The following is a 115,343-nucleotide window of genomic DNA, read 5'->3' as shown; positions in this document are numbered from 1 at the left end:
AAGCGTCACGCGGATTTAAGGCCGACCTGTATATGCAATTCGGGTTAACCCAAACGAACGAGAAACTGAAGGAGGCCTACCGTAGCCCTCTGGATCAGCAATTAGTCAGTATCGGCATCCGCATCCCTATCCTTGACTGGGGAGTCGGAAAAGGGCAAGTCAAAGTGGCTCTCAGCAACCGCGACAAAGTATATACCGACGTGGAACAGGCACGCAACGACTTCGAGTTAAATGTGATCAAGATGGTTAAACAGTTCAACCTGCAAGCCGATAAGGTTGCCATTGCACAAAAGACCGACCAGACAGCCCAGCGCAGGAACGATGTTGCACAGAAGCTATACCTCCTGGGTAAGTCCACCATCCTCGACCTCAATGCCTCCATCACCGAGAAAGACCGGGCACGCAGGGATTATATCAATGCCTTATATAATTACTGGAACCTGTATTACGGACTCCGCAGCATGACCGGTTACGATTTCGAGCAAGGCCGTGAACTGACATTCAATTACGAACAATTAATGAAATAAGATAATGGATAAACCTATTGAAAAGAAACCCGTATATTACCGTTACCGCTGGCACATCGCCGGAGGGGTAGCCTTTATCATCCTTTTAGTCTACGTCTCGATCGTTGCTTCCGGCGGCCGAAAATTACGCACCGAAGCCGAAAACCTGATCATCGGCGAAGCGACAGCCGATAAGTTTCTGGAATACGTAGATGTGGAAGGTGTAGTTCAACCGATCCTGACCATCAAGATCAATACCCGTGAAGCAGGTAGCGTCGACCGTATCGTAGCCGAAGAAGGCACTATGATGCAAAAAGGCGATACGATCCTGACCCTGTCGAACCCGGATCTGATACGTACCATCGACGACCAGCGCGACGAATGGGAGAAGCAACTGATCTCTTATCAGGAAAAAGAGATTGAGATGGAACAGAAGAGCCTTGACCTTCAGAAACAGACGTTACAGACGACATATGAACTGAACCGCCTGAAAAAGAGCTTTGCCCTCGACGAAGAAGAATTCCGTATGGGCGTGAAAAGCAAAGCCCAACTGGAAGTGCAGCGCGACGAGTTTGTCTATAAAACCCAGAGCACGGCCCTGCAACTGGAAGGCTTGCGCCACGACAGTGCCGCTACGATCCTCCGCAGCGAACTGATGAAGAACGACTTGGAACGCGAACGGAAAAAGTATGCCCGTGCACAGGAGCGTATGGATAACCTGATCGTACGCGCCCCACTGGCCGGCCAGCTCAGTTTTGTGAAGGTTACCCCCGGGCAGCAGGTACAGAGCACCGAAGCGATCGCCGAGATCAAAGTGCTGGATCAATTCAAAATACATACCTCGCTAAGCGAATATTATATCGACCGGATCACCACAGGGCTTCCCGCCACCATCAGCTGGCAGGGAAAGAAATATCCCCTGCGGATCACCAAAGTCGTTCCGGAAGTAAAAGACCGCAACTTCGATGTCGACCTCGTTTTCACCGACGAGTCTCCCGAGAATGTACGTATCGGAAAGAGTTTCCGCGTGCAGGTCGAACTCGGACAGCCAGAAGAAGCCCTGGTCATCCCACGCGGCGATTTCTTCCAGACTACCGGAGGACAATGGATATATAAACTGAACGAAGCCGGAACGAAAGCCTGGAAAGTAAACATCAGCATCGGCCGCCAGAATCCGCAGCAATATGAAATTACAGGCGGTTTACAGCCGGGCGATAAGGTTATTGTCACCGGATATAGTACTTTTGGAGATGCGGAAGAGCTGATACTTAAATAAGGAATAAGAAAACAGATACCATGAAAATATTATTACTTGCTATCCGGTCGTTATCACGTTTCCGACTGTACACCGCTATCAATATAATAGGCCTGGCCATGAGCCTGGCCTGCGTGATAATCCTGTGCAGATATATACACCGGGAAATAACGACAGATCATTTTATCAAAGACCTGGACAGGGTTTATTACACTGTACTGGATCGCAACAACGACAGACAACCCTTTATTGCCAGCCGGACAGACGAATCTTTACCCGACTTACAAACTGATGCTGCAGTAGAAATAAGCACAACTTATATCGGCATAGATCAGGATCAGATCAATTATGACAATCAGAAATTCAATACCAGACTATTAGCTGTCGACAGTAACTATCTAAAGATTATCACCTATCCCATTCTAAGAGCCAATCATATCCCTTTATTGACTCAACCGAACGAAGCGGTATTAACCCGGGAGTTTGCTCAGAAAGTATTCGGCAATACAGACCCAATAGGTCAAACACTCGTCCATTCGTCCGGAAGCATCGCGATCGTCACCGGCATTCTCGCCCCCCCCGAAACACAGGTGTCCTATCCCTTCGACCTGCTGGTGTCTAAAGGACTGCAAGAAAACTGGATGAAAGTAAGTACTCAACTGGTACGTCTGAAACCGAATACGGATCCCGATGCCATCAACAAACGACTCGATCGATATACGGAAGCGCATTCGTGGGGTACTCTGATCCGTATGCAGCTCTTCCCTATTAAGAAATTCTATTTTGACAAACAGGTAAGATGTTATTACGAAGCTTGCCTGAAAGGGGATTACACGCATGTCATTATCCTTTCGGTCGTTGCCGCTTTATTGCTTATCGTCGGTATCTTCAACTTTGTGAATATCTATACGGTATTAATGTTAAAACGAGCCCGCGAGTTCGGCATGAAAAAAGTATTCGGTGCCAACAGTCATCAGGTGGCCATACAACTCTATCTGGAGAATCTGTTCATGACAGGTATCGCCCTCTTTATTGCCTGGATATTCATAGAACTCAGTATTGATACCGTCAATGGGATATTATCTATTCCTATTATATCAAACACAAAGTTTAGTCTGCTATTATCGCTGTCGATACTTTTCCTGTTACCACTGATCACATCGGTCTATCCATTTATACGGTATAATTACTCTGCCCCGATCACCTCGCTTCGCTCAGTCAATCAGAGTGGAAGTTCCACCGTATCACGCTCCCTGTTTCTCGGTTTACAATATTCAATTACGATTATCCTGATAGTTGTTTCTATCTTCTTTATCAAGCAACTAGACTATATGGTAAATGCCGACCCCGGATACCGTACGCAAAATATCATAAAGACACAACTGCTACACGACGGGATATCCACAAAAGAACGGGAAGAGACGTATAGAAAAGCAGATATCTTTGAACACCAACTAAGCACTTCCCCCCTGTTCGAGACCTATATATTCGGCGAGCCCCCTTGCAGTAAGATCCATTATACCAGTCCGATCAGAGTTCCGGGTGAAGAATATAAAGATGTTGTTTGCGAAAGTAATTCGGAGAAGTATTTCGAACTTTTCAATATCCGTTTAAAAGAAGGGCGATTGTGGGACGATGCATCCGACTCGTATAAGGATAATAATATCATAATCAACGAAACAGCTCAGAAGCTCTTCAATATCAAGAACCTGGATAATGCCGAGCTGGAAGCTGAACGCGCTTTTGTCATCTTCGACATAGACGATTTCACGAAACCGAGGAAATACAATGTAATAGGAATCGTTAAAGATTTCAATACCGGTCATTTATCCAAAGCGACAGTGCCAATGGTTTACTACTATTACAAAAATGATCCGCGTGAACCTTTAATGGCTTACATTTCCGAAGGGAAAGAACAGGAAGCGATCGCATTCCTCAAAAAGTTGCATGAAGAAGTGGAAGGTGATGAATTCAATTACACGTTTATTTCGGATGAGATACGCAGTCTGTACAATAAAGACAAACAAATCACCAGTATCTATACAGTCTTCGCCCTTATTGCTATTCTAATCTCTTCGATGGGATTATTCGGACTTTCCTTGTTTGATGTACAGCAGCGTTACCATGAAATTGCGATCCGTAAAGTAAACGGGGCGACCACTGTCACAGTCATGCAAATGCTCCTCCGTAAATACTACAAATTATTAGGTATAGCCTTTTTAGTAGCTATGCCTCTCTCCTGGATTGCCATCAACAAATACCTGGAAGACTTTGCCAACAAAGCCCCTGTCTCCTGGTGGATCTTCGCCCTCGCCCTGACCGTTACGGCCGGAATATCCCTGGCTACACTGATCTGGCAGATACATAAAGCGGCACAGACAAATCCGGCGGAAGCCATGAATGCGGAATAAACAAATACAACATATCCATGAAGATCATCCTGCTTGCCATACGTTCACTGGTACGTTTCCGGTTATACACGATTATTAATATTCTCGGTCTGGCCTTGAGCCTGGCCTGTGTCATCATCATCAGCCGATATGTGTACAGTGAGGCAACGACTGATCATTTCAAAAAAAAGCATGAGCAGCTGTACCTGAGTCTACGCCATCGGGGAAACAGCGAACTGCCACCTGTCCTGTGTACTACGGATAATGTACTCCTGAAGAAGAATTATATCAATCCGCTGGATATTCCGGAAATAGAGAAAAGGACTTCGTTTGTCTCCCTCAACAATGTAGAGATCAATGCAGACGAAAAGAAATTCAATGCACACGTATTAGCCACAGATACTCTTTTCCTGCAACTGCTAGACTATCCGGTATTGGAAGGAGATCGTGCCCGGCTGCTGGCCGACCCTAAAGACGCGGTTATCACCAGCGGGTTCGCACAGAAGCTGTTCGGCAAAGAGAACCCAGTCGGTAAGAATATTGAGTATAACGGAAATATCCTGACGATCAAAGGGATCACGGGAAAGACGGAAACGCAAAGTTCTCTCAACTTCGACCTGCTGATATCAAAAGAGTTGCAATGGCGGTGGCCTCCCGTAAACTACTACACGATCGCTCAGGCTTTTCCCGGTATCAGTGCCACCCGGATCAATGACAGACTTAAAGCCAACCATAACGCGGACGATACCGATAATTTTCTTTTCCAGGTTATCCCGTTGGATAAGCTTTATATGGACAAGGCTGTTGACAAAGGGCAAAATACGTTCCGTCAAGGCAATGCAGACAGTCTGAAGATCCTGTCGTTCGTTGCCATCTTACTGTTGTTGATCGGGGTATTTAACTTTATCCATATCAGTTCGGTCGTTATCATCAAACGCAGCCGGGAACTAGGGATGAAGAAAGTATTCGGAGCCAGACCTGTACAACTGTTCATCCAGTTGTATGCCGAGAATCTGGTATTAACGGCAGCTTCACTCTTTCTCAGCTGGATGATTATCGAGATCACCAACCCGATGCAGCTAAACCTGCTCGGTATTTCGACGGTTGTCGGATCGTCTTTTAATACGATATTATCACTGGGGCTCCTGATTGGATTACCATTGGTCATTACTATATATCCTTTTTTCAATTATAGCTTCCGGCAGACAATCCGTTCTCTGCAAGGCGCTGTTCCAGAGAAGAACAAGGTGGGAACCCGCTCCGTCTTTTTAATCATCCAGTATGGTATTACCTGCTGCCTGATCATTTCTTCCCTGTTTTTTATGAAGCAGCTTCACTTCATGCTGAACGCCGATCTGGGATACCGGACAAAGGATATTATAAAAGTATGGTTCATACGCCCTTCCTCTCAAATGAGTTATGGAGAGGAAGACCGGAAGCGGTCTGATGAGATTTCGTTCAAGGTGCAGAATGCCATCAAAGCGTCTCCTTTATTTCAGTCGTTTACCTATGGGCTGAGTCCATACGAAATACCGAACGACCAATTCAATAAACAAAACATGCGCATTCCCGGAGGAGAATGGCAGGAAGTATTTCATGTAAAGGTTTACAACAGTTTCTTCGATGTATATGAGATAGCTGTATCAAAAGACAAACTCCCGGAGAGCGAACACGAGATACTGATGAACGAAACAGCTAGAAAGCTCTTCAGTAAAGGAGGTCAGTCCCCTACGGAACTGGAAATGGAATCATATAATGGAATCAACTCATATCTGGTAAAGGGTTTCACGCCTGAATTCCAGGTCGTGCATCTCTCACAACGCAACCAACCGGTCATCATCACTTCCAAAGATGTAAAAGATGAAATGTTCTGGCCCGGAAAGTTAATGGCTTCTATTGTTCCCGGGCATCGGCAGGAGGCTATCCAATTTCTGAAAGAGCTTCATGCCGGTACTGTCGGAGGAGAATTTGAATACACTTTTGTGGAAGATGAGATCAGTGCCATGTATGAGAAAGATCGGCTGGTCGCACGGATCTATTCCGTCTTTGCCCTGATCGCGATCCTGATCTCTTCGATGGGGCTCTTCAGCCTGTCGCTATTCGATATCCAGCAACGGTATAAAGAGATAGCGATCCGTAAGATAAACGGGGCGAGCACCTCCACGATCACCAGGCTGTTGCTATGTAAGTATTGCCTGTTGTTGCTAGTCTCTTTTGTGATAGCCACTCCGTTATCCTGGCTCGCTATCCGGCATTACCTGAAAGATTTCTCTCATCAGACAGCTATATCCTGGTGGCTATTCGCCATTGCAGCCATCCTGACTGGGGGGATTGCGCTTAGCACGGTTATCTGGCAAATACGCAAAGCAGCCGGAACAAATCCAGCAGAAGCTATCAAATCAGAATAAACAAATACAACAAACTAATTTACAATGGAATATGATCATTATTTAATTTGTCCGTCAATAACGGACGAACTAAAAAGAATATTCCATTTACCAAGATTATTTGAAAATTAGTTTATGATGGATAACAGTGCGATAATGAACATATTTCGTGCGAATGCACACAATAAAGCATTCCCTGGAAATATATAACAACAACTATATCAACAATTTACCCATTTGGCATGCATTTTGCTTTTTATTTAGTAAACTTGTAACAAATATCTGTATAAGAATGAGTATGCTACGACACTATTTCAAATTAGCTATCCGCAACCTGTTAAAATATAAATCGCAATCTGTTATCAGCATTGTCGGACTGACGGTGGGTTTTACCTGTTTTGCATTAGCTACTTTGTGGATACGGTATGAACAGACTTACGACACGTTTCATGACGGAGCCGACCGCATTTATGTGGTTCGGATAGCATCGGAAATGTATAACGACGGCATATCACAGATCACTCCCTATCCGCTGGCGGCTTTTATGAAAGAGACATTTCCGGAGATAGAGACAGCCTGCAATATGCAGGCCTGGAATTGCCAGTTCAAATACAAGGAAGTAGAATATAGTTCATTTGAAATAGGGGTCGACTCGGCTACAATGGAAATGTTCCGGTTCGATGTAATAAGCGGTAACCATAACTTCATGCTTCCTGACAATGAAGAAATAGCCATTACCGACCAGCTGGCTGCACAATTGTTCGGGAAGGAAGATCCGATCGGCAAGGAGATCGATATTTACGGAAAAAGAAAAATATGTGCCATCGTAAAACCCTGGGATATACACAGCAATATGCCTTTTGAAATCCTCGCGTCGAACAGGTACGAAAAAGAATGGAATATGTCCTCCTGGCAAACATTCATCAAAATAAGAAAAGGTGTCGATATAGAGACCTTCCGGAAGAAGCTGAAAGAGTTTAAGGCGGATAAGGATCCCTCTTTCGTAATCAGTAAAACGGAACTGACCCCGATCACAGCCATGCGCTACGACCGTCCTAGCCGGGAAGTAACAGTGAAATACGAACATATTCTACTGTTTGCCTCAGCCGGAGGACTGGTTATCCTTTGCGCTTTATTCAATTATCTGACCCTGTTTATCACCCGGATACGAATGCGTAACCGGGAAATAGCACTTCGCAAAGTATGCGGTTCATCCGACAGTAACCAACTGGTTCTGTTTGCCGTCGAGTATATGCTGACGCTGGTTCTGGCCTTATTCACCGGCCTGATCCTGATAGAGCTTGCCTTGCCTACGTTTAAAGAGTTATCCGATATCAAACTGGACAATACCGCTATCTATCTGGAGGCAGTTAAATACTCGGGAATCATCGTCATCCTTTCGTTCCTGTTGTCTTTATATCCGATCTACTATTTCAGACGCCAGACTTTAAATGCCATGCTGAAAGGCTCTGCGGAAAACAGGAATAAAAACACATTCCAGAAAATAAGTATGGCTGCACAATTCATCATCAGTATCTGTTTTATCTTTTGTGCTGTCATACTGATGAAGCAAATACATTTCCTGAACCGGGCTGATTATGGGTTGGAACGAACCTACCGGGCGAATGTCAATGTCTATCCGAATATCGATGGACTAAAAGAGGAGATCAGTAAGATCCCGTTCGTCACGGAAATATTTCCGGAGAAACTCCCTCCCCTTTTCCCCCGCTATGCACGCTCTTTCCGAAGCCTGAACGAATGGGAAGGACGTCAGGACTCTACCGCATCCGTACAATTTGAGACGATAGACTGTAATGAAGAATATTTAAAGTTTTACGGGCTACAGCTTGTTGAAGGGAGATTCCCAGCTAACAGTTCCGGCAAGCAGGTATTGATAAACCAGGCCGGGGTAAAAGCCATGAAGATGGATCATCCCATTGGAAAAACAATGCTGAAAGGAGAAAGTCAGCTGGTCATTGCAGGTGTGGTTAAAGACTTCTATATCGCTCCGCCTACCATACCCGCCAAACCGGTTATGCTGGAAACGAACAAAGAGTTCAATTCCAATTATGATGAAGGTATCCTCTTCAAATATCAGGAAGGAAGCTGGCCCGAATGCAAGCAACGGATAGAGCAACTGGTGAAAAAAATGAACCCGGATATCCGAAATTGCTCTATCGTAAATATGGAAGAGGAGTACGCCAAGTTCCTGAAATCAGAGAATGCCTTGTTGCTGATGCTGGATTTTGTTACGCTGGTCTGCGTACTGATCTCTTTGTTCGGTGTCTTCTCGCTTGTCACGCTCGATTGCGAACAACGCCGGAAAGAGATTGCTATCCGGAAGGTAAACGGAGCTACGACACGCCATATCATGTACAAATTCTTTATGAAATATATGTTGTTGCTGCTCACCGCTACTGCCGTCGCATTCCCGGTCGGTTATCTGATAATGAAACCCTGGGTAGAGAACTATGTGCTTCAGACAAGTTTCGACTGGTGGATATATCCGGCTATATTGCTTTCACTGGCAACCCTTATCTCTTTGTGTACAAGCTGGCGTATATGGAAGGCTTCCAACCAGAATCCGGCAGAAACAATTAAATCAGAATAAACGATTGAGTATGTTAAAGCACTATTTGAAAATAGCGATACGCAACCTGTTGAAGTATAAGCAACAGTCACTTATCAGCATTATCGGGCTGGCGGTGGGAGTTACCTGTTTTGCCTTCTGTTCTTACACCCTACGGACAAGCATGGCCTGGGAAAGAAGCATCACGGATATCGACCGGATCTGCATCCTCTACTCTGAAACGGAACAGGGATCAGAAATCTGTTACGAACATTACGCACCCTACGCCTTAGCCAAAGCTTTTCCCGAAATAGAATCGGCCATAGCTTACAGCAATATAGGGCCTTACACAGATAAACTCTGTGAAATAACGGCTGCTGACGGAACGGTCAGTTACTTTAATGAAGTATTCCTGTTCTCAGAACCCGGATTCCTCGATTTTTTCGATATACGGCTTATCAATGGAAATGAGAAGAACATTCAACAGATACCGAACGCTATTCTGGTCACAGAGAAAACGGCTTACAAACTATTCGGCACCTTGGATATCGTTGGCAAGACCTTTACGAACATCGATGACTTCAACGACCAAAAGGAAGTTTTCACCATTCAGGGAGTCATCGAAGACTTTCCCGTACAAAGTTCTCTGGAGAGATACAGCGGTATCGAACTGAATACCACGAACCCGGCAATTGCCGATCCGGAAAGTTCGATGCACTACAACGGGTATTCTTCTTATGTAAAGATTAAACCGGGTATAAATCTGTTTCAATTAAATAAGAAACTAGCGAATTATAGCCTGGAATATCTCAGAGGGAAAGATGCCATTGCCGAATTAAAAGTGCAGCTCAAGCCGCTGACACTGCGAAGGGAGCTGTTCCTGAAAGGGAAATTCGACAGTGCGGAATTAATCTTCTTCGCTATCGGTGCGTTAGTCCTACTGACGGCCTTGTTCAATTATGTTATCTTTATAATCGGACGGATGATGAACCGGATCCGCGAATGTGGTATCCGTCAGGTGAACGGGGCGGAAAAATGGTCGTTGTTCACGCTTCTTTTCACAGAGGCGGCCATCGCTTTTATTGTAGCTTGTTTTCTGAGTTTTATCATCACCGAACTGATTACTCCTTATATAAGCAACATACAGTTATACTACACATTAAACCGTTCTTTCATATTTAAACTGTTGATACAGTATAGCTTCGTCGGATTGATTCTGATTGCACTACTTTGCCTGGGAGTGATCGGTAAAATTGGAAAGTTCTCTATCATAGAGAGCCTGTTCAACGACAAAACGATCCGGCGCCACAGTATTCTGCGTCATTTATTTATTTCTATCCAACTGGTTATTTGTTTCCTTTTCCTGGGAATGACCTGGTTTGTCCTGCAACAAAGCAAACTTCTGGAATCCCGGCTGACCGCAGGATTAAGTGAGGCAGACAAAACCACATTGTTTGAAGTATCTCTCAATGGAGATAAATTTGTCCCCATCCGACAGGATATGCTTCGTAAGTTCGAACAAAACCCGAAGATAAAAACGGTCTGCCGGAATGCGATGGGATTATCCGGAGCGTGGCAATTGGGTGAAGGCCGCTTTTCGTGGGACGGGATCACGGAACAGGAAGCAAAAACAACACTTAGCCATGTTTATACCGACCCTTCCTATTTCGATCTGATCAACCAAAAACCGGTAAAAGGAAGATTATACAAACCGGAAGAAACGGATAAGGCAATTATCAACGAGTCATTAGCCCGATTGTTAAACCGGGATCCGATCGGCATGCAGATCAGTGTCAGGTATTGGGGAAAAGAAATGACGAGTTATCAGATTGTCGGTATCTTACCGGATGCCATCAGCAACCTGAATGACTGGAATTCAAGCCAGTCCGTATTACCTTGCATCTACATGCCTTTCCCGGAAAATAGCGTCAATATGAGCTGCCTTGTAAAGGTAAGTCCGGAATACAGGAAGGACTTCCCGGCCGAAGTAAAAGCGGAGTTATACAAATTCGTCAATCAGGCGACTCCGATCTATATCAACAGTATGAAGGAACAGGCCGGGTTTTATCTCAATTACGAACAGAACCTGTTCCGCCTGATATCTATTCTTTCCATTGTCTGTATCCTTATCAGTTTACTGGGGATATACGCTTCCGTTACATTATCTACGGAAAGACGGAAAAAAGAAGTCGCTATCAGGAAGATCAACGGGGCTACCCCGCAAACGATCCTGTTCATGTTTTGTAAGAGCAGTATTTTACAGTTATTTATTTCTGCTGCTATTGCTTTCCCTTTACTGATAATGATATTGACATCATGGTTACAGCATTATACCGTACGGATCCCGATCGGAGTAATCCCGTTCATTATCCTGTTCATCCTGATGGTTATCGTCGTTGCTGCTACTATTATATGGCAAATAAAGAGGATTGCGAACCTCAACCCGGCAGAAATTATTAAAACCGAATAAACAAAAATCATATGAATATGAAACAGTCTCTATTCTTACTCAGCATCCTTTTTTTAGTCGTTTCCTGTTCCGGAGACCGGAGTAAAGGTTCTGTAAAAAATCATCAGATAAAAACGACTATCACAGGAGAGTTATCCGGAGAAATAGTTTTTCAGGGTAACAATCGGCATAATTATTACGACATAGCTATTACAGACGATTATTATGCGTTTATGGATTATTATAGCGATACGCTCCTGCAAGTCCGGAATAAAGAAGATTTCTCATTGCATCAGATCGAGTTAAGAGAGAAAGATACCTTCGTTATCTCTTCCCCTCACTTTACAAAATATGACTTCACCTGCAACAAGATGAAGAATGGTATATCTGTCTGGGATAACGACTCACACAGTTTGAAACGAATCAACCTAGATGCCACGCAGGCTGCACCGCTAGTCACCGTTAACTCTACTTCTTCTTTCGAATTTACACCGGGTGACGGCTGTACCAACTGCTGCATTACCCCTGATAAAACGTATGCAGTCATGTTCAATCCCGACAGATCCCAGGTATTTTATTCTGCGGACAAAACAGGCGGACTTTACAAAGTACCCCCTTACCCCGTAATCAAAGTGCCGATGATCGATGATGTTCGAAGAAGAGCATTCGCATCCGATCTCGTAGTCAATGAAGAAAAAGGAGTGATCGTTGCCGCCCTCCGTTTCATCGACAGTGTCAACTTCTACGACCTCAACGGCAATATGACCGATGCCATTTCCTTTGCCGACTATTATTCTATCCCTGTCGCGGATATCACGAATAAATATATGGATGCCGAGCATAGTAAGAAATGTTTTATCGATATCTGCTGTTCAGACCAGTATGTATTTTGCCTGTTCGACGGCTCGACAGACTTCACCGGCAATTCAGTGATTTATGTATTCGATTGGGACGGAAAACATAAGGCAACTTTACAAGCCGACCATAACTTACGTAAAATCGCCACAGAGAAATCAGGTAAATACTTATTAGCTTTGTCCCCCAACGAACAAGGTGGACGGGATGTGGTAAGATACAACCTGAAAAATAAAATCTGATAAACAAATAGTATCCATGTTACAACACTATTTTAAAGTAACCTTCCGGGAACAACTTAAATATAAAACACAAGCGATTGTCAGCATTATCGGTCTGGCAATCGGTTTTACGGCCTTTATCCTGGGGGGCTACTGGTTGTGGTGGGAAACGCACTTCGATAACTTCCATCCCCAGGGTGACCGGCTGTATTGCCTGACTACCTCCGGGATAGCTAGAAAAGCTACCGGGGCAGAAGCCGACCTCGACCAGCTTCATATCAACGACCGCGCCGAACTGAAGAAATTACTGCCTGAAATTCAGGAAATATGCATCTTTGCCAACGCTACCTATACGATCAAAGAAAACAATACCAGCAAGTATATCTACGGACTGACTTGTGACCATTCCTTTTTCAAGATGTTCAGGACGGATTTCATCACCGGGACAAACAAAGGGGCCGTGCTGGACGGTTTATCTGTTGTCCTCACCCAAAGTACAGCTATGAAATTCTTCGGTACGACCAACTGTATCGGGAGAGTGTTCGAACTGACCGGACATTACCGCCCCGTCGTCGTAGGGGTCATCAAGGATTATCCCGATAATTCGGATCTCATCTTTCAGTTTCTGATCATCAACAAAGTAAAACCCATACCGCATGTGAACCGGAATATAACCTATGTGCGCTTATATCCGGGAAGCAACGTCCGAAAAGTCAAAGAAAAGCTGGCCTTATACAAAAGCCATGCCGACGATCCGCATGGTGCAAATCATGTAGATAAATGGAAAATAAACCTGCGTACTCCGGCGGAAGTACACCTCTACTGCCATCCCGAACTGGAAAGCCGGATACGTAATATCCATATCCTGGCTTTCGCCGGGCTGATGGCTTTCCTCAGCGCTTTGATGAATCTTTTGGTACTATTTATCGGTCAGCAACAGCGTAAGAAACAGAAAAACAGAACCTATCTTTGTATCGGAGCCTCCCCCAGGCAGATGCTGCTGAAAGGATGGATCGAGCTTTTCTTCCCTATGTTCTTTGCCTATCTGCTGGCATTCTGCCTAATGGAAGTCATTTTCCCTTATTACGAGAGTTATACCACCTGGAATCATTACGGCATTTACGAAGGGGTTTCACGGCATATCGATCAGTCTGCTTTGGTTCTGACCGGACTGGCTGCGATACTGGTCAGCACGGTGTTGTTCGGGTTATTCAGCTTTATTCCTATCCGGCAGGTATTGTGTAATCCACAAAATCAGTCGGTATTTTTCAAGAGAGGACTGATAGCCGGGCAGATATTTATTGGTTCCCTGTTCTTTTTCACTTCACTGGTTCTCTTCCAGCAACTTCATTTTATCCTTACCAAAGATAAAGGCATACGGTATGAAAACGTGTTGCAGGTAGATATGGGCTTTGAAAATGCATATGAATACGACCTGAGAACACTGGCTCCGGAACTGCGCAATCACCCGTCTGTGGATGCCATCTGTTATACCGCGGTCAACTCGCCAGTCTTTACTGAACAGGGGGATTATTATGGAACCTTTATCTCCCATTTATCTTTCGACCCAGCAGAAACAGACCCAACCCGGGAAGATTATATTATGTTGGTCAGTAAAGAGTTCTTTTCCCTGTTCGGCCTCACGCTGGAAGCCGGGGAATGGCTCGACGATAGTAATACAGACAATTTCCTGGTCAACAGAACCGGCTTCCGGAAACTGGGTTACAAAGATTTACTGGAACGAAATATCTATAAATACGACGGGAAAAGCCACATGGCTTCCAACCGGAAAGTAGCAGGCATATTGAATGATTACCTGTATGCCCCGATGCAATATCCGGTTCTGCCGATCTTTTTCCGCTTATATACCGATCAGGATATGAAAGAATATTCTCCGGTTCAATATTTCTATGTCCGCCATCTGCCGGGGCACCAAAAAGAAGTGACCGAATATATCAGGCAGGTCGTACAAAAGTTTAACCACAGCGGGATCCCCAACAGCAATTTATGTATCCGGTTAAGCGATCTGGTCGACAAATTCAATCGCCCGGAGAAGGTCATATTCAGTGTATTCAGTATCATTGCTGTCCTTTGTATCCTGATCTCCACATTCGGTATTTATTCGTTGGTCAGCCTTTCTGCCCAGCAACGGAAAAAAGAGATCGCCATCCGCAAAGTGAATGGTGCTACTTTCCTGCATATCCTGCAATTATTCTTCCGGGAATATCTGATATTGGTCATTATCAGCAACCTGTTTGCCCTACCGTTGGGATATATCCTGATGCAGCAATGGCTGGAAACCTATGCCAATCATATCAACCTGACGGCATGGCCTTTTATAGCCGTATTCTTTATCACCTGCGGAATCGTCCTTCTTTCTATCTTCCGTCAAGTCAGACAGGCAGCACAGGCAAACCCGGCAGAGTCGATAAAAGCGGAATAACAAATATCGGCACTACCCAAAAAGAATTAATAATTCGATTCCATTGGAGATAATATACCCATATATATAAGAATCTTTCATACTTTCGTATATTCATTTAACCTAAGTATGTACATACTATAATATCAACTATATGAAAACAAACTTTTTATTTACATTGTTAACCGGATTAATGCTGCTCAGCGGCTGTTCGGAAAAACCGGTTACGACTTATACCATAAACGGTACGATTCCTGATAATTCACTGGACGGTGAAACGATTTATATTGTTAACCGCGACAACAACAATAGTAAGATAGACAGCACTGCTATCACGGGAAGCACCTTCACTTTCACCGGAAAGATGGACACCCCTGCTTTTTGTCAGATCACAGCCAGCCGGGAATATCATGTCTCTTTCATTCTTGAAAACGGAACAATCAATCTGTATTTGGACAAGTCAGAACTCCCGTCGGGAACACTGTTGAATAAAGAGTTAGCTAATTTCCGTACTGCCCAGGATAAAATGTCTGATATGATCGACTCCAAACAACGCGAGTTAATGGAACAAATAGAGGATAAAAACGAGCGTATGCAGCAACAAAGCGATTATTTCAAAAATGAATGGAAACCAACTTTTATCGCTATGCTCGACAGTTTCCTCAACAAGAACTCAAATAATCCGATCGGAGCAATCGCTTTGAATTATCTGAATATCTATCTTACTCCTGAACAGGTAAAGCCTAGAATAGCATTGCTTGGCGAAACCGTTCGCAATACTCCGAATATGCAGGAAACGATACAACAGATTGAAGCACTGGAACAAACGGCCGAAGGAAAACCTTTTGTCGATTTCACAATCGAAGCAGAAGATGGAAGCAAAGCCTCTTTATCCGATTATGTCGGAAAAGGGAAATATGCGCTGGTCGACTTCTGGGCTAGTTGGTGTGGCCCTTGCCGTGAAGAAACTCCGGTATTGGCAGAAGTGTATAAACAATATAAAGATAAAGGTCTGGAGATAGTTGGTGTTGCTGTATGGGATCGCACTATCGACACGCAAAAAGCTATAACTGATTTGAAAATAACATGGCCTCAGATCTTAAATGCAGGAGAGACTCCCGGTAAGTTATACGGTATCAACGGCATTCCCCATATTATCCTGTTTGCTCCCGACGGCACGATCATAGCTCGCGACCTGCGTGGTGACAATTTAAAGGCAAAGGTAAAAGAAGTAATCGAAACTAAATAAACACAAATTCCATGCAGTATTTCAGCTTCCCGCGCGTTTATTAAAAACAAATGCGGGAAGCTGAACGATTTTAGATGAGTAGAAGAATAATTATATGGATGTTGATATGCCTGAACGGTACGGAATACGTATACGGACAATGGACAGAGAAGGATTCGGTATGGCTTCAGAATATCATTTCAGGCAAGGAAAAGATAGAACTGAACCCGGAAGCGCTGAAAGCAATAGAATCCGGCACACTCATCAACACGGACAAACCGGCGTCGAATATGATCATGGCACCGTCTGCCTCCCCTGCCTCTTCTATTCTAAAAGACTTCTCTGAATATGTTCGTCCCGAAGATGTAGAAGAGAAAAATCCTAACCGGAAAGTTGCCTTGAAAGATCTGCCACCGGCCGTCTTTATGCGGTACGGACTGGATAAGCCATTACCTCGTTTTAAAATGTTCGGTTCTTTCTATGTCTCCCCCGATATCCGGGCAAATGCCGTGAAGCCGTCGGGTATCTCATTCGACGATCTGCTCCAACAGGTCTTTATGCCCAGTGCGCGTTCCAAAAGAAGAAACGCCCAACGCTGGCAGACACAGAAATATTACAACAATTATCCGTAATTTTTTCATACATTTGTCAGCTCATTTGCACGGCAACTTGTCGTTTTATGTTTAACACACTTGAATGATAAAATGGAAAAAATTATTTCGTACCTGCTTTCGGCCATCTATTATGTGTTATTTGGTTTTACATTGGCTTTCTTTCATGTAGTACAATGGATATGCTTCAACCTGTTTGGTTACAAAGCACACAAAAAAAGCGTGGATGTTTTAAGTTTTTTCCTAGTTGTCAACACCTACGTACTGGGAACAAGATACAAAGTGACCGGACTGGAAAAACTTCCGGCTAACCAGCCCCTGATCATTGCTTCAAATCATCAAAGCTTGTATGATATTACCTCCATCTGCTGGTTCATGCGCAAGGTACACCCTAAGTTTATCAGTAAAATCGAACTGGGGAAAGGCATCCCCAGCATCTCATACAACCTCAATCATGGCGGTTCCGTGCTTATCGACCGGAAAGACCCGAAACAGGCATTGTCAGCCATCCGTATAATGGCTGAATATATCGAAAAAAATAAACGTTCGGCAGTGATTTTCCCGGAAGGGACACGAAGTAAAACGGGTAAACCCCGTCCTTTTGCTGAAAACGGACTGAAAATCCTCTGTAAATATGCACCGTCGGCTTACATGGTGCCGATCACCATCAACAACTCATGGAAAATGACCAAATGGGGGTCCTTCCCTCTGGGACTCGGCAACCACATCGAACTCATCATCCACGACCCTATTCCTGTGAAGTCAAAACCTTTCGCCGAACTATTTGCCGAAACAGAACAGACTGTTACCGATAGTATTACAATATAAATACGATCAAAAAAATAGCCCCCCGAAAGTCTGACTTCCGGGGGGCACATCATTTCTTCCAGAGGTATTTTACCTGATGGAAACTTCGCTATTACTTCACAATCACTTTAGTGCGAATCACATTCGAACCATCTTCCAGTATCACACCATACACACCACCTGCCAACTGAATACGGCCATCACCACTGACCTGTTGACGCTGCATACGACCATCCATGCTGACAATGGTTACTTTACCTTGTGTAACACCTTCGATCACGAGGTAACCTTGAGTACCATATATCCTTGCAGTTACAACAGACTCAATACCTGTCGGTATGCCGCTAAAGAGAGGCTTAATAGTTACATCCTGTGTAAGTGTCAGCGTACGCAACTGGCTCTTCACTTCTTTATCATCCGACCACCCGTTGAACATCACACCACTTTCCGGATATGCGACCAATGTAATCACATCATTATAATAGCATACACCGTCTGCCGGGCCATCCACCTGTACTTTACCCATCACATATCCATTGTCATTCTTCGTAACCGTTTCCACTGAAACTTTCAACGGAGTAGGGTTAGCCAACGAGATCTGAACGGTAGTATTCTCACTTACTTTTGCGATGGTATAGGTTCCGTCTGTCGATTTCAGCTCTGTTCCGTTTACCTTTACAACGATATTACCAAGATCCGCAGCTAACGCTCCAAGTGTAAAACTAAAAGATTTATCCTTCAAAACAGCATTTACTCCCGGTTTGCTGATTACAACGCCACGCACTTCTCCTGCTTTCGGCAAAGTTACTGCGTATTGGCTGTTCGGGTCGATCACCGGATCACTTGGTTCTGGATCTACCACCTTAGGCTGGAAAGTCGCTTCAATAGCGACAGAGGAAGTCCCCACTGTATAAACTCCTGTATTATTCGAGCCGTTTACTGTCAGCGATTTCAGTTCCAGACCTTCACGAGGTTCAACCTTTATAGTCAGCACATCTCCTTTTGTTACAGCACTACCGGTAGGTAATGTTTGTCCCAACTGGTTAGTTACGGTTATTGTTCCTTCCGTCTGTACAAAAGTTACTATTTGCAGATCGGAAACACTAACGGAGACATAATCGACTTGCGCAGTGGTTCCTTCCCCCCCGGTTTCCACAGACAGATAATTCTTATCATATCCAGCTTCCGGTGTAAATACTACCGGCTGTTTATAAGATCCGGCAACAGAGAAAGATTTCGTACCATCTTTCCAGGTAAATTTACCAGGAATATTGACTGCCCCCCCTGTCAGGTCAGACAAAGAAAGAGTCTGTCCTTTGGCAATCACGGAAGCCTTTGGCATTGTATAAATAACCGGTTTAATCTTGTTGACAATAAAAGCGGCACTTTCAGCAGTAGTCTCCACGTACCCTGTTGCTTTATCTGCTGCAATCGACACACAAACAGTATATGTACCAGCATCGACAGGCAAAGCAACTACTTTACCGGAAGCATCTTTATAAGTTACCGATACAGAAGAACTAATAGTAGCCCAAGAAACAGGCTGATCATTCTTATCTGAGATCGTCAATCCCGTTTCAGGGTTATATGCTAGCGGTTCGCCCGTGAAATCGGTTTTCTGACTTCCTATTTCAATATTATAGGTATCACCGGAGCCCTTGACAACACTAAAGTTTGTATTTTCTTTTATTGTAACAGTATAAACCAACATTCCATCTTCTGTAGTGGTAGAAGTAACCAGAGTTGGACTAATATCAGACGTTTTCTTCAACTCAACACCTTTTGTTCCTTTTGGATAAGTTACAATAGCTGTCAATTCTGTATCACCAGCAAAAGTATCTGTCGAAATATCCACCGGTTTATTGCCATTCAGCCATTGAATACTGTACGAGGTTGGCAACTCATTCATTGTAATCTTATACAGATCAAGGGAACTTCCCGGAACCATCACATTTACGGTTGCTTCTGCATCTTCAAAGTTTGCTTTATCAGCAGGCAAGGTCGGAGCGAAAGTTACTTTTACGGGATGAGATTTACCCGGAGTTGAAGCCGAAGGAGATGATGTTTCAAATGTACCCTTTATCTCAGCATTATTGAATATTACTTTACCACCGGTTATTTTGTACGTCTTGTCCTTTTCAACTGTTACAATCGGTAATGTCTCGATAGTCAATGAAGCTTTCGTTATTTCCAATTCGAAATCCTCAACACCTGCCACTACTTTTGGTATATAAGAGTCATTCTCTTCAAATACCAAAGTTGCTTTATATTTACCGGCATTGATAGGAGTATCAACTGGAGTAGAATTTGCATCATTCGTTTTATAGGTAATCTTCACATGTTCATTCAAATTAGCCGGAACGGTACTGAATAATACAGGTTTCATTTTACCATCATAAGTCTGTAACTGACCACTAACACCAGCATTAATCACAGGTTTAATATCCACTTCCTGCATGGTCTTTGTTGTAATAGAAATAGTCACATCTGAGGTTTTTACAGTAAATGCAACTGTATATTTCATATCCTGACCAGACTTATCTTTCTCTACGGTTTTCAATTCACCTCCGTTGATAGTTATATCTTTTAAGCGATAAACTCCATCAGGGGCAGTTCCACCGGATAATTTTTTAGTTGTAAAAATAGCCTGATACGTTGTATTCGGTTGTAAATCAACAGCAGTTCCATCAGTAACATCTTCTGTAGAACCATCCGGCTTTTGAATAATCACTTTCTGATCTGCAATATAATCGATTGAAGAAGCCAATGCCGCTCCATTCACTTTAACAAAAGCATCTATTGAAGGATTTATAAAAGTAACAGAAACCGTAATAGATGTATTATCTGCATAATTAGCATTAGTAATATCCTCGCTATATGTATAATTTACAACATCGGCTGGATCTGTCTTAACTTCAGATGTTTTATCAGTTCCATTTACCGTCAGCTTAAAATCATATCCTGTATTCGGTTTGATTTTAACCAGCAGCTTTTCGCCGGTTGCAATCGTTTTACCTGAAGCCAGATCGGATGCTGTTGTACCGGAGACTTTCTGAACTGTAAAACTTCCACCTTCCTGCGTTTTGTTTTCGTAAGAAACAGGATGCTCCTTACCTAAAACAACTGCTGTAATCTGAGGAGCAACAGTTATTGTCTTTGCATCATAAAGCCCCTTAACTATAAATTCAATCGATTTACCTTTATATGGTTCCTGTTGGCCGGAGATAGCAGGAACCATGCCTTTTACCGTATAAACAGCCGTTTCGTAACCATCTGCAGGGTCTAATGTAAAAAGGAGCTTATCCCCTTGCTTTACAGTTTGAGAACTAGCTACAAAATCAGCCGCATTAGCACCGTTTACCGAGACTTTAAACGAATTTGCATTTACAGGTAACACACCTCCCAAGCTAAACTCAGCAGGATTCACTGTCAGATCAGTAAGTTTATACTGACGGCCGCCCGTTGTCAATGAACATTGGTAAGTACCTTGAACAAACTCTTTCGTTGTTGCATCGTAGAAACGGTATTCACCATCCCAGGCATCCGGTTGATGAACGGTTTTACTATTATCTTCTTCGTAAACATTATTCTTCTTTACTTGCCAGGTAACATTTGAATATTCAGGTTTACCGCCTACAGGAATATTAGCCTCAGTAATTAAGTTAGAGATACGGACTCCAGAATGAGCTTTACAGTCACTTATCGAGGAGACTGATAATGTTTGTACTCCCCAGGTAATTACACAAGCCGGATTACCCGGATTAGCGGATAATTTCAAAATATTATTGTCTGAAATATCCAATTTTGCTAAAGAAATCAAAGCATTAAGACTTGTCAAACCTGTTAATTTGTTCTTAGAGACATTTAACTCGGTTAATGCATTATAGCTAGAAACATCCAGAGCTGCATTTAATGCATTTCCGGATAAATTAAGGCTTATCAACTTTGTTGTAACAGAAGGCAAAGAGACCTCACTAAACACCAACTTATTATCAGAAGCATCCAGCGTCTTCAACGCAGAAGCACCGGTTAAAGTCAACGTTTCCATTCCCAAGCCGGAACAAGTAAGAGATTCTAATGCAGAACCGGAAACGATCAGTTCCTTTACATAATTATCCTTACTCAAATTGAGAGTTTTCAGTTTACTGTCGCCGGCTATTTCCAGCTTGTCCATCCGACCGGTCACAGTAGCAGTTGTAGCAGAAGTTGAAATAATTTCAACTTCTGCTGTATACCCTTGCGCAAGGGTCACTTTTTTCCCATCGGTACTGAGCGTGACTTTTCCACTATGCGTTGTTGTTAAATCAGTCACCGTAGCTGCCTGATCCAATGTAACCGTTACCGGCATACCACCGGTGGAAGTCACTTTTATATTTACATCCGCTGCTCTCGCCATCCCCAATACCGCAAATAGCATCAGGAACGCATAAAGTAATCGTTGTTTCATAATCATGATATTTTTAGTTTATAATCTATTTTATGAAAGAAATTTGTGATTTTGTAATAAGGATTTTACCCTGTCAGTTGTAAAAAAGCCCCTGCCGGTCAACGACCTGCCGGGGCTTTGTCTTGTATCTAGTTTCGCTCTTCGCAGAGATACTATCAGATGAACTTTATTTTATTACTTTAGTATTAATACTGCCACTTGTTCGCCCTCACGGGATACTTGGTGTTTACACCACATGGCACTTTTAGAATTATTTGATTATAAAAAATCCTTTATTATTTAACCACTGCCTTTACAGCTGCTTCGCCCTCAACAGCTACAACTACGATACCGGCTGGTACTGCGATTGTTGCGTCGTCGGAAGAAAGAACTGTAGAAGCAAGAGTCTGGCCAAGTACGTTGCATACTGTCACTTTCTTAGCAGCAGCACCCTTGATTGTTACGATACCGTTACCACCTACAACTGTTACGCTGCTTGCAGTAATTTCTTCGTTAGCAGTCGGAGCACCTTCAGACTTCTTAGCCTGGAATACTTCAGCTTCCTGAATTTCCGGAGTTACAACCAATACGTGGTTAATAGTCTTCAACCAACCGCGAGTGTCCTTATCATACATTGTTTCGATATAGAAGTTTTCACGTTCAGCATCGCAATAACGGAAAGCGAATGTTGCATAGTTCAGACCGTTTTCGCCAAGAGCAGCATCGCTCAAGTCGTATTCAGCGCCACTCTTATCGAATGTCAGTTTAGAACCTTCATGTTTAGCATTTACAAAGCCCAGACGATAGTACTTAGTTGAGTTCTGATCGATGTTCTTATACATGTAAACAGGATTTGCACTCACTGAGTCGATCATGTTAACCAGGTAAGCAGCTTCTGTGAAGAGATGACGATTATGTTCAGGAATACTTGAATTCTGTTCATAAGTATCTACATTACGCAGACCCAGTAAGAAGCGAGGACATTCCGGACGAGATACGTTAGCTGTATCCAGGAAGATAGCATTGTTCTTACCCAGGTTTTTATCCAAACTTTCCAATAAACCTACGTTAGCACCTTTAACAGTGTTTTCGCTCAACAGATAGTTGCCTGCTGCATCGTCAGCCTTGAAGAATTCCAAAGTATCACGGCTGAATTCGCCACGAAGATCTTTGTAGTTGAATGCCTGTTGTTTTTCAACACTGAAGATACTTGAAGCATAGCTATTAGCATATCCGTCAGAGATCAGGCTGCTCGGCTGTACTTCAGCAGTCATCTGGTTAACGAACAAACGAGCACCATAAGCAGTCTTTGTAGAAGTACCGTTACCTGTCTGAGTTACAACCAGCGGATCAACCAATACGAACTGAGTAGGATCTTCAGTAGAGATCTGTTTTACATAGAATGCGCGACGGTTCTTCACATTTTCTGTTCCTGACATTTCATCAGCATCCAGATTGGTAGAGAACAGGTTATCATCAAACTTAACCTGGATTGAAGTCAAACGATATTTACCGCTTTCCAGTGTGATATATTGACGAGTCTTAATACTTGAAGGTTCGATACCTGAGTTAGCATTTACTTCATCTTTATAGATATAGTATTTAGCACGAACCAACATTTTAGCAGTATCCACAGCATTGCCCTTTGCAGGAACATAACCATAGATCAACTCATCTGTACCCATTGTTTTCTGAGAATAGATATCTTTATCTTTCACCAGAACTCTTTCCATTTTGTATTCACCCTTAGCATCCTGAACCAGTTTCAATACACCGTCTACACTTGTCAGAGAGAAGTGAGTATCACCCAGGTTCTTCATACCGATAGCATATACACTCGTATCAGCAATAGCTTCAGCCTGTGTCATATCCAGATAACCCATAGTACGGTTAGTCAGTTCTGCCTGCGGGATCATTTCGATACGGATAGTATCACGGTATGTCTGCATCAAACCGGCTGCATCGTAATAAGTAGCCATGTTTGCATAAGTATTCGGTTCAGAAGTCTTCCACCAGTAGCTAGTACCCCAAGTACGTCCTGACTCACGGTTGATGATTGTGTAGTAACCACCGTTACCCTTAACATACCACTGAGCAGAAGGAATAACTTTCTTATCTTCAGAGTAAACCAGGTTACCGATATTGCTCAGATCGTTTTTGTGCATATCAGCATTGATACCAGTATTGTTCGGATTATTACCGTTTTGAACATCACCTCTATCCCATTTCTGAGTCATTGCATTCCAATAAGTAAATGTAGCATTGGTTGCAGCCAAATCTTCATAACGATAGTCACCTTCTTTTGTCAGATCAGAAGAAAGTTTCTTCGCATTCCGGATATAATAGAAACCTTCTGCGATATCAGCAACTTCATTCAAATCCGATTCAGTCTTAGTTGTCTTCAATGTGATGTAAGTCAACAGACCGTTGTATTTAGCATCGTTTACATCATGAGGACCAGCTGTCAATACAACATGAGTCGGAGTCAAAGTAACCAGACGAGTCAAGTTGCTATGAGCAGTTGCATACTGAGGTGCATAGATCATCAGACCAGTATAAGTTGCAGAATTTATCGTATTAGCATTAGTTTTATCAAGCACTGCCATATCACCTGTAAGTGTGGCTGCAGCAGCAGGATCTGCGACCCATACATTCAGATCGATTCCGGTAGCAGTAAATGCAGTTCCCAATGCAAGAGCAGCTGCTTTATTCATCTGCAATACATTACCTACAGCATTCCATAATAAGAAATTATCTGTATTGACATCTGTCAAACCATGTGGTGCATAACCATTACGTTTTTTAGCATCGGTAAGATCTGTTACACTCCACTGAGAAGCATAATGCAACAAACGAGCACCCTGTTTAAATCCGGCTAATTCCTGAGCATAAGAAGGATAATAACCTCTGGCGGCGCCACGTGAAAGAGTCGGGTCAATCGTTGGATTAGCAGCACATTGAGCAATACGCATAACGTTATCAGTACCTACTGTTGCAGGAGTACCATTCCAAGGTGTCACGTCTGAATCAGAAGTACCAGCAGCATCAATAGCCATCTGTGCCCACCAAGAAGCTGCATCATTCTTATCTGCCTTATACAACATTTCAGCCTGCAAGCGTAAGCTTTGAGTAGACGGATAGAAGATAGGACGGAAGTTTGACTGACGTTTCAACTGCGTATAAGTAGTCATTGTATAAGGAGCAATGCTATTTGAAGAAGCAGACAAATCACCATACATTTCAGCTTCTGCCAACTTAGCACCACTCGTTTTGATCAATTCGCCATTTCCATCAACGTTCAGCCCATCGGTAGCAACAGCATATCTCGGATACAAGATCTGTCCTATTGTCAACTTCAAATCGTAACGACCATTAGGGTTCGGATCGTAATAAGCAGTATCCACACGCAGATATTCTTTCTTGAATTCTGATGTTTCATCCTTTGTTGCATTAGTTACGAAACGTACGAAACCATCAGGAGCATCACCCGGAACACGGTTGACACCATCCTTAGCAGCTTCTGCTTTGAAAGAGCCTGACAACATAATGTTTGTATCGCCCTGAACGTCCGGATCAAATACAAAATTGAACTGATTCGGAGTTTTCTTATCCTCAGTTAAGAGTGCTTCATTTCCTAATTCTGCATTAATCTGTTCGGCAGTCAGGATGATAGGGTTAGCTTCCCAACCTTCGAAAGTAATAGGCGTAAAAGTAGCGCCATTTACAGTTTTAGTAGTAAACACCTCATTACTATTCAGCAAGATACCAGCCAAAGTAGTTTTACCACCTACAACTTTCTTAGCCAAATACAAAGTCTTACCATTGCTATACTGAGCACGCAACTGATTCTGCAAAACATTACCAGCAGCAGCTTCTACGATAGAAGCTTGTGCGGCAAACTGTCCATCAGCCCAACGCCAAGTAGTCTGACCGTCTACAACAGTCAAAGCAACTTCTGCAGCATCGGCAGTAGGAGTGCCTACTATGTTTTCCGGAGAGAATTGCAGAATAGCTTCAGTTGCCTTGTTCTGCAATTGATAATACAATACAGTACCGGCAACATCTTTCTGAGCTGTAACTTTCCATAAAGTACGATCCAATGTGATACGGTTAGTAGGAATGTTAGCGTTCTGTACGTTCTCAACCTGAACCATATACTTTCCGTTAATATTGGCTTCACCAGTAATCGCTTCGCCATTACCCATCACACCTTCTTTATTCACCCAAACCATTGTCAGTACTTCTGTACCTTCTGTATCAGCACCTCCGACAACAAATTGGAAATAACGTCCATCAGCAGTACCGTTAACTTTTGCCAAACTAGAGATAGGCTTTGCACCATATACCGTAGATAATTTGAAAGGAGATACGGCAGGGAATCGGCTATCTCCGCGGCTTGAAGCATTATCCTGAATAAAACGACTAAACTGTCCACCTGCTGCTGCAGCTTGAACCTTGTAAGCGTTATTTCCAGGAAGCGTGACATCCTTGTCAATTGTTACCTGTGCCCATCCGTTTGCTCCCGTGGCCAACATCGCGATGGCCATCAAAGTAGAAAACTTTCTGTTCATAAATCTAAATTTTAATATTAATAATAGTGTTAATGAAATTAGTTCTTATAAACTCTTTATATATCCTAGTCAAGTATGGATGACTAGCCAAAACGATCGTTTATTCTAGTCACCATTTTTTGTCATAAGGCAATTGGTAATGAAAAGGCACAATTTTGTACAGACTTTGTTATTATCTTGATAAGAAAGAAGATAACTGAGAAAAAATTATTTAGAAAAGAATTGCAGTTTCAAAAGTTATAATTAATTTTGTTGGCGAGAATAAACGATCGTTTTAGTTAGTCACTCATTTTTCTATATCACTCTTTATTTTCATAGGATTAACTTACATTCATCATTCATAGTAATTATCTTTGTATTATAATAATGTACGTGCGTACATTAAAATATTACAGTAATATAGTTCAAATCATCACACAGCCCCAACTGAGATATAGCACCTTATATATCAATGCATTATAGACAGCACAACCAACTTAAAGCGGTATTATTCTGCTGTTAACAACTCCATCAGCACAGGAATAGCAGAACTAAGACTTTTCATCAGGAATCCTAAGAAAAGAAGACAGGACAAATTATGGCAATTCTCCAATATTTTATAAAAGTAACGCTAGCCTTACATATTTGCAAGGCATATATTACTATTTTGTAAAGCAAGCCTTTCTTTTTTGTAAACTAATCTTTACAATAAAAAAATAATAGAGGAAATTGCTTAGATATGCAGACCTTTAAACTTAATATTCCCGATGAAAATCCTAAAACTTTCACTCATTCCAGATAGGGGCTCCACATATACGAAATCGACAAATGAATATTTTTTTTCAACCTTTATGCAGTATTTTCATTTTTTATCCGTTTTATTAGTAATAATTGTTATAAAGAAAACGTCTTAGATGCAGCATTCCTTTGAATTATTGCGTCTTACGATTAAGAAATAATACAAAAAAGTACAGACATTTATGACTAAATTACAGATATTGGCACTTTTGCTAGCCTCAATCGCTCTGATATTCTTTACCTCCTGCGATAGTGAAAACTTCCAGGAGCCGGATGTATATAAGGTGACTCCCGATCTGCGTGCAAGGATCAATACCGGATTAAGATTAACAACCAAGTCCGATAGAAAAATATTTAATGAGAAATTCGACCTGTTTCTGGAAAAGTGCGATGAAATGACAGTGGCCGGTAACCCGCATATGTATATGGAAACGGAAGAATATAAGGATTTCAAAAGTTTCGTTTTATCCACTTCCCCTAATGTTTATTATTTGGTGATGGATAAATTCCTGAAAGGTAAACCGGACTTTTTCTCCTATATCGCCTATGACCTGCTTGTCAGCTCCAAACCGGCTCTTGCTGACGAGATCTCTGAAAAGATGAAAGCCGTAGGAACACTGGAAGAAAGTTTCTACTTATATCCTCAGCTATGTCTCGATATATGGGTTAACGCATTGGAAAATCAATAATAAACGGCACAATATGAATACGATTAACACTCGGTATTCATATTGTGCCATTATTTGTTTTATTCCCATTCGGGAGGTTCCTGGTTCAATAAATTCTTTACAAAGAAATCGTGGATGCGATGCATTTCATATGCCCCGCCTAAAGCATGTCCTTTGCCCGGCAAATAGAGTTGCTCGAACTTCTTGTTCGCTTTCATCAGGGCATTGACAACCTGCAAAGTAGAAGCGGGATCGACATTATCGTCCAGTTCACCGTTAACCAGCAGCAACTTACCTTTCAAGCGATACGCATTATCCACATTTGAAGAAGCACTGTAAGACTCGTCGATAGGATACCCCATCCATTGTTCGTTCCACCAGATCTTATCCATCCGGTTATCATGGCAACCGCATAAAGCGACCGCCGCTTTATAGAAGTCGTTATGAAACAGCAAAGCAGCCATTGCATTCTGTCCGCCTGCCGACCAGCCGTAGATACCGACCCGCGACGTATCCATCGACGGGAATTTCTCTGCGGCCGCTTTTATCCAGGCGATCCGATCCGGAAAACCGGCATCCTTCAGGTTCTTCCAGCATACGTCATGGAATGCTTTCGAACGGTTGGATGTTCCCATTCCGTCGATCGAAACGACCACGAAACCTAATTCCACCAAACGGGAGATCAGATGATGGGCGGGTTTAAAATCCTTATCCACATGCGAGTCGTGCGGCCCGGCATAGATCATCTCAACAACCGGATAAGAACGGGACGGATCGAAGCCGGTAGGACGATAAATATTCCCCCATATATCCGTTTTACCGTCTCTCCCTTTGGCACAAAATACTTCAGGCATTTGCCAACCTTCCGCCACCAGGTCGCTGACATCGCACTTTTCAAGTACGGTTACCACTGAAGCATCATCCGTCTTTCTTAACTGGCTGACAGCCGGGAAGTCAGGTCGTGAATAAGTATCTACGAAGTAAGCCCGGTCTTTAGAGAAAGAGATCCGGTGATTCCCATTTTCGGGTGTCATATCGGTGAAGCCTGTCCCATCCAGATTGATACGGCAATAATGAAGGTTGTAAGGATCTTCTCCCTTATTGAAACCGGAAGCATAGAAATAGACCGTGCGGCCGGCTTCATCCACAAAGTCAACCCGGCGAACTACCCATTCGCCTTTGGTTACCTGTTGCTTTACATTTCCCGTATTCCCATCCATCAGGTAAAGATGGCGCCAGCCGTCGCGCTCCGAACTCCAAAGCATTTCCTTACCATCGTTCAGGTCGTAACGGTAGTTCTGGTAATAATGGATAAAAGTCTTCGACTGCTCATCGGCCAGATGGCGGATACTACCGTCGGTGGCATCTACCTCGCCTACGATATAACGCTGATGCCCGCGCTGATTGAACTCAAAGGTGAAAGCACGGCTATCCTTGCGCCAACCGGTCAGATACAAGGAGAACTGATCGGCATACGGCTCTACATCCAACGGGATCTGCCGGCGTGCTTCCACATCCAGCAAGACAGGCAGGCAAACTTCAATCACATCGCCGGGCTTGGCATAGTCGCGCCACTGAAGAATAGGCTGGCGCTGGCTTTCGGGACTGGACTGAATAAGCGGGATACGGCGTTCCTGCACGCCACGAACCTTCACGGTGGCCAGTTTACGGGAGTCGGGCGACCAGATCATATAGGAACTGTAAAACAGGTTCGTCGTCCCGTCGGTTGTCAGGGCTATTTCTTCTTTCTTCTTCTCTTTTTCTTCCCCGGCAGGACGGATATATACGTTGTTGTCCCTGATATAGGCTTCCCATTTATTATCGGGTGAAACGACCGGCTTTGCCTCTTCATCGGTTCTCCGGCGGTTCTCATTCTTATCTTCTTCTTTCAACAGGATTTCAGCCAAAGGCTTTTGTTTCCCGGTCAGGAAAGAGGCCAGCTGCTTCTTATCCGTTCCCCGTTGCTTCTTTCCGGTCTTTGCATCCACCAGATAATAGAAATCTCCTCCTCGTTCATGATTCTTATACCAGAAATAATGCGAACTGTCGAGCCAGGCAGGTGCAACAGCAGCAGCATACATCTTGGAAGAACATGTCAGAAAGGTATCTGCACGCAGGTAATCGGCGGTAGTGACCTGCGCCGTAGCAGTTACTATCGGCAAAGCCAGCAGTAAAAGTTCCAGACAAAATAAAAAGGTAAGTTTTTTACACATAAATACTATTGTTTTGAGGTTATACAATGACTACAAATCCTATTGCTCCAGCCACCAGTCGATCATCTTGCGTGCCAGGCTGAGCTTCCGGGGAAGTTCCGGGAGATTATCTTTCGTAAAGAATGCGCCTTCGCTCAGTTCTTCATCCTGCAAACGGATCGTTCCTCCGGCATAATCGGCAATAAAGCCCACCATCAGGTTGCTGGGATAAGGCCAGGGCTGGTTACCGAAATAGGTGATATTGCGGATTTCCAATCCGGTTTCCTCCATTACTTCCCGCTTTACACATTCTTCCAGCGTCTCCCCTGTTTCCAGGAAACCGGCCACCAAGCCATGAAAAGAACCTTTGAAATTACGGGCATGAACCAAAAGAATAGAATCTTCTTTACGGATCAAGACCAGAATAGCAGCGGAAACAGCCGGATAAATCTCGTATTTACAGGCCGGGCATTGTTTGGAAATGGCTGTCTGCATCACCGTCTTTGTGCCGCATGAAGGACAAAAGCGGCTGTGCTGATCCCAATAAACCAGTTCATAAGCCTTTCCCGCCATCTTATGCAAAGCACCATCCAGAAAATCGTACGAAGCACGCAAGCCCATCGGCAGATACCCGGCTGTCTCTTCCAAGGGGGTATCTACAGATGCAGTACAGCAGGGTATATCCTGAAGTGAACCGACTTCCAACACATGGCCGACTTGAACAGGGGGATTGATACTATAAGGGATCGTATAAGTTTCACCTTTTTTCTGAAGCAGTAACTGATCGTTGAAGAAAATAAACCAATATGCTGGCGTATTATTTATATTGTTCATCACTTTTTTCGTTTGAATGATGCAAATATACAGACTAATGTAAAATATACATCAAAAAAAGATTCCTATTTAAAATATTCTTCCGCCCCAATCGTCTACCAAAATAGAAGGCATGTCTTACTAAGCAATTTTAATTATTAAATGGAAACAGAAAATGTTCGGAAGAAAGAGAAAAGAAGTAATATCTTTACAAGTCTTTGCATACGAGTGTAGCGGATGCGGGCATTGTGTAAAGAGATGCCGGAGAGATGTATTGAAGATGGTGAACAACGGTAGCTGTAGCTACGCTACCGTTATCAATCCGGATAATTGCGTAGGATGCGGCAACTGTGTAAATGTTTGCAATACCCATGCGATCGAATTAATAACAGAGTAAAAAACAACATCAAAAAATCAAATCACAATGAGAAATTCAGGAAAACTAAGAGGAGCATTAGCCATATTATTTTTTATCGCCCTGTTTGCACTGGCCGGTCTGGCTGTTATGTATCTGTGGAACCTTTTGATCCCGGCTGTTATCGGCTGGTCGGCTATCAACTACTGGCAGGCGCTGGGCTTCATGGTGCTGACCCGCATCTTGTTCGGTGGCTTCGGGAAGTTCGGCCCTTTCGGACACTTCGGACATCACCCGGGTGCATTCTGGGGTAGCCGGGAAGAGCATGAACGCTTCCATGAGCAAATGAGAAATATGCCGTGGGAAGAACGCCGGGAGCATATACGCCGTCAGATGGCAGAATTCCGCAACGGCAGGAACGGGATGCAGCGCCCCGGTTCCGACAATAAACCGGAATGATGGAGCACTTAAACAAGACCCTCCCGAATGAGGAACGGAGTGTACGCATTGCGGATATCTTCAAGAAATACCAGGCACAGCTGCGAGGTTTTATAGCCCGGCGTGTCTCATCCAAAGAAGATAGCGAAGATATCCTGCAAAACGTATTCTACCAGTTTATGAAAAACGACCAGGCAGATAATCCGATCGAACAGATCTCTGCCTGGTTATACTCCGTTGCCCGCAACCAGATAATCGACCGTAGCCGTAAGCACCGGGAGGAGGAAATGCCTTATCTTTCGGGGTATGATGAGGATGGTACCTTTCTGAAGGAACTGTCCGAACTAATGCCGGATGAAGATCAGTCGCCGGAAATGGATTATCTCCGTGCGATGGTTTGGGAAGAGCTGGAAAATGCATTACTCGAATTGCCGGATGAGCAGAGAACCGTTTTCGAACTGACGGAACTGGAAGGTGTCCCGTTCAAAGAGATTGCCGAATCGACCGGAATACCGGTCAATACGTTGATATCACGCAAAAGGTATGCGGTTTTATTCCTTCGGAAAAGATTAAGTAGTTTGTATGATGAGATTCTTTAGACGTAACGTTATAAGAAAGTCTCCCCTAGCAAATATGCCGGAGGAGACTTTTTTTGTCTGTTTTTGCTCTTCACAGAGATCGAACAGAAGAACTTTATTTCATTACTTTAGTATTAATACGACTGCTTGTTCGCCCTCACGGGGTAATTGGTTGATTCTTGTCCGATATCACCGCGCAGTCAAATTTAAATTTATTGATTATAAATAGTTTCTTATTTTACGATTGCCTTAACAGCAGCTTCGCCTTCAACGGCTACTACAACTACACCAGCAGGAGCAGCGATTTCAGCCTTATCAGAAGAAAGAACTGTGTTAGCAATTGTCTGGCCAAGAACGTTGCTGATAACTACTTTCTTGTCGGCAGCACCCATGATTGTTACGGTACCTTCGCCAGCGATAACTGTTACTTCAGAAGCATTGATGTTTTCGTTAGCAACAGGAGCTGATGATTCAGCAGCCAGATCAAATTTGTCACCGGCTTCGTAACCCTTAGCTACAACTACTACACCGTTGATGTTCTTTAAATAACCGTTGTTAGATACATCCGGGCGTTTACCATTAGCTACATAAGCATCATAATCATAGTAACCTGTCTGGATCTTGAATGAACCATCTGATTCATGGTTGATCGGGTTGATATACTGGAATGCGAACTTAGCTGTATTGAAAGCACTTGTACTCAAGTCGATCACGTCAGATGTTTTTCCGCTCTTCTTATAGTTCTTGTCGGTGATATACAGTTTATCGCCTGTGCGGAAACCATATACGAAACCTAACTTAGCAAAGTTTTCACCTGCTTCACCTACATTAATATACTTGTTAGTGTGGATAGCACCCTTCGTGTAAGCAATATAAGCAGTATCAACCAGGTTAACCAGGAAGCGACCGTATGTTGTATCCGGATGAACTGTCGGGTGACCCGGGATAGTACATTCCTGTTCAGGTACATACTTCGGATTAACAACTAACAGATACTGGTAGCGGCTGTTGTGGCCACGGTTCACATAAGCAGTATCGACATACAAAGCAGGAGCCATGTCTTTCAACTGAGCTTTATTACCCAGGTTCAGGAATTCACCGTTTTCATACATCTGATCATATTCATTTTCCTGACGGAAGATACGGATCGTATCACCCATGTTCTTCAAGCGATATTCAGGAGCAGCAACCAACTGAAGGTCGAACAGGTCGTTAGAATTTACTTGTTCGTAAGCAGCTTCAACTTCCACAGCACCCTGTTTAGTTGTTGTTGCGCCATACAACTTCTTACCCAAGTCTATCTCAAACGATTTGTTAGTATTCTGTGATACACCAACCAGGTTATACAAACCATTCTGTTTTTCTTTCAGGATGAAACGGTAAGCAGCATTCAGATCTTTGGAAGTTGAATAACTCTTAGAGTCCTTATCGCAAATCATAGACAGGATATCCAAAGTCTGAGGATTTTCGTAAGTCAGATATTCGTCGTTAGCAGCATTCTGTAAAGCGTAGCTGATGATAGCCAGCGTGTCGCTGTAAGTCTGATATCTTCCCTTAGCATCATAGTAACCCACCTGAGAGATCTGATAGATTGAATCTGTCGGAGTTTTCAATGTACCGAATGAGCCATAAGTAGCTTTTGCTGTCAGCGGAACCAGTTTCCATGTTGCAGCGCCTTCCAATTCCTTAGTCAGCCCCAGCAGGTGTTTGCCTGAATGGTTTTCTGTAACGTAGAAGTTAGTTTCTTCTGTTGAAGCTACAGCCAGACGATATTGATTATCTTGTACATCCAATGCTTTGAAGTTAGCGTAACCGTCCATCTGAACAGTGTTGTTATCCAATTCTGAAGCAGCAGAAGGAGTGATAACCAATGTATCGCGCGAAGAAGTTGAGAATCCGAACGGACTGCGACCGGTATAGCTTACAGCATACTTGTCGTTACCCAATGAATACATATTTGCCACATTAATTACTTGTAGCTGTGATTCACGGTTTGTGAATGTAAACGCATAAGCTTTCTCTTTCTTTGTAGCAATGTTCTTTTCACCGTTTGTAGCAGTTACAGCCCATTGTCCTTCCGGTTTGTTGAATAAGAACTTGCTAGCCTGTACAGCAGCAACATCACCATCTTCACCCATAGCCAATACTTTATTGTTTACTTTGGCATTTTTTGAGATGAATGTAATATTTACATACTTATAGTTCAACGGATTGTTAGCTTCATCTGTTGTTAAAACAAATGCATCGCTACCAAAGGATGCGTAAACTAATACACCAACCTGAGACGGTAAAGTCTTACCTGCAGACAGGAAGTAACCTTCGTCATTATTATATGAAATAACACGATAAGTATTTGTGTTAATAGCAGGAGCTACGCCCTTTACTTCAATAGAGCTGATTGCATTCTGATCTGCAGCACTATGATTGACAGAGAAAGTATATGCAATCTGTTTTCTTACTGCATAAGCAGCATCACCTGATTTAGAGTTCATGATAGTTTTCATATCATCTTCAGAGATTGTCTGGAATTTGAAACCACCATTTACTCCGTTGAATTCAGTGATGCCTTCAACCGACCATTTTTCTTTCTGGTTCAGGTTCAGCACGATGATACCTTCGTCGTTTGCCAACATATAAGAAGTTACAACGTCAGTAGACTTATAAGATTCAAATCCGGTAACTTTGCTACCATCCATCTTTGGCTTAACAACTTTCAGCTTACCCAGGAACGGATTACCCTGTAAGTCAGTTACGCCATCTTTCTTATTTGACAAGGTCATTGTGAAACCATCACCTAACTTTGCTACCAAAGCACCGGCTTCATAAGCGGTTGAGGCGGCTTTGTGGAAAGAGAACGCTACAATATTTGTTGCAGTAGCAAATTCACTTGCACCATAACTACCACCAGTATAAGTTATTACTTTCTTGCCAGTTTCGTCAAGCAAATAATACAACAGACCATTGCCATCAACTGCAGGAACTTCTTTTACGATAAATTTCTGAATATTAGCCAAATCAAGAATTTCACCATCAGCATTCACAAAACGATAAACATTACCATCTGAGTTAACAGCTTCTGCAGTCCAATATGCAGCATTTCCTGCAGCAGCATCTGTCAAAGCAGCTCCGGCTGTTTTAGAAATATACTTATCCGCTACATTATTGCTAGATCTATGAATCATAAATGTTTCACCAGCAGCAAAGGCTACAGATGCATCTTTATATGAAGCATCTGCAGTAATATTGGAAGTCAGTGCATCATCAGCTGCTTCAATAGCAGCTGTAGTTAAAACATCAGTACCGACTTTTGTTCCGTCTACATATAAATTATCACTATTTTTCTCTACTTTAGCACCTTTAGTACCTAATGTTATAGCATAGCTACCTGTATTTGTAATATTAGCAACTTTAACAGCAGGATTAGAAGCCAAAGAAATAACTCCGTCAGCATCTACATTCCACATGTATTGATCAAGGGTATAACCCAGAATTAATAATTCTTTATTAGTACCGCAATTTATCAGTTCAGCCGTTCCATCAGCTTTAACAACCAGATACTTATCAGCACCAAAAGTAATAGGAGTAGGTTCTGTAGTTTCTGCCAAGACAGGCTCTGTTATCATGTAGAAGTAAGCAACTGCCTCAGAAGTGTTATCACTTTTAGCTCCTTGGGATAGATCTAAATAATGAGCAGCACCATTTTCCTTAATTTTAATACCATTTGCTAATGGACCTGTCCCTGCAGCCATAGCGTCCAACGTTGCAGGAGTACTAGCATTAAAACCCCAAGAACCAGATGTTACACTAACCCCACCTGTTCCTGTTTGTACCCAGATTAACGATGTCTTACCACTTCCAATCTTCCAAAGGCTTTTAGATGATTCTATAGTAGCTTTAGTTACAGTGGCAAATGCTAAATCTGCTCCATCTACAGTTAAGACATTCACACTACCACTTTCAGGAAGCTCACTTGCTGCAATAATCACTTCCTGATCCGCTGCAAGATCACCACCTTTCACCAACACCACACCGGCCTCTGCCGTGAATGTTGCACCGGCAGCCAGGAAGACTGCCATAAGCGTAGAAAACTTTTTGTTCATAATCTTTTAAATTAATTGTTTATAAATTAGAGTAAAAAAACCAACAACTAATTTCACGAAGGGGGGAAGCAACCCCCACGAATGATTATGAACGGGCATAAAAAAAACGCGGGCGTTGTCTATTATTTATCCAGAGGCTCTAGCAAAGCCCGTACAGAGATAATAGAACAACAGCCCGCGCCTTTACGATATAATAACAATCCACCCATAAAAATGGGGGGATGAACTTATACGTAATAAGCGCAAGCATTTACTGTCCATTATTCCTCTATACTTAAAAATTTGCTAGATTTCTGAATAAGAATAATCTTCGTAAAATGCTTACAATATGTAAATGAAACCGTGTATCGCGAGCCGCTGCCCGCTACGGAATCGTTGCAAAGGTAAATAGGTTTTCCGAATCAGCAAGGGAAAACACCCATAATTTTCCGAAATAGGAGTATTATCGGACGAAACAACACGATTTATGCAACGTATTACCCGGTTTGGCAGATAAACACCAACCAGCCCAAGAGGCGTAAGCCGTCAACGAGATGGCATTAAACTTACAGCCATTCGCATCCGGAAGGATCGTTGACTGGTAAACTACTGGTCTTTAGAAGATAAAAATGCCATATATTGTGATACTGTTGTGTTATAATATATGGTACTCTAGTATTATAATATATGATAATTTAGTATCACAATATATGATACAGTAATAAGCATATTACCAATCCGGGTTGATCTGTCTTGTCCTGAAATAGGTTATCATTGAAATACTAACTCCTTGTTCTCAAAACCTCCATATCAACCTATTTTACACTTGTATCTCGACGATGCTCACATCCGAGCTTCGAGAGCGTCAAGAGCCGGATATAAAGCGATATCTGTCGTCATGTATCTGATAATTAGATATATACTACATGTAAAAAGACCGGCATGTATCCGGTTTCAGAACGAGACAGTGATAGTAGGGTGATAGATGAGTGATAGTTAAAATCGGCAACTATCACTGTTGCAAGCCTTGATTATAACGGTATTAAATGGATTAGTGATAGTATGATAGTTGTTTCTCTAAATATACTTAGTAAGTATTGTAGACTCACTTCTTGACAGATGTGAATGTAGTGTCGCCTGTAGGGGCGGGGTCTGCCCGCCCTTCTCCACCGGTTGTTATATTATTGTCGCAAAGGGCGGGCAAACCCCGCCCCTACAAAGCCTGTCATTTGGGTTCACATTTTTCTATCCTTTTAGTATATTAAAAAATATTAGTCGCGATACTAATTCATTTTACCCGCTATATTAATCCCAATTAGTCGCTATACTAGTATCATTTTGTCAAATCATCATCCGTCTGTGCGTTTCCGAACCCTATTCGTGCGGATATGCACAGAGAAAGAAATCCGAGAACCAAACAACATCGTAATAAACAAGCATTTACAACATTGGCACAGCTTTTGTTTTCTTCTTATCAAATTAAATATCTATTACTCATGATTAGAACAGTAGCATTAGAGAAAATTTTCCGCACAGAAGAAGTGGAAACATGGGCTTTGAACAAGGTGAATATTGAAGTGAAAGAGGGAGAGTTTGTAGCGATTATGGGGCCTTCCGGTTGCGGTAAGTCTACGCTGCTGAACATTCTGGGACTGCTGGACAACCCTACGGCCGGTGAATATTATCTGAATGGAACCGAAGTCTCCGGCTTTACCGAAGCGCAACGCACCAAATTACGCAAAGGGATTATCGGGTTCGTATTCCAGAGTTTCAACCTGATCGACGAACTGAACGTATACGAAAATATTGAACTTCCCCTGCTCTATATGGGTGTTTCGGCTTCCGAAAGAAAACAAAAAGTACGGGAAGCGATGGAGCGTATGGCTATCGTTCATCGGGAGAAACATTTCCCTCAACAGCTATCCGGCGGTCAGCAACAGCGTGTTGCCATTGCCCGCGCCGTCGTTGCCAACCCGAAACTGATCCTTGCCGATGAGCCTACCGGTAACCTGGATAGTAAAAACGGGCAGGAAGTGATGAATCTGCTTAGCGAACTCAATAAAGAAGGAACTACCATCGTAATGGTTACCCATAGTCAGCACGACGCAGGGTATGCGTCACGCATCATTAATTTATTCGACGGTCAGGTGGTTACAGAAACCGTCGTTTAAATCAGGAGAACCGTTTTAAACAGAAAAAAGACATTGAATAGATAAAAAGCGTTATTTGATTACGAAAAAATCGTAATTATTATGATTAACAGAATTATATTTATATATTTCAGTCCGATTCGGTGAATATTTAATTCTAATTCCATTGATATGAAACAAACAATTACATCACTTATTGTTTTCTTCTGCTGCACGATGTTGCAGGCAAAAGAACGGATAGTCGAACTTCCGGCATTCAACGCATGGAGTTCCACTTCTATCGAAGTACAGAAAATCGTACTGAACGACACGGCGACGATCGTATATATCGACGCTTTTTATCGTCCCAACAACTGGATAAAAATTGCCAAAGACAGTTATCTGCAGGCGGACGGGAAACAATACAAAATCCTGTCGGGCGTCGGCATGGAACTGGATAAAGAAATATGGATGCCTGAATCGGGTACCTATTCTTTCCAAATGATCTTCCCGCCGCTACCTGAAAATACGGCGACTGTCGATTTCTCCGAAGGAGATTTCGAGGGGTCATTCAGTATCTGGGGCATCCATCTGGACGGCAAACCGGCTTACTCTCCCCTTGCCGGAAAAAAGAACCCGAAGGAAGCGCCTGTATTGGAAACTCCCGAACTTAAAACCGGTATAGCTACACTGAAAGGCCATATCGCCGGTTTCATCCCGGAAATGAAATTACAGGGAGCTACATGGACATACAATCCGGTGACAGGTGATGTGGATGAAAATAAAATCATCGTGGATAAGAACGGAGATTTCACCCTGGAAATTCCCCTTAACCATATCTCTGTGGTCAATGTATCAGCCAGCTTTATGCAGGTTCCGGTCTACCTGAAACCGGGAGAAACGACTTCCGTGGAGATTAATTTCCCGGAAATATGCCGTGCACAATCCAAATTGCAGAAAGATAAACCGTCGTTAGGCGAGAAATATTATTTCAGCGGGGCTTTGGCTGCCTTAAATAATGAAGCATGCAACAGTCCGTTGCGCTATCTCCCGGTCAATATCAATTCGCAGGAAGAATATGAACAGATGTTCAAGGATGTTGCCGGTATGAATATCGACCAGTACAAACAATACTGGCTAGATCGCAGGGAGAAAGGGATCAAAGAGCTGGATAAATATCCGGAAATCAGCGATGCATATCGTAAAATTCTATTAATAAATGCAGATATAGAAACATCCACACAATTAATGGGATATTATGTGCTGGAGTACGCCTATCGAAGAGCCAACAATATTCCACGTGACTCGGCTGCCGTAGGATTTGTACAACCAGTTATCACGGCCGGATACTACGATTTCGTTCCCCGGCTTGTTCCAAACGATCCTATCGGATTGTATGCTTCTAATTACAGCTATATATTAAGGAGCCTTCAATATGCCAATATCTCCGGGCAACCGACTCCGGAAGGGGCTAAAGAAGCACCGGACAACACCGCTGACCTTGCCAAATTAATGGGTACAGACAAAGGTATTCTGTTCGACCTGATCGCTTCTCAGAAACTGGCACGCCCCATCCAGGAGTTCAAACCGTTAACCGACGAGGAACTGGCTCAGGCCGGAAAGATTTCTCCTGTCATCAAAGAGGTGCTCACAACGATGAACGACAAACTCAAACAGACGATCGAAGAAAACAAAAAGAAATCCGGCTACACGGTCGACCGGGTAAATATAGCCGATATCCCTGCCGAAGAGTTATTCAACGCCATCACGACTCCTTATCGCGGAAAAGTGGTATTCGTCGACTTCTGGGCAACATGGTGCGGCCCTTGCCGTATGGCTATGGAGCAATCGGAGCCGGTGAAGAAAGAGTTTGAAGGGAAAGAGGTCGTATTCCTCTATCTTGCCGCCGAAAACTCTCCGAAAGGAGCCTGGGAGCAAATGATCCCCGACATCAAAGGCGATCATTACCGCGTCACTTCCGACCAATGGGATTACTGGGGAAAGAAGTTCGGCATCCAGGGCGTACCTTCCTACATGGTACTAGCCAAAGACGGAACCCCGGTTCATTTCCAGGTCGGTTTCATGGGAGTAAACAGGATGAAGGAGATGATCGAGGAACAATTGAAGAAATAAAATTCAGAATATAGCACTTAATGAAGGCGGAGTACCTGTAAAGGTCTCCGCTTTTTTTGTGGTAAAATCAAAAAGTCGTAATATTGCATATCATAAACATAACACACGTAATCGATCTTATGAGGTATCTTAAACAATTGGGATTTTTTATTTGTCTGAGTGCTTATTGTACACTTTCTGCACAGGAAGCTAAAAAGGCAATGACATTCGAGGAGATGGTTAGCTGGAAACGGATCACCGAACAATCTATTTCGCATGATGGCAAGTGGGTAGCCTGCAAAATGGAACCCTGGAGAGGAGACGCCAGCATACTGGTTTATAACGCTAAAGGAGAAATGACAGCCTCTTTCCGTCCGGCAGGACATGCTGAATTTTCAGCATCTTCCCGCTATCTGCTGGTCACAAAAAAGCCGGAACTGGAAAAAGTAGAGGCCTTGAAACTGAAAAAGGCCAAAGAAGAAGAGATGCCTGCTGACGAACTGATCATCTTCAATCTTCCCGATAAGAAAGAGACGATCGACTCTTTAAAATCATACAAACTCTCTGAAACTGCAGACTGGATCGCCTATAAAAGAAACAGTAAATCAGATACCGTATTGCACGTCCGCTCACTGGACGGACTCAAAGAGACGATAATGGCTGACGTAAAAGAGTTTGGTTTCGCTAAAAAAGGAAATATCTTATATTATACAACAGACTCCACCTTATCCACCTTCACTCCCGATAAAGGCCGCTCGTTGATCTTTGAAGGAAAAGGAGTTATCAAAAAAGTTTCTTTCGATGAAACAGGTAACAAAATAGCTTTTCTGCATAGCCCCGATAAAGATTCTACAGCCACACAATGTACCCTTTATCTATCGGAAAATAATGCACCTGCCCGCCAGATCGCAGACCGGGAACAAAGTTTTATCCCTGCCGGCTGGGTGATCAGCGAAAATGGCGACCTTCGTTTCTCGGAGAATGCACAACGTCTTTTCTTCGGTACAGCCCCGGCTCCCCAACAAAAGGACACGACCGTATTGGCCGATAACCGTCCCGATGTACAGATATGGAAATGGGATGAAGCCGTACAATATACCCAACAGGTGTTCAACAAGGAAAAGGATCTGAAAAAGTCCTATGCCGCAGTATACAACATTCCCGAAAACAAGCTGATTCAGTTGGCTGACAAAGAAATACCGACTCTTCAGACTGCTGCGGAAGGCAACGCATCCATAGCATTGTTATCGACCAATCTGCCCTACGCAACAGAACAGATGTGGGAAGGCAGAAGCCGCTACGATATTTATACAGTCAACCTCGAAACCGGTGACCGCCAGCAAATCAAAAAAGCGACCAATACCCATATGCTTCTCTCCCCGAAAGGTGCTTATGCTTACTGGTATTGTGCACAAGACAGCTCCTGGTATACACGTTCTATGAGTGATGGTAAAGAATATCGCCTGACGACTCCCGCTTCATTTACAGCTTGGGATGAGGATAATGACGTGCCCGACTATCCGTCACCTCACGGACTGGCCGGATGGACTGCCGACGACCAATATCTATTGATCTATGACCGGTATGATATCTGGAAATTCGATCCTACGGCTCAGACATCCCCCGTCAACCTTACTCTGAACGGACGCAAAGAACAGTTATCATACCGACTGGTTAAGCTGGATAAGGAGAAGAAGTTCATCAATCTGACTGAACCTCAATTACTGCTGGCTTTCAACGAAAAGACGAAAGGCTCGGGATATTACAACGCACACCTTTCAGCGCCTGCCGTGCCTAAAACATTACTGGCCGGAAACTTCATGCTGAAAACTCCGGTAAAGGCAAAAGATGCCAATGCCGTAATTTATACATCCGAGACATTCGAACAATACCCGGACATCCGCCTGTCAGACCTGGCCTTCAAAAAGTCTGTCCGGTTGACAAACGGGGGCGAACAACAAGCCGACATAAACTGGGGCACAGCAGAGCCGGTATCATGGATATCACTGGACGGAACGCCCTTGGAAGGGGTTGTCTACAAACCGGAGAACTTCGATCCGAACAAGAAATACCCGGTTATCGTGAATTTCTACGAGCGTAATTCGGAAACCCTTTATGCTTACCACATGCCGGAACCTCATCGTTCAACGATCGATTATCATTTCTATACCAGCAACGGATATATCATTTTCAATCCGGATGTACGTTATGTAGACGGTTATCCCGGAGAAAGTTGCTATAACTGCGTTATGCCGGGTATCACCTCACTGATCGCCAAAGGATATGTTGATGAAAAAGCTATCGGCGCCCAGGGGCACAGCTGGGGCGGATATCAGGTGGCTTATCTGGCAACCCGCACAAGCCTGTTCTCTGCTATCGAGTCAGGTGCACCGGTCGTTAACATGTTCAGTGCATACGGTGGTATCCGCTGGGGATCAGGGCTGAACCGTTCTTTCCAGTATGAACACGGACAGAGCCGTATTGGCGGTACACCGTGGGATTCACCGCTGCAATACATGGAAAACTCTCCTTTGTTCAATATGGATAAGGTGGAAACTCCGATCCTGATCATGCACAACGATAACGACGGTCATGTGCCCTGGTATCAGGGTATCGAGTACTTCGTCGCACTCAAACGCCTGCAGAAACCGGTATGGATGCTAAACTATCCGGGAGAGATCCACTGGCCGATGCGTCTGGCAAACCGTATCGATTTCCAGAAACGTATGTTCCAGTTTTTCCAGCATTATCTGAACAAACAGCCAATGCCCCAATGGATGAGTGAAGGCGTTCCCGCTGTCGATCAGGAATTCAAGTTGGGTTACTAAAATTTAAGGATAAAACCGGCACGAACACAAAGTGCCGGTTTTTTGTTTATAGCGTTTACCAACAGGGTTATCAACAAAGTTATCAACAGGTTAATTTACAGATATACAGACAATAAACTATATTCTGCTTCAGTTACCAACAACTGTAAAGTAACTAATTAACAGATAGGATCAGGATAACATTTTCAAGGAATTTCAGATGTGGTCATAGCTATAAGGAGCGGCAAAAGTATTATAAAAACTTCAGATATCAGGCATTTTTACAGAAGAATATAATGATCCCAATCCAAGATACGTAAATCCATGTCAGTTTTTCTTTCAGATTAAAGCACAAACAAAACCTTTTAATCAACTAAATACAACTATTTTACTAACAATCCGTAAACAAACGATAAAATCGTATTTAATAATCACCATTCAATAAATAATTCTTATTTTTGAACCAATCAATTTAATACCTGATATCATGAAAACATATCCCGTCCTGATTTGTCTTTGTACAGCATGGATCAGCATACTGAGCAGTTGTAAAGGAAAAGAAGATAAGAGTATCCCTCCGCTCACTCCTCCTAAATACAGCGGAAAGGTAGATCTATCCGCAGCTCCGGCCAATATAGATGTAGCAGAGGCGCTCGACAAATCTACAACACCTCTGAAGCTAAGTCAGATCGCTTCACAAATAGATTATTACATCGTTGGAGATGGGAACTATACGATTACACAAGCTATCGCCGTGCCGGACAGTGATGCTTTTATCACATTCAACAATCCCCGGATCTATTACCGGAAAGCCGGAATTCCCAGCAAGCGTTATGGCTTCAAAGCTTTAGTTTATAAGTGGAATAATGATGTAAACGGGCATAATCTGTTTTACGACAAAAAGACCACCCGGATGTATTGTGCTTTAAGCGGCAGGGATCAAAATAACAAGGAAAGCCTGGAGCTTTTCGATCCGCAAATCGGAGCATTACCTCCGTTGGATACAATGCTGACTATCGACCGGTATATTTTCCCGGAAATTTTGGAGGAGAAATATACCGTCAACCTGAGAAACGACAAGCTGCTGGGCTTCTCTTCCAACGGCTACATGTTAAGTCATTATGAAGACTCCTGCGGTATCCCCACCAGCATGATGACCTTTAATCCGGCAGGAGAAACACTCTGCAAGTTTGATTTAAAGGGTAAATCCTCTTTATCCCGGGAGCAGACGGATAATATTCCTTTTTTCCAGACCTCTTACTGGAACGACACGCAAGACCGGATGACTTTTATGATCCCGTTCTGCGACACCGTATATCAACTTCGCGATCCGCAAACAGTCGTACCATTATACGCTATCAATTTAGGGAAACATGGCATTTTCGCGGACTATGAGGTTGGAAAAGAAATAAAAGACGGTAAAATATGGCTTCGTACTTTATACGAAAACCCGAAAGGGTTATTCATGGGAATGTACCAGAAGAACGGGCCAAAGATTTTATCCTGGCTGAATTTCGAATACGAATACAAACCGACACTGAGTTATCAGGCTGTTTATCTGAAAGAGGAAGGAAAAACATATATCCTCCCCAAGAGAGAGAAAGGATTCATCAACGACCTGGATGGCGGATTTACTTTCTGGCCGGACGGTCAGACGGATGAATACCTGTACATGATCCTCACATTAACCGAAATGAGGCTTAATGTGAAACGAACCGGCTCTCCACAACAGCAGAAACTAATCGATATGCTCGATAACAAAAGGATAAAGGAAAATCAGTATGTGATGATCGTTGTTAAATAGACCGTTCTTTACAGGTTGTATTTCTTCATCTTATTATAAAGCGTCTGGCGGCTGATATTCAGTTGCTGGGCGCAAAGGGTAAGGTTGCCTTTCTTCTCGGCAAGCACTTCGCTGATGAATTGTTTTTCCATTTCGTCCAATGTCACAGGGCGGGAAGCCGGAGTTGCTGAGTCTTCTATATAAAAATCATCGGCATCCAATAAGGAAGCATTGGAAAGTAATACCGCCCGTTCAATCGTTTGTTGCAAAGCGGCCAAATCGCCGTTGAGCATCATTGCCGACAGTTTTTGCAGAGCTTCAGGCGTGATGCCCGGAAAAGGTTTACCGTAGGCCGTCGCATATTTGCGCAGAAGGGAATTGACAAGTAAGACAACTACGGAATCTGTTTCTTCCGAAGGGAACCCGGAATCCTTCCGAAAGGAATTTTGTTTTCTCCCGGAACGGGCTTTCCAGGCAGCAAGGACGGTCGAGAGCAGTTTCTCGTTATCCCACGGCTTCACTACGAAATCGGCAGCCCCTCTTTTCAGGGAAGCGACGGCCAGTTCGATATCGCCAAAAGCAGTGATCAGGATCACTGCCGGAGGGTTTGGGCGTTCGCGGATACGATCCAGCCAAAACAGTCCTTCTCCCCCGCTCTGTTTGCCTGTCCCAAAATTCATATCCAGCAAAACGACATCCACGTCATCTTCCCGGAGCAAAGCAGGCAACAAGGTCGGTTGCGAGGTACAAACCACTGTCCGGAACTCGCGCGAAAGGATCATCCGCAACGTTTTAAGCACCGCTTCGTTATCGTCTACCACTATTATCTTTCCGTCTATCATAACCGGAGCAAAGATAAAAGGATAATCCGTTATTCTATTTCCAAAGAGAAAAAACTTTCAGCAGACAACCTGCGCCGAACGGAGCAGATGATGCTTTCCGAAGCAAGCATGCCGTCTGCTCCGAGGCGAGCATACTATCTGCTCCGGTCGGAGCAGGCTCCATGTAGAGAAGCACTGTCCAATTATTAGACGTTTCGCATCGGCAACCGGATTATTTTCTCTTATTCTTTGCCTTACAAACGAAAAGAGAATAGTTTTACGGAAAATATTATTCAGATGAAAACAATCGCATTCAAACTCGTCCTGCGTAGCTGGTGGCGGAATAAGACATTCTCCATTATCTCGATCGTCAGCCTGGCAATCGGGATTGCCTGTACGAACCTGCTGGCTGTGTTTACCATTCATGAATACGGTATAGAGAAAGGGAACCCGAATAAGGAACATATCTGGGTACTCAGCCAGGACTGGCCGATGAAAAACGGGGAGAAAACGATATATGCGGGGGCTGAAATCCCCGGAATGCTGAAAGATAAATACACCGAGGTCAAAAGTTATCTCCGGATAAGCGGACAAACCGTCAAATATATTTCCATTGATAATGTGAAACATGCCCCTGTCCGCCTTGTCTCCGCAGATCCGTCTTTAGCGGAGTTTTTCCCTTATAAAGTACTCTACGGAGATCTGAAAGAGGCCTTGACCCAGCCTGATAAACTGGCCCTGACAGAACAAACAGCCCGAAAACTTTTCGGGAAAGCCAATCCGATCGGTAAAATAATTCATTTCAGCCTTCCTGATGAAGAATTGAACACCAAAGGCAGTGCAAACAACGAACACGCTTACCAGATTGCCGCCATTATTGCCGACAGGGAACAATCGTTTTTAAACCTGGAAGCGATAACGGCTATTTCTGATTCTTTCTATGGCGGTACCAGCCTGTTACTGATGAACAGGCCGATCGACCGGAAAGCTTTTGAAGCACAATTAAAGAAAGACAAAATACCGACTTTACAGGGTGACGTGGGAAATTACTACCTGAACACGCTACAGGAAAGTTACTTCTACACTTCCGAGCAACAAAAATCGGACTATCTGAATTATCGGCAGCCGGTATTGCTTTATGTCGGGCTGATCTCCGCTATCCTGATCCTCTTGATAGCCTGTTTTAATTATATCAACCTCAACTTTTCACGCTTGCTGCAACAGGTGCGGATGATCCATACACAGAAACTGATGGGGGCAACCGGAAAAGAGATCAACCGGCAATTATTTATCGATACCTTTCTTACGGTTCTGATCGCCTTCTTTTTTTCCTTGCTGATCACACACGATTTATTGCCGGTCTTCAATTCGATCGTAAACGGCCGGTTGCATACAGCCTTCTTCTTCAACTGGCAATCCCTGCCTTTGATCTGCGGGTTTATCTTACTTCTGTCTGTTGTTCCGGCTGCTTATATGAGCCGGAAGATTTCCGGACTTTCCAGCGCCGGCTATAAAGAGTTTTTCACCGGGAATAAAAAGAGAAGGATCGTTACCTCCTTATCTATTGCACAATACGTTATCGCCATCGGTCTTATCATCGCCACACTGACGGTAAACGACCAGATCGGTTTTATCCGAAAAGGAGGTGAAAATTACAAGAACCTGATCGAAATAGGGAATTGGCAGGAAGACGGTTCTTACATCCGCCCCTTGGCCCGTGAATTAAAGAACCACCCGGAGATAGCGCATGTTTCCCTTGCCGGAGGTTCCATCCTGGACAGCTGGATAGTACAAACAGTCCTGAAAAATGAAGACGGCAGCGAAAGGTACGTTCCTCAACTCAATTACTTCGGCGATTCCGGCATTCTGGACGCTTTGCAGGTAAAGTTATTGGAAGGCCTTCCGCCCGATAAAGCCCTGGAAAAACAGGGCCGCCCGGTCTACATAAACGAGAAGTATGCCGAGCTATTGGTCAGCAAAGGGGAAGATCCCATCGGAAAGCCGTTGAGTGTCTTTGAATTCAATAATAACAGCGAAGATTCTGCGGATGGCACACCGGTTACAACAGTTGCCGGGATCGTCAGCAATCTTTATACAAATTCATTGGAAAATGAGGTGTATCCTTTTACTGTCCAGATCAATAACAGTGAAAAAAGTACATACAACTATATCTACATACGTCTCAACGGCGATAAAGAAAAATCCATCGCCACGATCCGACAGGTATGGAACAAGGTCAATCCGGGGAAATATTTCTCTTATCAGGATGTTTACCAATACTTTCTATCCCGCAATCATAAAGTGACCGAATTGTCGCAACTCCTGCTGATGTACTCCATCATCAGTATCTTCCTGACCTGTTTCGGGTTGTTCGGAATGGCTTTATATGCTACGGAACAACGTACCAAAGAGATCGGTATCCGGAAAGTGAACGGGGCGACAAGTTCACAGATCATGTTGTTGCTGAACAGGCAATTTATCAATTGGATAAGCATCGCTTTTGTTATCGCCATTCCTATCACCTGGTCGTTGATGAACCGTTGGTTGGAAAGTTTCGTATATCGTACGGAGATCGGCATCGGTATTTATCTGACGGGCGGACTGTTCGTTCTGTTCATTACCCTACTTACTGTCAGCTGGCATAGCTACAAAGCGGCTTCCGGCAATCCCGTTAACGTTTTAAAAAGTGAATAAACCGGTTACAAATATGAAAACAGTAGCATTCAAACTCGTCTTTCGCAGTTGGTGGCGGAACAAAACATTTTCAGTCATCTCGATTGTCAGCCTAGCGATCGGCATTGCCTGTACTAATCTGCTGGCCGTATTTGTCATCCATGAATACAACCTGGAAGCGGATAACCCGAACCGGGAGACCATTTATATGATGGATCAGGATTCGCCGATCCAACCAGGTGAACGGGTTTGTTTCACTGCCGGTGGTATTGCGAACGAGATCAAAGAAAAATATCCGGAAATCATAGATCATGTCTGCCTCAATAATATCGGAATGGATTACATAAAAGTAAACAATACCCGTTTCAACCCCATCATAATCATGATAGCAGAAGCCTCGTTTCCCCATTTCTTCCCTTATAAGGTATTATATGGAGATTTGAACGAGGTGTTGACACAACCGAACAAGATCGCCTTATCGGAGAAATGCGCCCGAAAGTATTTCGGCAAAGAAAATCCGATCGGTCAAACGATCATAACAGGTGAAAACTATGCAATGACACGCATACAGGAAAACGAAGAGGGAAATAATGAAACGACCTATCAGATTGCAGCTGTCCTGAAATCGCGTGAACAATCTTATATCGACTTCGATGCCGTAATCGGAAATGACGGGCCACTCCCCGGAGGAGTATGTCTGTTTATGACTAATCGCCCGATCGACACCAAAAAGTTTGCCGAAAAAATCCATAAAGACGGCATACAAACCTTTGTACCTAATGGGAAATATAGCCTGTACACTTTACAAGAAAGTTATTTCAAAAAATACACACAGGAAAGTTATTTCTTCATGACCAGCCGACAGAAGACATTGCTTTATGTCGGACTGATCTCCGCCATTCTTATCCTGCTAATTGCCTGTTTCAATTATATCAATCTCAACTTCTCCCGCCTGTTGCAACAAGTGCGGATGATCCATACGGAAAAACTGATGGGAGCAACAAAAAACGATATCAACCGCCAGCTATTTATCGATACATTCCTGACCGTCATGGTAGCCTTCCTGTTATCTTTGCTGATAACACATGATCTGATCCCGATATTCAATTCGATCACTTCCGGAAAGATAGAGACTTCTTTTTTCTTTAACAGACAGGCATTACCGGTTATCACACTGTTCATACTCCTGTTATCGATCATTCCTTCCGTTTATATCAGCCGGAAAATATCCAAACTATCGGCCTCCGGCTACCGCGAGTTTTTCACCGGAAACAAGAAAAGAAGGATCGTAACGGCTCTTTCGATTGCCCAATATACAGTCTCTATCGGGCTGATCATCGCAACACTTACAGTTAACAACCAACTTCATTTTATACAAAACAAAGCGGAAGGATATCACGGATTAATCGAGGTGGGCAATTGGGGAGCAGACAATTCCTACTTACCGGCTTTTGCACGCGAAATAAGAAAAATACCCGGCGTAGAAAATGTAACACTTACAGGTGGTCCTTTACTAAACATGGGAATAACTCCCGTAGATATAAAAAACCAGAATGGAAGTGAAAGCCATTATATGAAAGCGCAATACATGGGAGGACGTGATTTCCTGAGAACATTAAAAATCGACATCATACAGGGAGTTGAGCCGGATAAGGCGCTCGGACAATTCCAAAGTCCGGCCTATATCACCCGGAAATATGCAGACCTACTGATTCCGCCGGGAGAAAATCCGGTCGGCCAGCTACTGAGTAAATACGACAAAGATTCAAAAGAATATGAAAAGGACAGTAACCACCCTAAAGTGGTCGTTGCAGGTATTGTCGAAAATATGTTTGCCAATTCACTCGAAGAAGATGTTTTCCCCAGTATCATTTACATCGGCCAGGATGATGATAAGCGATATGCTTTTGCAGAAATCAAAGTAGACAGAGAACGTCAGCAAACAATCGCTACCATTAAAGAAGTATGGGAAAAGATGAATCCCGGTAAATATTTCACTTTTCAGGATGTTTATAAAGAATTCATGCAACGCAACAGGAGAACAAGCGAACTGGCAGAATTAATGATTATGTACTCGCTGATCAGTATCTTCCTGACTTGTTTCGGCCTGTTCGGTATGGCATTATACGCTACGGAACAACGCACGAAAGAAATAGGCATCCGGAAAGTAAACGGAGCCAGCACATTAGGGATCATGTTATTGCTGAACAAACAATTTATAGGCTGGATAGGAATAGCCTTCGTTATTGCCATCCCTATCGTCTGGCTGTTCCTCAACCGGTGGCTGGAACAATTTCCGTATCACACCGATATGTCTGTTTTCCACTTCCTTCTTGGCGGAATCACCGTACTGTTTATAACATTACTGACCGTCAGTTGGCATACTTACAAGGCAGCTTCGGGCAATCCCGTTAACGTTTTAAGAAGCGAATAGATTTCCTCACAGTTTCTTCAGCAGGAAACTCCAGTTTCTTCCATAGGAAACGCCAGTTCCCACCAGAAGAAACTCCAGTTTCCTGCGGAGGAAATTACAGTTTCCTTATTAAAAAAATTCAGGAAACTGCAATACGCTGAAGGTCAACCATTATTGACTTTTTTATAATCTGCCAGGAACGTAGCCAAACCACTATCGGTAAGCGGGTGTTTCAACAGACCTTTGATAGCTGACAAGGGGCAAGTTGCCACATCTGCACCCGCTTCAATACACTGGATAATATGTTGTGTACTGCGGATCGAAGCGGCAAGCACCTGTGTTTCGTAAGCATAATAAGAAAACATGTCGACAATACCTTTCACCAGTCCAATACCGTCACTGGAAATATCATCCAGACGTCCCACGAAAGGAGATACATAAGTAGCACCGGCTTTTGCCGCTAAAAGAGCCTGCCCACGGGAGAAGACCAGTGTACAATTGGTACGGATCCCTTCATCACTAAAATGTTTGATTGCTTTGATACCGGCTTCAATACAAGGAACTTTCACCACGATATGCGGGTTCAGGGCTGCAAGCTCCTTGCCTTCCTTTATCATTCCTTCATAATCGGTTGCAATTACCTCTGCACTGACATCACCGTCTACGATCTCACAAATCTTCAGATAATGTGCACGCTGATTCTCTACTCCTTTAATCCCTTCTTTGGCCATTAACGACGGGTTGGTAGTAACGCCATCCAATACGCCCAAATCGTTTGCTTCCCGAATCTGATCCAGGTTCGCCGTGTCGATAAAAAACTTCATTGCTTTATATGTTTATAAATGTTTCTATTTAAAGAACACATTTACTATCGTATAGTTTATTTTAGAGTGATGTATTTAGAATGTTGAAAAATATTAATAGAAAAACTGATAGTTAGAGAAAGTAAATAGAGAAAGAACAAATTAAGATACAAACATAAAATAAGGACAGATTATCAATCATTTGATCAAGATTAAAAACGCATACTTTCAGGTACAAATTGCATTAGTTCTGTAAGAACTAACGCGGTAGTATAAATGTAATTTTCTGATATACAGTAGTATGGCTAGAATTGATATTATCTCCTTATTCTGTGAAAACTGATAGTTTATATGGTTGTTAACAAAAGAGCTTTGTATTGTCGGATTATTCTTCAACATTTAACCTATTATTTCAAAAATAGACTATATTTGCATCCGTAGGTATGTAGTTCTTACAGAACTCATATACATAATACGCAAAAAGCAGGCATCTGGAATGCAATAGGAACAGGGAAATTCAACAGAGATTCAAAGCGACAATGTGATGAGAAATAGCAGAGACTTACAAATTGTTACACTCTTTATCAGATAACAAAAACTACTTATGCGAATAGCAGACGGACCAATATTTGAAAAATTATTCCGGGAATATTATTCTCACCTATGTAATTATGCCGGCCAATTTATTGCAGACAGCCAAACCAGAGAAGATATTGTACAGGTATTTTTCATTTCTGTCTGGGAAAAAGAGCACCTGTCCGTTACACGGGAGACTTTCCTCCCCTACGCTTATCGTGCCATAAAAAACAGCTGCATAAACTACTACAAATCAGAGATGATCAAGGAGGACTTCATCACCATCCTTGCAGAAGAATGGAAAGATCAGTTGAATGAAGAGGAAGATTTCATATACCGGAAAGAAGTGCAACAGGCTTTGCAGAAGCTTCCTGAAAAATGTCGTAATGTATTCCTCTTGAAATGCGTTACTGAATTAAAGTACAAAGAAATAGCCGAGGTATCCAATATATCCGTAAACACTGTAAAATATCACCTGGGAGAAGCTTTCCGCATCATGCGCGAAGAGCTGAAACATCTCTCTTTCTTATTTTTCCTGTTTTTTTTCTGAAACGACCTACCCATTTTGTCTTCTCCGATTGTCAATAATAAAAAAGAAGAAAAATGAAGTCTGAAACAATATATCAAATCATCCTTTCCGTTCTGGCCGACGAAGCCACAAATGAAGAACACATTCTCTTCTCGCAATGGATAAAAAAATCAGAAGAAAACAGGAAGGAGTATAACAGAATAAAACGATTGTATCAGATCTCATTACGCCTTCCCAAAGAAACGCGAGTCGATACAGAACAGGCCTGGCAAATAGTACGAAATCAGACGATCGACAAAAAGAAAATATTTAAATTCCCTGTATGGACACGTTATGCAGCAATGGTTGCGATCATTGTATCTCTCGGCATAATCCTATTTAACGAAGAAGTTCCTTCCGATACTCTCAGCCAGATGGAACAAATTGATATAAAAGAGTTTGTAGAACCTACGCTACTTTTAGAGAACGGAGAGAAAATTGCATTGAGTGAAGAATCCTTTTCCATCAAACAAGAACAGGTTGTCATCAAGAATGACAAGGACAACAAACTCGTTTATGAAGCTAAAAAGGAGGTTACTAAAAAAACGGTTTTAAACAACCACCTGGTCATCCCCAAGGGAAGGACTTACCGGCTACATCTTGAAGACGGAAGCCGTATCTGGCTGAACTCTGAATCAGAGCTCATTTATCCGGAGCAGTTCATCGGAGACAAACGTGAAGTAACACTTATCGGAGAAGCCTTTTTTGAAGTTACTCCCAATCCGGAGAAACCCTTTTTCGTAAAAACCAAAGGTATAGAAATCATTGTATTAGGAACATCTTTCAATGTCTCTTGCTACGGAAAAGAGAATACGATCAGTACAACTCTTGTAGAAGGCTCTGTCTCCATACATACGGAACAGGGGGAAAAACAGATAATCACGCCCTCCGAACAATTCACCTATAATAAGAAAAATCACCTGACAAATATTCAGACGGTGAATACGGAACTTTATACTTCATGGATAAACGGCAAATACATTTTCAAAGATGCAACGCTGGAAGAGATCATCGACAAATTACAACGTTGGCATGATATCTATCCGAATTATATGGAGGAAGAGCTGAAAAGTAAACGTTTCTCAATCACAATAGACCGTCAATCGACATTAGACCAAATACTGGAAGTGATTAGTTTCACTTCTGATGTAAAATTAGAGAAAGCAGGAAATAGTATTAACATCAAAAAGCAAAGGAGGGAAGAATGACGTAAATCACACAATGGAAAAACAGAAGAGGTAGTATGGATCAGATACTACCCCTACACAGATCAAAAAATTAAAATCATTTGTTTAACCTGTAAATTACAAATTTATGGAAAAAAGAATATCGGAAGGCTTTTGTAAGACACAAAAAGTCTTAAAACGATTCTTATTTTTAATTTCACTTATTTGTTCATTATCAACTATTTCGTTAGATGTGTTTGCTTACGAATCTATATTTGAACAAAACTACACCTTAAGTCTATCGTTTCAGAATGCCCGGATGGAGCAAATACTCGATGCTATATCGAAGCAGTCCGGAATCAAGTTAGCCTATAGTAATGAAGAGCTGGCTTCAAATAAAAAAGTTTCTGTCAACTTGAAAACATCCAATATAGAAGAGGCTCTAAAAGCCGTTCTGGGTAATGAATATACATTCAGACAGATTGACGATTACATTGCCATTGCCAGGAGATCCGTAAATAAGAATACCCCGACGGTACCCAGCGTAAATGACGAGCGTTCATGGACGATTCAGGGACAGACACTCGAACAAAGCGAACCTCCACTCCCCTTGCCTGGCGTAAACATCTCTATCAAAGGGACTCAGTTGGGTACGATCTCAGACATGGGTGGATATTTCTCTCTCAAGGCTAAAAAGGGAGATATTATTGTCTTCTCATACCTGGGTTTCAAGAATTACGAGTATGTAGTCTCCCGTGCAATCAGTAACTTGAGTGTATCTCTGACGGAAGACATCGAATCATTGGATGAAGTTATCGTTACCGGTTTCTCGGAAGAAAAGAAACTGAACTCGATATCTTCTATTTCCTCACTGAATGTATCCTCAAACCTGATCAGCAAACCGGTGACTTCTATGTCGCAGGCTTTACAGGGAGGGATCACAGGCCTTTCCGTATCACAGGGTTCCGGTTTGCCGGGTGCAGATGCTGCAACCATCAAGATCAGAGGTGTTTCGTCCTTACAAACCAATAATGACCCGTTGGTCTTGGTAGACGGTGTTCCAATGGATATGAATAACCTCGATCCAAACACGATTGAAAGCGTAACCGTACTGAAGGATGCCGCAGCAGCAGCTATTTATGGAGCACGTGCGGCAAACGGTGTTATCGTTGTAAAAACCAAACGAGGAACACCCGGTAAAGTAAACGTTTCTTACAACGGATATTATGGTATTCAAAAGGCGACATATCTACCGGAGTTCATTGACGGTGCCGGATATATGGAAATGGTAAACGCTGCGAATATAAACATCGGAGGAAACCCGGTTTATTCACAGGAAGCAATCAACAAGACCAGAGATGGTTCCGACCCTGTAAACTATCCTAATACGGACTGGACTGACTTCCTGTTTAAAAACGGTTCTGTTCAAAGCCATTCTGTATCCGTATCCGGTGGTGGTAATCTGGCCCGTTTTGCATTAACAGCTAACTATCTGAAAAATGACGGTCTGGTAGAAAACACAAATTCAGACCGTCTGAATATCCGGGCCAATACTTCCGTCAGTCTATTAGATAACCTGTCTGTAAACATGGACTTCAACTCATACCGGACAAACAGGGAAAAACCTTTATTCGATAATGGCGGCGATATTTTTACTTATATCTATTCTACGCCACCTAATACCGTGATCCGCTATCCGATGAAAGAAGGTAACGATATCGTGTATTACGGGAATCGCCCGGAACAACGTAATCCTGCCGCCATTCTCGACCGGGGAGGTATTCGTACGAACCTGGAAGACAATATCAGTATCAATATAGCCCCTCGCTGGGAGGTGATCCCGAAGTTGATCCTTAGAGGACAATATTCGTATCGCATCAGCAGTAGTGCACAACGGGATGAGCGCAAAGCCTATAACTTCTTCGATTATAACTCCGAAGCATTTCTTCAAACCTGGGGAGCCTCTTATTCAGCCTCCAAAGACAGGTCCAGCTATTATTATATCGGTGCAACGGCTGAATATACCTGGGAGAAAAAGAAACACCGCTTATTCGGTATCGGAGGTTACAATCAGGAGCTAACCAACCAGGGAGACTGGGATCGTTGGTCGATGACTTCCATTTTTGCTAAAGTGAACTATACATTCGACCGTCGCTATTTGCTGGAGGGAACCATCCGCCGTGACGGTTCTTCCCGATTCGGCAAAGGAAATAAATTCGGAGTATTCCCCTCCATAGCAGCCGGTTGGAACCTGCATGAAGAGAGTTTTATGAAGCCGTTAAAAAATCAGATCAACGAATTCAAGGTACGAGGTTCATACGGATTATTGGGTAATGAGAATATCGGATTATACAAATATCAGACATTGATCGATGCAGGAAACGGGAACGAAACAGTTTTCGGTAACCCGGATATCACCTGGGAAACAGTCAATATGTTGAATATCGGAGCTGACATCCGCCTGTTTAGGGACTGGACCATCACTTTCGACTATTACGACAAACTGACCAAAGACATGATCATCATTCCACCTATTTCTTTCATCGGAGGAATAAGCGCTGCACCGCTGAACTCGGGAGAAGTAAGAAACCGGGGATGGGAATTCGATGTAAATTATGGCAAACAGTATAAGACATTCGGATTCAATGTTCATGCCGGTTTATCACAAAATAAAAATAAAATCGAGTCTCTTTTCGGAGCTCCTTACGATAACGGAAACCGTATCCATGAAGTTGGACATGCGTTGAACAGTTATTATGTCTATCCGACAGATGGACTACTGCAGGAAAGTGATTTCACAAAAGATACCGACGGAAAATGGATACCCAAAGAAGGAGTCACGATCTTTGACGGACAACAGCCCGGAGATATAAAATATAGAGATGTATCCGGCCCCGACGGTACACCGGACGGCAAAATCACGACCGACGACCGTGTGATACGTGGAGACGATCAACCGGATCTGAACTATTTTGCCAATCTCTCATTGACCTATAAAAAATGGGATTTTGAAATACTATTCCAAGGGGTTACCGGTGTAGATGCTTACTACAACGAACCTTATTCATTCGGTTTGAATGTATCCGGTGACGGGCAAACCCCATTGGCTGTACAAACGGATTACTGGACTCCGGAAAACACAGGTGCACGCTATCCGAGAATGGCCCCGAATTCAACTTACGGCAGCAACTATCACACATCCGATTTCTGGCATTTCAATGCAAGTTATTGCCGTGTGAAATACATCCAACTAGGATATACATTCGATCAGCTGGGGTTGAAGAAAATAGGTATTTCAAACATCAGGTTATACCTGAATGCGCAAAACCCGTTCACCTTTGCGAAAGAAAAACTGACAGATCCGGAAAGCCGTGGACAGAAAGGTTCTTATCCGCTGATAAAGACTTATTCTGCCGGCATCAGCCTGAATTTCTAATTATAAACCTTAAAAACAGAATATATGAAACTGTATAATCAAATAAACCCAAAGGCATTCCTGCTTGTATGCATGTTATTTATATGTAGCAGTTGTTCCGACTTCCTGACGAAAGACCATCCGACAGGAGTCACCGACGAAGACTTTTGGAAAACAATGAATGAATGCGAAAACGCATTAGGACAATGCAAATTATGGGTAAAAGGTGCATACGGAGGTGAAGAACTGGGGTTAGTATTCCTCGAAGGGGCCACCGACAATATGTATTTTCAATCGAACTTTGAACAACGCATTGTAAGTATGGGAAACGGTTCACTCGTTCCCCCCACCGACAACAACAGGCCATCCAGCTGGGAAGCGACTTTGGACAGTTGGAAAAACTACTACGTTCGCATCCGCAGATGTAACCGTTTCCTCAAGTTTGTAGATAATGCTTATTTTGCAGACGAAAAAGAGAGATCACGTATGAAAGCTGAAGTAAGGGTTTGGAGAGCTTGGTATCACATACGTCTGCTGTGTTGGTACGGGCGTAACGATGGTATACCTATTGTCGACACCGAACTGACTCCGACCGAGATCTATAAGCCCCGTAATACCGTTGAAGAATGTCTGGACTTCATCAATAAGGAACTGGACATGGTAATCAATTCCAACGACCTTGAATTCCTATGGGATGAAGGACGCCGCGACCGTATGTCGATTTCTTCAGCCCTGGCCCTGAAAATGGATGTGAACCTGCAATTCAAAAAGTATGACCTGGCCAAAGATGCCGCTAAAAAGCTTATGGATTCAGGCAAGTTTGAATTATACTATTCTACCGCAACGGATGATGATCCGGGCAAAAACTATCGTGACCTGTTCCGCTATGTAGGTGAACAGAATAAAGAGCGGATCATGTTCAAATCGAATGGACTGGATAACATCTGGTTCCGTAACATGGGGACACCGTTAGGAGGACAAGGGGTATCTGCTATTCTAAAATCTTTCGTCGATTGTTATGAAACCATAGATGGTAAAACCATTCAATCTTTATCCGCCGAAGAAAAAAGCAACTACGAAAAGAACCCGTTGTATAAACCTAGAGATCCACGTTTATACGCAACAGTTTTCTTACCGGGAGACAACACCACCATTTCCAATTACACCTACGAGCCATTCAATGAGAGTGGTAGCGACTATGTCGGAAAAAATGGCGCAGTCCGCTCCGGATATATGATGAAGAAGTTCATCGATGAGCAGGATCGTGCCACAGGAAACGGTAGTCTCGATTATCCGCTTTATCGTTATGCGGAAGTACTGCTCGATTATGTAGAATGTCTGGTTGAATCCGGTGACTGGCAAAATCCGGATGTTGAGAAATACATCAATATGATCCGTCATCGTGCCGGTATGCCGAATATGGACAAGAATGTCTATAATACGCAAGAAAAAGTACGCGAATTATACCGCCGTGAACGACGTGTAGAGCTTTGCTTCGAAGGGAAACGCTATGACGATATCCGCCGTTGGGGAATAGGTTCGCAAGTGATGACCGGTCCGATCCAGGGTGCATGGAACCCGAATGATAACGCATTCGTTACGATCGAAAACCGTAATTGTACATTCCCGAAATACGATTCATGGCCACTTCCTCAGACAGAAGTAACATCGAATCCGAATATCAGCCAACCGACCGGTTGGTAAAAACTAAAGAGGAAATCCGGCTTGGATTTCCTCTTTTTCTTTATATAAAAACGAAACTTATTTCTTCACCGCCAGTTTACTCAGCTGCTTGATCTCTTTCAGATTGGAATAATCGTATTGATAGATGCCATCGTCGGCAATCATCATCAAAACATTGTCGTGCGGAATAACATCATAGCCTTCCATTCCTGAATAATGAGCCAAACGGTTAGCCATCAGAGTTTGCGGATCTTCGGCATTATAGATTTTCAGGCCATCGTCACAAAGGAAAAGCGTTCCGTTATCGATACCCAGGCCTTTCGGTTTAGTCATAGTATAGGAAACGATTGGCTGAGGATTTTTCACATCTTTGACATTCAGGATGATCAGTTCGTTGAAATTCTGTCCGCAATTATTGCCTGAATGAACTGTTACATAAGCGATGTCATTCTCTACAACTACCGGGTCGCAACCATATACATGCCACATCATCGACTGATATTCGGGTTTCAACGGATTAGCGACCGAATAGATTATCATACCGGTAGGAGTTCCCATAAACATGCAATCCTTATAACTGAAAATAGTTTCCACACTTCCTCCGATATACATATTTTCAACCGCTTTTTCCGGTTTATCGCCCGCCAGATTAAAGATACTCATATAATCATTCAACACGACATACAGATAATCTTTATACAAACCAAAACGCGACATCGAACCGTTTACGCCTGTCGAACCGCCGGAACTACCACCCGAAGAATTTGTCATAGCATCATTATACACCTGCTCATTTTTATAATATTCATATGTATGGGTTTCCTCTTCCTGGGTCCAACCCACAACAATATTCCCATTCGTTGCAGCCAAATTACACAGTTCAGAATCTATATAACCTTCTTCAATCGGAGGATAACTCTGCGGAAACACATTCTCCAAACGGCTCTTTAACACCGGTAAAGCAGGATTACTGATATCAAAACCAACCAAGTCGATATATGAATCGGCATACAATATATTATTACGGATAGCCACATCGGCATTACCTATCAACTCGATAAAACCAACCGAAGCAGGAGAAGCCGGATTACGGTTATCGATAATATGAATACCTTTACCCGGTTCCGAGATATATAAATATCCTTCATAAAAACAGATCTTCCCTTTTTGGGTTATCTCTTCCGGCTGGGTAGTCACTTTCACCGAAGAACGGAACACGTCGGCAGACATTAATACGGGTTTATTGACCGTATAAGTGATTGTTTCCTTTACTTTCATATCATCGTTACACCCACAAAGGAGGCAGATCAACGACACACAAAACAAACTCATTAGTTTTTTCATCTTAAACAAATTTAGAGGATTAATAATTATAATATCTTATCAGAATTCGAACCGGAAACCTGCTCCCAGTCCAATGATTACCGAGTTTTCAGTGCGGATACTTACCGGTTGGTCATTATCGAAATAGTAAGAGATACGAGGTTCCAGATAGATGCTCCAATCCCGGTGAAGACGATAGGAAACACCCGCTGATCCGTTCAGCGACCACTGGACACCGGAAATACCTTTTTTCTCGACCAAGGTCTCTACTCCGCTAAGAGAAAATTCTTCCTGTGTTTGTTTCGACCTCAGGCCTTTTTCAAGCATCACACCGCCTGACATATATATATTCCATTTCGGATTACTCCATAGTTTAACAACCAGATTGACCGGTACACCCAAATAATGAAGATTCAACCAGGAGTTGTAAGAAGTCTTGCCGCCTCTGGTCATGCGCGATGCCAGATAAGTATACACCAGCCCTGTTTCCACCCCGATATATCGACTGAGATCTTTCCGGACAGTCACCCCGAAAGATAGCGGCAACGAACAATCGATATCGCCATACTCTTCAGCTGGGATCATGCCGTTATTAGTAAAAGGAGGCTCGACTTCCGGCGGAGGAAGAGGTATTCCGGGTCCGATGCTATTATTCATGTCGCCATAGATAGCATCATCACTACTCCCCAATAAATTAAGAGATACATCTCCCCCCGTCCCAAACGAGGCATTTACCGACCAGTCCTTTTTTTCCTTCTTTCTTTCCAGAGAAACAAACCTGTGTTTTTTCGATTCATAATGGTTCAAATCCATTTGCTTCCCCGGCTTTTTTTTCTCCTCTTTTTCAGCATCCGTAGCAGGCTTATTAACTGTATCATCCGTATCCGGTACCACTTCCGGTTGCAAGGCTGTAACCTCTTCTTCCGGTTGTTCAGTAATATTTGCAACAGGTTGTTTTACTGATGCAACGGCGAGCAGTTTCTTCGTTCCGACCGCTTTGTCAACAGGAGGAATCACTTCTTCCGGAGATACTTCAGAAACAGCAGGAGTTATTTCTTCTGTGAATGAAGAAACTTCCTGTTCATTTATCTTGTCGCTCAGTTTCTCCTCCATCTGAAAAGGGAGAAGCAAAAGTATTACAGCCACGACAGCAGCCACAGAACTACCGATCCACCATATGAAATTCCGCTGACGGGACTTCATACGAGGCTCGATCTCCTCCCAGCAAAGATCATCAACAGGCAACCGGTGATCCTCCAGTTTCCGCTTCATGAATTCGCTGAAATCATCCAACTGTTCTCTATGATCTGTATCACTGCGCATTTTCATGCATAATTAATGATTGAACACTTTTCTGTAACACTTTCCTGGCACGGATGAACTGCGTCCGCGAAGTAACTTCGCTGATATGCAACATCTCCGCTATCTCACTATGAGAGTAACCCTCTATGGCATAGAGGTTAAACACCGTTCTGTACCCATTCGGCAGACGAGCAATACAGGCATGCAGGTCGTCGGCGGATAAACGGTCAAGTACCGATACATCCACCTCATCCGGAAATTCCCCGCACTCGTCAAAATTAACGCTCAACCGGATTGCATCGTTTTTCCTGAGATATTCGAGGGCAGTCGTAACAAACACCCTCCTCACCCATCCGGGAAAAGCTCCGGTACCGGTATAACTACCGATCTTGGTGAATATCTTGATAAATCCGTCTTGCAACAAGTCGCGGGCCGTTTCCCTGTTATTTACGTACCGCATACATACACTCATCATGGCAGGGGCATACAGCTCGTACACTTCCTTACGAGCCCACGACTCCCCACGCTTGCATCCGGCAATTAACAGCTGTTCGTCCATAGGTAATATTACTCTCTATTTGTATGATGAAAACACCCCTTCGAAAGTTGCAACAACAATGAAGAAAATACAAAATAAATATTTTTTAGAGAAAAACCAATAGAATAAATACCTTATTTTAAAGTAAATAGTCTATCTTAGCAACCATAAAATGATGTTGTGTATGAAGCGGGGATATTTTATAATTATAGCACTGGTAGCATGTGTTTTTTGTGGTCATGCTCAGTCCACTATGGACTTTGTTCTTAATCGTGAAGGGAAAGTTACGGCCGTACCCAAGTTTAAGGAATTTGACTTTAAGATTCCGGAATTTTCATACAAGACATATACACCGTCCATCAGGACAGATCTTGAGAAGAAACTCAGGGAGTTCACTCCCGACTTCCCTCCCCAGGTAGACGAACGTCCGATGGATATGCAAGTATTATCTCTTGCTTACCGTCCTTTCTTTAATGTATTTGCTCCGATGATACGCCGCGTATCACCGATGGCATTCGATTTCCAGGAATTTGAATTCACCCCGATAAACGAAAAAACCGGAGTGCTGACAGTAGGCGAACAATATACCTGGCCCGGCGCAGGCGGTATCACCCGGATCAGTTCATCGTTGGTATGGCAGCAGGATCGTTGGACACTGACGGGGGGCGCCTTTGCCGGACGATACTTCACACCGTTCAATCCCAGCCCCGACTTTATGGGTGGATTCAATGCAACTGCCAGTTATGAGGCAACCGATTGGCTGACTCTCAGAGGCTGGGGACAATACACTTTTTACGAGAAAAGGGAGCGGAGCAACCCGCAAATGCTGCTGAACCCGTTTTATAATCACACGAGCGTAGGTGGTGCCTTCGAATTCAAAGTGAAAGAGGATTTCGGCATCGGTGTCGGTGTAAACTTCGAATACAATCCTTGGAGCAGGCGGATGGATCCCCAGTTCCTCGTCTACCCTGCATTAAAAAACAAAAATATACGAATCGGATTTAATTGATTTATTCTTCGTAGATCATCTTCTTTGTCATACCACCGTCGACTGTGATATTCTGTCCGTTAATGAAATCATTTTCAGAAGCGGCCAGAAAAAGACAGGTACTTGCTATATCCGAAGGACGACCTACCCGGCCGGAAGGATGTTGCTTGTGGTCGGCTCGTTTCAATAAATGATATTCCTCGTTTTGTATCCACCCGGGACTGATACAGTTTACCGTGATATTATAGTCACTGAAAGAGAGAGCCAGTGCATGCGTCAAAGCAACTATTCCGCCTTTGGATGCAGCATACCCCTCCGAACCCGGTTCGCTCTGCAGGTAACGGGTGGAAGCAATATTTATGATCCGTCCGTAACGCTTTTTCCCCTCTTCATTATTCCGGTGAATAGCCAGTGCGCGTGAAGTTATAAACACCGGCCGCAGGTTTGTTGACAGTATCTTATCGAACTGTTCAATACTCGTCTCCACCAATGGAGAAAATTCACTGATACCCACGTTGTTAACAATCACATCCACATCACCCCACATGTTGATAAGTCTGTTCATAACTTCCTGAAGAGCTTTTTCGTCACTTGCATCAGCCTTAAAAAACTGCACGTATGACGGCATAAGGTCACATAAGCGAGCCGCCGCTTTTTCGTCGGTATCACAAAAAGCCACCCGGGCTCCCATTTTACAAAATGCAGATACAATAGCCTCCCCTATGCCCCTGGCACCACCGGTCACAAAAACTCTCTTACCATCCATGATGCTTTGTGTTAGATTGTAATTTGCAAAGATAAGAAAAGATGACAGTTTGTTCCAAGAAATACTTTTTTCTTGCCGGAATGATATGTTAAAATATATTAGTCGCAATACTAATTCAAATTAGTGGCTATATTAATCGCGATTAGTCGCTATACTAGTGTCATTTTGATAGTCGGCCTGAGCAGCGTCGTACGGGTAGAAAGAAAGGCTTCCTGCCTCTGCCGGTGAGATTGTTAATTCATCAGAGATAAAAAAAGGGCTGGAATAATTACTTATATTTGCATATAGAAATACTATAATATATGATTGGAACCGAATTATTTAAGGAAGTATCGCCACTATCTCCCAAAGATTGTTTTATCGTTATCGAGCGTCTGAAATCGACATTTAATTTCCCCATTCACGTACACCCGGAATATGAATTAAACTTCATTGAACATGCCAAAGGCGCACAACGCATAGTAGGCGATTCCGTTGAAACGATTGGCGACGACGAGTTGGTTTTAGTAACGAACCCGAAACTGGAACACGCATGGGTAAACCACGAATGCAAATCACAAAATATACATGAGATCACCATCCAGTTCCACCGCTCGTCGCTACCGGAAGAAATGTTAGAGAGAAGCCAGTTCCAGAGCATCAAAGTGCTTTTCGAACGGGCACAGAAAGGAGTTGTATTCGGTACACAGGCGATCAACAAAGTCCGCCCTTTACTAAAGACTATCACTTGCGAAACGGACGGATTTTACTCGGTGATGAAGTTATTGATGATCCTGCATGAGCTCTCTATTTCGGAAGACATACGGGAACTGGCCAGCCATTCGTTCATCCGCCAGGAAAAGCCACACGAAGAAGACCCGCGTATCAACAAGATCCTCGACTACCTGAATAAGAATTACGACCAACAGGTACGCCTGTCGGACGTGGCCGACCTGATCAACATGAGCGAACCTTCTTTTTGCCGGTATATCAAGCAGCGAACATCCAAAAGCTTTGTGGATTTCCTGACGGACATCCGCCTGGGGTTTGCCATACGTGCCCTGATCGACTCGTCGCAATCGGTGGCTGAGATAGGATATGCCTGTGGCTTTAACAACCTGTCGAACTTCAACCGGATATTTAAAAAGAAAAAAGGTATGCCGCCTACTGAGTTCAGGGAGAATTACAGAAAAAAGAAGGTAATTGTTTAGTTCAGCCCTGATAAAATAACTAATTTCGCGCAGCTAAATAAAATAACAAAAAAGACACATACCATGAAAAAGGGTTTATTTACAGCACTTGCGCTGTTACTGATCGTTTTCAGTTTTTCCTCTTGCCAAAAGACTGAGACTGTCAAAGTTTTGCAATTTAATATCTGGCAGGAAGGCACCGTAGTGGAGAATGGCTTCAATGCCGTTGCCGACGAGATTGTCCGCAGCGATGCCGATTTCATCACATTAAGCGAAGTACGCAACTACCACAACACCCGTTTTTGTGACCGTATCGTTGAAGCGTTGAAAGAGCGCGGACAAACCTATTATTCGTTCTATACCGAAGACTCCGGTTTGTTAAGCCGCTATCCGATCACCGACAGCAGCACTGTTTATCCCCTGAACGATGACAGAGGAAGCATCTACCGCCTGGTGGCAAAAAAAGGGAACCAGGAGTTTGCCGTATACACCGCGCATCTGGACTACCGCAACTGTGCCTATTACGATGCCCGCGGATATGACGGGAATAACTGGGAGAAAATAGAACCGGTTAACGACCTCGACTCTATCCTGGTGCTGAACCGTGCTTCTGTGAGAGACGACGCCATCGCCCGTTTCGTCAGCACTGCTGAAAAAGACAAGGCTGCCGGCCGTATCGTCATTCTGGGTGGCGACTTCAACGAACCTTCCCACCTGGACTGGACGGAAGCAACCAAAGACATGCGCGATCATTACGGCCTGGTTGTTCCCTGGGACGTTTCCGTCATACTGGAAAAAGCAGGATATAAGGACACATACCGTGAAAAGTACCCCGACCCTGTTACCCATCCGGGATTTACCTGTCCGGCAGACTGTCCCGATATCGACCTGAAAAAGCTGGTTTGGTCGCCCGAAGCCGACGACCGCGACCGTATCGACTTCATCATGTATTCACCGTTCGAAGGCCTTACCCTGACCGATATGACCATTGTCGGCCCCAAAGGCGATATCCTGCGCGGCGAACGGGCTACAGAAAAGACAGCCGACCCGATCATCGCTCCCCTGGGTACCTGGCCTACCGACCATAAGGCCGTACTGGCGACATTCCAGCTCACAAAATAATCTCTGAATAATGAAAGACACACACAAATACGGCGGTTTAGCCTTACTTCCGGCAGGGATAGCCTGTTTTATCTTTTTCCTTTACACCTGTCCCTACCATCTGCTTCACAAAGAGCAGACTACACTCTTTGTCTACACAACAGAGGCTTTATCCTCCTACCTGGATAAGCCCGCCGTATTATCGTGTCTTGCCGGGGAATTCCTGACGCAGTTTTTCCTGACTCCCGTAATGGCATCCGCCCTGATGGGAACTGTTATGCTTTTACTGGGACTGATTTTTTATGCCGTGTTGCGCAAATGGATGAACGGCTGGCTGGCCATCGTTCCTGCCATTCTCATAATGGGGTGGGAAGTTTTGCGCTCCTGCGGTTTGCTTTACCCGCTGTCCTCTACCCTTTCACTGATTGGCGGCGGTTGTTTATTCCTGCTCTACGACCTGATAAAGAACAGGTACCTGCGTATCGGTTTCGGATTTATCGGGATAATTGCAGGTTACTGGCTGTTCGGGTACGGAGCATTTATCTTTGTATTGCTCCTGTTAATATCTTCCCTTATCAGCAAAAAAGATATTATATGGGCCGGTTTGATGATACTGGGAGCGATAGCCCTGCCCGGGGCGTTCAGTAAAACTTACCTGCTGACCTATCCGCAAGCCAGCCAATATCCGGCAACCGACTGGTGGAACACCCCTAACCCATTATACGAACGTTTACTGGGATTAGATATTGAAGCGGAAGCCGGGCATTGGGACAAAGTCAGAAAACTGGCTTATCCGGACGAACGCATCAGCGCTTGCAGCTACTATTACAACCTGGCTAACGCAGCCGAAAACAAACTACCCGAAGGACTGATGAATTATTACCAGCCGGGGGTAGAAGGCTTGTTTATCCCGATAAGCCCCAACTCATCTTACCTCTCCTCCCTTTATGCCAACGAAGTGTGGTTCCATCTGGGTGATATGACGATGGCGGAACATGCCACCATACTGGGCATGATCTTCTCGCCTAACCATACAGGCAGCCGGATGGTTAAGCGCCTGGCGGAGATCAACCTGATAAACGGCGATGAGGAAGCCGCCATGAAATACCTCCGTATCCTGTCAAACACCCGTTTCTACAACCAGTGGGCAAAAGACAGAATTCCCGGAAAAGAAAGTGAAGCGGTCAGGCAATGGCTAAAAAACAAACAGGCATTCATCCCCCAGTCGGACACCATACGCATATCCACCACCGATGTAGCCAAATCGCTCCGCCTCCTGCTCGAAAGCAATCCTGACAACGGGATGGCGCGCGACTATCTCCTTTGCCTGCATCTGCTGGCTAAAAACCTCCCCGGCTTTCTGGAAGACTATGTTGGAGAAGTCGGAAAAGCCCCCAAACGCTTATATGCCGAAGCCCTGATGATCGACCTGGTACGCCGTCAGGCCACCGGAGACGAGATACGGGAAACGATCGTCGATCCTTCCGTCGTACAGGATTTCAAAGAATATACCCGGCTGCATCAGCAATCGAAAGGAAACCCGCAGGCACTGGTCGGTAAATACGGGAAAACATACTGGTTCTATTATCATTTTGCACAAAACCAATAAAGGAGAATGAAGATGATCGACAAAATAAAAAAACAGCTCCGGCTGGTCTTGCTACTGGCATGTACGGCATGTGTCTCCCAACCCGAACAGGTGACGGAAGTCGGCGAACCGGCTCCGATCTATCCGGACTATACGGATGTAACCATCCCCTATAATATCGCTCCGCTGAACTTCTTGCTCCGCAACGAAGCTACAGCTTTGCAGGTCACTGTCAGCGGACAGAAAGAGAGCCTGACGGTGACAGGTAGCCGGAAAGCCTGTTTCCCGCTCCGCAAATGGAAAGACCTGCTGGAAGCGGAGAAAGGGCAGACGCTGACAGTTAAAGTGACCGCCCGGATAGACGGCAAGTGGCTGCAATATCCGGCGTTTACCTGGCAGGTCGCTGCCGAAAAGATAGACGGTTTTATAAGCTACCGGTTGATAGAACCGGGTTATGAAGTATGGAACACCATCCAGCTGCGCGAACGTAATATCGAGAACTTTGAAGAAAAGGTGATTGCCGATAACAACCTGGCAGACGGCAACTGCATGAACTGCCATATCTACGGGAAGCAGGACGGCAACCTCTCCTTATTCCACCTGCGCGGAAAAGACGGCGGTACGATCCTGAACCGCAACGGCGACTTGCGTAAGCTCTCGCTGAAAGACGAACGGATGGTATCCGGTGCCGTCTACGGTGATTTCCATCCGTCGGGACGTTACGGGGTATTCTCTTCCAACATCATCATCCCGGCCTACCACGCCCAGGATAACAAGCGCCTGGAAGTGTACGACACCGCTTCCGACCTGGCGATCGCCGACTTCGACAACTATAAGATGATCATAGCCCCCCAGATTGCCCGGAAAGATGTTTACGAAACCTTCCCGACCTTCTCGGCAGACGGGAACTGGGTTTATTATTGCGCTTCTCCTGCGGTGGAACTCCCCGACAGCATCCACCAACTCAAATACTCCCTCTGCCGCATCGCCTTCGATGCCGGAAAAGGGGAATGGGGCAACCGGATCGACACGCTCTGGAACGCCGAAGAGCATAACGCCTCCGTTTGTTTCCCCAAAGCTTCCCTCGATGGCCGCTACCTGCTCTATTCGGTAGCCGACTACGGCACCTTCCCCATCTGGCACAAGGAGACAGACCTGAAACTCATGGATCTGCAAACAGGAGAGATCGACCCGTTGACGGCAGTCAATTCCGACCGCTCCGACACCTATCACAGCTGGTCGTCAAACAGCCGTTGGTTCGTTTTCGCCAGCAAACGGGGCGACGGGCAATACGGAAAACCTTATTTCTCCTATATCGCCCCCGACGGTACGGCCGGCAAACCTTTCGTCCTGCCGCAGAAAGATCCGGAACATTATGACAACACTTTCAAATCGTACAACATACCGGAGTTATCCTCCACCTCCATACCTTTTGATGCCACAGACATCCGCCGGGTGTATCAGAAAACAAAAGTGGAAGAATTCACTCCGTCACGATAATATTTGTACCCGACCTTATTGGCAAAAGCTGCTGTGCTTTTTATGGAAAGCATGGCTGCTTTTGCAAAAAAGCCTTACACCTTTTTTCCTACTATGCCAGACTCATACTATCTTTCACCGCACAGCCTACAATAAGCCCTAAAGAACTCTCCAAGCAATACAACGCCCACACCGAATACCATTCACAAATCAATGTTATACAACACAATACGAATTTACCTCAACCTGATAAAATCTTAACAACAGAGAGCCCCTTCCTTTTAGATTTCTTATGAACATTTTCCACTATTTTCAGTAAATAAAGGCTAAAGTCAGCCATCCTGTTGATGGATATTTTGATAAATAATCATTACTAATAGCAAAAATCATACTTGATTTAGCCTGCTCCGTCCCCCTACCTTTGTAACGAGTAAAACACACATTGAATTAATCTTATAAACACACATTATGAACAGAAAACTAGCTTTCTCTTTATTGCTGGGCGCTTTCGCACTCTCCAGTTGGGCACAGCAAGCAGGTACGGTGAAAGGTACAGTAAAAGACGCGGACAACAATCCCGTCATCGGAGCAACAGTTGTTGTAAAAGGAACCACGCAAGGAACCACAACCGATATCGATGGTAATTATACCATTCATGTCGCACCGGGTCAGGTTCTTGAATTCTCTTATGTAGGTATGCAGCCTTCCAGCGTGACGGTCGGCAACAGCAATGAGATCAATATCACGATGGCCGACGGCGAACTGCTGGATGAAGTGGTCGTTATCGGTTACGGCACGGTAAAGAAAAGCCACCTGACAGGTGCCGTCTCCTCGGTCTCGGCTAAAGACTTGCAGGCCAGCGTTGCACGTAGCGCTTCTTCCGCGCTGCAAGGACGTATTGCCGGGGTTACCGTATCGACACCAAACGGACAGCCCGGTGAAGGGATGAATATTAACATCCGTGGTATTAGCTCCATGAGCTCTACCACGCCGCTGTATGTGATCGACGGCGTATATGGCGATATTAATATGGTAGATCCTTCGGACATCCAGTCGCTGGAAGTATTGAAAGATGCATCTGCCGCTTCTATCTACGGTTCGCGGGCAGCTAACGGGGTAGTCCTGATCACGACAAAGGGCGGCCGCCTGGAAACACCGACCCGTATCTCTGTCGATGCCTATACCGGTATCCAGTCCGTTGCCAAATATATAGATGTAATGGACGGGAACCAGCTCCGCGACTTCGCCAAAGCGACCGGTTACAGTACGGCCGACGAGCTGATCAACTGGAACGGCGGTAAAGGTACCGACTGGCAGAAAGAGCTTTACAGCACAGCGATGGTAAGCAAAGTTGCCCTGAACGTATCGGGCGGTAACAAGACTTCCACCTATAACCTGTCGGGTAGCTACCTGAAACAAGACGGTATCGTGAAAACCACCGGCTACGAAGCCTGGAACATCCGCGCAAAAAACACCTTCTCTTTGTTCGACAACCATGTGCGCATGGGTTCTACCATTATGATGAAGTTCTGGCAAAAAGATAAAGAGAGTGTCTCTTTCACTTCTCCCCTGACTGCTGTCCCCATGTGGAAGCCGTATGATGAAAACGGTGAGTGGGGACAGGCGCCAACTTGGACACGCGGTGACAACCCGGTGGGCTGGGCCGAAGCACACGATATCCAGAACCACGGTACAGACATCCTGCTGAACGGTTTTGCAGAGGTAGACCTCGGTCTGAAAGGGCTTAAATATAAATTCAACGTCGGTATCAACAAATATACACGCCGCAACTACAACTATACGGTTCCTTACGTATTCAGTTCCACTTCCCAGAACCCCGATTACCAATTGGGCGAAGATACCAGCTGGCAGAACGAGTGGCTGATCGAGAACACGATCAATTACGACAATACATTCGGCGACCATACCGTTTCCGGACTGGTAGGTTACTCCTCACAGAAGAACAGCCAGCGCGGATTTGGAGCCAGCCGCCGGGATCTGCCCGAAGGACTGAACACGATCGGTGCCGGTTCCGTTTCCACACAGACCACCAGCGGAAGCGCCTGGGCTAACACGATGATCTCTATGTTCGGACGTGTCATGTATTCGTATGCCGACCGCTATATGTTATCGGCCTCTATCCGCCGCGACGGTTCTTCCAAGTTTGCCGACGGCCACCGTTGGGGTACTTTCACCTCCGCTTCTGTGGGTTGGAACGTGATGAACGAAAGTTTCTTCGAGAATGCCCGCGAGCTGATGAACGAACTGAAAGTACGTGCCAGCTACGGTACGCTCGGTAACCTGAACGGTATCGGCAACTATGCCACCCAGTCGGTTGTTGGGACAGGCTTGAACAACGTGATGGGTTCCTCTCTCTGGGAAGGAGCGATCACCGGTGTAAACTGGGTTTCCCCGTCCAACGTGACCTGGGAAAAGACAAAGACGATCAATATCGGTCTGGATATGGGCATTCTGAACAACAAGTTTACGTTGAGCGCGGATTACTTTATCCAGAAAACGGAGGATATGTTGCTGTCGATGCCTCAGCCAGGTAGCTTCGGATTAGGTGAAACTCCGGTCGTGAATGCCGGTACAGTGGAGAACAAAGGATTGGAACTCTCCATCAAGCACCGCAACAACATTGGCGAACTTTATTACCAGGTAGGCGTTAACGCTTCCTTCATTAAAAACGAGCTGACCAAGGTTAACGGTTCACGCGACGAATGGACAGGCTTCAACCCGCACGACAAAGGGGCTATCACCTATGCAAAGACAGGATATCCGATCGGTTATTTCAACATTATCAAGACCGACGGTATCTTCCAGACCCAGGAAGAGATCAATGCCTACGTCAATAAGGATGGTAATATGATCCAGCCGAACGCGCAACCGGGTGACCTGAAATACGTGGACTTCAACGGTGACGGTAAAATCGACAACCTCGACCGCCAGGACTGCGGCAGCGCCTTCCCGAAAGTGACGCTGGGTATCAACCTGGGTGCGGAATGGAAAGGGTTCGACCTCAACCTGTTCTTCGACGGGAACTTCGGCAACAAGATCTACAATGCACAATACTTCTCGACTGTTTACAACGAAGTGACAGCCAACCAGTACGCCGAACGTGCCAAGAGCTGGACTGAAAACAACCGCAATACAGACATCCCGCGCTATGTATCCGGTAACGACAACAACGGTACGAACTGGGGATATACAGACCGCTGGCTCGAAAACGGTTCATTCCTCCGCCTGAAAACACTGGAATTCGGTTACACATTGCCGAAAGGACTGGTTTCGAAAGCGAAAATGCAGAGCCTGAGAGTGTATACGGCGATGGAGAACCTGTTCACCATCACCAGCTACAAAGGATATACGCCCGACCTGGGTGTTGCCGACAGCGAATCGAGCATCATGACACGCGGTTGCGATGACGGCCGTTATCCTTCGGCACGCACCATTACTTTCGGTCTGCAATTGAACTTCTAATTTAAACACGTAAAATCTAAAACGATATGAAAATGAATATCAAGAAATATATAGTATCGCTGGCATTGGTTCCAATGCTCATGACTTCCTGCAGCGACAGCTTCCTGAATGAAGTCAACCCCAACAATCAGACCCCTTCGACATTTTGGGTGAATGAAACGAACGTGATGAAAGGTTTGTCTGCCGCCTACAATCCGATACGCCGCATGAGCTGGGGGTATTACGGTGGCTATGAAGGCATCCTGCACTACCAGATGAGAGCCGACGATATGTATCCTACCCGTGGCGAAGAAGCCGGTATCTGGGAAACGCTGGCTTTCACGAACACACCGAACACGGGAAACGGCTGCTGGGAATATATATACAAAGGTATCCAGCTGGCCAACGAGTTCCTGTACAGAGCACCTAATGCAGAGATGGACAAAGCCAAGCTGGATCAGCTTTTAGGCGAGGCTTATTGCCTGCGCGGTTTCTGGTATTTCCGGGTACGCACCGATTTCAATGAAGGCGTACTCCGTACTTTGCCACAAGATGCCGATCCGGAAGCTCACCCGCTATCGACACCGGAAGCTATCCTGGATCAGGCGATTGCCGACTTGAAAGAGGCGAAAAGCCGCCTGCCTAAAACCCGTCCTACCGACGAAGCGGGACGTGTTACCCAGGGCACCGCGATTGCCCTCCTGGGGAAAGCTTATCTCTGGAAAGGCGACTATGCAGCCGCTAAAGCCGAACTAGAAACAATAATGAATGGTTACGGCTACGACCTGATGGCAAATTACGAAGATAACTTCCGCGACGATACCGAGTTCAACCAGGAGTCTGTCTGGGAAATCAACTTCGAAGCTTTCGGCGACTCCGGGGATGCCTGGGGCAGCAGTACGGGCGACAATGCTTTTATGGGTAACGTGATCGGCCATTATTTCGGCCCGACACTGAAAGGTGGAGCCGGAACGGGGCTGAACCAAGGTGGCGGCTGGTATAAAATGCACCCATCCCCCTTCCTGGTCAAACAGTTTATTGCAGAACCCCGCCCTTCAGGCTCCGACAGCAAATGGGACAAACGTCTATATACGACCTGTTTCTTCAAGTATTCCGATTATAACGATACGAAAGCGGATGAGACCTTCTTCGACTCGTTCCCGTTCGATAGCATTTACAAATATACGGTTCTCCCCGAGGGTGACGACAAATACCGGATCAAGAGCGGTATGAGTCCCGCTTATCCCGATATCGAAGGTAAAGAAGGACGCTTCCTGATGAAAAAGCATACACCCTGGTGGAACAAAGCCGGATGTACCATGTACTCGAACAATGCAGGACGTATCACGAATTACCGCATCATGCGTTTCGCAGAAGTCTTATTCCTTCACGCAGAGGCTTGCCTGGAAACCGGCGACAATGCAACCGCGATGAGAGATATCAACCGGATACGCGTTCGTGCCGGCTTGCCGGAAAAACAGTTGGGAGACAAAGGGGCGATCATGGAAGAACTTCGTAACCAGAAGTTGTTGGAGTTTGCCGGCGAGAATGTCCGTTGGGACGATATGATCCGCTGGTACAGTTTCGACGAATTGAAATCGATCATGCAGGCCCGCAAGACGGACACAAAGGTATGGGAGCCGATCTGGGGCAGCGACGGAAGTGGCGGCCAGGTTATCACCGGATACCGGTTTACCGGAGAGATCGTTGATACCCAGAACTTCAGTAACTTCCAGAAAAAGCACATGTATTTCCCGATCCCGCAAAGTGAAGTGGACGCGAACCTGAATCTGGATCAAAAGACAGATTGGCAATAAAAACAGCAAACAAGAGTAAAGACCATGAAAAGGGGCGAACAGTACGCTTTGCCCCTTTTCTTTTGAAAAACACAGGCTTATGAAAACATCCGGCATATATATCTTCTCGCTCTTCTCTTTTATCATGGGCGTCACTGCATGTAGTGACAACGATGAGGTAGATTGCAGGGGCGCGATACAGACCATACAGACACAGTTGCAGGAAAGCGATTTGTTGAAATCCTCGGTAGTCGAAGGAGACAACTATGTACTGAGTTTCGAAACGAAAACCGTAGAACTTCCGGCCAACACCGTTCAAAGCTTGACAACCAATCCTGACGAATGGAAGTCGATACTGACATTCATCGACGGCAGCAGCTACACGATACCGAGCGTAGGCACTTCGATCGACAAGCTGGTCACCAATGTGATTGTCAACCCTTCAGGGTATAACCCGTTATCCGCCTATGCGGTCATGAACCTACCGGCACTGGGGCGTATGAAAATGATTGTCCACAGTAAAGATGGACACCGCACGCCGGACATCGAATATTTCTTCAAGAGCATTGAAAAAGGACAGACTGTGACTATCCTGGGGTTGTACCCGGATTATAAGAATAAGGTCACACTGGTTTACACCGACAAGGACGGGAAAGAGCGTGCCCGCTCTACCATCCATATCCAAACGGAGAAACTTAAAAACCCGAACCTCCCTAAAAAGACAAATGTCGTAACCGCCGATATATCCCGGATGGAACCGGGCATGAACCTGATCAGTTCCCCCGGAGAGTCGGAAGCCGACACAGCCATCCCTTATATGATAGACGCCGACGGGGAGATCCGTTGGACGCTCGACTGGGTGAACCATCCGGAGTTGAACCATATAGACATCGGTTGCGGGTTGTCGCGCATGAAAAGCGGTAACTACCTGCACGGAGACGGCTACAGGGATAAACTGGTAGAGGTAAACACCCTGGGCGAGATCGTGAAAAGCTGGGACTTGCGGGCGATGGGGTATTCTTTCCACCATGACGCCGCTGAGAATGCGGACGGCAAGTTACTGGCCACTGTCAGCAATATATCCGCCAAACTGGCGAATGGGAAAGACATCCGTTACAACGACTATATGATCGAGCTCGATCCGGTAAAAAGCCAGATCACACAGGTTTGGGATTTGGCCGCCATGATCGACTCCTCTCGTTACCAACTGACAGACCCCAGCCTGCCGGGAGCCGCATTCGGACAGACCCAATCCAATTGGGCGCACAACAACGCACTCATCGGGATAGGCAACGATTATCTGGCAACGATCCGTTTCCAGGGAATATGCAAGTTCAACCATGCCGGCGGTGTGAAGTGGATCATTTCACCTCACCAGGGCTGGCGAGATAAATATCAGAACCTGTTGCTGAAACCGTTACACGCCGACGGCAGTCCCATCACCGACCCGGATGTAATCGCCGGAGTAAAAAGCGGGGATGACTTCGACTGGCCCTGGGGAGCACATACCGCCGTCCCGTTACCTAACGGAAATGTCATGGTATTCGATAACGGGTACGGACGCAACTTCGTACTGGCACGCTTCGACGACCAATCGCTTTACAGCCGTGCCGTCGAATATGAGGTTAACGAGGAACAACGTACGGTCAGACAGGTATGGCAGTTCGGCAAGGAAGGCGGCCACAAATATTATGCACCGGCCAGGTCGGGGGTACAGTATCTGCCGCAAACGGGCAACCGCCTGTTCTGCCCCGGCATGGAAAATAACCTGAGCGACGGCAGCACTGGCGGACGTGTCGTAGAAATCGACCCGGCCACCGGGCAAGTGATTTTCGAACTGGAAATATCTTACGCCGTTTATCAACGTGCGAGACGTATCACTTTATATCCGGATAATCTATAAAAACGATCTATGAACACTCTTTTTAAACAAAGACTACATGCGTTGCAGCAACAGCACGAAACATTGTTGCAACGACAAAATACTCCTTTGGAAGATACCAACGGTATTGTTCGCCGATATACATTTCCGGTTGTCACGAACGGTCATATCCCGCTGGAATGGCGGTACGACCTGAACCCGGCAACTAACCCGTTCTGTCTCGAGCGGATCGGCGTGAATGCCTGTATGAACTCCGGCGCGATCAAATGGAACGGTAAATATCTGTTGATGGTGCGGGTGGAAGGCTGGGATCGGAAATCCTTCTTCGCCATTGCCGAAAGTCCGAACGGGGTGGATAACTTCCGATTCTGGGAACGCCCTGTCGATCTACCGGACATCGACCCGGTGGAAACCAACGTATACGATATGCGCCTTACGGCACACGAAGACGGATGGATATATGGTATCTTCTGCAGTGAACGCCATGATCCGGACGCTCCTCCGGGGGATCTGTCCGCCGCTGTGGCAAAGGCCGGGATTGTCCGCACCAAAGATCTGGTCGACTGGGAAAGGTTACCAGATCTGCAGACCAGGAGCCAGCAACGCAACGTTGTCCTGCATCCAGAGTTTGTCTATGGCAAATACGCTTTGTACACCCGTCCGCAGGATGGATTTATCGCAGCAGGCAGCGGTGGTGGCATAGGCTGGGCACTTATAGACGACATGGCTGATGCCCGGGTTCTCTCTGAACTGATTATCGATAAACGCTACTATCATACAATCAAAGAGGTTAAAAATGGGGAAGGTCCGCATCCCATCAAGACGTCCGAAGGCTGGTTGCATCTGGCCCACGGAGTCAGGGCATGTGCCGCCGGGCTTCGTTATGTACTATACCTGTATATGACGGCTCTGGACGACCCCACAAAGGTTATCGCACAGCCCGGCGGCTATTTTTTGGCACCTAAAGGGGATGAACGTGTAGGGGACGTATCCAACGTCTTGTTCTCCAACGGATGGATTGCCGATGAGGATGGAACGGTTTTCATTTATTACGCTTCCTGCGATACACGGATGCATGTAGCGGTTTCTACCGTAGATCTACTGGTGGACTACTGCATGAACACGCCGCAAGACGGCTTACGGTCTGCCGCATCCGTCGCCAGGATTAACGAATTGATCGACCGTAACAAAGAATACAAAGGAGAATGATCCTGTATTGAAATCTGACATTTCTGTTCGAACCGATCGAAAGCCTCTGTTCGACCTGATCGAAGGCCTCTGTTCGAACCGATCGAAAGGAAGCGTTCGAGCCGGTCGAACAGGAGTGTTCGACAGAAACGAAGTCTATCCGAATTATATTCCGATAAACTCCGGTAAAAAGGAATAAGAGTTATTACCTTTACCGGATCAATAAAAAAGGGATCATATTATCATGAAAACATTGAAAGCACTAGGTTTACTTCTTCTGTTATTTTTATTCCCGTTCAAAGGAATCAGCCAGGAAAAGGTTGCCAACACGATAAAAGTTATTTCATACAATATATGGAACGGTTTTGAGAAGGACGCGGCACGGCAGGCTCGTTTCACCGAATGGATGAACGCCCAGCAGCCGGATATCGTTGCTTTGGAGGAACTTGTCGACATCAACGAAAAAGATCTTGCAGCACTTGCCGCCTCTTATGGGCATCCGTATGTAGCCATCGTAAAAGAGGAAGGGTATCCGGTCGGGCTTACTTCCCGCCAGCCGATCAGGGTGGTAAAGAAGCAGGTGGAAGGTTTCTGGCATGGTATGTTGCATGCACAAACGTACGGACTGGATATTATCGTGACACACCTCAGTCCGTTTGAATGGAAATACCGCCTGAAGGAAGCGGAAGCCATCACACACTATATCCGTGAAAACAAGTTGGAGTCGTGTATGGTCATGGGCGATTTCAATGCCTATTCTCCTTTCGATGCCGATGAGGTTGAAACGCACACCCAACTGAAGCAGAATATGCTGGGTTGGGACAAAAGCCACCCCGAATATGGTAATATGCGCGGCGAACGGTTCGATTATTCCGTTTTATCGGAGTTCCTCTCCATCGGTTTCGCCGATCCTGTCAAGATGTTTGTCCCGGCAGCAGAACGTATGTCATATCCTGCCGCCACTTTATACGAATGGCAATGGGGCGATCCGCGTCTGAAGATGCTCGGCGAACGGTTGGATTATATTCTGGTTTCACCTGCATTGGCTCCCAGATGTATTGACGCTACGGTTCATAACGGCAAGGAACTGGAAGGGATTTCGGATCATTATCCGGTTAGTTTGCTTTTGGAATAGCAACCGTAAGGCTATCCACACAGGCTGCCCCCAAGATACCTAATCCACCATCGATATTACAAAATACACGGACAGGTTCTGCCAAACCGATATCGGCCAGGTCATTATTTAGTGAACCGTCATACAAAGATGTCAGTGCGGACAGGTATTTATAATAAGGCTCGGTAATCGTATACAGATACACCCTGACCGAGTCAGGCAAGTACTCTTCCGGCTGGGGAAAGATTGGGTTATGACTATACCATATATTGCTTTCCAGCGTCATTGTATATTCTTTCCCATTAAATAGTTCGTCAGAGAAAGGTCGGCCACCATTTCCTGACAACCAGTCATTCCCCATTACTCTATCCAGAATAGAAATCTTGTTATCGAACACCGGGTCGGAAGAATAATCTATAGATTCACTATGCCAGGTATATCGACCTTTATAGACGGGTGGCTTTTCATAATCTTCATATTCATAATAAGGATATCCTCTGTAAACCATGATAAGATAACAGTTACTAGCGGAAGGTTCATCCCGGAATGTTATTTTATAGCGACTTTGTGTATCTTGACTATTGTAGTCATTTCTAATGAAACTCTCTGCCTTCAAAGAAATCAGATCAGGCTTGAATGGAACTATTTCTTCGGCTACAACACGATTAAATCCTTCTTTCTCCACCTCGATCCTTACCTTATCACCTGAAACCGGAATATAAGACGACACATAATTACCATAAGAATAATAATCGTTTGCATCCATATTTAAGGTCATTTCCTCCTTGAAATGATCGTTTATATACAGGCTCATCCGGGCTTCTAAAAGAAGATTAGGCCTTTTATCCGTGTAAAACCAGGTACGAGACAGAGAAGCCTTCAGTATATCTCCGTTGGAAACAACACTATTCAACACAAGCTTGGGAGTAGGGCGAAGATGCTCGAGATCGACTTCTTTCATACAGGAAGAGGCCAACAACAAGATACACAAGAATAAAACAGGTTTCATATTTACTATCATAATCGTCAGAATTTATACGTGTAAGAGACAGAAGGAATAATAGGCATGATACCAACAGTCTTGAATACAGGAATATAATCGTATCCACTGCTGCTATTCGGATCACGTACTTCCTTGTCTTTCTTATAGATCATAAATGGGTTCATTCGCGAATAAACATTGTAGACACTGATCGTCCAGATCCCCATCCGTCCTTTCTTTTTAGGACGATAAATCTTAATCCCCAGATCAAGACGATGATAAGCCGGCAATTGGTAATTGTTACGCCCTTCATAATAATCGATCGGATCATAGGAGCCTGGGGTATCATAATCATAATAACCATCTCCCGGACGTGGCTTAAGACCTCCACTTGAATCATAATCTTCCAACGATAGGGTCACATGATTGCCTGATGCATACGACCAGGCAGCCGATAGCTCTACTTTCGGAGATATCTTGTGCATCACTACAATATTCAACTTATGGCGGTTGTCGAAACGGGCAGGAAAACGTTTGCTTTGGTTCAACTCCTCAAACTGGCGATCCGACCAGGAAAGGCCGTAACCAATCCATCCAGTCGTACGTCCGGTTTCTTTGCGCACCATAAATTCTGCTCCATATGAACGCCCTTCACCAGCAGTCAACTTATCCTCCCAATCCAGGTAAGAGGGGGTAAATGTATGTCCATCCCTATATTCCAGCAAATTATCCATAGTCTTATAATATCCCTCCACGGAAAAGCTATATGCTTTATTGAGATCATAATAGAAACCGGCAGAAACCTGATCACTGACCAACGGCTTCAACTTCCGCGTAACAGGCATCCAGGCATCGGTAGGCAGACTGATAAAGCTATTGCTTATCAGGTGTACATACTGGTTCATACGTGAGTAAGAAGCTTTAAAACTTAGGTTTTCATCCATCAACCAACGAAGAGACACACGAGGTTCCAACCCTGTATAGGTTTGTCCCTGTACATTGAACAGACTGAAACGCAGACCGGCATTCACACGCACTGCCTCCGACAATGACCAGTCGTCTTCTACAAACACACCTGCTTCGTGTCCCCATAACAGATCGTTGGCATATTCTTTATTGATCTCGGTTGATATCCCTGCACTCTTATTATACGCCACCGAATGATTGTATTCAGGACGGAAACGGTGTACCAGATAATCTCCCCCGAAACGAACATGGTGTGAGGAAGCCGGCAGATAATCAAAAGATGTACGCAATCCCAGATCCATAATACCTGTATTTGTTGTACTTTCATTAAACGAATCATAATAATCTTCTTCTCCTTCATTCCCTGCCACATCGTGTATAGTACTCCTCAGTTTCGAATGATAGCGGGTAAAAACACCGGATACCTTGCCAAACAAACGGTTATTGAACACATATGTCCAACCGGCTGTTGCCATGATATTCCCCCAACGCAAAGAGAGGTCGGTATCATAATTGTAGTTTGTATCACTACCCTCCCACGGAAAATCAGTACTTCCTCCCTTCAATACATCATTCCCGTTATACAGTGTGAAGAACATACGGCTCCGGTCATTAAAGATATGATTTACCTTCAGGTTGAGGTCATGGAAAGCATAACGTGCCCGTGTTTTAATTCCATCTTTTTTATCTATTTTATTAATAATGGCTAGCGCCGGAGCCGAAAGCACATCGAGCCAGGTACGTCGTAGCGCAATATTAAACGAGGTACGATCCTTAATGATCGGCCCCTCAAAATTCAGGTTACCGGAGATCAGGCCGATAGTAGCGCTACCATGATATTCCTTCATATTGCCTTCTTTCATATGCACATCCACCACCGACGAAAGACGTCCTCCGTAACGTGATGGGAAGCCCGACTTGAAAAAGTCCATTCCACTGACTGCCTCCGGATTAAAGGCGGAAAAGATCCCTCCGATATGATTAATCTGGTACACTGGATTACCATCTATCAGGAACAGGTTTTCATCCACATTACCGCCACGCACATACATACCGGCCGTTCCTTCCGTCCCGGCCGACACACCGGGCGTAAGTTGCAATGTTTTTATGATATCCGCCTCACCGAACATAGTAGGTGTCGAACGGATCGTTTGCTGGTTAATCTCCAAAGCTCCCATCTGGGTACTCAACACCGATTGCTTGCTGTTATTGGTTCCCAAAACAACCACTTCCTCCAGGGCGGCAGTAGGTGTAAGTTCGATGGTCAAGACCGTATCTTTCTCCAGTTCAGGGAGATGAAACTGGCGACTGCCATAACCAATATAAGAGGCCAGGATCGTCGCATCACCTCCCGGCAGCGTCAGACTAAAGAATCCGAAATTATTCGAAGCCGTCCCCATCCGGGTGTTGGCTTCATAAACCGAGGCACCGATCAGGGATTCGGCGGACTTAGCATCTCGCACAAAACCGCTGACCGTTACCTGCTTTGGTTTACGCTTCAGGATCACCACGTTTCCTGTCAACTTGTACACTACCGGAAGATTCGCGAATAAACGCTTCAGGCAATCCGGCAATGCTTCATCATCCGCTTTGAAACTGGTTTTCGGAAGCTCTTTCAACAAAGATGATTCATAGGAGAAGGTTACTCCGGTCTGCTTTTGTATCTCGTCGAGAATTTCCCGGACAGGAACCTTCTGCATGTTCATCGTAACCTTCCGTGTTTCATCCGCACCTTTTGTCTGCGCCTGAAGGGCAAACATCGCTAACATCATCATCATTACAACCATTGTAACACGGGCAAACAGTTTTGCAGGGTATACTTTCTTCATCTCATTAATTGTTGATATCTATTTCTTAGACAGGATTTCCGGAAATACCCCTATCGGGCAAGACAAAAATAGCAGAATTATTCGAAAATCCTCCCCACTAATATATGACAACTAGTGTATCTTATTTTTAAATCAGTCCGCAAAGGACGATTCTCCGATTTATTTTCTTATCTTTGTGAGTGAGTTAGAGTTACGTAGTTCTCCTTATTTACACATTATATTAAGCAGGCCTTCCTTTATTATACTCCTTACTCCGAATTAGTATTTATCATATAATAAAATTATAGTTACATGGCAAGATCCCTTTCCGTAGACAAACGTGAGAATGAAAAGAAAAGACTCGCAAAACGAGCAGAGAAACAAAAGAAGAAAGATGAAAAGAAGCTATCCGGCAAGACGAGCAGTTTTGAGGACATGATAGCCTATGTCGATGAAAATGGAGTAATTACATCGACTCCACCAGAGGAGAACCCTCAAAAAGAAGAGATCAAACAGGAAGAGATCATGATCTCGATCCCTAAGAAAGAGAAAGAAGAACCGGTCGTTATGAAAGGTAAAGTAGATTTCTTCAACACCTCGAAAGGATTCGGTTTTATCAAAGAACTGATAAGAGGTGAAAGATACTTTTTCCACGTAAACAATATCCTTTCCGCAGCAATTACCGAAGGGGATATCGTTACATTCGACCTGGAACGCGGCCTGAAAGGGATGAATGCGATCAATATTCGTCTGGAAAACGAATTACCTCCCGTGGAAGATATTCCCGAAGAGTAAACTACCATCCCCAATAAGGTGGTACACTACCGACAGGCATGGTGATGCGACGTGTCGACTTCTGATAGCCGGTCACAACACCGAAGCCGTCGGTTACATTCGAATAACTGGCGGTAGGTTCCAGTTGGCCATTCATATTCGTATCACCCAACAGGATGGAAAAGTTACGGATCACCTTTAAGTAATTATAATAATCTTCCGAGATAGAAAGAAGATGGATATCGTAATGCACAGTGGCAGACAAGGTATCGGTTACAAATGAATAATCAGGATAAAACGAAAAGGCCACTGCATACTCCTTCCCGTTAAACAGGTCATCTGAAAAAATACCCCGGTAAAAACCATCTCTATGATTATCCATTGAAGGAATATCGGGTTGAAAGACCGGATCATCATAAGTCAATGACAACCAATTAAAAAAGGAATTATTATTCACCTCAAAGCGGTCACCGGATATACTGACCCTGTATCCCTTGTCATCAAAAAACTGACTTTTCCACATCACACTATCCCCTTTGTGATATTCATCCAAACGTTCTACAACTAAACGATAATAATTACGTTCGGACGGATTATCACGCAAAGTCAGATAGACATACATATTATAAGTATTAGAATAAAACGCTGTATCGAGTGCAGCTATCTCCGACTTTTGAGGAATCTTTGTCTCGCCCGCTACCGGAGCAAATTCGGGCGCTTCCGCCTCGAACCGAACTTTATCACCGGCCTTTACATAACAACCCGGCAATTTGTACTGTCCTTTATATTCTGTACTATCTTCCGGATTATCGGAACGTTGCATAGTTCCGCGAAACACGTCGTTTACATATACATCTATATTTACATCTTTCTCCGGAAGAAGATACTGCGGAACGCTATCCAACAGGAACCAGCTTTTCGAAAGGAAAGCAGTAACCTCTTGATCGGGTGTGACAGATGCATTCAACACCAATAACGAAGGTACGGGGTCAAGCTTCAACACGACATCCCGTAAACAGGAAGAGCAGAGGAGATGCAACAGCAGCGGCAGTAATATGAATAGTCTTTTCTTCATCTCTTTTAGAATTTATAGGTATAAGATACAGAAGGCAGAAAAAGAAACAGGATGGATTGTTCCAGAAAGATTTCCTGTTTCCCGGTAGTGATGTCCTTATAAGAGGCTTGCTCCACCGTAAACGGATTCGGCCAGCAATACGCATTGCACAGACTGAGGTTCCAGATGCCCATACGTCCTTTCTTCTTATAGCGATAGAAGTTTAGGCCCAGATCCAACCGGTGATACGGTGCCAGTTGATAATTGTTACGGGAACTGGCGGCAGAATCAAATCCACTGCCACCCGGAACTACACCGCTCCCCTGCATAAAACCATGATTAGTTTGCCCTGTTCCTCCCAGATAAAGTTGATCCTTGATCGTGATATAATTACCCGAAGCATACATCCAAGCTGCCGTCAGCTCTACCTTGCGCGATAGTTTGTAGGTAGCCACAACATCTATCTTATGGCGGTTATCATATTTGTAAGGGAAACGACGGCCTTTGTTAACACTGCCGTCCGGGAAAAGGCGATCCGACCAGGATAGTGTATAACCGATCCAGCCGGATAACCGTCCGGTCTTTTTCTGTGCCATAAGCTCTACCCCATAAGCACGTCCATAACCCTCGCCTACCCGTTCTTCCCATTTGGAATAATCGGTTCCCACCAGGAAGCGGTCTTTATATTCGATCAGGTTGTTCATTCGCTTATAATAGCCTTCCACCGAAAAGTTGTACTGTTTATTGAGCTTATAATAAAGTCCGGCAGTATATTGATGTGCACTCATCGGGCGGATGTTGCGGGTTACCGGTACCCAGATATCTGTCGGCTGGCTGATATAACTGTTGGAAAGCAAATGGATATACTGGTTCATCTTCGAATAAGACAGTTTCGCCGACAAGTTGCGGGTCAGCAGATAGCGGGCCGAGAGACGCGGTTGCAATGACTGATAAGTCTGCCCCTGCACATTAAAAAGCGTATATCGTAAGCCGGCATTCACCTTCAGCCGATCTATCACATGCATTTCTTCTTCAGCATATAAAGATACTTCATGTCCATGAACCAACGAATTAGCATATATCATATTCGTTTCCTGCGACTTTACAGAGTCCTGGTACCAGCTTTTCCTTGTATTCTGCTCGGGACGGAAAGTATGGAACAAGTAATCGCCCCCAAACCGTAGACGGTGTTTTTCATTCAAACGATAGTCGAACGAAGCACGAAGGCTCACATCCTCCATTGCCGAGCGGTAATGGCTTTCCTCATTGAACACCTTTTCATTATTAATATTGGAAGACAAGGCATAATCCGCCTTATCCTGCATAATGTGCGAGCGATAACGTGTATATCCCGCTGTAAAGCTGGCAAATAGTTTATTGCTGAACACATGGTTCACTCCCGCGGATCCGATCAGGTTTCCCCAGCGCCAACGGAAATCTTTCCCCAGACGATCGCCATAGCTAAATTCTTCCCCATCAAGGTAGCTGTCGCTTCCCATGTAGAAACTTAGGTAAAGGCGGGTACGGTCGGTGAAAGAATGGTTCACTTTGGCATTCATGTCGAAGAAGTGATAACCACCTTTTAGTTTGTTGTTCCTATCTTTGTTTACCGCTTTCAGGATCGGCCAGGTGAAAAGCTCCATCCAGGTGCGTCTGACGGAGACATTGAATGAGGATTTCCCTTTTATAATAGGGCCTTCGAGGTTTCCCCGTAACGCCAACAGCCCGATAGAGAAGTTGCCATGATACTCGTAACGGTCGCCGTCATTTGTCCTCACATCTACAACCGACGAGAGCCTTCCCCCATATTCGGCAGGAAAGCTCCCTTTGTAAAACGTTGTATTCCTGACGGCATCAGGATTAAAGGCTGAGAAGAAACCGAGCAGGTGATTGGTGTGATAGACCGGGTTCCCATCCAGCAGATAGAGGTTCCCGTCTGAGTTGCCCCCTCTCACATGGAGGCCGGTCATCCCTTCAACCCCTACTGCAACACCGGGCAAGCGTTGCAGGGTTTTCACCACATCCGTCTCCCCCAGCAGGGCAGGCATCGACTTGATGCGTTGGGAGGGTACCTCCACTACCCCGGTGCGTGTGCTTAATACTTCCGAACGGGGATTCAGTCCTTCCACCACGATCTCCCCCAAAGCACCGAGAGCATGTAAAGGTATATCGACCAGCGTGTCACGGGAGAGCTCGAAGGTGACTTCTTTTGCATCATACCCGACAAAGGAGGCACGTAGCGTTACTTTCCCGGGTGGGAGCGTTACACTGTAGAAACCGTAATTATTTGTTGTCGTTCCGCTCTTGGTATTCCGTTCGAATACCGAAGCGTTGATAAGACTTTCGTAGGATACGGAGTCGCGCACGAATCCGCTTATCGTGTAAAGACGCGGCTTACGTTTCAGGATAATGATCTGCCCAGTCATCCGGAAAGTGATCGGAAGGGCATAGAACAGTCTCCTCAGACAATAAGACAGCGATTCGTCCTGCGCTTTAAACGAGACCTTCTGAAATTCGTCCAGCATAGAGGATTCATAGGAGAAGAATATCCCGGTCTGCTTTTCCAGTTCCTGCAGGATCTCCAGCAAGGGAACCTGGCGCTTATTCATCGTAACCGTAGGCGTAGGTTCGACCGGAAGGTCAGCCACGTAAGGCCCCTCTTCGGCTTTTACCTGCGGAAAAAGCATAAGAATTCCTGTCAGTAATATCCATATACGTACCATCGGTCACTTATTTATTGGGATCAGGAGCCAGGCGGGTATCCAGTGTCTGGTTGATAACCAATAAAACATCTTCCAGCGGAAGATCATTGAAAGTGGCCGTCAGTTTCAGATTCGGGGTTTCTGCTTTATTGATTACTTTCACCTGATAGTATTCGTTCAAGTCGCTGATCACCTTTTCGATCGGGGTGTCATTGAAACGCAACTGCCGGGTTTTCCACGACAGGCTGTTGAGGTCTTCTTCTTCAAGTATCGTGATTCCTTTACTTTCCATAGAGTATGAAGCCGACATACCGGCGGTTAATATCACTTTATCCGTCTCACATCCGGTAACACCAAAACTGACTTTACCGGTCATCACATCCACGTCTGTACCGTCCGGTTGCTCGTCTATTTGGAAACTGGTTCCTAACACGGTAACTTCCGTCCGTTCAGTATAAACAGAAAAGGGGCGTGACTCATTGCGCTGCACCTGGAAAAAGGCTTTTCCTTTCATCTCCACTACACGCCTTTCCTTTCCGTAAGCCTTTACATCATATCGTATGGAAGAGTTTCCAGCCATCGAGATCAGCGTACTGTCAGGCAGGTAGACCTCTTTCAGTTGCCCCGGCGCAGTGGTTACGGCCACCCATTCCGGAGAGTTACGATCTGTAATATAATAAGTACTGAATCCAATGAGCAGTAATAATACCGATGCAGCTGCCATCCAGTAGCGGCGGAAAGAGACGGAACGGCGTACCTGATGCTTGCCGGCAAACTGTTGCCAGGCCTTATCAGTATCCAAACGTCCTTCCTCGTAGTGCTTTGCTACAAAACGGATGCGTTGTTCCAGTTTATTGTCCTGCTCGTTGTTCATTTATTATTTTCCTAATTTAAACTTATATCCCACTGTCAGCGAGAGGGTGTTGTAATTGGAGCCTATGCTTCTAAAACCATCACCTTCATCTCCCAGAGAAAGTTCATATCCTGCATTCATCACCCAATTATTCACTTCAATACCGAACGATGTTGTCAATCCCCAATCGAAAGAATTCGTGTTGCTAAAAGGCCGATTATCATACGGATATTCATACCTTCCATAATAGCCATATCCTCCAGTTTCCGTACCTGCTTCAGGTTTTATGGTGGTAATCCCCCATGAATGCCATTCCCAAGGAGTGGATACCGCAACTCCGACGTACATGCCGACTCCCAGATGCATACGTACATTCTTTACTTTCCAGGAGAAATCAGCCATTACAGGCAATTGTAAGAAATGTTGCGTGATACTTCCACCTTCCATTCCATACTCAATTGTACCATCCGGATAGTCCCATCTCGTCGGATAATCGCCTAAAGAATATCCACGGTTAGTATAAAACAACCCGGCTTTAATTCCGATCCAGTCCGGCTTGAACTGGTAACCCAAATTAGCTCCGATCTTTATACCCGGACGCCAACCGCCTGTTCCTACACGCTGCACCGCCGTTATACCGGCTTCCGGTGTTAAACTCCAACCAGACTGTGCTTTCGCTGCCCAACCAATCATCCACACACATACCATCATCAATAAAACTTTTCTCATAATCTTCTCTTTAATTAGATACAAATTAATCATGTTCTATTCCTTAGACAAGAAATCAGAGAAAACCCCTATCCGCCCGGATACTTTTTTATCCAAAAAAGAAAGTATAGATACGTACCGACATCTCCCGCAACGACTTCAACGCCTTGCCCATCTGATTCTCAACCGTTTTGATCGAGATATTCAGTTCCTCTGCTATTTCCTGATACTTCAGTCCGTCGCGTTTGGAAAGTAAAAAGATTTTTTTGCGTTCGGGAGGTAATCCGTCTATCGCGTTCCACAGGCGGGCATCGCGCTCAGAGTTGTAGACCTGCTCTTCTTCCGACAAATCTGCCATATCCGGAAGCTGGTCGGTGGTCTGCATATCGGCAGGCTGTGTAACAAGCGAAAGGGAACGGTTACGTACGGCCTGATACATGTATGACTTCAGATTATCGATCAATATATTGTTGATATTCTTATCCCATACATCGGCAAAAGCCTGTTGAACAATGTCCTCTGCATCATCTAACCGCTCAGTGAATCGGAGCGCAAAAAGGCACAGGGGTTTATACAACTCCTTAAAATACCGTTCGAACTCTCCGCTGGAAATGGTTGCCATACGTTTGTTATCTGTAACTATTCTTTGCAAAGAAAAGCAGTTTTCCTGATAACCCGACTGTTTTTCAGTTTCTTTATCACTTATTTAAGAAATAATGAACTAAAGGATAGTTAATCCGCTATCAAATCCAACACAAATTATTACAAGATTGCTATCTTTGTTGTGATAACAAAAAGACAGGAGGTAGTATGAACCACATTTTACACAATAAATTGGAAGCTCTAAAGGAGCTTTGTCGACGGTATAAGGTAAAAAGCCTTTATGCTTTCGGCTCGGTAAATACACCCCGGTTTACCGAAAAGAGTGACATCGATCTACTGATAGAGTTCGAGCCGGATATTTCTTTTGAAGAATATACCGATAATTATTTTCTTCTGCATAATAAACTAACGGAACTATTTCGAAGGAAAATCGACCTTGTCACCCGTCGTTCACTCTCAAACCCATTCTTTATTGCCGATGTAGAACAGACTAAACAACTTCTTTATGGCACGTAGTATTCAGAAGTATCTATATGATATACAACAATCGATCTTATCGATTGAAGAGTATCTGGGTGAGAAAAGGGATTTCTTTGCCTATGAACAAAACAAATTGTTACGCAGAGCTGTAGAACGGGAACTGGAAATTATCGGTGAAGCAGCAAAACACATATTAGATATGGAACCCGATATCCAGATAGATGATGCCAGAAAGATTGTTGACTTACGTAACTTTGTAATTCACGGCTATGATAAAGTCGATAACGTCATCATCTGGGGAGTAGTTAACAAGAGCCTACCGAAACTGAAAGAACAGGTTGAAGACTTATTAGGAGGCTTTACTATATTATAAAGGCACACAGAATAATCTCTGCGTGCCTTTCTTTTTCTTCTTAAACTATCAACTTTATCAATAAGGACGGAACCCGATGATCTCGCGCACTTCGGCCAGCGTCTTGGCTGCGCTTGCGCTTGCTTTTTCTGCTCCCATGCGGGCTACCTTTTCCATATATTCTTCGTTGGAACGGATATCGAGGATACGTTCACGGATCGGGGCACAGAAGTTGTTGATATCTTCGGCCAACTGCTTCTTCAGGTCGCCATAGCGGATCTCGCAGTTGTTGTATTTCTCGTTGAAGTAATCGTAAGTATCTTTTGTCGATACGATATCCATCATGGCAAAGAGGTTGGCGATCGGTTCGGGCTTCACGCTGTTCGGCTCTGTTGGGCCGGCATCGGTTACTGCCTTCATTACCTTTTTCTTGATCGCCTTTTCGTCATCGATCAGGTAGATCGCGTTTCCTTCGCTCTTACCCATCTTACCGGAACCGTCCAGACCGGGCACTTTCACGGCCTTCTCTGTCAGGTGGAAAGAAGCGGGTTCGGGGAAAAACTCAACCTCATAAGTAGAGTTGAAGCGGCGGGCAAAACGACGCGCCATCTCCATATTCTGCTCCTGGTCTTTTCCAACCGGCACTTTTACAGCCTTATGGATAATGATGTCGGCTGCCATCAAAGTAGGATAAGTCAGCAAGCCGGCATTTACACTATGACGGTTTCCTTCGTTAAAGATCTCTTTTTCCACATCGCCTTCGGCCGTATTTACACGGTCGATATGGAGCATCTGACGTGCCTTATCCTTGAAGGAAGTCGTGCGCATCAGCTCACCGATACCGGCATTCATATTGAGGTAGAGATACAACTCCGCCACTTCACGCACGTCACTCTGTATATAGATCGTTGCCTTTTCCGGATCGATACCGCAGGCCAGATATTCAGCCAGGATTGTTTTCGCACTGTTACGGATGTTTTCCGGGCGCGGATGCGTAGTCAGGGAGTGCCAGTCTGCAATAAAGAAAAAGCAATTATACTCATTCTGCATTTGCAGAAAACTCTTTACTGCTCCGAAGTAATTCCCCAGATGCAAATTACCTGTTGGCCTGATGCCACTTACTACTGTTTCCATTTCTAAATTCTTTATTTATTTCAAACGGCCACAAAGATAGTAAATTTAGAGCACAAAATCCTATCGGAAGAAGGGGTAAATATTCCTGAGTGCCTGACCCGGCTCCGATTATAGCCCGGGAGAAGTTCAGCTCCCCGGCAGCAGATCTTCCCCACCCCTGCAGGGAATAACGGGCGGTCAGGCAGATAATCTTTGTCCGACCCGGGTCGAACAGCTGTTCGACGGAGGTGAGACAGCTGTCTGACGAGTGTCGAACAGCTGTCCCACACTTGTCGGACAATGATTATGTAGGGAACCTATCCACTTTACCCCGGCAGCCGGCGGAAATCAGTTGGCTACCGGTTGCAGTTTGTACGCCAGTCCGGCCACGGTAGCCAGGGAGGCCTCGTAGTATTCCTTCCCGCCAGACATCACCGGGAAAGAGGTAGCGACTTCTTTTTCTCCTTGCTTCACGACAAAAGGGACGGAAGTTCTCACCCGGCAGTCCTGTCCGGCAAGGGAACGGATCGTTGCTTCCGACAGTTTCCCATCCTTCCAGGCCATCGCGATCTCGAAGTTGCCGCGTGCCTTCAGGCCGGAAACGCGGCCTTCGCCCCACACATCCGGCAAGGCGGGCAAGAGCTGGATAAATCCGGCATGGCTCTGCAAAAGCATTTCGGCCACTCCGGCGGTATATCCGAAGTTACCGTCGATCTGGAAAGGCGGATGGGCATCGAGCATGTTCTTGAACAGTCCACCGCCCTTGCGCCCGTTGCCGAAGCCGACGGGATTAAAGAGGTTGGAGACGATTTTATAAGCACGGTTACCGTCGAGCAGGCGAGCCCAACTGTTTATTTTCCAGCCCATCGACCAGCCGGTGGCCTCATCTCCACGGAGATTCAGGGTTTGTTTGACGGCTTCAAACAGGTCGGGGGTAAGATCAGCTGTGATCTGGTTGCCGGGATAAAGGCCATACAGATGGGAGAAATGGCGGTGTTGCGGTTCAGCTTCCTTGAAATCGTACATCCATTCCTGCAACTGTCCGCGTGCGCCGATCCGGTAAGGCAGGAGGCGGGGAAGTTTCTCTTTCAGTTCGGCACGAAGCGGTTCGTCGAGGTCGAGCATTTCAGCCACTTCGAGCGTACGGGTGAAGGTTTCGCGGACGATAGCCATATCCATTGTCGGGCCCATCGTCATGGCACCTTGCTTGCCGTTATCCATGATGAAACGGTTTTCGGGAGAGACACCGACAGGAGTCACCAGATGGCCGTCGCCATCTTCTATCAACCAGTCGGAGAAGAACTCGGCGGCCCCCTTCATCAACGGGTAAGCCATGTTCTTCAGGAAGTCTTTATCTTGCGTAAAGAGGTAATGTTCCCACAGGTGGCTGCACAGCCAACCCTGTACCATCGGCCAGAAAGAGGCGGTCGGTACATTGTCGTTCGGCACAGACTCCCGCCAGATAGAGGTATTATGATGTCCTACCCACCCGCGGCGGTTATACATATTGCGGGCCGTTTCGGCACCCGAGACAGCCAGTTCGTCGATCAGCCGGAAAAGTGGCTCGTGGCATTCGGAGAGGTTGGTGAGCTCGGCCGGCCAGTAATTCATTTCGGCATTGATGTTCATCGTGTAACCGCTATTCCAGGCAGGCACGATGTCTTTGTTCCAGAGTCCCTGCAGGTTCAACGGCTGTCCGCCGGGACGTGAGCCGCTGATCATCAGGTAACGGCCGAACTGGAACAATAAGGCGGCAAGGTCAGGATCGGCCACAGTTTCAAATTGTGTGATACGCTGATCGGTAGGCAACGCTTTTTGTTCGGGCAAAGATGCCAGATGCAAGTCTACCCGGTCGAAGAGCGACTGATAGTCGGCCACATGGCGTTGCTTCAACTGCTTATAATCATAGGCGAGCGCTTTATCTAAAACACCTGCGGCTTTGGCGGACGGATCCACTCCTTCGCGGCTAGGGCTTTTATCGAAACCGTTGAAGCTGGTAGCGAGGCTCAGGACAAAATAGACCTCACCGGTATTATACACATGTACGCCGGTATCGGTTATTTCATAGTCGCCCCCCTTTGGAAAGACAGGCTTCAGCTGGGCTTCAAAGAACATACCCTTCCCTCCGATCTCGTCACCGTAGAGAACCCGCTTATCGAATTTGCGGTTCCCTTTCCCGTCGTACAGTTCAGGGTGTTTGTATTGGTCGCCCCAGGCTTCCATCTGTTCGAAGGTACGGCGTTCGACATATCCCGGAGCTTGTCCGTGCAGCACCAGGCGGTCAGCGCCTTTCGTTTGTCGGGCGGTGGGATGGGGCGAAGTAAAGTTCAGGGAAAAATCGAGCCCGTCGGGAGCATTGCTTTTCAGGTGGACGATGATTACGTCATCGGGATGGGAAGCGAAGACTTCGCGTTCATACCGGATACCGTTCTGCTCGTACACCGTGCGGGTGACAGCCTCCGAGATATTCAGTTCACGTTTATAGCCGGAAACTTCACCGGGTTTATTGTTTTCAATGAACAGGTCGGCAAAGGGCTGGTAATACTGGTGCAAACGGCCCAGCCAGTGTTTGCAGACCAGGTCGGAAGCTTCATCGTATTTCCGGGCTTTCATCAGTCCGACTACTTTATCGAACATCCCGGGAGTGATCTTTATATCTTTGAATACTGTAGAAGGTTCTCCGCTATAAAGCGTGTTTTCGTTCAGTTGCAGCTGCTCCTTGTCTACACCGCCGAACACCATGGCACCGGCGCGACCGTTACCGACAGGAAGGGCTTCGTTCCAGTTTTCAGCAGGTTCGTTATACCATAGAACAAGCGGGTCCTCCTTCTGTGTCTTCGCACACGCAAGACAACAAAAAAATAGGAGAAGAGAAGATAGTAAGCGTATATTCATGATGATTAGGTATTAAATACGGATACAAAGTAAAGGAAAAGTTTCGAGAATAGCACACGGATGACGCGTATTCCGCGTCATCCGTGTGCTATTCAATGTATTATCAAAGCAGGTCTAATTCGGCAATGGCTACGACCTTGCCGTTGGCTGCTATTTCGGTTGCCTCGATACGGACGTAACGGGCGGATACCGGTTTCTTGAAATAATGGTAGCGCTTGGTCGGGTCGTTGATAAGGTTTCCGAACTCAAAGGACTCTACTTCTTTCCAGTTCTTGCCGTCGTCGCTGACCTTCAGGATGCCTTTCGCCATCATTCCTTCCGAGTTGCGGGTCTGCGGGGTGTAGGCAAAGCCATTTAACGTTTCCTTCGTACCGAGGTCGATCGTTATGAATTGCGGCAGGCTGCCTTCTTCCGAACGCCAGAAAGTGGCGGGTTTGGCATCGAATGCGGCTGTAGCGGGGTTGCGTTTGGTTTCGCTGCTTGCTTCCACCAACTTCCAGTTTTGCTTGGTCAGTCCCAGGCGTTCGCTATGCATGGCCCCTTTCTCTCCTTTCAGGACGGCGATGGCTTTCAGTTCGCCACGTTCCATCTTAAAGGGTTCCTTATACTGGGTAGAGCTTTCGGTCGGTTCTTTTCCGTCGGTCGTATAATAGATCTTATAGCCTACGTTCAGATTTCCGGCAGCATTCTGTCCGTGAGGATTCCAACCGAAGTCCTGCAATTTAGGCTCGATCGTAACCAATCCGTTCACATCCTTCCTGAAACTCAACTGGGGCGGACGGGATTTGTAATAATGCGCGGAGATATGGCTGATAGCAGGTGTAAGACGCGATTCGAGCAGGCGTACCCGCAACTTATCCGTCGTTACTTCCGGGAAGCGAAGGATACGTTTGTAACCGATATTGGTCGAAACGACTATTTCTTTCCAGGCGCCGTTTATCCAGGCGTCTACGGCATGTTTCTCCACCCGTTCGCCGTTCGTTGCAACAGCTTCCTGGAGCATGATACGGTTGATCGTCACCGGAGAAGGCGTAGTCACGATAAATTCTTTATGCCCTTCATCCATCATCAGCCAGGTATCGGGTTTGCCGTCCAGTACTTGCTGCGGGCCTTTCGCTCCCTGTAACAGATCTGTTCCGTATGTTTCCTTTATCCGTTTACCGGCTTCTTTCAACGATGCTACATCTGCAGGTGAGAACCGTCCTTCGCGGTTGGGCGGGATATTCAGCAGGAAGGTCGAGTTGCCGCCTACCGCACGTTCGTAGATATCGAATACATCGTCGGCACTTCTAACCTTCTGATGCGTGTCGTCGCGGTAGAACCAGCCCTCACGGATGGAGGTGTTGGTTTCTGCCTGTTGATAGTGGAGGTATTTTGCTTTATACAGTTCGTCACGACCGCCCAGCACAGGGTCTGTCATGTCCGCAAACTGTGTCATCGTATCGGGATCGGCCTGGTAAGGAATCACATTCCATTCGGTCGGCCTCGTTCCCCCGGCTTCATTACCGCACCAGCGTACATCTTCGCGTCCGAAGATAACGGCATTCGGGGCTAACGTACGGATCAGTTTCTTCCAAGCCAGATAGTTATAGGTCTGTCCGCCTTTCCGTTTCGGGTGTGCGCCGTCGAACCAGACTTCGTGGATCGGCCCGTATTCGGTCAGCAATTCAAACAGCTGATTCAGAAAGTATTCGTTATAATCGTCCACCACAAACTCAAACTTCGTCTGGTTGGCAAACGGCCTGCCGGGTACTTCGCGCGGGATCGTCCGTTTGGTGTATTTACTTAGATTACCGTACAGGCCATCCGGACTTTCTATCTGGAACAGATCGGCCGGCGACAAGTAAACGCCCAGCTTCAACCCGTATTTCTGACAGGATGCCGACAATTCTTTCAGGATATCTCCTTTCCCACCTTCAAAGCCGGAAGACATGATGCCGTGCTTCGTATACCGGCTCTGCCACAGAACAAACCCGTCATGATGCTTCACGGTAATGATAACCATTTTCATACCGGCAGCTTTCATGGCTTCGCACCACTGGTCGGTATCGAGTTCCTTCAGATCGAACACCTTCGGGTCTTCCATCCCGTTCCCCCACTCCATCCGTGTAAACGAGTTGGGACCGAAATGGATAAAGGCAATGTATTCATTTTGTAAAGCACTCAACTGGTTCGGAGTGGGAATGACATGCGCGGCTTTCTCAATAATGACCTCGTGGCTGTCGCCGGGCTCGATTTTAATGGTGTTTTGGAAAGAGATACTATTGTCCTGCGCACAAAGGGCAGCAGAGAAAAGCAGACTTCCAAACAAATAAACAATACTATTCCTCATGATTAGCAGATTGATTTGAAGTTAATAAATGAGATACCAAAAATACGCCTTTGTCTGCTGTGTACGAAATATATCCGGTAAAAATTACGCAAACGTTTGCGTAGCACCCTGCGAACAGACAAAAAATATCCCGGATGATCGCGCTGCCATCCGGGATATATAGTAGTTATACGTTACGTTTTATTCCATCCAGCTCAACTGCTTCCAGACTTCAGGCCCGTCGTTCTTCTGCGGAGCACCCGGAGTGCTACGGCCATCCTTTACGTATTTGACCATCAGTTCTTTCAGTTCTTTTACAATCTCGGGATGTTCGGCATATACATTCTTTGTTTCTGCAGGATCATCCTTCATATTATACAGCTGAACCGACGGCAGCGTTTCGATCACCTCATTGTCTTTACCCGGTCTGGGGAAACTCCATCCACCCGAACTTGGCGATAACAACAGCTTCCACTCTCCCCGACGGATCGTGAAGTCACCGTTTATAGAATGATGGACAGTTGCTTCACGAATTGCGTTGCTCTCCTTCTCACTCAGTAACAAAGGCAGAATATTATAACTATCCTCTCCTTCAGAGTCTTTCAATTGATAATCGGCAACAGCAGCAAAAGTGGCAAAGAAGTCGGTCAGGCACACTGTCTGATCCACCACATGAGGCTTTATCTTAGCCGGCCATCTCACGACACAAGGAATACGATGTCCTCCGTCGAACAGGTCAGCCTTATGCCCGCGATAAATATAACTGGGATAATGGCCTTTTGCCTGAAGATCATCGAACTTGGCTTCAGGGCTGCAACCGTTATCCGTACTGAATACGATGATCGTGTTGTCTTCCACCCCGGCTTCCTTTAAGGCATTCATCACCTTACCTACCATATCGTCCACCATCAGGACGAAATCGCCGTAAGGGTTCAATCCCGATTTACCCTGATATTCCTTGATCGGAAGGATCGGGGTATGGGGAGCCGGCAACGGAAGATATAAATAGAAAGGCTTATCACCCTTCGACTTCTCATGAATATAATCCACCGCCTTATCGATCAGATGGGGAAGCGTCTGCTCATGGTCGAAGTCTGCCCCCGTCGGCCCTTTACGCCAGAACCCCATTCCCGTATTGACCGTTTCACGATCTGGCAAAGCGGTTACCTTATCATTTTCCACATACACATAAGGAGCCATATCCAGGGAAGCCGAGATACCATAATAGTAATCGAAGCCACGTGTAGTCGGTCCGTTGCTGATCGGTTGGCTAAAGTCCACACTATCCGGGCCGGCTTCGATATTGTTCCAGTCCCAACCCAGATGCCATTTGCCGATAGCGGCGGTCTGGTATCCACACTCTCCCAGTACATGGGCGATTGTCCGGCGATCCTGCGGAATAAGCGCTTTATCGTACCCGTAGAGTACGCCCGACTTCAGGTCAGACCGCCAGTTATAACGGCCTGTCAGCAAGCTGTACCGCGACGGGGTACTGACGGACGAACTCGAATGGGCATCCGTAAATATCACCCCTTCATTGGCGATCCGGTCGATATTCGTCGTCTTCAGTTTAGAGTTTTCATTCAGGGCCGACACATCCCCATATCCCATATCATCGGCAAAGATGAAAACGATATTGGGTTTCTTAGGATCCTCTGCCTGTCCGGTACAGCCGGAACATAAGACCGATAGCCCTCCAATGGTTAGTAACACATTCTTTCTTTTCATGATATAATAAGTTTATGTTTTATTATTTATACCCCGGATTCTGTTCTCCCAGCTTCGCATTATTTACGAACTCGGTAGATGGCACCGGATACAAGTAATAAGGTTTATTCGTCATCGGATGAGTAATCATCTTATTCTGCGGGAATTTCAACCCCAGATAATCCAACTGAGGCTGCATAACCGACTGCATGACACCCAACCTGTTAAGATCGAAATAACGTTTGCACTCAAACGCCAGTTCAATACGCCTCTCTTTCATGATATACTCCCTGAAAGACTGCTGGCTGGTAACATCCGACCCTTTCAAATCGGCCAGGCCGGCCTGCTTCCTGATCTGATTGACCAAAGAAAACGCTTCTCCTCCGGCAACATATCCTTTCTCATTCAATGCCTCAGCCTTCGCCAGCAAAATCTCGGCATATCGTATTAGAGGATAATTCCAGATACTTTTACCTACCGGATCAGTCGTATTGTAGTATTTGTTTACGTAATACAAGCTACCATCCGGCTGCGATGCATCCACAAAGTTAGCTAAACCATACGTATCTATAATCACACTTTTACGGTTATCATCCGGTCTGTCATTAAATAACTGTACAAATCCGTCGCCCGATGAAGGCCCTCCCCCTTTTCCGTTCAGATTATCATCCGTCGGCAAAATAAGGGCACTACCGCTGGGCGTGGAAGTCGGAGCAAAAAAAGTGCTCAACGAAGAAGTGGTCGATGCAGTAACACCACCATACTGTACTTCCAAAAACGACTGGGAACCATTCTCTGTCGAGCCGTTAAAATTCTTCACATAATCGATCAGTGTACCTTTCCCTATCACCTTATCGGCTGCCGCTATGACTTTGTCCCACTGCTCTATCTCCAGATACACCAGCGCTTTCAACGCATTGACCGAATAAACCGTCGGCCGGCCGTTTTCCGAGCCCGTATCTCCCGAATAAGAAGCAGGTAAAAGACGTTCCGCATCATCCAGGTCTTTCTCGATCTGGTTATATACCTCCTGTATGGAAGCCCTGGGAACCTGCGCATCTTCCAGCAGAACCACCTGATGTTCGAGGATAGGGACACCACCGAACAAACGAACCAGATTGAAGTAGTAATAAGCCCTCATAAACTTGGCTTGCCCTTCAAAATAAGGCCGTTGCTGTTCTGATTTATAATCCGTCACATTCTCCAGATTGTCCAGTACCACATTGGCACGGCCTATTCCCATATAATGTTGCTTCCAAACCGTTGCGGCATAGGAAAAGTCCTGTTCTACGATAAAAAGGTCTGTCTCCAGCTCGTTTCTCCACGTCCAGCCGTCATCACAAGCCAGATCCGTCATACGTTGCATAGTCCCGCTAAACAGAGGTTGCAGAGGTTGGTAGATACCGTTAACGGCAGTCAGCATACCTTGTTCCGTACTTATGAGCTGTTGCAGCTCCGTCGAACCTTTCATCTTCGGTTCCAGAAAATCCGAACATCCCGAAACCAGCAGGATCAAACCCGGAATAAATAGTATAGACATTAGTTTTCTCAACATAGCAGTATATTTTAGAATGATAATTGTAATGAGAACGAATAAAAACGGGTAGAAGGGTACGGAGTGTAATCGATCCCTCCGGACAACAGGCTTGTCGTACTCGATGCTTCAGGATCCAATCCGGTGTATTTGGTAAAAGTAACCAGGTTGGCTCCGCTAACCGACACGGTTGCATCACTGATATTCAATTTTGTCAGGAATGCCTTGGGAAGTGCATACGAGAAAGATACGTTTTTCAATCTCAGGTACTTTCCATCTTCCAGATAATTGGTTGAAACCCGGGTGGCCAGGAAAGTCGTATTTCCTCCCTGCGACGGACGGGGTATAGTATTTGAAGGATTGTTTTCCGTCCAGAAGTCCGCCACCTCCGCCAATTGCTGGTTGAACGGGACAGCCCTTGCATTCAGGTTACGCATGGCATGGTAAATCTTATTTCCTCCTGCAAAATTAAAGAAGATATTCAATGAGAACGGGCCATACCTGAATGTATTCGTGAAACCTCCGAAATAAGTAGGCAGCGGAGAGCCGACAAAGTCTTTATCCCCTGTATCCAGCGATTTACTGTTATTCCTGTCCACAAATTTAGGATCACCGGGAACGGCACCGAACAAGGCAGCTTCTTCCGCTTCATTCTTCTGCCAGATACCATCGAACTGGTACATGTAAAAAGCTCCTACCGGATGTCCTTCTTTGGTCAGGTTCGCGAAATCATTCGGCAACGAAATGTTCTCACCCGGAATTTGCAACGGCTCACCTAGAGCATTCGTTCCGATATCCAGCACTTTGTTCTTGTTAAAACTGATATTGAAGCTTGTTGTCCAGGAGAACTTTTTCGTTTCGATATTGCGGGAATTGATTCCTACTTCCAAACCTCTGTTCTGCACAGACCCCAGATTTACATACGGATTTTCGGTCACGGCCGCAATATAGGGCACCGGTGTCTGAATAAGCAGATCCTTCGACCGTTTGTCGTAATAATCAAGAATTACGGACAATCTGTCTCTCAGGAAAGAAGCATCGAGACCGACGTTGAACTGCTGGGCCGACTCCCATTGCAATTTCGGATTTCCCATATTCACGGAAGAATTTCCTACCACCATACTGTTTCCCCAGATATAAGGGCTGGCACCGGCGCGGGTCACATAAGCAAAATCCCCGATATTCTGGTTTCCGGTCAACCCGTAGCCTACACGCAATTTCAGGTTTGTCAGAAAATCCACATCCCGCAGGAAAGCTTCTTCCGACATTCTCCAGGCACCCGAAATAGAAGGGAAAATACCATACCGCTTATCCGGGCCGAATTTGGATGAACCGTCGCGTCTGACTGTTCCTGTGAATAAATAACGGTCGTTGAAACTATAATTCAAACGAACAAAAGTAGATGCCAGAGCTGATGTGACCGAAGTACCGGTCGCCGTAAAATTAGTCTGGTTCGACAACTGATCCAGTGAATTGTCGATAGTTCCGGTACCGGTCGTACTTGTCTGTTTCACTACATACTGCTGGGCTGAAGCTCCGATCAAAGCGCTTAACGAATGCTTCTTCCACGTTTTACTATATTGCAAAGTGGCTTCCGTTACCCAGTTGATGGTCTCTTTGGAAGTATTTGTCGTACTACCTTCCGTCCGGGTATACCGGCCGTATTTATATACTGGCAGATAGCGGTAGCCATTTACAAACCCCAGGTCTGCACCCGTATTAACAGTAAAGGTCAAATCATCCAATATCTTATAATCCAGCTTGATACTTGCCATCATTCTCGATGAGTTTTCTTTATTTACATCCATCAACTGGTTGATCAGCGGATTACTGTTCTCCCCGAAATAAGGATCGGCGGCCGATGTTACTGCAAAGAAATCTCCAGTTTCATCATAAGCCGGTAAATAAGTGTGACTACTTATCAGACGCTGATAAGCACCGCTTCCCCACGCATCATTACTTAATTTATTCTGACGCTGATGAGCTCCGCTAAGGCTCGATGCGATCTTCAGTCTTTTGCCGATGGAAATGTCATTGTTCGCACGCAGGAAGAACTCGTTCAGGTCACTGTTTTTCATAGTTCCTAATCTTCGTGAGAAAGAACCGGAGATAGCATATTTATTACTTTCGCTTCCTCCCTGCACACTCAGGTTGTAATTCTGCCTTACTCCCGTCCGGGTTCCTAAATCCTGCCAGTCTGTTTGTATCTGCCAGACCGGATCATTGATGTTTTCATAGACTTCCGGATTCCTGTTGGTATTCTTAAACGCTTCGACAAACAAGCGGCGTTGTTGGTCGGTAGTCAGCACCTCATACCGTTTGGCTATATTCTCGAACCCCAGATCCATGCTGAAAGAAATCACCGGCTTACCGGTTTGTCCGCGTTTTGTCGTAATGATCACGACACCATTGGAGGCACGGGCACCATAAATGGCCGAAGCGGAAGCATCTTTCAAAACATCCACCGAAACGACATCTTTCGTGTTCAATGTAGAAAGGTCATTGTTAAAGAGCGGCACTCCATCGACAATAAGCAGAGGGTCATTACTTCCGGTCACAGAACCGGTTCCGCGCACCGAGAACTGGAAACGTCCCGTCAGGTCGCCTCCCGTTTCCTGTATCATCACCCCGCTCATCTTACCTTGCAGGGAACCGGCCACCGAAGGAACGGAACGGCTTTGTATTTCACTTGTATTAATGCTGGAAACGGCTCCCGTCAGGTCTTTTCTCCTTTGCGTACCATAACCGACCACAACGACTTCTTCCAGATTCTGAGTATCTTCCGTTAGTTGTACATTGATCACCTTCTGGTTATTCACCCTGATCTCACGGGAGATATATCCTATATAAGAGATCTGCAGGACAGAATTGGCCTGTACATCCAGTGAATAACGCCCGTCCATATCCGATATACAACCGTTCGTCGTTCCTTTTTCAACGACATTCACACCAATTACAGGATCTCCGTGTTCATCCGTTATCACTCCCGTCACGGTCAGCGATTTTCCTGTATCCTTGGCATTTGCCGAAATAACAATATGATTATTTTTTACAACGAACGAACATCCCGTACCTTTCAACAGGATATTCATGGTTTCTTCCAGGCTCTTTCCATCGATGGCTGTATCGATCTTCCGGTGGAGATTTATTACCGATTCATCATAATCGATCGACATATCCGTTTGTTCCTCTATTTCTGCAAAAGCGCTCTTTATGGTTAGAACGTTTCCGGACAATGTAATTGTCTGCGACCACAGAAAAGTATATTGTGAGAAAAGGAAAAGAAAAAGTATTGCGATCACCCTGAATGAAGTAAAACGCTTCATCCTTTGTATTTTCTGGTTTATTTCCATATCTTTGTGAATTAGATTTTTAAAGTTGAATATTATATTGTTTCCCGCCTGTTCCAGGCGAACGATAAATTGGTATTCTACGATTTCAAATCCGGGAAGTTCCGATTGGCGTCGACTTCCCGGGTTCTTTTTTTCATAAAGTATCCTCCTGCATCTTTAGTTGATGTATATTATGTTATCTTTTATCCTGTAATGCAATCCGTTTATCATTTCCTGCAAGATATCCAGTACATGGTTTAATCCTTCATCCGGCCTGAACTTCATGGTGAAACTACGTCCTGCAAATTTACCTGTCTCATAATTGATCGTAACATCGAAACGACGCTCGATCGTTTTCACAATATGATCGAAAGAGGCTCCCTGGAAAGTCAGGTATCCGTGTTTCCATTGCAATACTTTTGCGGCATTGACAACCTCTTTGGAGACAGTTTCCGACCGGCTGTTATAGATAAACTGTTCATCCGGATACAGAATGACCGGTTCATCCGGTGCCAGATCGGTAACGATCCGCACTTTCCCTTCCTCCAGCGTTGCAGTAGTCAATTCGGAGTCCGGATAAGCTTCCACATTAAAATGAGTACCCAAAGCCTCCACTGCCAGATGGCCGGTCTTTACAATAAAAGGTTTGTCCGGGTCTTTTGCAACCTTAAAACTGGCTTCTCCATTCAGGTAGATCGAGCGTTTACCACCTTCGAAGCTGGCTGAATAAAGCAGCAATGAGCCCGAGTTCAGCCACACTTCCGATCCGTCCGACAAGAAAATCTGTCTTTTCTCACCATTCGGCACAAAACATTCTATCCACTCGGGTTCGATCATCCGGGGCTCATTTTGCATGATAAAATAACTGGCAGCAGCTCCCAACAAAGGCAATAGCAGGATCGCAGCAACACGCATGATTTTCCGGAACAGCGTCCTCTTTTCCATGACCGGTTCTGAAACGGACTGAATACGACAGTGCAATTTCACCAACTCTCTTTTTGTCTTTTCGTCCACTTCCCCGGGTGTTTGTTCCCAGATATCCAGCATAGCCTCTTCCTTGTCCTGCCAGCAGGTATCATCGACAAACCATTTCCGAAAGGTCATCTGTGTTGCTTCCGGAAGGTCATTCCCGAAGAATTTTGTAAGTAAAGTATGTATTGTTTTATTCGCCATTCTATCCCGTGTTTATATTAAAGACGGGGAAGGCGGAAAGCACACACGGCTCAAAATAGATTTTTTCTCAAAAAAGTAACAGGACAGCTCCACGCAACACTCCCCGAAGATCGGCCAGGGCTTGTGTTATATGGTTTTCAACCGTACGTTTATTTATTTCCAGCCGTTGGGATATTTCTTCATTGGACAATCCTTCTTTCCGGCTCATCTTAAAAATACGGCGGCGTTGCTCCGGCATTTGCTCGATGGCAATATCGATCAGGAGAGATAATTCTTTTGCGTACAGATCTTCTTCTATCAGATCGGTGTATTCATTGGAAGAAGATTGTTGTTTTTGTTCGTAAGACTCTTTCACAAGGCTATGTTCATAATAATCGTAAATCATATTCCGGGCCATCCGGTACAAGTAAGCTTTCAACGAGTTCACCTTCGAAATGCTTTCTCGGTTTATCCAAACCTTAAAGAAGATATCCTGCGCCATATCGCACGCTTCCTCTTCATCCTTAATAAACCCCAGCAGAAAATTTTTCACTCGTGGATGATACAGCATAAACAAGGCATCGAAAGACTTATGATCTCCCTGCCCCAGTTTTTCTATATATTCAGATTCACGATCTCCACCCATAGCGACACAAATATAGACAATAAATTATTATACAACCCCGCAATTATTTTACAGATAGTCTAAATATTGGTATTCTTATTCCTATCTTTAGCAAGTAATAGTTATTTCTACAAACCTAATACTAAAAACGATGGATCAATACATAAAAACAATAATCAGTGTAGGCGGCAGTGCAATCATGCTGGTAATGATCGTCTGTGTTATATGGTACGTTATAAAAGATACCTGGAAAGATATAAATGACAAACGAAGGGACTGAAATATCCTAAGATCGATGCCTCAAAAAAGAAATAGCCCTTTTCCTCTTTTTGCTAAAAACAGTTGATAGTAATAACCAGAGCGATACGCCCCAGGCAGTCCCAAGAATGCCTAGAAATAACACCGGGTTTGCTTCTATCTGATAGAGAGAATATCCTCCGATACCAAAAATAAAAGTAATAAACAATGCTGCAAAAATTGTGGTCAATAGTGTTCTCATAGCTGCAAATATAGAAATATTCACGAAATATCCAGCTTGCCACCACAATATTTACAAAATTTGGCCTCTTCTTCATGCCCCGTTCTAAGGCAATGCGGACATCTCAGCAGGCTGCGTTTCCTGTGTTCTTTCATCATTGTAGCCGAAACAATACCCGTTGGAACCGCAATGATCGTATACCCGATCAGCATCACACAAGCCGAAATAAAACGTCCGACAGGAGTAACAGGGGTAATATCTCCATAGCCAACCGTTGTCATCGTAACAATCGCCCAATAGATACAATTAGGGATGTTATTGAACTGGGTATTCGGCTGTGTCCCCTCGACCATGAACATGATCGTTCCGATAGAAGTAACCAGGATCAGGACAAAAAAGAAGAATACGAATATCTTCCGGCTGCTCAACCGCAGGGATACCAGCAATAAATTTCCTTCTTCCAGAAAATTAAATAATTTGAATACCCGAAAAACCCGGATCAGGCGGAAAGTCCTTATTATTAACAGGTAACGTGCTCCGGTAAAGAAGAATCCCAGATACAGAGGCAAGGTCGCCAGTAAATCGACAATACCGAAAAAACTGAATATATACTTTTTAGGCTCAGGACTGCAATAAATACGAACCAGATACTCAAAAGTAAAAAACGCTGTAAAAACATATTCCAGTATCTGAAGTGCCAGCCTGAAATGATCGGAAAAGGTTACGACGCTCTCCATTATCACCACCAATACGCTCGCAATAATAAATCCGATCAGAAAAACATCAAACAACTTCCCCTTAGGCGTATCAGATTCAAATATGATGATATACAGCTTCTCCTTCAACTCCTTATTATGAAGAAAAGCATTGATCCTGTTCCTAATCCTACCCAAAAATCCGGATTTCGTTCCTTCCTGTTCCATATATCTAAATTTCTTATTTGGAGATTTTTATACGAACTCCTATCTTTGTAACAATTCAATATTCAATTAGACAAAAATACCATGAAAAAATCAATTCTTTTTACCATTTGTTCTTTTTTTGTGCTTACCGCTACCGCACAAAACATTATTAAAGTGAGTCCTGAAAAGGGGGATATGACTACCAAACTTCAGGCGGCCGTAGAGAAAGCGCGAAGTTATAACGGGAAAGCCGTTGTTATCGAATTGCAGAATGCAGACTATAACATTCATCGGGAAAGTTCGTCACAGATACTTTACCACATTTCAAACACTGCTTCAGAAAAGGAAAACCCGGATCAGACCAAGCATATCGGATTATGGTTGAAAGGGCTGAAAAACGTAACGATCGACGGAAAAGGCGCCCACCTCGTCACTCATGGCGAAATGACCAGTTTCGTAATCGACCAGTGCGAAAATATTACTTTACGTAACTTCACCGTAACGGCTGCCGATCCGACTGTACCGGAACTGACAGTTACCGAAGTAGGGGAACGCCACATGACCGTACGTATCCATCCCCAATCACGTTACCAGATCAAAGACGGCAAATTCTCCTTTGTCGGCGACAACTGGTCACTGTCCGATGGGATCGCACAAAGCTACGACCCGGAAAAGGATATTACCTGGCGCAGTTGGTCCCCCCTCAACGGACTTCGCAAAGCGATCGAACTCGAACCGAACCTGCTCCGTTTCGTTTACGATAACGCACCACAAGCCCGGCCGGGACTGACTTTCCAGATGCGCGACGGCATCCGCGACCAGGCCTGCGGACTGATCCAGTTCAGTAAAAACGTAACATTGGAAAATTTACACCTGGATTTCCTGGGTAACTTCGGCATCGTCGGCCAAATGTCCGAAAACATCACTTACCGCAATATGGCTTTCGAACCCGAAGCCGGTAGCGGACGTACCTGCGCCGGATTTGCCGATTTCGTGCAAATGTCCGGTTGTAAAGGAAAAATCACCATCGAAAACTCCCGTTTCTCCGGGGCACATGACGATCCGATTAACATACACGGTACCCACCTGGCCGTGACGGAGTTTCTTGCACCCAACCAGATTGTAGTGAAATATATGCACCATCAAACTTACGGCTTCCAGTCGTTCCTGCCGGGTAATACGATCGAATTCATCGACCCGCATACCCTGTTATCCCTCTCTTCAGCAAAAGTAAAAAAGGCAGAGATGAAAAACGAACGCGAAATCACGATCACTCTCGATAAACCGGTAACATCCAAGGTAAAAGAAACAGAGGGGCTTGTTATCGAAAATGTCACGTACACTCCCGAAGTCGAAATCCGCGGAAACTACTTCTCCCGTATTCCTACCCGCGGGATTCTGGTATCCACCCGCCGCAAGGTTATCATAGAAGACAACACTTTCTTCCGTATGCAAATGAGCGGTATCCTGATCGCAGACGATGCCCGAAGCTGGTTCGAGTCGGGCATGGCACGTGATGTGACTATCCGTAACAACGACTTTATCGAATGTGGAGGCCCGGTGATCTTCATCGCTCCCGAAAACGACCGGAATGAAGGCTACGTCCACCGCAATATCACAATCGCCAATAATCGTTTCCGGTTAACAGGGACAGACGCTATCTCCGCCAAATCGGTCGACGGCCTGCAGATCACGAATAACTTGTTCCTTACCCCCGAAGTTATGAAAATCGAAGATTTGATAAAAACGAGGGAATGTAAGGATGTCACGGTGAACGGGAACATCATCGAAAAGAGGAGATAGAGTTCTTATTATCAGCGGGAAAGAGACTAATCGTTGCTGAAAAAAACGGCATTTTCAGACTATGTTTTTTATAAAATAAAATAACATATTCACACACAAACCTTGTTTTTCATAAATTATATTCTTTACATTTGTTTATTTTAGAAAAAATAGAATTATATTTGAGCGTGATAATTCTCAGTAACTAGTATAAGTGTTAACCAAGAAAATTAAATGATTATGCAAGGAAAGAAAACGATTAGTTCTTTCAGACGCTGCAGAGTAGGGATACTTTCTGCATTAATGTCACTTTGTATGACAGCTGTCTTCGCTCAATCGGGCACTGTTAAAGGAAAAGTTTTAGATGAACTAGGCGAACCTATCATCGGAACAAACGTAGTAGAAAAAGGTTCGACCAATGGTACTGTCACAGACGTAGACGGTAACTACACACTCACATTGAACGACCTCTCGAAAGCCGTTCTTCAATTCTCATTCATCGGTTATAACACGACGGAAGAAGCGGTAAAAGGCCGGAAGACAATCGATGTCAAACTGGCTCCCTCTGTTGTTAACCTGGGTGAAGTCGTAGCTATCGGCTATGGAACACAGACACGTAAAGAAATTACCGGTTCCGTTGCCAATGTTTCGGAAGAGAACTTCAACAAAGGAGTAACAAGAGACGCCTCCGACCTGTTGCAAGGGAAAGTGGCCGGCCTGACGATCACGTCCGGTTCCGGCGACGTGACCAAAAGCTCGACTATCCGGCTGCGCGGAACATCCACCCTGCAAAACGACCAGGGGCCGCTGATCGTTATCGACGGTATTCCCGGAGGCGATATGACTACGGTAGCGCCTTCCGATATCGAATCGATATCGGTGCTGAAGGATGCTTCTTCAGCCGCCATCTACGGGTCGCGTGCAGCCGGTGGTGTTATCCTGATCACCACCAAAAGAGGTTCAGGCTCGAAAACACAGATTTCCTACGACGGATACGTCGCTATGGATCACCTCGCCAACAAGCCCGACCTGATGAACGCCGACGAATGGAGAGCTTACGCCAAAGAATCCGGGCAGGATCCCAGCGTATACGACCAGTATGGAGCCGACACCGACTGGTTCGACGCCATGACCCGGACAGGTATTTCACAAAACCATGCCATCTCCCTTTCCGGAGGAGGTTCGAAAAGTAATTACCGCGCCTCATTCACCTACCTGGATCGCAACGGTATCATGCGCGACAACGACATGAACCGCTATAGCTTCCGCTTCCAGTTCCAGCAACGGGCCATCAACGACCGCCTGCGTATCGGCCTGCTCGGGTCAGCTACACTGACGGATGCGCGCATCCCCTATGGCGACAATTTCGTATTAGCCTATAGTATGCTTCCCGTGTACCCGGTTTACAATGCCGACGGTTCTTATTTCACCAAAGTCAACACGGAATATGACCAGGGAAACCCGGTGCAAAACCAGGATCTGAATAGAAAAGACATGAATAATATCTATTTCTACGGCGCAGGAGATATACAATTTACCGTGATCGACGGGCTGAACGTAAAAGCGAATTTATACAAAAGCCGCTATTCCAGTGAGTTCAGCCAATACGACAACTCCGAAACCAAACAGGGACAAAGCAATAACGGATACGCCCAGAAACGGAACCGCACCTGGAACCGCAACCTGATGGAATGGACAGCCGACTACGAAAAAGTATTCGGAACAGCCGAAGAGCACAAGATACAAGGCATGATCGGTTACTCCTGGGAAGATAACAATTATTCGTCATTCACTTCACAGAACCGTAACTTCCTGACCAACGACCTGGGATCGAACAACCTTCAATCGGGTACCGGCCTGAAGACCGGCGACGTATCTTCCGATAAGAATTCCTATAAACTGATCTCCATGTTCGCACGTGCCCATTACAGCTATGACGAACGTTATATGATTACGGCTACTGTACGCCGCGACGGTTCTTCCAAATTCGGTGCCAACCATAAATGGGGTACGTTCCCATCCGCATCCGCAGCCTGGGGTATCTCGCAGGAATCGTTTATGAAGGATGTCAAATGGGTAAATGATTTGAAATTCCGCGTCGGATATGGTGTCACCGGTAACCAGGACGGCCTGCAACCTTATAAGAGTCTTGAGTTATACGGATCAGAGGGTATCTATTATAATGACGGCAGCTGGCAGACAGCATACAAGATCAACCAGAATGCCAACCCCGACCTGAAATGGGAATCGACCGCCATGCTGAACGTCGGCCTCGACTTCACCTTGTTCAACAGCCGCCTGAACGGTTCCATCGAATGGTATAACAAGAAAACATCCGACATGCTTTACAATTACGAGGTTCCGACTCCCCCGTTTGTGTACAACAAAATGCAGGCCAACGTAGGCGATATGACCAACAAGGGTATCGAAATCATGCTGAACATGGATATCCTGCGTAAGAAAGACTTCTCCTGGAACATGTCATTGAACCTGGCCCACAACAAGAACGAGATCACCAAACTGTCGAGCGACGTATATACGACCAGCCGTCTTTACACGGGCGATCCCTGGCTGCGCGGCGGTTCAGGCGTTACCTCACACGTCATTGAAGAAGGCCGTCCGGTAGGACAATTCTATATGCTGATCTGCGAAGGGATCGACGAAAACGGCAAATACATCATCAAAGACAAAAACAAGGACGGACAGATCACCGACGACGACCGCGATTATTGCGGCGACGCACAACCGGATCTGACCTTCGGATGGAACAACTCATTCAGTTGGAAAAGCTGGGATCTGAGCTTCTTCTTCCGCGGTTCCATCGGCCAGAAAGTATTCAACAACCCGCGTGCTGCCTATGGCAACAATACTTTCCTGATCGGAACCAATGCTTTGAACGATCCGCTGGTTCATCAGCTCACAGAGTCTTCCCGTATCTGTTCCTACTACATCGAGAATGCTTCCTTCATGCGCCTCGACAACATGTCACTGGGTTATACGTTCAACACGAAGAAAATCGACTGGCTGGATAAAGCCCGTGTCTACGTGGCCGGACAGAACCTGTTCGTAATCACCGGTTATAAGGGTGTCGACCCGGAAGTAGAAATCTTCCGCGGAGAAATAACAGATGCGGATGCCGGCCTTTCCCCGGGTATCGAACACCGCCAGTTCTTCCCCAAATCAAGAACTTTCACTTTAGGCGTTAACTTAACATTCTAACTTACTAATTAAGCACATTCTTATGAAAAAGAAATCATTGATAATATCACTTGCCGGAGCAACTCTTCTCCTTTGCTCTATGCCCTCGTGTATGGATCTGGGCGAAACAGTGTATGACAAAGTGCAGGCCGACCATTTCGGCAAGAACGAAGCGGAAATAGCATCCATAGTCGGGCCGGTTTACAGGAGTCTGAACCAATATGTTCCTTACAACTTCATGGCATTGTCCGAATGCAGCGGCGATATGGCGATTGTCCCAACCCGCAAAGGGGGCGACTGGTACGACGGCGGACAATACCGCGAATTACACATGCACTCGTGGACAGCCAACACCAACCAGATAAAGAATTGCTGGAGTATGGCTACCAAGTCCATTTCTACCTGCAACCTGGTCTACAGCATCGTTGAAAGCAACACTTTCATCAGCGACGAACTGAAACAAAGAACATTGGCCGAGATTAGGGGCGTACGCGCCATCTGGTTCTACATTATGATGGATAACTGGGGGAATATTCCTCTTATCACCGACTTTAAAGACACCAGTCTCCCCACCGTGACACCGCGCAAGGAGGTCTACAATTTCATACTGAAAGAACTTACCGAGATTAAAGATGTCTTACGGGAGGATGTCAGTACGGCTTCTTACGGAAAATTCACCAAAGGAGCCGCCTATGCACTATTGGCTAAAATGTATCTGAATGCCGAAGCATGGGGGGTCGACGTTCCACGCTGGCAGGAAGCAGCAGATGCCTGCGATGTAGTGATGAAGCTCGGCTATACCCTCGAATCGGACTGGAAAGCCAATTTCGCAAGCAACAACGAGTCGTCTATGGAAACCATTTTCCCGATTTGTTTCAGTGCAAACGACCAGGATCTGAATGGGACTGATTATCGTAACCGTCTATTTGCCTGGACGCTGCATTACAAAGACAATCTGGTTCTCGGATTGAAAGTGACAGGTGATAACGGAGTTTGCGGACAGCCGGATTATATAAAACTGTTCGACGATGCCGACATCCGTAAAAACGGCTCTTTCCTGCTGGGTGAAATGATCGACCCGTCTACCGGGAAAGTGATCATCACGGCTCACGACCGTCCGTTGATCCACACGGCAGATGTAACGATCATCCCGGGAACCGAACGCGACGGTACCGCCTGGGGCGACGTAAACCAGGAAGACGGCGGCCGTGCCATCAAATGGCCTTTCGACAAATCGACGGTGGACGGTATAGAGAACGATTTTGCATTATTCCGCCTGGCCGATATCTACCTGATGAAAGCCGAATGTCTGGTACGGATGGATAAGGACAACGGAGAAGCGACCCGCCTGGTCAATGAGATCCGCCAAAGAGGATTTGAGAATTCGGAACATAATTATGCGTCAGTTACACTCGATGAAATTGCCCTGGAACGTAAGCTTGAACTTGCCTGGGAATGCTACTCCCGTCAGGATTGCATCCGCTTCGGCACTTTCCAGAATGCCCGTTTCCTCAAACCGGAGACGAAAGGGGAAGATTACAGAAACCTGTTCCCTATCCCGCAGGATGCCTGGCAAACGAATCAAAATCTGAAACAGAATCCGGGTTATCCGGCATTCTGATAAAACAAAGACAACGCGGAACGTCTGAGAATCCAGACGTTCCGCGCTTCTAACAAATCAGATGGTTTATTTTCGTAAAAACGCGTGAGCGACTATCTGACAGGCCGGTCTGAACCGACTTTAAAATTGCACGCATGATATACAAGGTGCTAAATATACCTCCTGCCGTTATGTTAGGTATTTGATACACAAAGACTGTGCATTTGCAAGGCATAACCATAGCTGCATCTCAAATATTTACTAATTTTGCCATCAATTGTAAATCATAAAACGAAACGTCATGAGTAAAGCCCCATTTATGCTGATTATATGTATGTTTATTGTACAATCAGCTTTTGCACAATCATATTCCCAATACTTTAGCTTGGAGAACCAGGATACCGTCAACTTCACCTTTACAGTAAGAAAGCCTGATATTAAAGCAATAGACTGTTATCCTCAACGGATTACCCAAATATCGAAAAAAGGAGACAACTATGAAATATCACTCACAACCATCAACCCTTATCTGGATGGAAGCAAACTGGCAAAAATTGCAGAACCGTAGATGTAAATACTGTTATTCAGACAAGGAAAGGTACTTGCAGCGAATATACAAACGTATTTACGGCTTTGATGCGTTACATGAATATACCGACTCGTTTTGCCGTAGGGTATTTCAATGTCCCCGAATGGAAAGCCGAAAGCACCCATGCCTGGCCTGAATGTTATATAGAAGGTGCTGGTTGGTGTACTGTCGATCCGACTTTCCCTTCGTATATCGGCCCGCATTTTGCTGAAATCAGGATGCGTTACGGAATAGATTACGAAGACTGCGACATCAAAACCCTGAGTTATGATATCGAACCAATTGAGTTTACAAAAAGATAAGCCATTGTGAAAGGTTAATTATACGATTATGAACACATCCATCCGCCCTTCGGGCTTATCCAATCTGTTGAGCAAGGTAGTGTGCCTCTTGCTTATTTTCATCTGTTGGAGTTGTACACAGAGCAGTGAAACTGAAAAATATCAGAAGAAAAGGGATAATATCGTTAATGTCAAAGACAAAATAAAAGAGATCGCGATAGATGATGTTCTGATCGGACGGATGGCTCAAACTAGGCTAATCGACAATTATCTGATTATAGGCGATTACAGATCACCGGACAAGCTCATACATATTTTCGATAAAAACGATTTCCATCACATAACCAGTGTTACTTATCAAGGACAGGGCCCCGGCGAAATAGCCAATATGGGACATATAGCGATCGATGAAGCTCATCGCAAATTTTATGTATCCGATCATGGCAAGCAAAAGATATTCAGCTACGATCTGGACAGTGTTCTAAACAATCCTTATTATGAACCGGCTGTCAAAGCGGATATGAACATAGGATTATTTCCCTGCGAATACAGATATTTCAATGATACGCTATGTATCGGCCGGATCATTCAACCGATAGGGTCTAATAATTTCAAGCCGATCGTCGGAAAATGGAATATGCTGACAGGAGAAATAAAGCTAATGAAATATGAGCATCCCGACATAAAAAAGAAACGCATGACGTCTGATGTTTCTTTCGAGCACGGGATATATGCCGAATGTTATTCAAATTACGACTTAATGACTATTTGCGATCTGGACGGAAATTTAAAATACAATATATACGGCCCCAAATGGGAGAATGAACCGGGCCCAACGCTCCACTACACAATGCAACCTGCTTTTTGCGGCAACAAGATCATCGCCGGCTATTCCGGAGAAGACGGCCGCGGAGAGGGTTCTTATCCAACAAAATTCATAGTCTTTGACCTCGCCGGAAACTATCTCCAGACCTTAGAAACAGGCTATAAGATTGCCGATTTCTGCTACGACAAAGAAAATAACCGCATTATCATGTGCATGAATGACGATATACAGTTCGGTTATTTGGATTTGGATCTGAATTGAATTGCAGAAGTACTTTTCTTCCCTCTCAGTTCAGGAACTCTTGTCTTGCTGAACTGAAATATTACGATATGTTGAAAATCATATAACAAATTAAAACATTTACTTTTAAATCCAACAACGATATCGTACCTTTGTTACGAACAACTGATAACTTAATATTATATGTCTGTAATTGTTTCCCTAACAAGCCATCAAAAAAGACTAGCAACTCTTCATCTTTGTTTGGATAGTCT

The 115,343-nt window shown here is 45.0% G+C and carries 72 protein-coding genes (1 of these 72 only partly in view); 45 read left to right on the top strand and 27 right to left on the bottom strand.

Translation table 11 applies throughout. The features are described from left to right. The 11 genes from HMPREF1212_RS01150 to HMPREF1212_RS01100 form a co-directional block, all read left to right on the top strand. Positions 1–527 carry the end of a TolC family protein gene (locus HMPREF1212_RS01150; RefSeq protein WP_046148134.1) on the top strand. The gene continues 952 nt to the left of window position 1, outside the view, so only the last 527 of its 1,479 coding nucleotides appear in the window; the start codon falls outside the window, past its left edge; it ends in the stop codon at positions 525–527. A 4-nt stretch (positions 528–531) separates the two neighbouring features. Further along, a complete protein-coding gene (locus HMPREF1212_RS01145) occupies positions 532–1,782 on the top strand; it encodes an efflux RND transporter periplasmic adaptor subunit (RefSeq protein ID WP_046148133.1) in 1,251 nt (416 codons plus the stop codon). A gap of 20 nt (positions 1,783–1,802) precedes the next feature. Then, positions 1,803–4,172 carry an ABC transporter permease gene (locus tag HMPREF1212_RS01140; protein ID WP_046148132.1) on the top strand — a complete coding sequence of 790 codons (2,370 nt, stop codon included), beginning with the start codon at positions 1,803–1,805 and terminating at the stop codon, positions 4,170–4,172. Positions 4,173–4,189: 17 nt separating this feature from the next. Beyond that, complete coding sequence (locus tag HMPREF1212_RS01135; protein WP_046148131.1) at positions 4,190–6,559, top strand: ABC transporter permease; 2,370 nt, start codon at positions 4,190–4,192, stop codon at positions 6,557–6,559. Positions 6,560–6,836: 277 nt separating this feature from the next. After that, positions 6,837–9,149, top strand: a complete 2,313-nt coding sequence (locus tag HMPREF1212_RS01130; RefSeq protein WP_046150186.1) for an ABC transporter permease — start codon at positions 6,837–6,839, stop codon at positions 9,147–9,149. A 10-nt stretch (positions 9,150–9,159) separates the two neighbouring features. Then, positions 9,160–11,577: an FtsX-like permease family protein gene (locus HMPREF1212_RS01125; protein ID WP_046148130.1), complete on the top strand. Its 2,418-nt coding sequence runs from the start codon at positions 9,160–9,162 to the stop codon at positions 11,575–11,577. 17 nt (positions 11,578–11,594) lie between these two features. Then, positions 11,595–12,653 (top strand): hypothetical protein, encoded by a 1,059-nt coding sequence (locus tag HMPREF1212_RS01120; RefSeq protein ID WP_046150185.1) that lies wholly within the window; start codon positions 11,595–11,597, stop codon positions 12,651–12,653. A 16-nt stretch (positions 12,654–12,669) separates the two neighbouring features. Next, complete coding sequence (locus HMPREF1212_RS01115) at positions 12,670–15,075, top strand: ABC transporter permease (RefSeq protein WP_046148129.1); 2,406 nt, start codon at positions 12,670–12,672, stop codon at positions 15,073–15,075. 133 nt (positions 15,076–15,208) lie between these two features. After that, positions 15,209–16,303 carry a TlpA disulfide reductase family protein gene (locus HMPREF1212_RS01110; RefSeq protein ID WP_046148128.1) on the top strand — a complete coding sequence of 365 codons (1,095 nt, stop codon included), beginning with the start codon at positions 15,209–15,211 and terminating at the stop codon, positions 16,301–16,303. 74 nt (positions 16,304–16,377) lie between these two features. After that, positions 16,378–16,914 carry a DUF4858 domain-containing protein gene (locus HMPREF1212_RS01105; RefSeq protein ID WP_028729907.1) on the top strand — a complete coding sequence of 179 codons (537 nt, stop codon included), beginning with the start codon at positions 16,378–16,380 and terminating at the stop codon, positions 16,912–16,914. Between the two features lie 72 nt (positions 16,915–16,986). Beyond that, positions 16,987–17,721 carry a lysophospholipid acyltransferase family protein gene (locus HMPREF1212_RS01100; protein ID WP_046148127.1) on the top strand — a complete coding sequence of 245 codons (735 nt, stop codon included), beginning with the start codon at positions 16,987–16,989 and terminating at the stop codon, positions 17,719–17,721. A 91-nt stretch (positions 17,722–17,812) separates the two neighbouring features. On the opposite strand, the gene HMPREF1212_RS01095 is transcribed toward HMPREF1212_RS01100, so the two are convergent. Then, positions 17,813–22,147, bottom strand: a complete 4,335-nt coding sequence (locus tag HMPREF1212_RS01095; protein WP_157316938.1) for a leucine-rich repeat domain-containing protein — start codon at positions 22,145–22,147, stop codon at positions 17,813–17,815. Between the two features lie 275 nt (positions 22,148–22,422). Further along, positions 22,423–26,697, bottom strand: coding sequence for a DUF6383 domain-containing protein (locus HMPREF1212_RS01090; protein WP_157316936.1), 4,275 nt, complete (start codon positions 26,695–26,697; stop codon positions 22,423–22,425). A gap of 959 nt (positions 26,698–27,656) precedes the next feature. Between HMPREF1212_RS01090 and HMPREF1212_RS01085 the strand changes: the two genes are divergently transcribed. After that, positions 27,657–28,163, top strand: coding sequence for a hypothetical protein (locus HMPREF1212_RS01085; protein ID WP_046148124.1), 507 nt, complete (start codon positions 27,657–27,659; stop codon positions 28,161–28,163). 59 nt (positions 28,164–28,222) lie between these two features. On the opposite strand, the gene HMPREF1212_RS01080 is transcribed toward HMPREF1212_RS01085, so the two are convergent. Both HMPREF1212_RS01080 and nudC read right to left on the bottom strand, forming a co-directional pair. Beyond that, positions 28,223–30,355: a S9 family peptidase gene (locus HMPREF1212_RS01080; protein WP_046148123.1), complete on the bottom strand. Its 2,133-nt coding sequence runs from the start codon at positions 30,353–30,355 to the stop codon at positions 28,223–28,225. Positions 30,356–30,394: 39 nt separating this feature from the next. Further along, on the bottom strand, positions 30,395–31,168 hold the full coding sequence (nudC, locus tag HMPREF1212_RS01075; RefSeq protein ID WP_046148122.1) for an NAD(+) diphosphatase: 774 nt from the start codon (positions 31,166–31,168) through the stop codon (positions 30,395–30,397). A 154-nt stretch (positions 31,169–31,322) separates the two neighbouring features. Here nudC and HMPREF1212_RS26515 point away from each other — a divergent pair, with 154 nt between their 5' ends. The 3 genes from HMPREF1212_RS26515 to HMPREF1212_RS01065 are packed head-to-tail and all read left to right on the top strand — an operon-like array spanning position 31,323 to position 32,539. Beyond that, on the top strand, positions 31,323–31,544 hold the full coding sequence (locus HMPREF1212_RS26515) for a 4Fe-4S binding protein (RefSeq protein WP_081693417.1): 222 nt from the start codon (positions 31,323–31,325) through the stop codon (positions 31,542–31,544). Positions 31,545–31,571: 27 nt separating this feature from the next. Beyond that, positions 31,572–31,961: a hypothetical protein gene (locus tag HMPREF1212_RS01070; RefSeq protein ID WP_028729914.1), complete on the top strand. Its 390-nt coding sequence runs from the start codon at positions 31,572–31,574 to the stop codon at positions 31,959–31,961. Next, a complete protein-coding gene (locus tag HMPREF1212_RS01065; RefSeq protein ID WP_028729915.1) occupies positions 31,961–32,539 on the top strand; it encodes an RNA polymerase sigma factor in 579 nt (192 codons plus the stop codon). Before HMPREF1212_RS01070 ends, HMPREF1212_RS01065 begins: the two co-directional genes overlap by 1 nt. A 212-nt stretch (positions 32,540–32,751) precedes the next feature. Here HMPREF1212_RS01065 and HMPREF1212_RS01060 read toward each other — a convergent pair whose 3' ends face one another. Beyond that, positions 32,752–36,618, bottom strand: coding sequence for a DUF6383 domain-containing protein (locus HMPREF1212_RS01060; protein WP_046148121.1), 3,867 nt, complete (start codon positions 36,616–36,618; stop codon positions 32,752–32,754). A 1,475-nt stretch (positions 36,619–38,093) separates the two neighbouring features. On the opposite strand from HMPREF1212_RS01060, the gene HMPREF1212_RS01055 reads away from it, so the two are divergent. The 4 genes from HMPREF1212_RS01055 to HMPREF1212_RS01040 all read left to right on the top strand — a co-directional run bounded on the left by HMPREF1212_RS01055 (position 38,094) and on the right by HMPREF1212_RS01040 (position 45,449). Continuing rightward, positions 38,094–38,768: an ABC transporter ATP-binding protein gene (locus HMPREF1212_RS01055; RefSeq protein ID WP_028729917.1), complete on the top strand. Its 675-nt coding sequence runs from the start codon at positions 38,094–38,096 to the stop codon at positions 38,766–38,768. 150 nt (positions 38,769–38,918) lie between these two features. Beyond that, complete coding sequence (locus HMPREF1212_RS01050) at positions 38,919–40,859, top strand: TlpA family protein disulfide reductase (protein WP_046148120.1); 1,941 nt, start codon at positions 38,919–38,921, stop codon at positions 40,857–40,859. A gap of 119 nt (positions 40,860–40,978) precedes the next feature. After that, positions 40,979–43,666, top strand: a complete 2,688-nt coding sequence (locus HMPREF1212_RS01045) for a S9 family peptidase (RefSeq protein WP_046148119.1) — start codon at positions 40,979–40,981, stop codon at positions 43,664–43,666. Between the two features lie 466 nt (positions 43,667–44,132). Further along, on the top strand, positions 44,133–45,449 hold the full coding sequence (locus tag HMPREF1212_RS01040) for a DUF4933 domain-containing protein (protein WP_046148118.1): 1,317 nt from the start codon (positions 44,133–44,135) through the stop codon (positions 45,447–45,449). 8 nt (positions 45,450–45,457) lie between these two features. Here HMPREF1212_RS01040 and HMPREF1212_RS01035 read toward each other — a convergent pair whose 3' ends face one another. Then, a complete protein-coding gene (locus HMPREF1212_RS01035; protein ID WP_046148117.1) occupies positions 45,458–46,270 on the bottom strand; it encodes a response regulator in 813 nt (270 codons plus the stop codon). 276 nt (positions 46,271–46,546) lie between these two features. Between HMPREF1212_RS01035 and HMPREF1212_RS01030 the strand changes: the two genes are divergently transcribed. Beyond that, positions 46,547–48,943: an ABC transporter permease gene (locus HMPREF1212_RS01030; RefSeq protein ID WP_046148116.1), complete on the top strand. Its 2,397-nt coding sequence runs from the start codon at positions 46,547–46,549 to the stop codon at positions 48,941–48,943. 13 nt (positions 48,944–48,956) lie between these two features. After that, positions 48,957–51,356: an ABC transporter permease gene (locus tag HMPREF1212_RS01025; RefSeq protein ID WP_046148115.1), complete on the top strand. Its 2,400-nt coding sequence runs from the start codon at positions 48,957–48,959 to the stop codon at positions 51,354–51,356. 143 nt (positions 51,357–51,499) lie between these two features. Here HMPREF1212_RS01025 and fsa read toward each other — a convergent pair whose 3' ends face one another. After that, on the bottom strand, positions 51,500–52,159 hold the full coding sequence (gene fsa / locus HMPREF1212_RS01020) for a fructose-6-phosphate aldolase (RefSeq protein ID WP_046148114.1): 660 nt from the start codon (positions 52,157–52,159) through the stop codon (positions 51,500–51,502). 583 nt (positions 52,160–52,742) lie between these two features. On the opposite strand from fsa, the gene HMPREF1212_RS01015 reads away from it, so the two are divergent. The 4 genes from HMPREF1212_RS01015 to HMPREF1212_RS01000 all read left to right on the top strand — a co-directional run bounded on the left by HMPREF1212_RS01015 (position 52,743) and on the right by HMPREF1212_RS01000 (position 59,567). After that, positions 52,743–53,264: an RNA polymerase sigma-70 factor gene (locus HMPREF1212_RS01015; RefSeq protein WP_052724898.1), complete on the top strand. Its 522-nt coding sequence runs from the start codon at positions 52,743–52,745 to the stop codon at positions 53,262–53,264. Positions 53,265–53,317: 53 nt separating this feature from the next. After that, a complete protein-coding gene (locus HMPREF1212_RS01010) occupies positions 53,318–54,490 on the top strand; it encodes a FecR family protein (protein ID WP_046148113.1) in 1,173 nt (390 codons plus the stop codon). A gap of 106 nt (positions 54,491–54,596) precedes the next feature. After that, positions 54,597–57,884 carry a TonB-dependent receptor gene (locus HMPREF1212_RS01005; protein ID WP_046148112.1) on the top strand — a complete coding sequence of 1,096 codons (3,288 nt, stop codon included), beginning with the start codon at positions 54,597–54,599 and terminating at the stop codon, positions 57,882–57,884. Between the two features lie 24 nt (positions 57,885–57,908). Beyond that, complete coding sequence (locus HMPREF1212_RS01000) at positions 57,909–59,567, top strand: RagB/SusD family nutrient uptake outer membrane protein (protein ID WP_028729930.1); 1,659 nt, start codon at positions 57,909–57,911, stop codon at positions 59,565–59,567. A gap of 57 nt (positions 59,568–59,624) precedes the next feature. On the opposite strand, the gene HMPREF1212_RS00995 is transcribed toward HMPREF1212_RS01000, so the two are convergent. From HMPREF1212_RS00995 to HMPREF1212_RS00985, 3 genes are read right to left on the bottom strand one after another with little or no spacing between them, the layout of a single operon-like run. Continuing rightward, positions 59,625–60,890, bottom strand: coding sequence for an LVIVD repeat-containing protein (locus HMPREF1212_RS00995; protein ID WP_028729931.1), 1,266 nt, complete (start codon positions 60,888–60,890; stop codon positions 59,625–59,627). A 39-nt stretch (positions 60,891–60,929) separates the two neighbouring features. Further along, positions 60,930–62,198, bottom strand: coding sequence for a porin family protein (locus HMPREF1212_RS00990; RefSeq protein ID WP_232430032.1), 1,269 nt, complete (start codon positions 62,196–62,198; stop codon positions 60,930–60,932). Then, a complete protein-coding gene (locus HMPREF1212_RS00985) occupies positions 62,182–62,730 on the bottom strand; it encodes an RNA polymerase sigma factor (RefSeq protein WP_028729933.1) in 549 nt (182 codons plus the stop codon). Before HMPREF1212_RS00985 ends, HMPREF1212_RS00990 begins: the two co-directional genes overlap by 17 nt. Before the next feature lie 163 nt (positions 62,731–62,893). Here HMPREF1212_RS00985 and HMPREF1212_RS00980 point away from each other — a divergent pair, with 163 nt between their 5' ends. Further along, on the top strand, positions 62,894–63,718 hold the full coding sequence (locus HMPREF1212_RS00980; RefSeq protein WP_028729934.1) for a hypothetical protein: 825 nt from the start codon (positions 62,894–62,896) through the stop codon (positions 63,716–63,718). Between the two features lies 1 nt (position 63,719). Here HMPREF1212_RS00980 and HMPREF1212_RS00975 read toward each other — a convergent pair whose 3' ends face one another. Further along, entirely contained in the window at positions 63,720–64,463 is a 744-nt protein-coding gene (locus HMPREF1212_RS00975) for an SDR family NAD(P)-dependent oxidoreductase (RefSeq protein ID WP_046148111.1), read from the bottom strand. A gap of 302 nt (positions 64,464–64,765) precedes the next feature. Here HMPREF1212_RS00975 and HMPREF1212_RS00970 point away from each other — a divergent pair, with 302 nt between their 5' ends. The 9 genes from HMPREF1212_RS00970 (at position 64,766) to HMPREF1212_RS00930 (ending at position 79,263) form a co-directional block, all read left to right on the top strand. Continuing rightward, positions 64,766–65,653, top strand: a complete 888-nt coding sequence (locus tag HMPREF1212_RS00970; RefSeq protein ID WP_046148110.1) for an AraC family transcriptional regulator — start codon at positions 64,766–64,768, stop codon at positions 65,651–65,653. 63 nt (positions 65,654–65,716) lie between these two features. Beyond that, positions 65,717–66,754, top strand: a complete 1,038-nt coding sequence (locus HMPREF1212_RS00965) for an endonuclease/exonuclease/phosphatase family protein (RefSeq protein ID WP_046148109.1) — start codon at positions 65,717–65,719, stop codon at positions 66,752–66,754. A gap of 10 nt (positions 66,755–66,764) precedes the next feature. After that, positions 66,765–68,342, top strand: coding sequence for a DUF6057 family protein (locus HMPREF1212_RS00960; RefSeq protein WP_046148108.1), 1,578 nt, complete (start codon positions 66,765–66,767; stop codon positions 68,340–68,342). A gap of 12 nt (positions 68,343–68,354) precedes the next feature. Next, positions 68,355–69,821 (top strand): TolB family protein, encoded by a 1,467-nt coding sequence (locus HMPREF1212_RS00955; RefSeq protein WP_198293245.1) that lies wholly within the window; start codon positions 68,355–68,357, stop codon positions 69,819–69,821. Positions 69,822–70,268: 447 nt separating this feature from the next. Further along, positions 70,269–73,283 carry a SusC/RagA family TonB-linked outer membrane protein gene (locus tag HMPREF1212_RS00950; RefSeq protein ID WP_028729940.1) on the top strand — a complete coding sequence of 1,005 codons (3,015 nt, stop codon included), beginning with the start codon at positions 70,269–70,271 and terminating at the stop codon, positions 73,281–73,283. Between the two features lie 26 nt (positions 73,284–73,309). Further along, on the top strand, positions 73,310–75,079 hold the full coding sequence (locus tag HMPREF1212_RS00945; protein WP_046148106.1) for a RagB/SusD family nutrient uptake outer membrane protein: 1,770 nt from the start codon (positions 73,310–73,312) through the stop codon (positions 75,077–75,079). A gap of 79 nt (positions 75,080–75,158) precedes the next feature. After that, the gene (locus HMPREF1212_RS00940; RefSeq protein ID WP_046148105.1) at positions 75,159–76,961 is read left to right on the top strand and encodes an aryl-sulfate sulfotransferase; all 1,803 of its coding nucleotides are present in this window, start codon (positions 75,159–75,161) and stop codon (positions 76,959–76,961) included. Between the two features lie 9 nt (positions 76,962–76,970). Continuing rightward, positions 76,971–78,149, top strand: a complete 1,179-nt coding sequence (locus HMPREF1212_RS00935) for a glycoside hydrolase family 130 protein (protein ID WP_046148104.1) — start codon at positions 76,971–76,973, stop codon at positions 78,147–78,149. A gap of 223 nt (positions 78,150–78,372) precedes the next feature. After that, complete coding sequence (locus HMPREF1212_RS00930; RefSeq protein ID WP_046148103.1) at positions 78,373–79,263, top strand: endonuclease/exonuclease/phosphatase family protein; 891 nt, start codon at positions 78,373–78,375, stop codon at positions 79,261–79,263. On the opposite strand, the gene HMPREF1212_RS00925 is transcribed toward HMPREF1212_RS00930, so the two are convergent. Both HMPREF1212_RS00925 and HMPREF1212_RS00920 read right to left on the bottom strand, forming a co-directional pair. Next, a complete protein-coding gene (locus tag HMPREF1212_RS00925) occupies positions 79,244–80,263 on the bottom strand; it encodes a DUF4249 domain-containing protein (RefSeq protein ID WP_028729945.1) in 1,020 nt (339 codons plus the stop codon). The genes HMPREF1212_RS00930 and HMPREF1212_RS00925 overlap by 20 nt on opposite strands. Before the next feature lie 5 nt (positions 80,264–80,268). Further along, positions 80,269–83,019, bottom strand: a complete 2,751-nt coding sequence (locus tag HMPREF1212_RS00920) for a TonB-dependent receptor (protein ID WP_046148102.1) — start codon at positions 83,017–83,019, stop codon at positions 80,269–80,271. Positions 83,020–83,310: 291 nt separating this feature from the next. On the opposite strand from HMPREF1212_RS00920, the gene HMPREF1212_RS00915 reads away from it, so the two are divergent. Further along, the gene (locus tag HMPREF1212_RS00915; RefSeq protein WP_046148101.1) at positions 83,311–83,793 is read left to right on the top strand and encodes a cold-shock protein; all 483 of its coding nucleotides are present in this window, start codon (positions 83,311–83,313) and stop codon (positions 83,791–83,793) included. A 1-nt stretch (position 83,794) separates the two neighbouring features. Here HMPREF1212_RS00915 and HMPREF1212_RS00910 read toward each other — a convergent pair whose 3' ends face one another. The 5 genes from HMPREF1212_RS00910 to HMPREF1212_RS00890 form a co-directional block, all read right to left on the bottom strand. Continuing rightward, entirely contained in the window at positions 83,795–84,847 is a 1,053-nt protein-coding gene (locus tag HMPREF1212_RS00910; protein ID WP_046148100.1) for a DUF4249 domain-containing protein, read from the bottom strand. Between the two features lie 5 nt (positions 84,848–84,852). Beyond that, positions 84,853–87,549 (bottom strand): TonB-dependent receptor, encoded by a 2,697-nt coding sequence (locus HMPREF1212_RS00905; RefSeq protein WP_046148099.1) that lies wholly within the window; start codon positions 87,547–87,549, stop codon positions 84,853–84,855. Between the two features lie 7 nt (positions 87,550–87,556). Next, the gene (locus HMPREF1212_RS00900; protein WP_046148098.1) at positions 87,557–88,402 is read right to left on the bottom strand and encodes a FecR family protein; all 846 of its coding nucleotides are present in this window, start codon (positions 88,400–88,402) and stop codon (positions 87,557–87,559) included. Positions 88,403–88,405: 3 nt separating this feature from the next. Continuing rightward, positions 88,406–89,110, bottom strand: a complete 705-nt coding sequence (locus tag HMPREF1212_RS00895; RefSeq protein ID WP_046148097.1) for a porin family protein — start codon at positions 89,108–89,110, stop codon at positions 88,406–88,408. 88 nt (positions 89,111–89,198) lie between these two features. Continuing rightward, complete coding sequence (locus HMPREF1212_RS00890; RefSeq protein WP_046148096.1) at positions 89,199–89,711, bottom strand: RNA polymerase sigma-70 factor; 513 nt, start codon at positions 89,709–89,711, stop codon at positions 89,199–89,201. A gap of 188 nt (positions 89,712–89,899) precedes the next feature. Here HMPREF1212_RS00890 and HMPREF1212_RS00885 point away from each other — a divergent pair, with 188 nt between their 5' ends. Next, positions 89,900–90,208, top strand: a complete 309-nt coding sequence (locus tag HMPREF1212_RS00885) for a nucleotidyltransferase family protein (protein ID WP_028729952.1) — start codon at positions 89,900–89,902, stop codon at positions 90,206–90,208. Next, positions 90,198–90,545 carry a HepT-like ribonuclease domain-containing protein gene (locus HMPREF1212_RS00880; protein WP_028729953.1) on the top strand — a complete coding sequence of 116 codons (348 nt, stop codon included), beginning with the start codon at positions 90,198–90,200 and terminating at the stop codon, positions 90,543–90,545. Before HMPREF1212_RS00885 ends, HMPREF1212_RS00880 begins: the two co-directional genes overlap by 11 nt. A gap of 57 nt (positions 90,546–90,602) precedes the next feature. On the opposite strand, the gene trpS is transcribed toward HMPREF1212_RS00880, so the two are convergent. From trpS to HMPREF1212_RS00840, 8 genes are all read right to left on the bottom strand, one after another. Then, the gene (gene trpS / locus HMPREF1212_RS00875; protein ID WP_028729954.1) at positions 90,603–91,658 is read right to left on the bottom strand and encodes a tryptophan--tRNA ligase; all 1,056 of its coding nucleotides are present in this window, start codon (positions 91,656–91,658) and stop codon (positions 90,603–90,605) included. A gap of 327 nt (positions 91,659–91,985) precedes the next feature. Then, positions 91,986–94,532, bottom strand: a complete 2,547-nt coding sequence (locus HMPREF1212_RS00870) for a glycoside hydrolase family 95 protein (protein ID WP_046148095.1) — start codon at positions 94,530–94,532, stop codon at positions 91,986–91,988. A gap of 103 nt (positions 94,533–94,635) precedes the next feature. Beyond that, positions 94,636–96,864: an alpha-L-fucosidase gene (locus HMPREF1212_RS00865; protein WP_046148094.1), complete on the bottom strand. Its 2,229-nt coding sequence runs from the start codon at positions 96,862–96,864 to the stop codon at positions 94,636–94,638. Positions 96,865–97,044: 180 nt separating this feature from the next. Next, positions 97,045–98,571: a sulfatase family protein gene (locus HMPREF1212_RS00860; RefSeq protein ID WP_052724897.1), complete on the bottom strand. Its 1,527-nt coding sequence runs from the start codon at positions 98,569–98,571 to the stop codon at positions 97,045–97,047. A 22-nt stretch (positions 98,572–98,593) separates the two neighbouring features. After that, entirely contained in the window at positions 98,594–100,105 is a 1,512-nt protein-coding gene (locus HMPREF1212_RS00855; RefSeq protein ID WP_082099801.1) for a RagB/SusD family nutrient uptake outer membrane protein, read from the bottom strand. Between the two features lie 11 nt (positions 100,106–100,116). Next, complete coding sequence (locus HMPREF1212_RS00850; RefSeq protein WP_082099800.1) at positions 100,117–103,437, bottom strand: TonB-dependent receptor; 3,321 nt, start codon at positions 103,435–103,437, stop codon at positions 100,117–100,119. Positions 103,438–103,593: 156 nt separating this feature from the next. Continuing rightward, positions 103,594–104,589, bottom strand: a complete 996-nt coding sequence (locus HMPREF1212_RS00845) for a FecR family protein (protein WP_046148091.1) — start codon at positions 104,587–104,589, stop codon at positions 103,594–103,596. Between the two features lie 67 nt (positions 104,590–104,656). After that, positions 104,657–105,214 (bottom strand): RNA polymerase sigma-70 factor, encoded by a 558-nt coding sequence (locus tag HMPREF1212_RS00840; RefSeq protein ID WP_046148090.1) that lies wholly within the window; start codon positions 105,212–105,214, stop codon positions 104,657–104,659. 130 nt (positions 105,215–105,344) lie between these two features. Between HMPREF1212_RS00840 and HMPREF1212_RS27465 the strand changes: the two genes are divergently transcribed. Beyond that, a complete protein-coding gene (locus HMPREF1212_RS27465; protein ID WP_255353035.1) occupies positions 105,345–105,473 on the top strand; it encodes a hypothetical protein in 129 nt (42 codons plus the stop codon). A gap of 239 nt (positions 105,474–105,712) precedes the next feature. On the opposite strand, the gene HMPREF1212_RS00835 is transcribed toward HMPREF1212_RS27465, so the two are convergent. Then, positions 105,713–106,594 (bottom strand): ion transporter, encoded by an 882-nt coding sequence (locus tag HMPREF1212_RS00835; protein ID WP_046148089.1) that lies wholly within the window; start codon positions 106,592–106,594, stop codon positions 105,713–105,715. A gap of 81 nt (positions 106,595–106,675) precedes the next feature. Here HMPREF1212_RS00835 and HMPREF1212_RS00830 point away from each other — a divergent pair, with 81 nt between their 5' ends. The 6 genes from HMPREF1212_RS00830 to HMPREF1212_RS00805 all read left to right on the top strand — a co-directional run bounded on the left by HMPREF1212_RS00830 (position 106,676) and on the right by HMPREF1212_RS00805 (position 115,110). Then, a complete protein-coding gene (locus HMPREF1212_RS00830) occupies positions 106,676–108,376 on the top strand; it encodes a right-handed parallel beta-helix repeat-containing protein (RefSeq protein ID WP_082099799.1) in 1,701 nt (566 codons plus the stop codon). Positions 108,377–108,595: 219 nt separating this feature from the next. Next, positions 108,596–111,574: a SusC/RagA family TonB-linked outer membrane protein gene (locus HMPREF1212_RS00825; RefSeq protein ID WP_046150180.1), complete on the top strand. Its 2,979-nt coding sequence runs from the start codon at positions 108,596–108,598 to the stop codon at positions 111,572–111,574. Between the two features lie 22 nt (positions 111,575–111,596). After that, entirely contained in the window at positions 111,597–113,174 is a 1,578-nt protein-coding gene (locus HMPREF1212_RS00820) for a RagB/SusD family nutrient uptake outer membrane protein (protein ID WP_046148088.1), read from the top strand. Positions 113,175–113,454: 280 nt separating this feature from the next. Continuing rightward, entirely contained in the window at positions 113,455–113,721 is a 267-nt protein-coding gene (locus HMPREF1212_RS00815; RefSeq protein WP_046148087.1) for a hypothetical protein, read from the top strand. Next, positions 113,658–114,044: a transglutaminase-like domain-containing protein gene (locus HMPREF1212_RS00810; RefSeq protein WP_082099798.1), complete on the top strand. Its 387-nt coding sequence runs from the start codon at positions 113,658–113,660 to the stop codon at positions 114,042–114,044. The genes HMPREF1212_RS00815 and HMPREF1212_RS00810 overlap by 64 nt, the downstream gene beginning before the upstream one ends. Positions 114,045–114,072: 28 nt before the next feature. Continuing rightward, positions 114,073–115,110 carry a 6-bladed beta-propeller gene (locus HMPREF1212_RS00805; protein WP_046148086.1) on the top strand — a complete coding sequence of 346 codons (1,038 nt, stop codon included), beginning with the start codon at positions 114,073–114,075 and terminating at the stop codon, positions 115,108–115,110. Positions 115,111–115,343 lie beyond the last annotated feature (233 nt).

Source organism: Parabacteroides sp. HGS0025 (assembly GCF_000969845.1).
GTDB classification, from domain to species: Bacteria; Bacteroidota; Bacteroidia; order Bacteroidales; family Tannerellaceae; genus Parabacteroides; species Parabacteroides gordonii.
This window is presented reverse-complemented; position numbering and strand designations above follow the sequence as displayed.

Coding starts and splice junctions, on each gene's coding strand:
- HMPREF1212_RS01145 (WP_046148133.1), top strand. CDS start 532: ATGGATAAACCTATTGAAAAGAAACCCGTATATTACCGTTACCGCTGG.
- HMPREF1212_RS01140 (WP_046148132.1), top strand. CDS start 1,803: ATGAAAATATTATTACTTGCTATCCGGTCGTTATCACGTTTCCGACTG.
- HMPREF1212_RS01135 (WP_046148131.1), top strand. CDS start 4,190: ATGAAGATCATCCTGCTTGCCATACGTTCACTGGTACGTTTCCGGTTA.
- HMPREF1212_RS01130 (WP_046150186.1), top strand. CDS start 6,837: ATGCTACGACACTATTTCAAATTAGCTATCCGCAACCTGTTAAAATAT.
- HMPREF1212_RS01125 (WP_046148130.1), top strand. CDS start 9,160: ATGTTAAAGCACTATTTGAAAATAGCGATACGCAACCTGTTGAAGTAT.
- HMPREF1212_RS01120 (WP_046150185.1), top strand. CDS start 11,595: ATGAAACAGTCTCTATTCTTACTCAGCATCCTTTTTTTAGTCGTTTCC.
- HMPREF1212_RS01115 (WP_046148129.1), top strand. CDS start 12,670: ATGTTACAACACTATTTTAAAGTAACCTTCCGGGAACAACTTAAATAT.
- HMPREF1212_RS01110 (WP_046148128.1), top strand. CDS start 15,209: ATGAAAACAAACTTTTTATTTACATTGTTAACCGGATTAATGCTGCTC.
- HMPREF1212_RS01105 (WP_028729907.1), top strand. CDS start 16,378: ATGAGTAGAAGAATAATTATATGGATGTTGATATGCCTGAACGGTACG.
- HMPREF1212_RS01100 (WP_046148127.1), top strand. CDS start 16,987: ATGGAAAAAATTATTTCGTACCTGCTTTCGGCCATCTATTATGTGTTA.
- HMPREF1212_RS01095 (WP_157316938.1), bottom strand. CDS start 22,147: ATGAAACAACGATTACTTTATGCGTTCCTGATGCTATTTGCGGTATTG.
- HMPREF1212_RS01090 (WP_157316936.1), bottom strand. CDS start 26,697: ATGAACAGAAAGTTTTCTACTTTGATGGCCATCGCGATGTTGGCCACG.
- HMPREF1212_RS01085 (WP_046148124.1), top strand. CDS start 27,657: ATGACTAAATTACAGATATTGGCACTTTTGCTAGCCTCAATCGCTCTG.
- HMPREF1212_RS01080 (WP_046148123.1), bottom strand. CDS start 30,355: ATGTGTAAAAAACTTACCTTTTTATTTTGTCTGGAACTTTTACTGCTG.
- nudC (WP_046148122.1), bottom strand. CDS start 31,168: ATGAACAATATAAATAATACGCCAGCATATTGGTTTATTTTCTTCAAC.
- HMPREF1212_RS26515 (WP_081693417.1), top strand. CDS start 31,323: ATGTTCGGAAGAAAGAGAAAAGAAGTAATATCTTTACAAGTCTTTGCA.
- HMPREF1212_RS01070 (WP_028729914.1), top strand. CDS start 31,572: ATGAGAAATTCAGGAAAACTAAGAGGAGCATTAGCCATATTATTTTTT.
- HMPREF1212_RS01065 (WP_028729915.1), top strand. CDS start 31,961: ATGGAGCACTTAAACAAGACCCTCCCGAATGAGGAACGGAGTGTACGC.
- HMPREF1212_RS01060 (WP_046148121.1), bottom strand. CDS start 36,618: ATGAACAAAAAGTTTTCTACGCTTATGGCAGTCTTCCTGGCTGCCGGT.
- HMPREF1212_RS01055 (WP_028729917.1), top strand. CDS start 38,094: ATGATTAGAACAGTAGCATTAGAGAAAATTTTCCGCACAGAAGAAGTG.
- HMPREF1212_RS01050 (WP_046148120.1), top strand. CDS start 38,919: ATGAAACAAACAATTACATCACTTATTGTTTTCTTCTGCTGCACGATG.
- HMPREF1212_RS01045 (WP_046148119.1), top strand. CDS start 40,979: ATGAGGTATCTTAAACAATTGGGATTTTTTATTTGTCTGAGTGCTTAT.
- HMPREF1212_RS01040 (WP_046148118.1), top strand. CDS start 44,133: ATGAAAACATATCCCGTCCTGATTTGTCTTTGTACAGCATGGATCAGC.
- HMPREF1212_RS01035 (WP_046148117.1), bottom strand. CDS start 46,270: ATGATAGACGGAAAGATAATAGTGGTAGACGATAACGAAGCGGTGCTT.
- HMPREF1212_RS01030 (WP_046148116.1), top strand. CDS start 46,547: ATGAAAACAATCGCATTCAAACTCGTCCTGCGTAGCTGGTGGCGGAAT.
- HMPREF1212_RS01025 (WP_046148115.1), top strand. CDS start 48,957: ATGAAAACAGTAGCATTCAAACTCGTCTTTCGCAGTTGGTGGCGGAAC.
- fsa (WP_046148114.1), bottom strand. CDS start 52,159: ATGAAGTTTTTTATCGACACGGCGAACCTGGATCAGATTCGGGAAGCA.
- HMPREF1212_RS01015 (WP_052724898.1), top strand. CDS start 52,743: ATGCGAATAGCAGACGGACCAATATTTGAAAAATTATTCCGGGAATAT.
- HMPREF1212_RS01010 (WP_046148113.1), top strand. CDS start 53,318: ATGAAGTCTGAAACAATATATCAAATCATCCTTTCCGTTCTGGCCGAC.
- HMPREF1212_RS01005 (WP_046148112.1), top strand. CDS start 54,597: ATGGAAAAAAGAATATCGGAAGGCTTTTGTAAGACACAAAAAGTCTTA.
- HMPREF1212_RS01000 (WP_028729930.1), top strand. CDS start 57,909: ATGAAACTGTATAATCAAATAAACCCAAAGGCATTCCTGCTTGTATGC.
- HMPREF1212_RS00995 (WP_028729931.1), bottom strand. CDS start 60,890: ATGAAAAAACTAATGAGTTTGTTTTGTGTGTCGTTGATCTGCCTCCTT.
- HMPREF1212_RS00990 (WP_232430032.1), bottom strand. CDS start 62,198: ATGAAAATGCGCAGTGATACAGATCATAGAGAACAGTTGGATGATTTC.
- HMPREF1212_RS00985 (WP_028729933.1), bottom strand. CDS start 62,730: ATGGACGAACAGCTGTTAATTGCCGGATGCAAGCGTGGGGAGTCGTGG.
- HMPREF1212_RS00980 (WP_028729934.1), top strand. CDS start 62,894: ATGAAGCGGGGATATTTTATAATTATAGCACTGGTAGCATGTGTTTTT.
- HMPREF1212_RS00975 (WP_046148111.1), bottom strand. CDS start 64,463: ATGGATGGTAAGAGAGTTTTTGTGACCGGTGGTGCCAGGGGCATAGGG.
- HMPREF1212_RS00970 (WP_046148110.1), top strand. CDS start 64,766: ATGATTGGAACCGAATTATTTAAGGAAGTATCGCCACTATCTCCCAAA.
- HMPREF1212_RS00965 (WP_046148109.1), top strand. CDS start 65,717: ATGAAAAAGGGTTTATTTACAGCACTTGCGCTGTTACTGATCGTTTTC.
- HMPREF1212_RS00960 (WP_046148108.1), top strand. CDS start 66,765: ATGAAAGACACACACAAATACGGCGGTTTAGCCTTACTTCCGGCAGGG.
- HMPREF1212_RS00955 (WP_198293245.1), top strand. CDS start 68,355: ATGATCGACAAAATAAAAAAACAGCTCCGGCTGGTCTTGCTACTGGCA.
- HMPREF1212_RS00950 (WP_028729940.1), top strand. CDS start 70,269: ATGAACAGAAAACTAGCTTTCTCTTTATTGCTGGGCGCTTTCGCACTC.
- HMPREF1212_RS00945 (WP_046148106.1), top strand. CDS start 73,310: ATGAAAATGAATATCAAGAAATATATAGTATCGCTGGCATTGGTTCCA.
- HMPREF1212_RS00940 (WP_046148105.1), top strand. CDS start 75,159: ATGAAAACATCCGGCATATATATCTTCTCGCTCTTCTCTTTTATCATG.
- HMPREF1212_RS00935 (WP_046148104.1), top strand. CDS start 76,971: ATGAACACTCTTTTTAAACAAAGACTACATGCGTTGCAGCAACAGCAC.
- HMPREF1212_RS00930 (WP_046148103.1), top strand. CDS start 78,373: ATGAAAACATTGAAAGCACTAGGTTTACTTCTTCTGTTATTTTTATTC.
- HMPREF1212_RS00925 (WP_028729945.1), bottom strand. CDS start 80,263: ATGATAGTAAATATGAAACCTGTTTTATTCTTGTGTATCTTGTTGTTG.
- HMPREF1212_RS00920 (WP_046148102.1), bottom strand. CDS start 83,019: ATGAAGAAAGTATACCCTGCAAAACTGTTTGCCCGTGTTACAATGGTT.
- HMPREF1212_RS00915 (WP_046148101.1), top strand. CDS start 83,311: ATGGCAAGATCCCTTTCCGTAGACAAACGTGAGAATGAAAAGAAAAGA.
- HMPREF1212_RS00910 (WP_046148100.1), bottom strand. CDS start 84,847: ATGAAGAAAAGACTATTCATATTACTGCCGCTGCTGTTGCATCTCCTC.
- HMPREF1212_RS00905 (WP_046148099.1), bottom strand. CDS start 87,549: ATGGTACGTATATGGATATTACTGACAGGAATTCTTATGCTTTTTCCG.
- HMPREF1212_RS00900 (WP_046148098.1), bottom strand. CDS start 88,402: ATGAACAACGAGCAGGACAATAAACTGGAACAACGCATCCGTTTTGTA.
- HMPREF1212_RS00895 (WP_046148097.1), bottom strand. CDS start 89,110: ATGAGAAAAGTTTTATTGATGATGGTATGTGTGTGGATGATTGGTTGG.
- HMPREF1212_RS00890 (WP_046148096.1), bottom strand. CDS start 89,711: ATGGCAACCATTTCCAGCGGAGAGTTCGAACGGTATTTTAAGGAGTTG.
- HMPREF1212_RS00885 (WP_028729952.1), top strand. CDS start 89,900: ATGAACCACATTTTACACAATAAATTGGAAGCTCTAAAGGAGCTTTGT.
- HMPREF1212_RS00880 (WP_028729953.1), top strand. CDS start 90,198: ATGGCACGTAGTATTCAGAAGTATCTATATGATATACAACAATCGATC.
- trpS (WP_028729954.1), bottom strand. CDS start 91,658: ATGGAAACAGTAGTAAGTGGCATCAGGCCAACAGGTAATTTGCATCTG.
- HMPREF1212_RS00870 (WP_046148095.1), bottom strand. CDS start 94,532: ATGAATATACGCTTACTATCTTCTCTTCTCCTATTTTTTTGTTGTCTT.
- HMPREF1212_RS00865 (WP_046148094.1), bottom strand. CDS start 96,864: ATGAGGAATAGTATTGTTTATTTGTTTGGAAGTCTGCTTTTCTCTGCT.
- HMPREF1212_RS00860 (WP_052724897.1), bottom strand. CDS start 98,571: ATGAAAAGAAAGAATGTGTTACTAACCATTGGAGGGCTATCGGTCTTA.
- HMPREF1212_RS00855 (WP_082099801.1), bottom strand. CDS start 100,105: ATGTTGAGAAAACTAATGTCTATACTATTTATTCCGGGTTTGATCCTG.
- HMPREF1212_RS00850 (WP_082099800.1), bottom strand. CDS start 103,437: ATGGAAATAAACCAGAAAATACAAAGGATGAAGCGTTTTACTTCATTC.
- HMPREF1212_RS00845 (WP_046148091.1), bottom strand. CDS start 104,589: ATGGCGAATAAAACAATACATACTTTACTTACAAAATTCTTCGGGAAT.
- HMPREF1212_RS00840 (WP_046148090.1), bottom strand. CDS start 105,214: ATGGGTGGAGATCGTGAATCTGAATATATAGAAAAACTGGGGCAGGGA.
- HMPREF1212_RS27465 (WP_255353035.1), top strand. CDS start 105,345: ATGGATCAATACATAAAAACAATAATCAGTGTAGGCGGCAGTGCAATC.
- HMPREF1212_RS00835 (WP_046148089.1), bottom strand. CDS start 106,594: ATGGAACAGGAAGGAACGAAATCCGGATTTTTGGGTAGGATTAGGAAC.
- HMPREF1212_RS00830 (WP_082099799.1), top strand. CDS start 106,676: ATGAAAAAATCAATTCTTTTTACCATTTGTTCTTTTTTTGTGCTTACC.
- HMPREF1212_RS00825 (WP_046150180.1), top strand. CDS start 108,596: ATGCAAGGAAAGAAAACGATTAGTTCTTTCAGACGCTGCAGAGTAGGG.
- HMPREF1212_RS00820 (WP_046148088.1), top strand. CDS start 111,597: ATGAAAAAGAAATCATTGATAATATCACTTGCCGGAGCAACTCTTCTC.
- HMPREF1212_RS00815 (WP_046148087.1), top strand. CDS start 113,455: ATGAGTAAAGCCCCATTTATGCTGATTATATGTATGTTTATTGTACAA.
- HMPREF1212_RS00805 (WP_046148086.1), top strand. CDS start 114,073: ATGAACACATCCATCCGCCCTTCGGGCTTATCCAATCTGTTGAGCAAG.